Source organism: Streptomyces hyaluromycini (assembly GCF_002217755.1).
Lineage (GTDB): Bacteria > Actinomycetota > Actinomycetes > Streptomycetales > Streptomycetaceae > Streptomyces > Streptomyces hyaluromycini.
Map to the genome: position 1 here is coordinate 283167 of NZ_BCFL01000020.1, position 114580 is coordinate 397746.

Genomic DNA, 114580 nt, shown 5'->3' on the forward strand with positions numbered 1-114580 from the left:
ATCGGCACCACCTTCCGCAAGGGCCGCAACAACACCCTCGACCCGGGACCGGAGGACGTCGGTGTGCCGTGGGCGATCGGCTCGCCCGAGGGCGGGCACGACGCCGTCCATCCGGACCTGGGGACCCTGGAGGACTTCCAGTGGTTCGTCGCGGAGGCCGGCCGGCACGGCCTGGAGATCGCCCTGGACTTCGCGCTGCAGTGCTCGCCGGACCACCCCTGGGTGGAGAAGCACCCCGAGTGGTTCCACCACCGCCCGGACGGCACCATCGCCTACGCCGAGAACCCGCCCAAGAAGTACCAGGACATCTACCCCATCGCCTTCGACGCCGACATGCCCGGGCTGATCGCCGAGACCGTGCGGGTGCTGCGGCACTGGATGGACTGCGGGGTGCGGATCTTCCGCGTCGACAACCCCCACACCAAACCGGTGGTGTTCTGGGAGCGGGTGATCGCCGAGATCAACGCGGCCGACCCCGACGTGATCTTCCTCGCCGAGGCCTTCACCCGGCCCGCGATGATGCGCACCCTGGCCCAGACCGGCTTCCAGCAGTCCTACACCTACTTCACCTGGCGCAACACCAAGCAGGAACTCACCGAGTACCTCACCGAGCTGTCCGGCGAGTCCGCGGCCTGGATGCGGCCGAACTTCTTCGCCAACACCCCGGACATCCTGCACGCCTACCTCCAGCACGGCCACCGCCCCGCCTTCGAGGCCCGCGCCGTGCTCGCCGCCACCCTCTCCCCCACCTGGGGCATCTACAGCGGCTACGAACTCTGCGAGAACACCCCCCTGAAGGAAGGCAGCGAGGAGTACCTCGACTCCGAGAAGTACCAACTCAGGCCACGCGACTGGGCACGCGCCGACACCGACGGCATCGCCCCCCTCATCACCCGCCTCAACACCGTCCGGCGCCGCCATCCCGCGCTCCGGCACCTGCGCAACCTGAGCTTTCACCACACGGACAACGACTCCGTCATCGCCTACAGCAAGCGCACCGGGCCGGACACGGTTCTGGTGGTCGTCAGCCTCGATCCGCACCACACCCAGGAGGCCACGGTCTCGTTGGACATGCCGCAACTCGGCCTGGACTGGAACGCCGTCCTGTCCGTGCAGGACGAACTGACGGGTGAGACCTACTCATGGGGCAGGACCAACTTCGTGCGCCTCGTCCCCGGCCGGACGCCGGCACACGTGCTCCAGGTAGGGCGGCCGACACCAGCGAACGGAGGGCCCAGCGCGTCATGACTGTCAACGAACCCGTCCCGGACACCTTCGAGGACACCCCCGCCAAGGACCGGGATCCGGACTGGTTCAAACGCGCCGTCTTCTACGAGGTCCTGGTCCGCTCCTTCCAGGACAGCAACGGCGACGGCATCGGCGACCTCAAGGGCCTGACCGCGAAACTCGACTATCTGCAGTGGCTCGGCGTCGACTGCCTCTGGCTGCCGCCCTTCTTCAAGTCCCCGCTGCGGGACGGCGGTTACGACGTCTCCGACTACACCGCCGTACTCCCCGAGTTCGGTGACCTCGCCGACTTCGTGGAGTTCGTCGACGCCGCCCACCAGCGCGGCATGCGCGTCATCATCGACTTCGTCGTCAACCACACCAGCGACCAGCACCCGTGGTTCCAGGAGTCCCGGAAGAACCCGGACGGGCCGTACGGGGACTTCTACATGTGGGCGGACGACGACAAGCAGTACCAGGGCGCGCGGATCATCTTCGTCGACACGGAGGTCTCCAACTGGACCTTCGATCCGGTGCGCGGCCAGTACTACTTCCACCGGTTCTTCTCGCACCAGCCCGATCTCAACTACGAGAACCCGGCGGTGCAGGAAGAGGTGCTGGCGGCGCTCCGGTTCTGGCTGGACCTGGGCATCGACGGCTTCCGGCTGGACGCGGTGCCCTATCTGTACGCGCAGGAGGGCACCAACTGCGAGAACCTGCCGCCCACCCACGAGTTCCTCAGGCGGGTCCGCCGCGAGATCGACGCCATGTTCCCGGACACCGTGCTGCTGGCCGAGGCGAACCAGTGGCCGGAGGACGTCGTCGACTACTTCGGCGACTACCGCAGCGGCGGGGACGAGTGCCACATGGCGTTCCATTTCCCGGTGATGCCGCGGATCTTCATGGCCGTGCGCCGGGAGTCCCGCTACCCCGTCTCGGAGATCCTCGCCAAGACCCCCGCCATCCCCTCCGGCTGCCAGTGGGGCATCTTCCTGCGCAACCACGACGAGCTGACCCTCGAAATGGTCACCGACGAGGAACGCGACTACATGTGGGCCGAATACGCCAAAGACCCGCGTATGCGCGCCAACATCGGCATCAGGCGGCGGCTCGCCCCCCTCCTCGACAACGACCGCAACCAGATCGAGCTCTTCACCGCGCTCCTGCTGTCCCTGCCCGGCTCGCCGATCCTCTACTACGGCGACGAGATCGGCATGGGCGACAACATCTGGCTCGGCGACCGCGACGCCGTGCGCACCCCCATGCAGTGGACCCCCGACCGCAACGCCGGCTTCTCCTCCTGCGACCCCGGACGGCTCTACCTGCCGACCATCATGGACCCCGTCTACGGCTACCAGGTCACCAACGTCGAGGCCTCCATGTCCTCGCCGTCCTCCCTGCTGCACTGGACCCGCCGGATGATCGAGATCCGCAAGCAGAATCCTGCCTTCGGACTGGGGTCCTACACCGAGCTGCAGTCGTCGAACCCGGCGGTGATCGCGTTCCTGCGGGAGTACGAGGACGACCTCGTCCTCTGTGTGCACAACTTCTCCCGGTTCGCCCAGCCCACCGAACTCGATCTGCGGGCCTACGACGGCCGGCACCCGGTCGAGCTGATCGGCGGGGTGCGCTTCCCCGCCATCGGTGAACTGCCGTATCTGCTCACCCTCGCGGGGCACGGCTTCTACTGGTTCCGGCTCTCCCGAGTCGCCTCCCGCACCGGCCGTCGGCGCTGAGCGTGCGGAGCCGAGGAAAGGACGCGTCACCATGACGAAGACCGTTGACCTGCCCCGGGGCACGACGGCCGGCCTCGACCGGCCGCTGGTCTCGCTGGGCGGGCTGCTGCGCGACTGGCTGCCCCGGCAGCGCTGGTTCGCGGGCAAGGACCGGCCCGTCACGGAGCTGTCCGTGCTGTCCGTGACCGAACTCTTCCCCGGCTGCCTGCACCTGCTGGTCCACGCCGACCACTCCCCCGGCGGGGGTGCCGCCCCGTCCGGTGACTGCTACCAGCTCCTGCTCGGCGTCCGCGAACACCGCGCGCCCAGGCTGGAGCGGGCCTACATAGGCCGGGCCGAGGACGGCCCGCTGGCCGGGCTCACGGTCTACGACGCCCTGCACGACCCGCGCGCCGCCGAACTGCTCCTGGAGCGGCTGCGGATACCCGGCACGGCCGGCCCGCTGCGCTTCGAGACCGCCCCGGACGCCCGGATACCCGGCGGACTCGCGCCGCGGCTGCTGGACGCCGAGCAGTCCAACTCGTCGCTGGTGTACGGCGACTCCTACATCCTGAAGGTGTTCCGGCGGATCCAGCCCGGCATCAACCCGGACCTGGAGGTGCCCGGCGCACTGGCCGCACAGGGCTGCGCCCGGGTGCCGGCGCCGGTGGCCTGGTTCCGCACCACCGAACCGAGCCCGGCGACGCTCGGGGTACTGCAGCCCTTCCTGCCCGGCGCGGCCGACGGCTGGACCCTCGCCCTGCGCGCGCTCGCGGCCGGGGACGACTTCACCACCGAGGCACGGGAGCTGGGCCGGGCCACCGCGGAGGTGCATCTCGCGCTCGCCGCCGCCTTCCCGTCCGCCGTCCACGACGAACACAGCCGCACGGCGGAGGCGATGTCGGCGCGGCTGGACGCGGCCGCGCACGCGGTGCCTGCACTGCGGCCGTTCGTACCGGGGCTGCGCGGCGCCTTCGACGCGCTCGCCACCTGCGACGCGGGACCGCTGACCCAGCGGATCCACGGCGACCTCCATCTCGGGCAGGTGCTGCGGGCGGAACACGAGTGGTTCGTCATCGACTTCGAGGGCGAGCCGTCCCGGCCGCTCGCCGAGCGGCGCAGCACCCAGTCGCCGGTGCGCGACGTCGCCGGGATGCTCCGCTCCTTCGACTACGCGGCCCGGCAGCGCCGCCCCTGGCGTCCGGAGTGGGCCCGCCGCTGCCGGGAGGCCTACTGCGCGGGTTACGCTGCGCGGGCCGGCTGGGACCCGCGCAAGAAGCACGCACTGCTGCGCGCCCACGAGACGGACCGCGCGGTGTACGAGGTGGTGTACGAGGCCCGGCACCGGCCGGCCTGGCTTCCGGTTCCGATGGCCGCGATCGAGCGGCTCGCCCGCTGGAGAGGCTGACTGACGTCATGGCACTGCGCGACTCCTCGCTCCCCGAGCCCTCCGGCCCCTCCCGTCCCACGGCCCCGCCGCTGCACGCCGCCGACCGCGGGCGCCTGCTCGCGGGCGCCCACCACGATCCGCACGCCCTGCTGGGCGCCCGCCCGGTGGACGGCGGCACCCTCTTCCGGACGCTGCGGCCGCACGCCCGCGGCGTGAGCGTGCTCGTGGACGGGGTGCGCAGCCCCCTGGCGCCGGAGGACGACGGGTTCTTCGCGTCCGTCCTGCCGTACGCCGAGGTCCCGTCGTACACCCTCCTCGTCGCGTACGAGGACGGCGAGCACGAGGTCCACGACCCGTACCGCTTTCTGCCCGCCCTCGGTGAGTTCGACCTGCATCTGATCCGGGAGGGGCGGCACGAGCAGCTGTGGAAGGCGCTCGGTGCCGAGCCGATGACCCATGACGGGGTGGCCGGCACCCGGTTCACCGTGTGGGCGCCGAACGCCCGGGGTGTGCGGGTGGCCGGGGACTTCACGTGCTGGGACGGCACGCAGTTCCCGATGCGTTCGCTGGGCGCGGCCGGGGTGTGGGAGCTGTTCCTGCCGGGGGTGGGCGAGGGCGCGCGGTACAAGTTCGAGATCACGTCCCGGCACGGCGGCCGGTTCCTCAAGGCGGACCCGATGGCCAGGCGGACGGAGGTGCCCCCCGCGACCGCGTCGATCGTGACGGTCTCGCACTACGAGTGGGACGACGCGGAGTGGATGGCGCACCGGGGTGACGTCCCGGTGCACGAGGCACCGTTCTCGGTGTACGAGGTGCACCTGCCGTCCTGGCGGCCGGGCCTGAGCTACCGCGAACTGGCCGAGGAACTCCCCGCGTACGTCGACGACCTGGGCTTCACACACGTCGAGTTCATGCCGGTCGCCGAGCACCCCTTCGGCGGCTCCTGGGGCTACCAGGTCACCGGCTTCTACGCGCCGACCTCCCGGCTCGGCACCCCCGACGACTTCAAGTACCTGGTCGACGCCCTGCACCGGGCCGGCATCGGCGTGATCATGGACTGGGTGCCGGCCCACTTCCCCAAGGACGACTGGGCGCTGGCCCGCTTCGACGGGGATCCGCTGTACGAGCCCGGGGACGAGCGGCGGGCCGAGCATCCGGACTGGGGGACCTACGAGTTCGACCTCGGCCGGGTGGAGGTGCGCAACTTCCTGGTCGCCAACGCCGTGTACTGGTGCGAGGAGTTCCACGTCGACGGGCTGCGGGTGGACGCGGTCGCCTCGATGCTCTACCTCGACTACTCGCGGGACTCCGGGCAGTGGACGCCCAACGTGTTCGGCGGGCGCGAGGACCTGGACGCGGTGGCGTTCCTGCAGGAGATGAACGCGACCGTGTACCGGCGGGCGCCCGGGGTGGTGACCATCGCCGAGGAGTCCACCGCGTGGGACGGGGTGACCCGGCCGACCGACAGCGGCGGGCTGGGCTTCGGCCTGAAGTGGAACATGGGCTGGATGCACGACTCGCTGGAGTACATCCGGCACGAACCGGTGCATCGCAAGTACCACCACCACGAGATGACCTTCTCGATGGTCTACGCGTACAGCGAGAACTACGTCCTGCCCATCTCCCACGACGAGGTCGTGCACGGCAAGCGCTCGCTCGTCTCGAAGATGCCCGGCGACTGGTGGCAGCAGCGTGCCAACCACCGCGCGTATCTGGCCTTCATGTGGGCCCACCCGGGCAAGCAACTGCTCTTCATGGGGCAGGAGTTCGCCCAGGGCGGCGAGTGGTCCCACGCCGACGGCCCGGACTGGTGGCTGCTCGACCCCGGGTACGGGGCCGAGGCCGATCACCGGGGTGTCCGGGATCTGGTCCGCGATCTCAACTCCGGGTACCGCGCGCACCCCGCGCTGTGGCAGCGGGACACCGATCCGGCGGGTTTCCAGTGGGTCCTGGGTGACGCGGCCGAGGACAACGTCTTCGCCTTCCTGAGGTTCGATGCCGAGGCCCGGCCCCTGTTGGCGGTCTCCAACCTCTCCCCCGTGGTCCGCCCCGGCTACCGCCTGGGCGTGCCCAAGGGGATGCCCGTCTGGCAGGAGATCCTCAACACCGACAGCGCTCGGTACGGCGGCGGGGACGTCGTCAGCCGGGGGCCGCTGCTCGCCGACGAGGGCGCTCTGCGGCTCACGCTGCCCCCGCTCGGCACGGTATGGCTGGAGCCTGTCGCCCCGTAGCCCGTCGAGGGCTCCGTCACGTGTTTCCACGGCCGGGTTCGGGCAGTCCGGGTGGAAAGACCCCGCCGCGTCGGTCGCGGCCCGGCCGGAGGGCGGTTCCCTGTGCTGCGTACCGTCGGAGTGGAGGAAGAACTCCTGCTGGTCCACCCGGACAGCGGGGAGCCCGTGCCCTGGTCGGCCGCCGTCGTCGACCGGGCCGCCCAGGACGATCCCGAGCAGGCCGTGTTCCAGAAGGAACTGTTCGGGCAGATGCTGGAGCTCGCCACCAGTCCGCAGCGGGACATGGCGGAGCTCGGTGCCGAGATCGCCGGCTGCCGCAAGGAGGCGGGCCGGCTGGCGGGCGAGATCGGCTGCGCGGTCGCGGCGCTCGCCACCTGCCCCCTGCCGGTCGCCCCGGCGCTCACCCGGCACGAGCGGTACCACTGGATGGCCGGGCGGTTCGGCGCCGCCATGGTGGACTGGTTCGTCTGCGGCTGCCATGTGCACGTGTCGGTGGAGTCCGACGAGGAGGGGGTCGCCGTCCTCGACCGGCTGCGGCCGTGGCTTCCGGTGCTGCGCGCGCTCAGCGCCAACTCGCCGTTCTGGCAGGGCCGGGACTCCGGTTACGCCAGCTTCCGCAGCCGGCTGTGGGCGCGCGGCCCGTCGGCGGGACCGACCGAACTGTTCGGCTCGGCCGAGCGCTACCGGCAACGGGTCGCGGACATGGTGGCCAGCGGGGTCATCCTCGACACGGGGATGGTGTACTTCGACGCCCGCCTGTCCACGCGCTACCCGACGGTGGAGATCCGGGTGGCCGACGTGTGCCTGCGGGCGGACACCACCGTCCTCGTCGCCACGCTGATCCGCGCCCTGGTGGAGACGGCCGCACGCGACTGGCGGGCCGGGCGGCCGCCGCTCGATCCCGGCGTGAGCATGCTCCGGCTGGCCTCCTGGCAGGCCGCCCGCAACGGGCTGGAGCAGGACCTCCTCGACCCGGTGACCATGCGGCCCCGGCCCGCCGCCGAGGTGGTGCGCACGCTGCTGGCGCACACCGCGGAGGCGCTCGCCGACAGCGGTGACGCCCTCGGCGTCGAGGAGGCCGTCGCACAGTTGCTGCACAGAGGCACCGGCGCCCGCGAGCAGCGGTCGTTCCTGGAGCGCACCGGGAGCCTGCGGGACGTCGTCGTGGAGTGTGTGCGCCGCACCCAGGGCTGAACTCCGGGGCTGAGCTTTGTCATCAGGTGGAAACGAGTTGACCGTTCCCGACACGGGCCGCACTCCCCTGGGCTAGATTCGACCCTCGTCGACAACAGTACCGATCGGGAGGGTCACCCTCCGTACTTCCAGGAGCAGTGCATGCGCGACTACGCCCTCGCTCCGACGACCGCTTCGACCCTGGCCGGCGGGCTCGCCGACAGCGTCTTCGAGACGGCGGACCGGAACCCCACACTGCCGGTGCTGGCGCGCCGGACCGAGGCCGGCGCGGGCTGGGAGGAGGTCACCGCGGTCGAACTGCGGGACGAGGTGGTCGACCTGGCCAAGGGTCTGATCGCGTCGGGGATCTCGCCCGGGCAGCGGGTGGCCATGATGGCGCGGACGCGCTACGAGTGGACGGTGTTCGGCCTCGCGCTGTGGTCGGTGGGGGCCGAGGTGGTGCCGATCCACCCGACGTCCGCGCGGGACCAGGTCGAGTGGATCCTGCGGGACGCCCGCTGTGTGGCCGTGGTGGTCGAGGACGACCGGGCGGTGATGACCGTCGGCACCGTGTGCGAGGGGCTGCCCGGGCTCAAGCACGTGTGGCAGCTGGACGCGGGGGTGCTGCCCGAGCTGGTGCAGAAGGGCGCGTTGGTCCCGCTGACCACGGTGGAGTCGCTGCGCCGGATCGTGATGCCGGACTCCACGGCGGCCATCACCTACACGTCGGGCACCTCGGGGCGTCCGCTGGGCTGCGCGCTGAGCCACCGCGGGCTGGCGTACCCCTGCGACACCCTGCTGGCGGGCTGGGGGCACACCGCGGCGCGCCCGGGCGAACAGGCCTCCGTCCTGGCCTTCCTGCCGTTCTCCCACGTGTACGGCCTGATGGTCATGGTGATGTGTCTGCGCGGCGGGATCCTGATGGGTCACGAGCCGGAGATGACCGAGGCCGCGCTGGCGGCGGCCCTGGCCACGTTCCGGCCGACCTATCTGTACGCGGTGCCGTCGGTGCTGGAGAAGGTGTACAAGACGTTCCTGCGCACCTCCCAGCAGCACGGCCGGGGCGCCCTGTTCGAGCGGGCCGCGGAGACCGCCCGGGACTTCGCCGCCGCCCTGGAGCGGCAGCGGCTGGGCACCGGTGCCGGACCCGCCTTCGACCTGCGGCTGCAACACGCCCTGTACGAGCGGACGGTGTACCGCAAGCTGCGGGGGGCACTCGGCGGCCGGGTGCTGCGGGCCACCTCCGGCGGCTCCTCGCTGAGCCGTGAACTCACCCTGTTCTACGAGGGCATCGGCATGTACGTCCACGACGGCTACGGCCTCACCGAGTCCAGCGGCGGGATCACCATGCAGCCGCTGGGCCGCGAGAAGTCGGGCACGGTGGGCCAGGCGCTGCCCGGCACCCAGATCCAGGTGGCCGAAGACGGCGAGATCCTGGTGCGCGGTCCGTCGGTGTTCCAGGGGTACGTCGGTGACGACTACGCGACCCGGGCCGCGTTGCGCGGCGGCTGGCTGGCCACCGGGGACATCGGGCGGCTGGACTCCGAGGGCTATCTGACCATCACGGGCCGCAAGAAGGACATCATCATCACCAGCAGCGGCAAGAGCGTGGCCCCGGCCCCGCTGGAGCAGCGGCTGCGGATGCACCCGCTGGTGCACCAGGCGGTGGTCGTCGGCGACGACCGGCCCTGCGTGGGCGCGCTGATCACCCTGGACCCGGACTTCCTCGCCCACTGGCGGGGAGCGCTCGCGCTGCCGGGCGACTCGCCGGGGCGCGAGGCGCGCGAGGAGAACGCGCTGCGCGAGGAGATCGCCCGCGCCATCGCGTCCGCCAACAGCGTGGTGTCCCGCTCCGAGTCGATCCGGGTCTACCGGGTGATCCAGGAACCGTTCGCCCCGGGCAACGGCATGCTGACGCCGTCGATGAAGCTGCGCCGGGACGCCATCGCGCGCCACTACGCGGCCGAGATCGACGCCATGTACCAGGCCCGCTCCCAGGCGGTGCGCCGGCCGGGCCAGCCGGAGCCGGCCGACTGGGACGACTCGGACAACGTGTTCCGCTGAACGGATCACGCGTATCCGAGGCCAGGGTGGGAACTCGCCGCTCAGGGAGAGAGCAGCGCGACGGCGGCCCCTTCCCGGGGCTGGAAGTGACGAGATGGGAACCGGACCACGGCGGGACGACGGCCGATCCGTGGAGGAGCCCGACGGATGCAGGGTCTCCTTCCCGGGCCGGCTCCGCGATGTGACCGGCGCCCGGCTCGCCGCCGACGGCTACCTCGCCGGCCTCTCGCGCAGCTCGCCGCCCACCGGTCCCGACTGCTGGAACGACATCCTGCTGGTCGTGACGGAGCTGGCCGCCAACGTCGTCCAGTACGCGCCGGGCCCCTTCGAGCTGCGGATGCGCCGTACCTACGACGGCGTCCACGTCACCGTGCACGACACCAGCCGGGTCCGGCCCGAGCCGCGGCCGTTCCACCCGCACGGGGGCGGGGGCGGCATCGGCTGGCATCTGCTGCACACCCTGTGCGACCAGGTCAGCGTGGTCGTCACCGGGGACGGCAAGGATGTTCACGCCTTCCTGCCCTGGTGAAGTCCGCCCGGCCGGGGCCGGGTGCGGTCACTCCGGCCGGTGCGCGACCACCCCGAACATCGTCACCGACATGTGCACCGCCCCCTGCTCGGCGGCCTCGGCGAGGTCGGCGTACAGGGTGTCCCGCTGTTCCTCGGTGACGGCGCCGGTGCGCACGGCGGCCTCGCCGAGCATGCGGATCAGCGGCCAGGCGACCGAGCGGTGGTCCTGGAGCAGGGCCTGCGAGCCGCGGTCGTCCACCACGAATCCGGCCGCGCTCAGCTGGCCGACCAGGCGGCGCCCGGCGTAGGGGTTGGCGCCGTTGAGGGCGGCCGCGGTGAGCGCGCGCACCACCACCGGGTCGCCGGGGTGCAGGAGGGTGGTCCCCCAGTCGGTGTCCAGCAGCGCCACCCGGCCGCCGGGGCGCAGCACCCTGGCCATCTCGGCGATGGCCCGGTCGGGCTCGTGGACGTGCTGGAGGACCCGCTCGCACCACACGACGTCCATCGAGCCGTCCGGCACGGGCAGCGCCTCCGCCTCGCCCTGCAGGAAGCGGGCCCGGCTGTCGGCGGACCGCTCCTCGGCGACCGCGCGCAGACTCGGGTTGACCTCGACACCGATCGCGACGCCGTCCGGGCCGACGGCCGTGGCCAGCACCCGGGTCTGCGAGCCGGTTCCGGAGCCGACGTCGAGGAGCCGTTCCCCGGGCCGCACCGCCAGTGCCTCCTCGGCCCAGGTGCGCAGCCGCCGCACGCCCGGGTTGGCGTCCTGGGAGTCCAGGGCGGCGACCAGCGGGGTCACTCGGCCGGGGTCGACGTGCCGCTTCTGGAAGCCCGTTCCGGGCTGGGTCTGCGCCATGGCGGGCACTCTACTGGCGTACGTGATCGCCGCGGGACGGTCTTCGGCCGGACTGGTGTCCGGCGTTTATCTGTGCGACAGCCGGTTTCTCCCGGCGATCCAGGGGCATGCTGGAGCCCACGCGTTCGGCTGCCTGCGCCGCCCGGCTGGCGGAAGGGCGTCGGGCACGGTGGGATCGATGTGGTGCGAAGCAAGCGTTCCGGGGCACGCGGACGGCGTCGAGCCGGCCGGCCCGGAGCAGCGGAAAGGGATACACCGTGACACGACCCAGGATCCTGGTGGTGGGCGCAGGCTTCGCCGGAGTGGGATGCGTGCGCCGCCTGGAGCGGAAGCTCTCCCCGGACGAAGCCGACGTCACCCTGGTGTCGCCGACCTCCTACCAGCTCTATCTGCCCCTGCTGCCGCAGGTCGCCTCGGGTGTGCTGACACCCCAGTCGATCGCCGTGTCGCTGCGCCGCAGCAAGAGGTACCGCACCCGGATCATCCCGGGCGGCGCGATCGGGGTGGACCTGAAGTCCAAGGTGTGCGTCGTCCGCACGATAACCGACCAGCTCGTGAACGAGCGGTACGACTACATCGTGCTGGCCCCGGGCAGTGTCACCCGCACCTTCGACATTCCCGGCCTGACCGAGCACGCGTTCGGGATGAAGACCCTCGCCGAGGCGGCCTACATCCGCGACCACGTCATCTCCCAGCTCGATCTGGCCGATGCCAGCTCCGACCCGGCCGAACGCGCGGCGCGGCTGCAGTTCGTGGTGGTCGGCGGCGGCTACGCGGGCACCGAGACCGCGGCCTGTCTGCAGAAGCTCACGCACGCGGCGCTGCACCGCTACCCGAACCTGGACCCGAAGCTGATCAAGTGGCACCTGATCGACATCGCCCCGAAGCTGATGCCGGAACTCGGCGACAAGCTCGGCCGCAGCGCCCAGGAGGTGCTGCGCCGCCGGGGCATCGACGTCTCCCTGGGGGTGTCGATCGAGAAGGCGGGCCCGGCGGAGGTCACCTTCACCGACGGCCGCGTGGTGCCCACCCACACGCTGATCTGGACGGCCGGGGTGGTGGCCAGCCCGCTGATCGCCACCATGGGCGCGGAGACGGTCCGGGGGCGGCTCGCGGTCACCGCCGAGATGACCCTGCCGGGCCAGGACGGGGTGTTCGCGCTCGGCGACGCGGCGGCCGTGCCGGACAAGGCGAAGGACGAGGCGGGCGCGATCTGCCCGCCGACCGCGCAGCACGCCATGCGGCAGGGCAGGGCGGTCGCCGACAACGTCATCGCGACCCTGCGGGGCGAGCAGCTCCGCCCGTACGTGCACAAGGACCTGGGCCTTGTGGTGGACCTCGGCGGCAAGGACGCGGTCTCCAAGCCGCTGGGCATCGAACTGCGCGGTCTGCCCGCCCAGGTGGTGGCCCGCGGCTACCACTGGTCGGCGCTGCGCACCAACGTGGCCAAGACCCGGGTCGCGACCAACTGGCTGCTGAACGCGCTGGCCGGGGACGACTTCGTACGTACGGGCTTCCAGTCCCGCAAGCCGGCCCGGCTCAAGGACTTCGAGTACACGGACACGTATCTGACGCCGGAGCAGGTCCGGGCGCGCGCCGAGGGCCCCGAGGACCCCGGCGCATCGCCGGCGTGACGCAGAGCGCGGCGGAGTGAGAGCGGCGGGGCGGCCCGGGCGGGCGGAGATCCGGGGGCGGCTCGTGGCGGCCGACCCCGGGCTGCTCCGCTTCACCGCCGGTCTGCGCACGGTCACGTCGATCGCGCTCACGCTCGCCGTCCTGGCGGCGCTGCGGTTCGACGTGTCGCATCTGGTGGCCGGGGCCATCACGGCGATGGTGGCCACCTTCGCGATCCGGGAGAAGGGGCGGCCGCAGCAGGCCGTCACGCTCGCCCTGGGCCTGCCGGTGGCGCTGGCCTCCATGTCGCTGGGCGCGCTGCTCAACTCGCGGGTGGTGATCGGCGACCTGTTCTTCGTGGCCCTCATCTTCAGCGCGGTCTACAGCCGGCGTTTCGGCGACCGGGGCACGGCGCTGGGGCTGATCGGCTTCCAGATCTACTTCGCCTCGCTGTTCGTGCACGCGACCGCGCCCGCGCTGCCGGGCCTGTACCTCACGATCACGGTGGCGTTCGGCTGCGCGGCCGTGGCGCGTTTCGCGCTGGTACGGGAGACCGCCGCGGGCATCCTGGACCGGCTGCGGCGGGCCTTCCGGGTCCGGTTCGCCCAACTGGTGGCCGCACAGGCCGAGTTGATCGACGCCGGGCCGGAGGAGCGGGACAAGGCGGTGGAGGAGGTCCGGGTCAGGACCGCCCGGCTGCACGAGACGGCCCTGCTGATCCAGGGGCGGCTCGTGGACGGCACCTCCGACGAGGCGGTGGCCAGGCTGGTGCAGCGCCGGATCGCGGACGCCGAGATCGCCGCCGAGCGGCTCGGGCTGCTGCTGCTCACCGCCCGCAGCGCCGAGCGGGCGGACACGCTCACCCTGCATCTGCCGGGCGCCCCGCTGCCGTCAGGGGCCGTGGAGCCGGTGCGGGACGAGGCGATGGAGCGGCTGCGGCTCGATCTGGAGGCGCTGCGGCTGCTGGTGCTGCGGCCGGCCGGGCCCGAGCGGGGAACCGCACTGGTCCGGCTCCGCAACCGGCTGCTCGGCTACCGCGAGGAGGACAACCTGCCGCCCGCCTCGCCGGCCGTCCAGGACGTGTTCCGGGGCATCGGCGAGGCCGCGCGGGCGGTGCTGGGGCTGCGGATCGCGCTGGACGGGCCGCAGGACGAGTCCGACGACACCCCGGCCACCTCCCGGTCCCGGGAGGAGCTGGACGCCGAGGACGCGGCCATCGAGGGCGCCGAGGAGGGCGAACGCGAGGCCGAGGAGGCGACCGGGCTGCGCCGGCCGACCACGCGGGCGGCGGTGCAGGTGGCGGTCGGCTCGTCGCTGGCCATCGTCGGCGGGGAGTTCCTCTCCGCCCAGCGCTGGTACTGGGCGGTGCTGACCTGCTGGATCGTGTTCATCAACACCGCGTCCACCGGCGAGATCCTGGTGAAGGGCTACCGGCGGCTGCTCGGCACGGTTCTCGGCGTGGTGGCGGGCATCGTGCTCGCGGGACTGGTCGGGCACCACACCTGGACGGCGTTCGGGCTGGTGCTGCTCTTCATCTTCGCGATGTTCTACTCGGCGCCCGTCTCGTACACCCTGATGTCGTTCTTCGTGACGGCGATGCTGGGCCTGCTGTACACGCTGCTCAACACCTACAGCCTGGACGTCCTGGTGCTGCGGGTGGCGGAGACGGCGCTCGGCGCGGTGTGCGGGGTGATCGCGGCCGCGGTGGTGCTGCCGGTGCACACCGACCGACGTACCGACGAACTGCTGGCCGAGACGCTCGACCGGCTGGCCGACGTCACCCGGGCCTCGGCCGACCAGTTGAGCGGGGCGCCGCCGGTCGACCTGGTGGAGAAGGCCCGTGACCTGGACCAGGCGCTGGCCGACCTGGCGGCGGCCGTGCAGCCGCTGACGCATCCGATCACCCCGCTGCGCTCCCGCCGGGACACCGCGCGCTATGTGGTGGCACTCCTGGAGACCTGCGCCTATCACGCGCGGTCCCTCGCCGCGACGGCGGAGCTGCTGCCCACCCATCCGGCGATCGCGGCGGATCCCCGGCTGCGCGGGGCGGGGCGGCGGATCGTGCACAACATCGAGGCGATCTCCGCCCAGGTGGCGGGCCGGCAGCCCGTCCCCGAGATCGAGACCGGTCCCAGCATCGCGGCGATGCTGCACCCGGGCACCCTCCGGGCGCCGCGCTACGGCCGGGTGACCGACCGGGTGCTGCGGCATCTGCAGCGCCTCGACGAGGCGGTGGTGGGCCTGGCCCGGCCGCTGGGGGTGCCGGTGCGGCCGCGGGCGGCCGCATGACGGGGCGTCACGGTGCCGTCTCCCCGTCGCCCGGCGGGGATCCGGCTGGATCCGGCTGCCGCGGCCGCGGGGATCAGGCGGACCCTCCCAGGGCCTCGGCCCTGACCCGGGCGCAGCTGCGGCTGATGAGCCGGGAGACGTGCATCTGGGAGATGCCGAGGCTCTCGGCGATCCGGCTCTGCGTCATGTCCTCGAAGAACCGCATGTAGAGGATGGCCCGTTCCCGCTCGGGCAGCCGCCGCAGCCCCTCCTTCGCCGCCTCCCGGTCGACGACGACGTCGTAGGACCCTTCGGACTCCCCGAGGGTGTCGGCCAGGCTGTAACCCTCCTCGCCCCTGGCGAGTTCGGCGTCCAGGGACAGGGTGCTGAAGCTCTCCAGGGCCTCCAGTCCGGCGGTGACCTCGTCCTCGGTCAGGCCGGTGCGGGCGGCGAGGTCGGCGACGGTGCGTTCCGGGGAGCCCGGATTCTGGGTGAGATCGCGGCGGGCCACCCGTACCCGGTTGCGCAGTTCCTGCACCCGGCGCGGTACGCGCAGCGCCCACATCCGGTCGCGGAAGTGCCGTTTGACCTCGCCGGTGATGGTGGGCACCGCGTAGCTCTCGAAGGCACCGCGTGCGGGGTCGTAGCGGTCGACGGCCTTGACCAGGCCGAGCGCGGCGACCTGGCGCAGGTCCTCGACGGACTCGCCGCGGTCGCGGAAGCGGCCGGCGATGCGGTGGGCCATGGGCAGCCAGGCGGCGACCAGTTCGCCGCGCAGGGCGTCCCGCTCGGGGCCGTCATCGAGCCCGGCGAGGCGGTCGAAGCGGCCCGCGGTGTCGGGGGCGTCGTCGTGGGTACGGCGGGGCGTCGTGCGGACGGTGCGGCGGGGTGCGGTGCGGGTGGTGCGGTCGGGCGTGCGGGGACGGCTGGTCGACCATTGGCTGGGCATGCGGAATCGCTCCTGAAGTGTGGGTTTCAGGGCGTCACCGGAACGAGGTCCCGGGACTCGGCCCGAACTGCGGTGCGGGGGGGGCGCCGCGCAAGCACCTCCCGGACCGCTCTGCGGGCCCGGGGGCCGTCGTACGACTGCTCCCGTCGGCGCGCGCCTCCGGTCCGAAGCACGACAGTGCGACTGCCCCTTCGGTCCGGGCGCAAACAGCGTCCTGCCGGAAGTCTGCCCACCGGCTCAGGCCAGGGGCACGACCGCGGTGATCCGTTTGCCGCCGCAGGGCAGTCCGGCGACCTCCACGTCACGGGCCAGCCGGCAGACGATGGGCCAGCCCCGGCCGCCGGGCAGCCAGCGGTCGCGCTCTTCCGCGGCCCGTTCGGCGACCGGTATCTCGTCGCTGCGGTCGCTGACCGACACCCGTACCGCGCACCCCTCGACGTCGACGTCGAAGCCGGTGATCCCGCCGCCGTGCAGGATGGCGTTGGTGGTCAGTTCCGAGGTGACGAGCAGGGCGTCGTCGAGGGCTCCGGCGGCACACGGCAGGTCCCGTCGGGCGACCGCGCCGCGTACCGCTCTGCGGGCGTCGGCCGGCCGCAGCGGGGGCCGGCGGAACTCGGGTGGTGCGACTGGTGACTCGGTCCGGTGCTTTTCCCGCATCCTCTCGCTCCCTGAGTGGTGGACCGGTTGCGTACGGGCTCTCCTCTTCGCCTCACCCGACGGGGCGCGGCCAAACCCGTTCGGGTGCCGCGAGGGGCTCCCCAAAGTGAAACGGGTCACGTAGCCTGTTCCCAGCTACCCGAAACGGCTCTGGATGGTTTACCGTTCACCCATAAGTGGTCGAGGAGTTGACTCCGGGTCCTCCCGCACCACCTCTGACGGCCCTGGCTGGCCTCCCCCGTCCAGCCAGGGCTTTTTCATGCCCTGACCGTCCCCCGACGGCGATTCTCACCCTCTTCGAGGTGCCCGGCCGGGCGGCAGCGGCTGAAATGGGCGTAGGGAAAGCACCCCGTACCCTCGCCGGCGAGGAGCCCCGTGCCATGACCAAAGCCATCAAACTGCTGACCGCCCTGCCCCAGGCCCAGCGCGAGCGCCTCATGGAACTGGCTCACGAGGTGTCCTTCCCCGAGGACAGCAGGATCTTCGAGGCCGGCGGCACCGCTGACCGCTTCTGGGTGATCCGCTCGGGAGCGGTCAACCTGGACCAGGAGGTGACGTCGCACAAACGGGTGACCGTCGCCAGTCTGGGCGCCGGCGACCTGCTCGGCTGGTCCTGGCTGTTCCCGCCGTACACCTGGGACTTCGGTGCGGTGGCCTTCAGCCAGGTGCGGGCCTACGAGTACGACGCAGCGGCCGTGCTCGCGCTGAGCGTCGAGGATCCGCTGCTCGGCCTCTCGCTGGTGCGGACCGTCGCCGAGATCCTCGCCAGCCGCCTGGAGGTCACCCGGGGCAAGCTCCTCGACGCCTACGTCGGGCGACGGCCGGCGTGACCGGTCAGACGCGGTAGCGGCGCAGGGCCGGGACGGCGGTGGCCAGGGCCAGCATCACCGCCACCACCAGCAGCCCGCCGCCCGCGACCGCCGCGCGCGGCCCGAAGACCGAGCCGGCGGTGCCGTGCAGCACGTCGGCCAGCCGCGGACCGCCCGCGACCACCACGGTGAACACGCCCTGCATCCGGCCGCGCATCTCGTCGGTCGCGGCGGAGAGCAGGATCGCGCCCCGGAAGACCATCGAGACCATGTCGGCGACCCCGGCGGCGGCCAGGAAGACCACGGCGACCCAGAGGTTGCGGCTCAGCCCGAACCCGGCGATGGCCGCGCCCCAGCCGACGACCGCGCCGATCACCATCCAGCCGTGCCGGCGGGCCCGCGAGAAAGTGCCGGAGAAGAGCCCGCCGAGGACCGCGCCGACGGGGATCGCCGCGAACAGCAGGCCGAGCGCGAGGCCCTCGCCGTAGGAGGCGTAGGTCTGGGCGGCGAGCTGCGGGAACAGGGCGCGGGGCATGCCGAAGACCATCGCGATGATGTCCGCGAGGAACGACAGCAGCAGCACCTTGTGCATGGAGATGTACCGGAAGCCCTCCGCGATCTCGCGGATCCCGGCGCGCCGCGCCGTCGCGGCCGCCAGCGGCGGCAGCGCGGGCAGCCGGTAGACCGCCCACACCGTCACACACAGCGCCAGCGCGTCGATCAGGTACAGCTCGGGCAGCCCGATGACGGGGATCAGGGCACCGGCGAGCAGCGGACCGACCACCTGCCCGGTCTGCATGACCGTCGAGCCCAGCGCGTTGGCGGCGGGCAGCTGCGCCTCGGGGACCAGCCGGGCTATGGAGGCGGTACGGGCGGGCGCGTTCAGCCCCCAGAACGCCTGCTGCATCGCGAGCAGCACCATCAGCGCGGCCACGGACTTCATCCCGGTGGCCGCCTGCACGAAGAACAGCAGCGAGGTCACGCCGATACCGATGTTGGTGATCAGCAGCAGCTTGCGGCGGTCCATGGTGTCGGCCACCGCGCCGCCCCACAGCGCGAACACGATCAGCGGCAGCAGCCCGGCGAGACTCGCCGCGCCGACCCAGGCGGACGACCCGGTGATGTCGAAGATCTGCTTGGGCACGGCGACGGCGGTCAGCTGGCTGCCGACCGAGGTGACGATCGTCGACGTCCACAGCCGGCGGTAGGCCGGGATGCGCAGCGGGCGGGTGTCCATCGCCCAGCGCCGCCAGCCGCTCCGGGGCGGGGCGGCCGTGGTGTCGTCGGGGGTCTGTGTCTCGGACTGGGTGCCGCTCTCGCTGGTGTCCACGGAGTTCCTGGTGTCCTGGTCTTCTCGGTGCCCGCTACATCTTTCGATTGCGGGTTCACTATTCCAGCAACTTCTGTGGCTGCCGAACCCGTTGTCTCAGGATGCGGCCGCTGCGGGCTCCGGGCGCCTCAGGATCCCGCCACCAGCATCAGGCCGAGCCCGATCATGGTCAGTGCCACCAGCCCGTCCAGCACCCGCCAGGCGGCCGGCCCGGCGAGATACCGGCCGAGCAGCCGGGCGCCGAAGCCGAGGGCGGTGAACCAGCAGAGGCTGGCCAGCGCGGCACCCAGGCCGAAGGTCCAGCGCAGGTCGCCCCGGTCGGCTGCCAGGGTGCCGAGCAGGAACACGGTGTCCAGGTAGACGTGCGGGTTCAGCCAGGTCATGGCCAGGCAGGTGAGCACCGCCCGGCGCCGGGACCCCGCCGCCTCGCCCTCGGTGCGCAGGCCGCCGGTACCGGGCCGCAGGACCCGGCGGGCGGCCAGGGCGCCGTAGCAGAGCAGGAAGACGCCGCCGATCAGCCCGACCGCCCGTACCGCGCCGGGCCAGGCCACGACGATCGCGCCCACCCCGCCGACGCCGAGCGAGATGAGGGCGGCGTCGGAGAGCGCGCAGATGCCGACGACCACGAGGACCGCGTCACGGCGGATGCCCTGGCGCAGCACGAAGGCGTTCTGGGCGCCGATGGCGACGATGAGCGAGAGGCCGCTGCCGAAGCCTGCGGCAGCGGCGGCGAGGGAGCTGGGCATGCTCTCGACGCTACGGAGGCGATCACTGTGCGTACAGCTAAAGATTTTTACGTACCCTTAGCAGCACTGAAGGAAGGAGCGGGACGTGGAGCTTCCCCTCGACCAGGTGCGGACGCTGCTGACGGTGGTGGACGAGGGCACGTTCGACGCGGCGGCCGCGGCCCTGCATGTGACGCCGTCGGCGGTCAGCCAGCGGGTGAAGGCGCTGGAGCAGCGCACGGGCCGGGTGCTGCTCCGGCGCACCAAGCCGGTACGGCCCACCGAGTCGGGCGAGGTGCTGGTCCGGTTCGCCCGGCAGCTGGCGCGGCTGGAGCGGGACGCGCGCGGCGAGCTCGGGATGAGCGGCGCCGGGGAACCGACCCGGGTCTCGGTGGCGGTCAACGCGGACTCGCTGGCGACGTGGTTCCTGGCGGCGCTGACCGGACTGCCGGGGGTCTGTGTCGAACTGCGCCGGGAGGACGAGGATCACACGGCCGCGCTGCTGCGGGAGGGGCTGGTGATGGCGGCGGTGACCTCGTCGCCGGAGGCGGTGCCGGGGTGTTCGGTGCGGGCGCTGGGGCGGATGCGGTACCTGCCGGTGGCGGCGCCGGAGTTCGCGGCGGCGCGCCTTACGGGGGTGCTGCTGGATGCGCTGGCCGAGGCGCCGGTGATCGTGTTCGACCGGGTGGACGACTTCCAGGACGGGTTCGTACGACGGCTGGGGGGTGCGGGCGCGAGTGCGCTGCGGCACTACGTGCCGACGTCCGAGGGGTTCGCGGACGCGGTGACGGCCGGGCTGGGGTGGGGCATGGTGCCGGAGGCACAGGCGGAACCGCGGTTGCGGGAGGGGCGGTTGGTGCGGATCGGTGGGCGGGAGCTGTGGGTCGACGTGCCGTTGTTCTGGCAGCAGTGGAAATTGGATTCGCCGGCTTTGGGGGCGGTGGCGGAGGCGGTTGTGCGTACGGCGGGGGGTGCGTTGCGCCAGCCGTAGGGGGTTGACCGGTAGTTGCGCGGGTGCGGGTGGGTGGGGGCTGGTCGCGCAGTTCCCCGCGCCCCTTTGGGGGCGCGTCCAAATGGGGCGTTTTACAAGGACCGTTCTGCGCTGTCCAAGAGCATCTCCAGGGCCGTTGGATAGGCGCTCGTCACCATGCGTTTCGCCAGTAGGCGGGATGCCTCCGCGATGCGGGGGTGGGTTGTGTGCGGGAGGCGGGCGTAGGTCGAGTGCCACTTGTCCTCGTCGGCGCGCTGGGAGTCCTTCGGGAGGGTGAGGGAGGCCGCGTCCAGGGCCGCGAAGGCCAGGGTCTGGTCGATGAAGGCGTGGTAGACGCGCACGGTCTCGGGGAGTGAGAAGCCCGCCGTGCGCAGGACGTCCAGGACCGCCTCGTCCGCGGCCAGTTCGTGCGCCCGGCCGGTCACGCGGTTCGTCGTCAGCAGGGCCGCCTGCGGGTGGGCGACGTACTGCGCGTGGATGCGCAGACCGATCGTGCGCAGGTCCGTCCGCCACTCCCCCGTCGGCGTCCAGCCGGTCAGCGCCTCGCCGATGAGCGCGTCGCCGATCGCCAGGGTCAGGTCGTCCATGCCCCGGAAGTAGCGGTACAGGGTGCTGGGGTCGCAGTCGAGGGCGAGGCCCAGGCGGCGGGCGGTCAGGCCCGCGCTGCCGTGCTCGCGCAACAGACGGAGCGCGGCCTCGACGATCAGCCCCTCCGACAGCACGGTTCCGCTGCGGGTGGGGCGACGCCGACGGCGCTTATCCTCCGATATGACCGGTTTGGGCATCGCGCGCTCCCTGCTGTCCTTATGCCAACGCCATTGACCTTACGCGACGGCCAGGCGTTTCATTCCGGCCAAGGCGCCCCCGTACTCGACCTCGCTCTCTGTCCCAGAAGGAGATCCCCGCATGCGTGTACTGCTCGTGGGAGCCGGTGGTGTGGGCACCGCCGTCACCCGGATCGCTGCCCGGCGGCCGTTCTTCGACCTGATGGTGGTCGCCGACTACGACCCGGTGCGCGCCGAGGCGGCGGTGGCGTCCGTCGGCGACGACCGGTTCCGCGCCGAGCGCGTCGACGCCGGTGACGAGGCGGCCGTGGCCGCGCTGCTGGCCCGGCACGGCTGCGACGTGCTGCTCAACGCCACCGACCCGCGCTTCGTCATGCCCCTGTTCCGGGCCGCCCGGAAGGCCGGTGCGAGCTATCTCGACATGGCGATGTCGCTGTCCCGGCCGCATCCGGAACGGCCGTACGAGGAGTGCGGGGTCAAGCTGGGCGACGAGCAGTTCGCGCTGGCCGGGGAGTGGGCGAAGGCGGGTGCCCTCGCCCTGGTGGGCATGGGGGTGGAGCCCGGGTTGTCGGACGTGTTCGCCCGGTACGCGGCCGACGAGCTCTTCGACGAGATCGAGGAGATCGGCATCCGCGACGGCGCCAACCTGACGGTGGACGGCTACGACTTCGCGCCCTCCTTCAGCATCTGGACCACCATCGAGGAGTGCCTCAACCCGCCCGTCGTGTACGAGAAGGGGCGCGGCTGGTTCACCACCGCCCCCTTCAGCGAGCCCGAGGTGTTCGACTTCCCGGACGGGATCGGGCCGGTCGAGTGCGTGAACGTCGAGCACGAGGAGGTGCTGCTGGTGCCGCGCTGGGTGGACGCGCGGCGGGTCACCTTCAAGTACGGGCTGGGGCGCGAGTTCATCGAGACGCTCAAGACGCTGCACCTGCTGGGCCTGGACCGCACCACCCCGGTGACCGTGCCCGGCGCCGACGGCCCGGTCGCGGTCTCGCCCCGGGACGTGGTCGCCGCCTCGCTGCCCGACCCGGCGACGCTGGGCGAGCGCATGCGCGGCAAGACCTGTGCGGGCACCTGGGTGCGCGGCGTGAAGGACGGGCAGCCGCGGGAGGTGTATCTCTACCACGTTGTCGACAACGAGTGGTCCATGGCGGAGTACGGTTGTCAGGCCGTGGTGTGGCAGACGGCCCTCAACCCGGTCGTCGCCCTCGAACTCCTGGCCACCGGCGGGTGGTCGGGCTCGGGCGTCCTCGGCCCGGAGGCGTTCCCGGCCCGCCCGTTCCTCGACCTGCTGACCGAATACGGCTCCCCCTGGGGTCTGCGCGAGCAGTGACCGCCCGCGAATCCTGTGGGACCCGGCCGTTTCAGCCGCGCCCGGACCGGTGACCCGGTCGGGGCAAGACACACACCCACGGCAGAGTCGACTTGGATCGCAGGTGACTTCGATGGACGACTGGCGAGACCGCGCCGAGTGCCGCAACGAGGATCCCGACCTCTTCTTCCCGATCGGCACCACCGGCCCGTCGCTGCATCAGACGCGGCGTGCGAAGGCGGTCTGCGAGCGCTGCCCGGTGCAGGAGCCGTGTCTGCGCTGGGCGATGGAGAGCGGGCAGGCCATCGGCGTCTGGGGCGGTACCACCGAGGCGGAGCGCCGGCTGCTGGCCCGGCGCCGGCAGCGGGCGGCGCGCCGGTTCAGCTGACGTCGGCCGGGGCCGGTGCGGCCGGCAGCCGCAGGGTGAACTCGGCGCCCTTGCCGGGTTCGCTGTGCGCCTCGGCGGTGCCGTCGTGGGCGGCGAGCAGATGGCGCACGATCGGCAGGCCGAGGCCGCTGCCCCCGGTACGGCGGCTGCGGGACTTCTCCGCGCGCCAGAACCGCTCGAAGACGTGCGGGAGATCGTCGGCGGAGATGCCGGGGCCCGTGTCGATGACGGTGAGGACGACGTCGTCGCCGTCATGGCGGGCGGCCAGGGTCACGGTGCCGTCGGCGGGGGTGTGCCGGATCGCGTTGGAGACCAGGTTGCCGAGGGCCTGCCGCATCCGCACCGGGTCGGCGTCGAGCCAGGCGGTGCCGTCGGTGTCGGTCAGCAGGGTGACCCCGGCCGCGTCGGCGGCGACGCGGTGGGCGGCGGCGGCCTGGTCGACCAGGTCGGCGGCGCGGACCGGCTCGCGGTGCACGCGCAGGGTGCCGGCGTCGGCGGCGGCCAGGTCCTGGAGGTCGTCGATGATCCGCTGCAGGACCAGAGCCTCCTCGTGCAGGGAGCCCAGCAGGGCCGGGTCGGGGTCGACGAGGCCGTCCCGGGTGACCTCCAGCCAGCCGCGGATGTTGGTGAGGGGGCTGCGCAGTTCGTGGGCGATGTCGCTGACCATCGCCTTGCGCTGCTCCTCCAGGCGTTCCCGGCGCTCGGTGAGGTCGTTGAACGCCTCGGCCAGCAGCCCGGTCTCGTCCCGGGTGCGCACCGGCGCCCGGACGTGCAGTTCCGGAGGCTGCTGTGCGGCGGCCGTGAGCGCGCGCAGCGGCCGTACCAGACGCATGGCGACGACGGCAGTGACGGCCACCGTGACGGCGAGGACCAGACCGGCCGCGCCGACGATCCTGGCCTTGTTGGCCGGGGACATGTCGAAGCGGGGCGCGGTCTGGTCGCCGATGCCGAGGAAGAGTTCGGCGCCCGGGGCGACGTACGGTTCGAGCTGGGTGCGCCGGGCGTTGAGGACACAGTTCTTCGCGGTCTGGTCCGTCTTCCGCTCGACCCCCTTCTTCGTGACGAGGAAGCCGCCCGAGACGGGGTCGCGTCCCGTCGTGTCGTAAGTGAGGGACAGCGAGCCGCCGAGGTCCATGTCCCTGGCCCGGAGGCAGGGGCGGGCCAGGTCGGTCAGCGCGTCGAGAGCTTTGGTCTCGGTGGCGGTCGGGGAGTCGAGCACGTCCCTCGTCTCGGCGGTCGACTCGCCGAACGCGTCGCCGCACTTGACCTGGAGGTAAAGGGGGGCGTCCCTCGCCTCGTCCATGACGACATGGGGCCGCCCGCTCGGAGTGTGCTGGACGGTGCTCCGGACCCCCAGATGATCGAAGCACTCCTGCTCCCGCTTCGCGACCGCGTCCAGCTTCTCGCGCTCCGGCCCGGTCAGCCGGAACGGGCCCACCGCGCGCGGGTCGATACCGCTGAGCTGGGCGCCGAACTCGGTGTAGGTGTCGGTGTGCAGGGGGTCCACGGCGGCCGCGGGCCGAGGGGGCAGCGGGGTGTCGTGGGACGCCGAGTCGGCGATCAGCGTCCGGTCGGCGGTGGTCAGCGCGATCCTGCGGCCGGTCTTCGCGGCCAGCGCCCGCACGGTGTGCTGGACCCCGGACCAGTCGGGGTGGTCAGCCGCGTACCCGCTGAGCTCGGCGAGGATCCTGTTGTCGGCGGCCAGGTCCTGCCCCTGCTCCTCCTCCAGCGCGCTGGTGGTGGTCGTCACGGCGAGCCAGGCGGTGGCGGCCACGGAGCAGAGCGCGATCAGCACCGAGGTGAACAGCAGCCGGACCAGCAGCCGCTTGCGCCACGGTATGCGGCGCCTCACGGCCGGCCGCCGCTCAGCTTGTAGCCGACGCCGAACACGGTCACCAGCCGTACCGGCCGGCGGGGGTCGGCCTCGATCTTCCGGCGCAGGTTCATCACATGGACGTCGACGGCCCGTTCGGTGGAGGACCGGTCGAAGCCGCGGGTGCACTGGAGCAACTGCCGCCGGCTGAACACCCGGTCCGGCTCCTGGGCCATGGCGAGCAGGATCTGGAACTCGGCCGGGGTCACCTCCACCGGCTGTCCGTCGCAGCGCACCTGGTGCCGCACGGGATCGACGCTGATCCCGGCGGCGGTCACGGCGGGTTCCTCCTCCCGGACGGCGGCGGCCCGCCCGCTGCGCCGCAGAATCGTCCGGATCCGGGCCATCAGCTCGCGCGGGCTGTACGGCTTGGTCATGTAGTCGTCGGCGCCCAGCTCCAGGCCGAGCAGCACGTCGTCCTCGTCGGACCGGGCCGTGAGCATCAGCACCGGGATCTCCGGGTCGCCGCCGCGCAGCACCCGGCAGACGCCGAAGCCGTCGATCACCGGGAGCATCAGGTCGAGGACGACCAGGTCGGGCCCGAGCCGCCGGGCCGCGTCGAGCGCCGCGGCCCCGTCGTGGACCACGGTCGCGATGTGACCCTCGGCCAGCAGTGATCTCCGGATCAGCTCGGCCTGCATCTCGTCGTCCTCGGCGACCAGCACATGTGCGCACACAGGTTCGGATCCTAAGCGGAGTTCCGGCGCCTACCGGGCGAGCCAGTCGCCGTGGCCCATGACGACGACCGGATACCGGCCCGGGTCGAGGGTGCGCAGCAGCTCCCTCATGTGCGCCTTTGCGACGCTCACACAGGCGTGCGTCGGACCGCCGTGGTCGACGTGCAGCCACACGCCACCGCCGCGCTTCGTGCCCATCGGCCGGGTCCAGTCGAGCGGTGAAGTACCGGGCTGCCGGTTGTAGTTGATGGCGATCACGTAGTCGAAGGAACCCTCCAGCGGCTCGCCCTCGAACCCGGTCCCGGGCGAGGTGAAGCCGTAGGACTGGTGGTACGGCAGCCTGCTCCCGGGGTCGGCGAGCAGGCCCCCGGCATCGGTCAGCCCGTACACCCCGACGGGCGAACGCAGGTCCCCGGCCATGTGACGCTCGCTCCAGCCGTCCTTGCCGTTGTGCGCGGGCCAACTGGCGCCGGGCTGCCAGACGTCGTCGTCGCGTTCGTACAGGACGACGGTGGAGAGCGGCGAGTCCTTGCCCCGGCCGGTGGCGACGACGACCTGCTCCGCCCGCCCGGGTATCGCGGCCGTCGTCCTGGGCCCGAGCCCGGGTATGCCGCTCGGCTGCGGGCTGCTGCTCTCGGGTGTGGGGGAAGCCGTCGCCGTCACCGGCCGGTCGTCCTCCGACCGACTCGGCGCAGCCTCGGCGCCACCCCCGCACCCGGAGAGCAGGAGGGGGGAGGCGGAGAGGAGGGCAACGGCAGCTCTGCGATGGATCATGAGACTGACCCTGGCCGACGCTTGTAAGAAACTCGTCAGCTTTCAGCGCCCCTTTAGGGGCGCGGGGCTGTGTCCATATGCGGCTACCGCCGCGTGGGCGCGACCAGCCCCCACCGCCCCGCACCCGAACAACTACCCCTACGGCTTGCCCTTCTTGTACACCCACGTCTGGAACAAGGAACCGAGGTCCTTCCCCGACTCCTTCTCCGCGAGCTTCACGAACTCCGCGGTGGTCCCGTGCCCGTACCGGTGCTGCGAAGCCCAGTCCCGCAGGATCCGGAAGAACACCGCATCCCCCACGGCCTTCCGCAGCTCGTGCAGGGCCATCGCACCCCGCGCATACACCGGCGTGCCGAAGATGTTCGCCCCGCTCCCCGGATCCCCCGGCGGGTACGCCCACAACTCGTTGCTCGCCGGCTTGGCGTACAGCGCGTCGAAGGTCTTCTGCGCGCTGTCGCCCCCGTGCTGCTCGCTGTACAGCCACTCGGCATACGTGGCGAAGCCCTCGTTGAGCCAGATGTCCTTCCAGGCGGTGAGGGAGACGGAGTCGCCGAACCACTGGTGGGCGTTCTCGTGCACGAGCGTGCTCAGATCCGGCGCCGAGTCGTAGATCGGCCGGCCCTGCGTCTCCAGCGCGTATCCGACGTTCGGCGCGTGGTCGACGATCGACCCGGCGGAGCGGAACGGGTACGGCCCGAACAGCTTGCTCTCCCACTCCAGCACCGACGGCAGCTTCTTCAGCACGGCCGCCGATCCGCTCGCCTCGCGCGGGTCGACCGCGTTGTACACCTTGATCCCGTCCCGGGTGGTGTACTGCTGCACCTTGAACTTGCCGACCGTGGCGGTGGCGAGGTACGCGGCCATCGGCTCGGTCTGCCGCCACCGGAAGGTCGTGCGGCCGCCGGACGTCTGCTGTCCGAGCAGGATGCCGTTGGCGACGGCGGTACGGCCCTTGGGGACGGTGATCGTGAAGTCGTACGACGACTTGTCCTTGGGGTGGCTGTTCGCCGGGAACCAGGTCATCGCGCCCTGCGGCTCCCCGGCGACGAACGCGCCGTCGTCGGTGCGGATCCAGCCGTCGGCCGAGCCGTCCGGGTCGGTGACCTGCTTGGGCGTGCCGTTGTACAGCACGGTGACCCGGAAGTCCCGGCCCTTCGCCAGTGCCCGCGCCGGTGTGACGACGAGTTCCTGGCCGCTGCGGCTGAAACGCGCGGTCCGGCCGTCGACGGTCACCCGGGTGACCTTCAGACCGCTGAGGTCGAGGTCGAAGCGGGTGAGCTTTTCGGTGGCGCGGGCGGTGAGGACCGCCTTGCCGTTGAGGTGCCGGGAGGAGGTGTCGTAGCGCAGCGTCAGGTCGTAGTGGCTGACGTGGTAGCCGCCGTTGCCGCTGAGCGGGAAGTACGGGTCGCCCGCGCCCGCGGCGCCTATGGTGCTCGCCGAGGCCGTTCCGGCACCGGCGAGCAGGGCCGCCACGGCGACCGGGACGGTGGCGAGGACGGCCTCGCGGCGAAGGACTGCGGTACGTCTGCGTGCGCCCTGCACAGGAACTCCTTGGGGGGGTGGCCGGTGATCAATAGCCATACAGACTAGGCGCGGGGGTGTCCGCGTTTCCCCCTCATTCTGGTCAAGCTGCGCCGCGTCGGCAGCCCGTGGCGCGGGCCCGCCGGATACGCTCGCGCCACCGTCAGCGAACCGAGAGGTGCATCGACTGTGAGCGTGCGCGTCCGCAGGATCTACGAGTCGCCCGAGCCGGCGGACGGGGTACGTGTCCTGGTGGACCGGCTGTGGCCGCGCGGGCTGTCCAAGGAGGTCGCGCACGTGGACGAGTGGCCGAAGGGGCTGACGCCGTCGGACGAACTGCGCCGCTGGTTCCACGCCGGCGGGTCGTACGAGGAGTTCGTGCGTCGTTACGAGGCGGAGCTGACCGCTCCCGAGGCCGCCGAACTCCTCGACGGCCTGCGGAAGTCGGTGCGCGAGGGGCAGGTGACCCTGCTCACCTCGTCCAAGACCCCGGACGAGAGCCACGCCACGGTGCTGGCGCGGCTCCTGGCCGGTTAGGCGGTCTGCTCCTGACCGGTCAGGCGGTCTGCTTCGCCGCCGCGCGTCCCGCCGCCCGGCCCGAGAAGAGGCAGCCGCCGAGGAACGTGCCCTCCAGCGCGTTGTAGCCGTGCACACCGCCGCCGCCGAAGCCGGCCACCTCGCCGGCCGCGTAGAGCCCGCCGACCGGCTTGCCGTCGGCGCCGAGGGCGCGGGAGTCCAGGTCGGTCTGGATGCCGCCGAGGGTCTTGCGGGTGAGGACGTGCAGCTTGACGCCGATCAGCGGTCCGGCGGCCGGGTCGAGGATGCGGTGCGGGGTGGCGACCCGGCCCAGGCGGTCGCCGATGTAGCGGCGGGCGTTGTGGATGCCCTGGATCTGGGAGTCCTTGCTGTAGGAGTTGTTGATCTGCAGGTCGCGGGCGACGATCTGGCGGCGCACCTCGGCCGCGTCGAGGAGCGCCTTGTCGGTGAGGCCGTTCATCTTCTCGACGAGCTGGTCCAGGGAGTTCGCGGTGACGAAGTCCGCGCCGTTGTCGAGGAAGGCCTGCACCGGGCCGGGCGCGCCCTTGCCGAGCAGCCGGTCGCGCAGCACGGCCTTGCGGTCCTTGGCGGTGATGTCGGGGTTCTGCTCGGAGCCGGAGAGCGCGAACTCCTTCTCGATGATCTTCCGGGTGAGGACGAACCAGGAGTGGTCGTATCCGGCGATGTCCTCGGTGGTGCGCAGGTACTTGAGGGTGCTGAGGGTGTCGTAACCCGGTAGGCAGGGGTCGGGCAGCCGGCGGCCGAGGGCGTCGAGCCAGATGGAGGAGGGGCCGGGCAGGATGCGGATGCCGTGGCCGGGCCAGATGGAGTTCCAGTTCTGGATGCCCTCGGTGTAGTGCCACATGCGGTCGCGGTTGACCAGGCGGACACCGGCCTCCGCGCTGATGTCGAGCATGCGGCCGTCCACGTAGGCGGGGACGCCGGTGACCATCTCGGCGGGGGGTGTGCCCAGGCGTTCGGGCCAGTAGCGGCGGACGATGTCGTGGTTGGCGCCGATGCCGCCGGTGGTGACGACGACGGCCTGGGCGGTGAGTTCGAACTCGCCGATGCGGTCGCGGTTGGAGGCGACACCGCGCGGTGAGTCGTCGGGGGCGAGGACGGTGCCGCGTACGCCGCGCGCCTCGCCGTCCTCGATGACGAGTTCGTCGACCTGGTGGCGGTGGTGGAAGGTGAGCAGCCCGTCGCGGGCGGCCTGCTTGGCGTACCGGGCGAAGGGCTCGACCACGCCGGTGCCGGTGCCCCAGGCCACGTGGAAGCGGGGCACGGAGTTGCCGTGGCCGTGCGCCCGCAGGTCGCCGCGTTCGGCCCAGCCGACGGTCGGCAGCAGGCTGATGCCGTGGCTCTGCAGCCAGGGCCGCTTCTCCCCGGCCGCGAACTCGACATAGGCGCGCGCCCAGCGCACCGCCCAGGAGTCCTCGTCGTCCTTGCGGTCGAACTGGGCGCTGCCCTGCCAGTCGTTCCAGGCCAGGTCGAGGGAGTCCTTGATGCCGAGGCGGCGCTGCTCGGGCGAGTCGACGAGGAAGAGCCCGCCGAAGGACCAGAACGCCTGGCCGCCGAGGTTGGCGGCGTTCTCCTGGTCGACCAGGGCGACGCGCCTGCCCCTGCTGGTGAGTTCGTGCGCCGCGACCAGGCCGGCGAGGCCGGCTCCGACGACGATGACGTCCGCGTCCATGGCGACTTCTGCCCTTCTCATTCGGGGTGGGTGCTGCCGTTCGTTCGTGCGGGGTGGGCGCTGCCGTCGGTCAGCAGCGCGGTGAGCAGTTGCTTGAGCCAGGTACGGGCCCGGTCCACGTCCTTGTCGAGCAGCAGTTGGACGGTGACCCCGTCGTATGCGGCGACCACGGCGTGCGCGGCGCCGTCGGCATCGCCGAGCACGGCGGGGACCGGGGTGTGGCCGCGGGCCCGGAAGAGCCGGTCGGCGATGGCCCGGCGGAGCCGGGTCCGGTGGTCGAGGAGGATCTCGGCGACGGCCGGGTCCCGGGCGGCGTGCACCAGGAAGTCGGTCTTCACCAGCAGCCAGTCCACGTCGAGGAGCAGGACGTCGGTGACCCGGTCCACGGAGGCCGGTACGTCCAGGTCGGGTCCGTCGCCGGCGAGGGCGTCGGCGACCTGCCGGGCGATGAGGTCGGCGCGCTCCCGGTAGAGGGCGAAGAACAGTTCGTCGAGGGTGGCGAAGTTGGAGTAGAAGGCGCCGCGGCTGAACCCGGCGGCCTCGCAGACCTCCTCGATGGAGACCCGCCCGAAACCCTTGGCGGCGAACACGGTGAACGCGGCGTCGAGCAGCCGGGCGCGGGTCTGCACCCGCCGCCGCGTCACACGCTGGGGCGCACCGCCGCTCGCCGTCATGTACCGACCTCCGTTCGATACGCAAATGTATCGGATACACCAACGTATCGAAAGAGCTCCGGCAGCCCGCCCGGAGAATTCGAATGGAACATCTTTTCGATTACGGAGTACGCTGGCCCCATGGCCACGCACCTCCAGGGCTCCCTGTTCGACCAGACCGACGAGCTGCGGCTCGGCGGCCTCGACGGCATCGGCCGGACCGCACTGGGCTCCGGCGCCTGGATCGACGTGCTGCCCGGCTGGCTGAGCGGCGCCGACGCGCTGTTCGAACAGCTGGCGGCGGACGTCCCGTGGCATGCCGAGCGCCGCACGATGTACGACAACGTCGTGGACGTACCGCGCCTGCTCGCCTTCTACGCCGCGGCCGACCCGCTCCCCCACCCCGTCCTCGCCGAGGCCCGCGAGGCGCTCACCCGGCACTACGCCGAGGAGCTGGGCGAGCCGTTCGCCACGGCCGGGCTCTGCTACTACCGCGACGGCCGGGACAGCGTGGCCTGGCACGGCGACCGGATCGGCCGGGGTGCGCGCGAGGACACCATGGTCGCCATCCTCTCCGTGGGCGCACCCCGTGACCTGCTGCTGCGCCCGCTGCACGGCGGCCCCTCGGTCCGGCGTCCGCTCGGCCACGGCGACCTGATCGTGATGGGCGGCTCCTGCCAGCGGACCTGGGAACACTGCGTGCCGAAGACGGCCCGGGCCGCCGGGCCGCGGATCAGCGTCCAGTTCCGGCCGCACGGGGTGCGCTGATCCTGGCCTCGTCAACCGGTGGCCCGCTCCGTGTGGTTGGCTGTCCTCCGTTTCGATCTGGACGGACGGGCTAGCCGGAGTGATCATGCGGGCAGAGGTACACGAAGTCGGCAGTGGCGCCTATCTGGTGCACGGCCAGCACACCAACTGGGTGATCCTCAAGGACGGTGACGCCGTCACGCTGGTCGACACCGGCTACCCCGGCGACCGGCAGGGGCTGCTCGACTCCCTCGCGGAGGTGGGCAGTTCACCGGAGGCGGTCGCGGCCGTCCTGATCACGCACGCGCACAACGACCACCTCGGCTCGGCCGAGTACCTGCGCGACACCCACGGCACGCCGGTCTACCTCCACGAGGCCGAGGTACCGCACGCCCGGCGGGAGTTCCTCCAGCAGGTCTCCGTGGGCGAGGTGGTGAAGAACGCCTGGCGGCCGGGTGTGGTGCCGTGGCTGGTGCACGTGCTGCGCGTCGGCGGCACCGAGCAGCACCCGGTCAAGGCTCCCGAGGCGTTCCCGGTCGCCGACGGCCCTCTCGACCTGCCGGGCCGCCCGGTCCCGGTGCACACCCCCGGCCACACCGACGGGCACACCGTCTACCACCTGCCCGACGCCGGTCTTGTGATCTCCGGGGACGCCCTGGTCAGCGGCCACCGCACCTCGCGGATCCAGGGCCCGCAGCTGCTGCCCGACATGTTCCACCACGAGCGGGCCCGGGCCGTCGCCTCGCTGGAACTGATCGGAGCCCTCGACGGCGACGCCCTGCTGCCGGGACACGGCCCGCTGCACCGGGGCTCGGTGCGCACGGCCGCCGAGCGGGCCCGGGAGCTGGCCTCGTAACCCACCGGCCTTAAGGTTCGTCCCATGGCCTTGCAGATCAGCGCCACCAACCCGGAGCACCCCGCGCTCCTGCTCGAACTCCCCTGGGACGTCCCGCTGGAGGAGTGGCCCGAGGAGTACCTCGTGCCGCTCCCCCGGGGCATCTCCCGGCACGTGGTGCGCTACGCCCGGGCCGGCAGCGAGGTCATCGCGGTGAAGGAGCTGGCGGAGCGCCCGGCGCTGCGCGAGTACGAGCTGCTGCGCGACCTGGACCGGCTCGGCATCCCCGCGGTCGACCCCCTCGCCGTGATCACCGGGCGCCTCGACCCGGACGCCGAACCGCTGGAGTCGGTGCTGGTCACCCGGCACCTCGGCGGTTCGATGCCGTACCGCTCGATGTTCGAGACGACCATGCGCCCGGCCACCATGCACCGTCTCATGGACGCCCTGGCGGTGCTGCTGGTGCGCCTGCACCTGGCCGGGTTCGCGTGGGGCGACTGCTCGCTGTCCAACACCCTGTTCCGGCGGGACGCGGGCGCCTACGCGGCGTACCTGGTGGACGCCGAGACCGGCGACCTGCATCCGCAGCTGAGCAACGGGCAGCGGGAGTACGACCTCGACCTGGCCCGGGTGAACATCAGCGGGGAGCTGCTCGACCTGGAGGCGTCGGGGGCGCTGCACCCGTCGCTGGACCCGATCGAGTTCGGGTTCGAGATCTGCACCCGGTACGGCGAGCTGTGGGAGGAGCTGACCCGGACCTCGGTGTATCCGGCCGGCAAGTACCAGTACATCGAGCGCCGGATCCGGCGGCTCAACGACCTCGGTTTCGACGTGGCCGAGATGCAGATCGAGCACTCCTCCGACGGCGACAGCGTCACCTTCGTGCCGAAGGTCGTCGACGCCGGCCACCACCAGCGCCAGCTGCTGCGGCTGACCGGCCTGGACGCCGAGGAGAACCAGGCGCGGCGGCTGCTCAACGACCTGGAGAGCTGGATGGCCACCCAGGACGACTACGCCCCCGGCGATCCTCCCCCAAGCTCTCAACTTCGTTCGAGCAGGGGGGACCCCCATGCCGCCCGCCCCGAGGTGCTGGCCCACCGGTGGGTGCGGGACGTCTTCCGCCCCACCGTGCGGGCCGTACCGCTGGAGCTGCGCGGTTCCATGGACCCGGCGGAGATCTACCACGAGCTGCTGGAGCACCGCTGGTACCTGTCCGAGCGGGCGCAGCACGACATAGGCCTGGACAGCGCGGTCGAGGACTACATCGAGAACGTGCTGCCCAAGGCGCGGGAGACCCTGGAGCCGGTCACCCCGGAGTGAGGCGGACGCGCCGGTCGCCGGTCAGTCGTGCGGGACCACGGCCACCGGGCAGTCGGCGTGGTGCAGCACCCCGTGCGCGACCGACCCGATGCGCGCGCCGACCGCCGTGCGGTGGGCGCGCCGCCCGACGACCATCAGCTGGGCGTGTCCGGCCACCGACAGCAGCACCTGCCCCGCGCTGCCCATCTCCACGTGCTCGGCGACCGGCACCCCCGGAAACCGCTCGCGCAGCGGCCGTACCGCCTCGGACAGCGCCTTCTTCTCGAAGGGCTCCATGCCTCCGGCCTCGTCCAGCAGCTTCAGCGAACCCGGGCTGTAGGCGAAGACCGGCGGCAGGGTCCAGGCCCGTACCACCCGGACCGTCGCGCCACGGGCCGCGGCCGTCTCGAACGCGAACCCCAGCACGGCCGCGCTGTCCTCCGCGCCGCCCTGCTGGCCCACGACGACCTCCCGCCCGGCCGCCTCGGCCGCTGGCCGGTCCCCGGCACGCACCAGGACCACGGGCCGGGCGGCCTCGGCGATCACCTGCTGGCCGACGGAACCCAGCAGGAACCCGACGACCTGCCCGTGCCCGCGCGAGCCCAGCGCCAGCAGCTCGGCGCCGGCGGCCGCGGCCACCAGCACCTCGACCGGGCCGCCCTCCACCACGTCGACGCTCACCGCGAGTTCCGGATGCCGTCCGGTGACGGTCCGCACCGACTCGGTGACACCGTCGGACACCCACCCGCGCTGGGTCTCCCGGTCACCGCCGACCGCCTCGTACCGCCAGGCGTGCACGACCCGCAGCGGCAGCGCCCGGCGCACCGCTTCCCGGGCCGCCCAGTCGAGAGCGGCGAGGCTCTCCTCCGTACCGTCGACCCCTGCCGTGATCGGGCGTGTCATGCACCGGCCTCCTCCGCGTCGGTTACGCCTCTGCGTGATCAGTCTTCCGCACCGGCGGGTGCCCGCCGTGCACCGTCGTACAAGAGCGAAGGCAGGCGATCGAACATACGATGGGCGGGAACCGGTACGGTGGCTGCGCTCCTCGCGGAGGGCCCGCCGTCCCGTGGAACCAACGGCTCGGGGTGGGAGACGTATGGCACAGGCTGCCGACGCGGCACGGACCGTCATCATGACCGTGGACGACGACCCGGGGGTGTCCCGTGCCGTCGCCCGGGACCTGCGGCGCCGCTACGGCGCGTCGTACCGGATCGTGCGCGCGGAGTCCGGCGACTCGGCGCTGGAGGCGCTGCGGGAGCTGAAGCTGCGCGGCGACCTGGTGGCCGTGATCCTGGCCGACTACCGGATGCCGCAGATGAACGGCATCGAGTTCCTGGAACAGGCCCTGGACGTGTACCCGGGCGCGCGGCGCGTGCTGCTGACCGCGTACGCGGACACCAACGCGGCGATCGACGCGATCAACGTCGTCGATCTGGACCACTATCTCCTCAAGCCCTGGGATCCCCCGGAGGAGAAGCTCTACCCGGTCCTCGACGACCTGCTGGACGCCTGGCGGGCCAGCGACTACAAGCCGGTGCCGGCCACCAAGGTGGTCGGGCACCGCTGGTCGGCGCGCTCCTCGGACGTGCGGGAGTTCCTGGCCCGCAACCAGGTGCCGTACCGCTGGTACTCGGTGGAGGAGCCGGAGGGGCAGCGGCTGCTGGCCGCGGCCGAGGCCGACGGGACGCGGCTGCCGCTGGTGATCACACCGGACGGCACGCCCCTGGTGGAGCCGGAGGCCCCGGAGCTGGCCGCGCACGTGGGGCTCGCGACGACCCCGACGGCGGACTTCTACGACCTGGTGGTGATCGGCGGCGGCCCGGCCGGGCTCGGCTCGGCCGTGTACGGGGCGTCGGAGGGGCTGCGGACCGTGCTCGTGGAGCGGTCGGCGACCGGCGGGCAGGCCGGGCAGAGCTCGCGGATCGAGAACTACCTGGGCTTCCCCGACGGCGTGTCGGGCGCCCAGCTCACCGACCGGGCGCGGCGGCAGGCCGCCAAGTTCGGCGCGGAGATCCTGACCGCCCGCGAGGTCACCGGACTCGAGATCAACGGGGCCGCGCGGGTGGTGCGGTTCGCGGACGGCTCGGCGGTCGCGGCGCACAGCGTGATCCTGGCGACCGGAGTGCAGTACCGGCAGCTGGAGGCGGAGGGCTGTATCGACCTGACCGGCTGCGGGGTGTTCTACGGCTCCGCGCTCACCGAGGCGACCTCCTGCCAGGGCCAGGACGTGTACATCGTCGGCGGCGCCAACTCGGCCGGCCAGGCGGCGATGTACCTGTCCCGGTTCGCCAAGTCGGTGACCCTGCTGGTCCGCGGCGCCGACCTGTCGGCGTCGATGTCGTACTACCTGATCCAGCAGATCAACGAGGCCCCGAACATCGCCGTGCGCAGTCACACCGTGGTGGACGCCGCGCACGGCGTCGAGCGCCTGGAGCAGCTCACCCTGCGCCATGTGCAGAGCGGGGACCGGGAACAGGTCGACGCCCAGTGGATGTTTGTCTTCATCGGGGCGGCACCGCTCACCGACTGGCTCGGCGACACGGTGCTGCGGGACGAACGCGGGTTCATCCTGGCCGGGCCCGACCTGACCGTCGACGGACGGCCGCCGGCGGGCTGGGAGCTGGACCGGCCGCCGTACCACCTGGAGACCAGCATTCCCGGCGTGTTCGTGGCGGGCGACGCACGCGCCGAGTCCGCCAAGCGTGTCGCGTCCGCCGTCGGAGAAGGAGCCATGGCAGTGATGCTTGTCCACCGGTATCTGGAGCAGTCATGAGCGGGCATCCGATGCCGTGCAGCCCGAAGGAGATCGGCGCGCTGTTCCTGTTCGAGAAGCTGGAGCCGGAGCAGCTCGGGCGGCTGTGCGCGGCGGGCCGGGTGGAGCTGTTCCAGCCGGGCCCCGTCTACACCGAGGGTGACCCGGCCACCTGCTTCTACGTGATGGTCGAGGGCACGGTGGTGCTCTCCCGGCAGGTCGGCGGGGACGACGTCGAGGTGACCCGGACCTCGCAGGCCGGGGTGTACGCGGGCGCGATGCAGGCGTACCTCGGGGACCGGGTGCGGCAGGCGTACAACAACACGATGCGGGTGACCGAGCCGACGCGGTTCTTCGTGCTGCCGGCCGACACGTTCGCGGACATCATGCGCGAGTGGTTCCCGATGGCCGTGCACCTGCTTGAGGGCCTGTTCTTCGGCTCGAAGAACACCCAGGCGGCGATCGGGCAGCGCGAACGGCTGCTGGCGCTCGGCTCGTTGTCCGCCGGGCTCACCCACGAGCTCAACAACCCGGCCGCGGCGGCCGTGCGGGCCACGTCGACGCTGCGCGAGCGGGTGGCGAAGATGCGGCACAAGCTCGCCATCATCGCCGGAGGGCCGTTCTCGCGGGAGCAGTTGGCGGGTCTGATCGAGATCCAGGAGCGCACGGCGGAACGGGTCGCCAAGGCGTCGTCGCTCAGTCCGCTGGAGGCCTCCGACCGCGAGGACGCGCTCACCGACTGGCTGGAGGACCGCGGCATCGACCACGGCTGGGAGCTCGCGCCGACGTTCGTGCAGGCCGGGCTGGACGCCGACTGGCTGGAGCAGGTGGCTGCCGCCGTCGACGAGGAGATCCTGCCGAACGCGGTCGGCTGGCTCAACTACACCATCGAGACCGAGCTGTTGATGAACGAGATCGAGGACTCGACCACCCGTATCTCGAACCTCGTCGACGCGGCCAAGCAGTACAGCCAGCTGGACCGGGCGCCGTACCGGGAGGTGGACGTGCACGAACTCCTCGACAGCACGCTGCTGATGCTGTCCGGGAAGATCGGGCAGGACATCCAGGTGGTCAAGGAGTACGACCGTACGGTCCCGCCCGTGCCCGCCTACCCCGCCGAGCTCAACCAGGTGTGGACCAACCTCATCGACAACGCGGTCTGCGCGATGAAGGACGGCAGCCGGGGCGACGGACACGGCACGCTGACCGTGCGGACGGCTCTCGACCACGACCAACTGCTGGTCGAGTTCCGGGACACCGGGAGCGGGATCGCGCCGGAGATCAAGGACCGGATCTTCGACCCCTTCTTCACGACCAAGCCCGTGGGGCAGGGCACGGGGCTCGGTCTGGACATCTCGTGGCGGATCGTCGTGAACAAGCATCACGGCACCATGCGGGTGGAGTCGGAGCCCGGTGACACCCGGTTCCAGGTGCTGCTTCCGCTGACCGCCGAGGCGCCCGAGGAATCCGAGACAGCTGTGGAGGCAGTATGAGTGGCGACACCGCCATCGACCCGAACGTTCCGCCGAGCGGTGCCGGGTGTGTGGAGTGCGACGCGGTGGGGGGCTGGTGGTTCCATCTGCGGCGGTGCACACAGTGCGGGCACATCGGGTGCTGCGACGACTCGCCGGCGAAGCATGCGACGGCGCACTTCCATGAGACCGGGCATCCGGTGATCCGTAGCTACGAGCCGGGCGAGGGGTGGTTCTGGAACTACGAGACGGAGGAACTGTTCGACGCCGGGCCGGAGTTGGCGCCGCCGGTGAGTCATCCTGCGGATCAGTCCGTGCCGGGTCCTGCGGAGCGGGTGCCGGAGGACTGGGCTCGGGTTCTGAGGGGCTGAGTGCCTAGGGGGGTGGGGGGTTCTGTGGTGACGGCGGCTGCGGGTTGAGTGTGGCTGGTCGCGCCCACGCGGCGGAGCCGCAAATCGATACAGCCCCGCGCCCCTTGGGTGTGTGGCCTCGCGCTTCTTGCAAGGATGAGGGCGTGTCACAGAGATCGTTTGGTACTCCCCTGATCGGTCGGGACGAGGAACTGCTCCGCCTCAGCGGAGTACTTGAGCGTGCCCGGAACGGACGTGGGCAGGCCGTGCTCGTCGCCGGGGATGCGGGGGTCGGTAAGACCCGGCTGCTCGACGAAGTCTCGGCGCGGGCCGGTGACGGCGGGGCCACCGTCGTCACCGGGCACTGTGTCGATCTCGGGGATGTGGGGCTGCCGTATCTGCCGTTCACCGAGATTCTCGGGGCGCTGGCGGGTGATGAGCGGTTCGGTGGGGTGCTTGCCGCGCATCCTGTCGTGGAGCGACTGCTCGGGGCCGGGTCGGACTCCTCCCGCGATGCCGACGCACGGCTGCGGCTCTTCGAGGGCGTGGCCGGGCTGTTCGCCGAGTTGGCGGCTGCCGCGCCGCTGCTGCTGGTCCTGGAGGATCTGCACTGGGCCGACCAGTCGTCCCGGGATCTGTTGCGGTTTCTGCTGAGCCGTGGGGTGCTGCCCCGGCGGCTCGCCGTGCTGGCCTCCTACCGTGCCGACGACCTGCATCGGCGGCATCCGCTGCGGCCGCTGCTCGCCGAACTGGTGCGGCTGCCCGGGGTGGAGCGGCTGGAGGTGCGGCGGCTGGCCGACGCCGAGGTGGCTCGGCTGGTGCGGGCGCTGCAGGAGCGGCCGCTGTCCGAGGCGACCGTGCGGGACATCGTCGAGCGGGCCGAGGGCAACGCCTTCTACACCGAGGAGCTGGTGGCCGCGGCCGACGACGCGGACGGGATGCCCACCGGGCTCGCCGATCTGCTGCTCATCCGGGTCGAGCAGTTGTCGGAGACGGCCCAGCAGGTGCTGCGGACGGCCGCGGTGGCCGGGCGCCGGGTGGGACACGATCTGCTGCGGGACGCGGCGGGGCTGCCGGAGGAGGAGCTGGAGTCGGCGTTGCGGGAGGCGGTGGGGCGGCAGTTGCTCGTCGCCGGGGACGGGGACACGTACGCCTTCCGGCATGCCCTCGCGCGCGAGGCGGTGTACGGCGATCTGCTGCCCGGACAGCGGTCGCGGCTGCACGGCACGTACGCCAGGCTGCTCGCCGCGCGCGGGGGCGGGGCGGAGACGGCGGCCGAGCGGGCGTACCACTACCGGGAGAGCCACGATCTGCCCGAGGCGCTGGCCGCGTCCGTGGAGGCCGCGGGGCACGCCCGGCGGGTGGGGGCCCCGGCTGAGGAGCTGCGGCATCTGGAGGCGGCCCTGGACCTGTGGCCGGCCGTGCCGTGCGAGGCGCGGCCCTCGGGTGAGGGGCTGGACCCGGTGGTCCTGACGCTGCGGGCGTCGGCGGCGGCCGTGCACTCCGGTGACGCGCACCGGGCGGTGTCCCTGACCCGGGCCGCGCTGGCCGGTACCGGCCAGGACGCGGATCCCGAACTCGCCGCCCGCGTGCGCTACACCCTCGCCGGGAACCTCATCACCGTCGACAACCTGGCCGCCGCGTTCGCCTACAGCAGCGAGGCGCTCGCGATGATCCCCGCCGAACCGCCGTCGCGGACCTGGGTGTGGGCGGCGGCCACCCATGTCATGGCGGCCCGTCAGATCGGCGACGACGACACGGCGTTGCGGGTCGCGCGGCAGGCCCTGGCGGTCGCCGAGCGGATCGGCGCCACCGCAGCCCGGGCCGACCTGCTGATCTCCCTGGCCCGTCTGGAGGGCGGCGGGCGCCGCACCCTGGAGGGGCGGGAGCGGCTCCGGGAGGCGCGGGAGCTGGCCCGGGAGGCCGGGGACACGCCGGTGGAGATGCGGGCGCTGTTCAGCCTGGCCATCGGCTGCTTCGAGTCGGGCGAGCTGCGGGAGTGCCTGCCGTGGATCACCGAAGGGCTCGACCGGGCCCGGCGTTCGGGGCTGCTGTCCTCCCCCTATGCCCTGGAGATGCGGTATCTGCGGCTGCTGGTGCTCTTCACGCTGGGGCAGTGGGACGAGTGTGTGCGGGTGGCCCGCGCGGATCCGGCGCCGGGTTTCGCCGAGGGGCCCGTTCTGTACATCGCGCTGGCCAGGGGCGAGCCGGAGGTCGTGGAGCGGGCCAAGGCGCTGCTCGGGGAGCCGTTCGACTGGATGGGCACGTTCGTCGGCGGGATCGTGCTGACCGACGCGGCCGCGTTGCGGGGTGATCCGGAGGAGGCCGTGGCACGGGCGCGGGACACGGTCGCGGTGCTCTCCGACGAGTTGGGGCGGGCGCCGCACGTGACGGTCCGGCTCGCCGCGCTCGCGCTCGCGGCGGTCGCGGACGGGGCGGCGGCCGAACGGCGCGGCGGCGCAAGCGCCGACCGCTGGAGTGCTGTCGCCGGTGAACTGGTGGAGCTGGCGCGGTCGTCGGCCGCGGGGCAGGGCCCGGAGGGGCAGGCCTGGCTGGCGCGTGCCGAGGCCGAGTGGACCCGGGCCGGGTCCGGGCCGGACACCGCGACCTGGGAGAAGGCGGCGGCCGCGTTCGCGTACGGCGACGTGTACGAGGCGGCCCGGGTGCGGCTGCGGTACGCCGAGGCCCTGGCGGCCGACGGCCGGCGTACGGAGGCCGCGGAACAGGCGTTGGCGGTCCGGGAGACGGCGGCGGCCCTGGCTGCCGCGCCGTTGCTGGAGCGTGCGGAGGCACTGCTGCGCCGGTCGGTGCCGGCGGAGAACTCGCTCTCGCCGCTGACCGCACGCGAGCAGGACGTGCTGCGGCTCCTGGCGCTGGGCCGCAGCAACCGGCAGATCGGCGAGGAACTGTTCATCACCGGCAAGACGGCGAGCGTCCATGTCTCCAACATCCTCGCCAAGCTGGGCGCGGCGAGCCGTACGGAGGCGGTGGCGATCGCCTACCGGGAACGCCTGATCACCCCCGAGCCGACGGCCCAGGGGTGATCAGACGGGGGGTGGTCCAGGTATTTCAGTGGTCGCAGTCGAGGCCCGCCAGGTCGACGGAGTCGGCCATGGCCTGCATTCCCTTGTCGTTGGGGTGGATGTGGTCGCCGCCGTCCAGGAACGGCAGCATCCGTGCCTGGTCGTAGGGGCTGCGCAGGATCCGGTCGAAGTCGGCGATCCCGTCGAACTCCCCGCTGGTGCGGATGTACTGGTTGACCTGCTGGCGTACGGCCTCGCCGGCCGGGTCCCACTCCGACCAGCCCTCGAACGGCCCGACGGTCGAGGCGACCACGCACTTCCCGGCCGCGTGCGCCCGCCGGACGACCTCCTGGTAGCCGGCGATCAGGTCGGCGGCGGTGACCCCGCTGTGGGCCTTGATGTCGTTGACCCCCTCGAAGAGGAAGACGGTACGGACGCCCGGCTGGCTGAGGACGTCGCGGTCCAGCCGGTTGAGGGCCGCCTGCCCGGCGCCGTCGGCGAGGACCTTGTTGCCGGAGATCCCCTCGTCGGCCACGCCCTTGACCTCGGTGTCCGCCTTCTGGAGACGGCGGGCGAGATAGTCGGGCCAGCGGCGGTTCTGGTCGCTGGTGGACGCCCAGCCGTCGGTGATGGAGTCGCCGAGCGCCACCACGGCCCCGGTGGCCGGGTTCTTCGGCCGTACGGAGACCGAGTCCAGATACCACCAGGAGCCGGTGGTCTCGGTCCAGTTGGCGGCGCTCTCCTCGGCGGTGTGGTCGCCCTGGGTGGCGTAGGAGGTCTGCATGGCCATCCAGTGGCCGGTGGCGGGGCCGGCCGCGTCCGGGCTGTGCAGGCTGACGACCAGGTTGCTGCCGGCGGGCAGGCTGCCGGGCAGCGGGTCGCTCCACGCGGTGGCGCCGGCGGGCACGGTGACCGTCCGGGCGCCGTCGAAGGTCAGCCGCTTGTTGCTGCCCGGCTTGAGGGCGGCGCCCTGGCTCTGGAGTCCGGCGTAGACGCTGTCCAGGGTCAGGGGCCGGTCGCCGAACGCGTTGGAGAGGCGTACCCGCAGATCGCTGCCGGCTGCACTGGTGTGCACGACCAGCCGGTAGCCGCGGTCGGCGGTGCCCTGTCCCATCTGGTCGGCGCTGGCCCCCCAGGTGACGACGTCCTGCCGGGCGGAGGCGGTGGACCGGGAGGAGGACGGAGCGGTCCCGGTGGAGGGCCGGGAAGAGGACGGAGAGGAGGACTGGGACGAGGACTGGGAGGAGGGCTGCCACACGGGTGCCGCCGTGGCGGACCCGGTCTGGCAGGCGACCGTGGTCAGTAAGACGGCGGCGAGGCCGAGGAGCCGCGCGTACCGGCCGGTCACCGCGCCAGGTCCTTCAGTGTGACGGACGCGCCGGGCTTCAGCGTGATCGTCCGGGTCTTGCCGCCGTAGGCGACCGTGGTCGTACGGCCGCCGACGCTGCGGATCCTGGCCTCGGTCGGCTTGCCGTCGCGCCAGCTCAGGTCGACGACGAAGCCGCCGCGCGCGCCGGCCCCGGTGACCTTGCCGGAGGCGGCCCAGGCGGCGGGCAGGGCGGGCAGGAGCTCCAGGTGGCCGGGGCGGGAGTACAGCAGCATCTCCAGGATCGCGGTCGGGGTGCCGAAGTTGGCCTCGATCTGGAAGATGCCCCGGCCTTCCTCGACCTGGTAGATGTCGAAGAGGTTGGGTGAGGTGCCGTTGCTGCCGTTGTCGGAGGGACGGAGGTTGCGGACGACGAGCTGGTAGGCCTTGTCGGCGTCCTTCAGCCGGGACCAGCACAGCGAGCGCCAGGCGTTGGCCCAGCCGAAGCTGTCCATGCCGCGGGCGGTGAGCAGGGCGGTGGCGCCCTTGACGATGTCGGCGGGGGTGGAGCCGTCGGGGCGGATCCGGTCGCCGGGGAAGAGGTTGATCAGGGGCGAGAGGTGACGGTGGGTGGTCTCGCCGAGGTTGTCCGGGGACATCCACTCCTCCAGCCAGCCGGTCTTGGGGCTCACCACCGGCAGGTAGAGGCGGTCACGGAGCTTGCCGATGGTGCCCGCGTATCCAGCATCCCTCTTCAGCTCGGCGGCCGCAGTGCGGAAGTTCCCGAACAGCATCCACACCTGTTCCTGGGCGTAGGTGATGCCCTTGGCGTCCAGCGGTCCCTGCTCCGGCGACCAGTCGCTGTCCGCGATCAGCACCTCCCTGCCGTCGTCCAGGGTGGTGGTGAGCAGCCGCGCCTCCCAGAACTCGCAGGCGCCCTTGAGGAGGGGGTAGATCTTCTCCAGGTGGGCCCGGGACTGGGTGAACTCGTAGTGCTCCCACAGGCTCTGGCACAGCCAGGCGTTGCCCGCCGGGTGCCACCACCAGCCGCCTCCGCCGAAGGGGTTGGTGGAGATGGCGACGGTCCAGCCGGCCACCTTGCCGCCCGAGTTGCGGTAGCGGTTGCGGGAGTCCTGGAAGAGCCGCTGGGTGAGGTCGGTCCAGGAGGGGAGCTGGTCGACGCAGTAGTCGGTGTAGGCGTCGAAGCACTGGGACAGGCCCAGCCGGTCGGACATCCAGTAGTTCATCTGGATGTTGATGTCGGTGTGGAAATCGCCCATCCAGTCCGGGTCGTTGCCGTCCAGCCAGATGCCCTGGAGGCCCATCGGCAGGCTGTCGCGCGATCCGGCGATCATCAGATAGCGGCCGAACTGGGCGTAGGCGGCCTCCAGTTCGGGGTCGGGGTTGCCGGTGTCGGCGCGGGCCTGGATGCGCGCCCAGGTGTCCAGCTCGCGCTGGTCGGCGGTCGAGGTGCCGAGGGAGAGGTCGAACTGCCCGAACAGCGCCCGGTGGTCGGCCGCGTGGGTGCGCAGCAGCGAGTCCGCCGAGTGCCGGGCGGCCGCCTTGACCTTGGTGCGGGCCAGCGCCACCGGGTTCACGGACGGGTCGCGGTAGTCGGCGGCGGCGTCCGGCGCGTAGTCGGTGCCGCCGCTGAGTACGACGGTCAGCTCGCGGCAGTCGGTGAAGGTGATGTGCGAGCCGCTCACCCGTACGCTGCCGCCGCTGCCGTACGCCTTGACGGCGGCCCCGTACTTCAGTCCGTTGGCGAAGGAACCGGCGAACGACTCGGCGGTTCCGCCGGTCTCCCCGTGGGTGCCCTCGAAGGTGAGGGTGCCGGTGTAGCGGCCCCCGCCGTCCTGGCCGAAGTGCAGCACGATCACGTCGTCGGGACGGCTGGCGAAGATCTGCCGCCGGTACGTCACTCCGGAGCGGACGTAGGACGCCGTCACCACGCCGTTCTCGAGGTCGAGGGTGCGGCGGTAGTCGGATACGGCGCCCAGGTCGTGGTCGGGTATCTCGACGACGAGCCGGGCGAGGAGGGTGAGGGAGCCGAAGTCGGCACGCCCGTAGGGGAACTGGCCGTCGGAGTCGAGGGTGTCGTTCAGCCCGCCGGTCCACAGCGTGGCGTCGGTGACCAGGAGGAGCTCACGGCCGGAGTCGTTGCTCGCGAGAGCACCGAGCCGACCGTTGCCGATGGGCAGGCCCTGCGTGATCATCGACCCGTCGTCGGCGGGCGCCTGCCACCAGAGCTGGTGCCGGGGAGAGGTGAGCGGCTCAGAGGACCGCAGCGGCGCCGCGGAGGCGGTGAAGGAGGGAAGCCCGGCGAGGGCTCCGGTGGCCGCGGCGAGGGCCAGAAAGCTGCGTCTGCTGGGGTGGTTGTCCATGGGGTTCCAATCCAACGTCCGTGAGGAGGGCGCCCCGTCAGGGGCGCGGGGAACTGCGCGGCCAGCCCCCACCGGCCGGCAGTTCCCGACGACGCACGTACCGAGGTGATCGAGGTGACTAGCGCGGAGACTTGGGAACGTCGATCCGGTCGACGTCCGGCGCGTACCCCGACCCGCTGTCGAAGCTGATCGTGTTGGCACCGGCCTTCAGCGTGACCGGCACACTCACCGTCGCCACGGTCCCCCAGTCCCCGGTGGACGGGAACTTGTGGCCGGTCCCGCCGCCGGCGTTGGCCGCGATGGTGGCCGACCGGGAGTCACCGCTGATGTAGGCCACCTTCACCAGATACGTACCGGCCTTGTCGACCACCACGTTGTTGAAGGTCAGCTTGCCGCCCAGGTACAGGTTTCCGACCTTCTTCTGCCCGGAGCACGCGTCGCACCCGGCGACAGAAGCGTTTCCGCTCAGCGTGTTGCCGCTCGCCTCGGCCTCGTACCCGGTGGATGCCAGCGCGCTGCCCTTCGGCGTCACGGTGAACAGCCGCGAGCCGTGCGCCGGCAGCGCCTCGGTGATCTTGTTCTGGAAGCTGCCGAGATCCTCGTGGTTCCACACGTCCCGCACCGAGGCCTTGCCGCTGAAGCCGAGGGCGGTCCAGTCTGCGGTGACCGCCGAAGGCGAGTCCGCGAGGTTGAACAGCGCGACCGTGTAGGTCCCGTCGGCGTTCTTCGCGGCCCAGACCTGCTGCGGGTCGGACGGAGTGATCGGCCGGGCCGGCGGGTTGTCGCTCTGGTCGATCGCGATGACGTCGCGGTTGGTCAGCAGGGAGACGCCGTAGTCGTCGAGCTTGGTCATGTCGTCGCCGGTGAACAGGGGCGACTTGGCGACGGCCCAGAGCGTGGCGTAGCTCTGCCGTTCGGCCTTGGTGAGGCCGTCCATCGCGCCGTTGCCGACGTCGAGGGAGTCGAGGTCGTTCCAGCCGCCGGGGCCCGCCTTGCCGGTCCAGGCCGGGGTGTCGTCCCAGCGGTCGTTGACGGAGTTCTCCCAGCTGACGAGCGTGTTGCAGTAGCACTCGACGTCGGTGTCGATGCGCCAGCCGTTGGTGTACTTCTGCCAGTCGGCGGCGTGCCCGAAGTCCAGGGACCAGGAGGCCTCCAGGTGGATCGGGCGGCCGGTGGCGGTGATCGCCTTGTTCCAGGCGGCCACGTCGGCGATGTTGTTGTACTGGTCGCCGCTCTTGCCGGAGCCGGGGCCGACGCCGTCGAGCTTGAGGAAGTCGTAGCCCCAGTCGGCGATCATCTGGGCCTGGGAGTCTATGTACTTCTGCGCGCACGGCTTGTCGAAGTCGATCTTGTACGCGCTGTCCCAGCCGTTGGTGGTGCGCAGGTCGTCATAGACGATGTCGGCGGTGGTGCAGCCCTCGGCGTTCCAGATCGGCGTCTTGCCGTCGCCGTACGCGCCCTTCTCCAGACCGGCCGGGAGGTAGATGCCTGCCTTCAGGCCCTTGGCGTGGATGCGGTCCGCGACGGCCTTCATGCCGCTGGGGAAGCGGGCGGGGTCGGCCTTCTGGCGGCCGTACTGGTCGTAGCCGGTCTTCCAGTTCCAGTCCATCCACCAGCCGGCGTCGATGTTGATGTAGTCGTAGCCGTACTTCTTCAGCTTGCTCGCCATGGCGTCGGTCTGCTTGAGGACGTTCGCCTCGGTGAGGTAGCTGTAGTCGCCCTTGTCGTTCAGGCCCGGGTACTTGGACGACTGCATGCTCCAGCTCGACCAGCCCATGTACGGCTTGGCGGCGATCGGGGCGGGCGTGTCGGCCTGCGCGGCGGGCACGGCGGCCGCGAAGGCGGCCGTCAGCGCCAGCACGAGGACGGTTCTCAGCCCGCGTACGGGCAGGGCGGAATTCGAAGGTGACCGCATGGGCCCTCCAGGGTTCGGGGTCTTGGGCGGCTCAGCCCTTGCCCGTCGGTGTGGGAGAAGAGGTGATGAAGGACTGGATCGCGGCGGCCGCGGCCCCGCGCGCCCACTCCTCGAAGGCGAGTGGGCGGGTCTGTACGTCGCTCTGCGCGGCGGAGCCGAAGGCGGCCGCGGTGAACGAGTCGAGGATCTGCTCGGCGAAGAGGTCGTAGGCGGCGAGTCCCTCGCCGGAGATGATCACACGTTCGGGGCCGAAGAGATTGGCCACCGTCGCGATGCCCCGGCCGATGGCCTCGCCGGCCCGGGCGTACACCTCGCGCGCTCCGGGCACGCCCTCGTGGGCGAGGGCCACCGCCGCGGCGGAGTCGGCGACCTGACGGCCGGTCACCTCCCGCATGCGGGTGACGATCGCGGCGTCCCCCGCGATCGCCTCCACACAGCCGCGGTTGCCGCAGTGGCAGAGGGGCCCGGCCGGGTCGATGGCCACGTGCCCGATCTCCCCCGCCACGCCGTGCGCGCCGGACACCACCTGGCCGTGGATCACCAGTCCGCAGCCGATGCCGGCGCCGACGGTGACGACGGCGAAGTCGGAGAGCCCGACCCCGGCGCCGAACCACTGCTCGGCGACGGTCAGGGCGCGTACGTCGTTGTCGACGACGACCGGCAGCCCCGTGGTCATGGCGGCGAGTTCGGCGAGGGCCACGTCCCGCCAGTCGAGGAAGGGCGAGTAGCGCACGGTCCCCTCGGCGCGGTCCACGTCGCCGGAGACGGCGATGCCGAGGCCGAGCACGGGGGCACCGAAGTCCTCGGCCTCGGTGCGCAGTTCGTGGGTCAGGTCGGCGACGGAGGTCAGGACGGCCCGGGCGGCGCGGTCCGTGACCGGCAGCCGGCGGGCCAGCAGGATCCGGCAGCACAGGTCGGTGAGTACCGCGATGACCTCGTCGCCGGTGACCTTGACCCCGATGAACAGCGCGCGTCCGCCGTCGACCCGTACCAGGTTGGCGGGGCGTCCGAGGGCGGGCCGGGCCTCGCCGTCGGCGTCCTCCGCCAGGTACCCGGCCGCCAGCAGCGGCCGGACGGCCTTGGTCACGGCCGCCGGTGACAGGCCGGCCCGGCGGGCCGCCTCCAGCCGGGTGAGGGGGCCGTGGGACAGGACCGTGGTGAAGATCTGCGAGACGGCCGGCGTGTGGGCCGGGAACGTCTCGGCACGGGAGGTGGAGCGCATGGCCGGGAACTTAGGTGGCTTATTTTCCGCTGTCAATAAAAGAAACAGGAATCACCTGAAGGTTGACTGTGAGGCTGTCGTGGCCTTCAAATGGCGGGTGAAGCGGGGGCGTTGGAACCGATCCAGGTGCCCGGCCCCCCGACAGGGCACCCGGATCGGCGGTGCGTCGCGCCCGTCAGCGGCGGGCGGCCGGCGTGTTGGCCTCGGTGACGTCGACCGCGGCCCAGGCCTGGTCGACCGTGCGGTACTCGACGCTGCTCGCGCCGTAGAGGTCCGTGGCCGCCTTCAGCGTCGCGATCCGCGCGTCGTGGAAGTCGGTCGAGGAGACCATGTACCGGGTCAGGGCGCGGTAGAAGATCGCCGTGGCCTTGGCGCGGCCGATACCGGTGACCGTGGACCCGTCGTAGGTCGGCGAGTCGTAGGTGGTGGCGCCGATCGTCTTGCGGCCGCTGCCCTCGGCGAGCAGGTAGAAGGCGTGCGAGGAGACGCCGGAGCCGGCGTGCACCTCGGCGTTCGCCACCTCGGGCGACCAGTAGTCGACGGTGCCTTCGAGGCGGTCGAGCGAGGGGTGGTCGAGGCGGCGCAGGAACTTCTGCTGCAGCCCCAGCTTCTCGCCCAGCAGGTAGTTCGGCGGGTTCTTCTGGTTGTTGGCGAAGAACTCCACGCCGGAGCCGAAGATGTCGGCCAGCGACTCGTTGAGCGCGCCGGGTTCGCCGAACTGGTTGCCGTCGTTGTCGACGTACGTCGGTTCGAGCTTGGCGGTGGCGTCCACCACGCCGTGGGTCAGCTCGTGGCCGGTGACGTCGAGGACGACCAGCGGCTTCTTGATCTCGTCGCCGTCCCCGTCGCCGTACAGCATGCAGCCGCAGGCGGAGTCCCAGAAGGCGTTGCCGACCTTGTTGCCCCAGTGGACCATGGCGCGGGCGGGCTTGGAGTTGTTCGCGATGCCCTTGCGGCCGAAGGTCTTCTTGTAGAAGTCCAGGGTCTCGGTGATGCCGTACTGGGCGTCGGCGGCGGCGCTGCCCCGGCTGGTGGTGGTGCCGTTGCCCCAGCTGTCGGTGGTGCTGGTGAACTTGGTGCCCTGGCCGAAGCTCTCGGTCTCCCTGCCCTTGGCGTCCCGGGTCTCGGTGCCGTAGCGGGTGGGGTCCTTGAGCAGGAAGCTCTTGCGGGCGGTCTGCGTGGTGGTGAGCGGCACCTTGCCCACGAAGAGGGACCTGCCGGAGCCGTGGGCGGTCGCCGGGTAGTGGGCGGCGGCCGAGACGGACGCGCCGGCGAGGGCCTGGGCCCGGACGCCGGTGCCGGCGGCCGGGTCGAGGGTCTCGCCGCGGCTGCGGAGGGTCTTCAGCAGCTTGGGCGAGAGGAACTCGTCGCTGTCCGGCGTGTTGCTGCGTACCTGTCCGGTGAGGGCGTCGACGACGACCGTGCTGGAGCCGTCGGAGCCGTCGACGGTCACCTGGTAGGCGAGGGCGGCGGCGCCGTCCCGGGCGTCCACCACGAGCTGCGCGGTGCCGGCGTCGCCGCCGGCGGCCGCGGCGGCCTTCTCCTCGGCCTGCCGGGCGGTCAGCTTCGCCTCGGTGGCGGCGGGCCTGACGGTGTGGTCGGCCGCGCGGGTGACGCCGGTGTAGGCCAACCGGTGGGAAAGATGGACGACGAGGTCGCCGCCGAGCACCGGCATGCCCCGGTGGGTGCGGACGAAGCGGACGTGGCGTGCCCCTTCGGGGTCGATCATCACATCCTGTGGCTGGAGCTCGTCGCCCGCGCCGACACCGGTCGCCGAGGCGTGGGCGAAGGCGGCGGCCCGGGCAGCCGCCACCACCTGCGCGGCCGTCGTGGTGGAGGCCGTGGCCGACTGTCGTTCCCCCGTTGCGGGACCGGCGAAGGCCGTACCGGCCAGGCCCGTGGCGGCCGTCGTCACGGCGACGGCGACCGCCACGCTGCGTATGTGCGCACTACGCACTGATCAGGGTTCCTTCGTTCGAAGACGGCCGGGGTCACCAACCACCTTGCGGCAGAGCGCCGTTGGGCGCCAAGGGGGCTGGTCGGGCCCCGGGCCGCAACCCTTCCGGACGAATCATGTCCATGTAAAGCGGAATTCGTCGCTTTTCCTGCTTTTCATGGCAATACTTGGCGAATCCCCACCGCACGGTGATCAGGGAGTGACCAACTGTGCTTCGGCTGTGGAGATGTGACGGGATGCGAGAAGGTTCCCCGACCCGCATGTGACTCATCTCGCATCGAAGACAGCACGGAGAGGAGCAGGTCCGAATGGTCTCGGCAATGATGTGCAGAAGCGCGGTGCTCGGGGCGGTGACGCTGTCGCTGCTCGCGGTCCCGGCCCAGGCGGCGCCCATGAGAACGGCCCCGGGGCCGCAGACGGCCGCCGCTCTGCCGGCGCCCGACACCGCGGGGCTGGCCGCGGTGCTGCGCTCGGTGGTGGCGAAGGGCGCGCCCGGCGCGATGGCCCGCATCGACGACGGTACGCAGGTCTACCGGTCCGCCCAGGGCGTCGCCGACCGGACGAGCCGGCGCGCCCTCACCACCACCGACCGCTTCCGCGTGGGCAGTGTCACCAAGACGTTCTCCGCGGTGGTCCTGCTGCAGCTGGTGGACGAGCACAAGCTCGCCCTGGACGCGCCGGTCAACCGCTACCTGCCGGGGCTGCTGCCGGACGACCGCATCACCGTGCGGCACGTGCTGAGCCACCGCAGCGGTCTGTACGACTACACCAACGACCTGTTCGCCAGCAGCGTGTCCGGCTTCGAAGCCGTCCGCGACAAGGTCTTCACCTACCGCCAGCTGGTGAACCTGTCCCTGAAGAAGCCGCGCACCAACGCGCCGGGCGCCGCCTACTCGTACTCCAACACCAACTTCGTGGTCGCCGGCCTGCTCATCGAGAAGCTCACCGGGCACAGCGTGCGCACGGAGTACGAGGACCGCATCTTCAAGCCGCTGCAGCTGACCGACACCTTCTACGTGCACCCCGACACGAAGATCCCGGGACAGCACGCCAACGGCTACCTCACCGCCGACCGGGCGGGTGCCGCGCCCGTCGACGCCACCGACCAGACGGTCTCCTGGGCGCAGAGCGCGGGCGCCATCATCTCCAGCGCCCGCGACCTCGACACGTTCTACTCGGCGCTGGTGCGCGGCAAGCTGACGTCGGCCGCCCGCCTCACGGAGATGGAGCGCTTCACCCGCGTGAACTCGAACACCTCCTACGGCCTCGGGCTGCGCCGCCGCGACCTGTCCTGCGGGGTCTCGGTGTACGGCCACACGGGCGCCGTCCAGGGCTACTACACGTATGCCTTCACCAGCAAGGACGGCAAGCGCAGCCTCACCGCGCTGGCCAACGCCTCCAACAGCTCCGGCGTGCTCAACGCGCTGGCGGCCACGCTGGAGCCGGCGTTCTGCGGCAAGCAGAAGGCCGCGCGCAGCGCGACCACGCCGATCGAGCGGGAGGACGTGGCACCCGCCGCGCCGCGGGAGCAGTAGCACCGCGGCTCGCCGGGGGAACCTCGCGCCCGGGCCGGACGTTCAACCGGCGACTCCCCCACCGGGCGCGACGTCCGGCCCCTGACCTCGTGGAGGCGGCGCGATGAGCGAGCTGGTCCCCGGGGGCAATCTGCCCCTTCCGGGCGGCGCGCTGACGCTGCGGGTGCCCGGTCCCTTCGACGTGTCGGCGCTGATCACCGACGAGAGCGGCAAGGTCGGCGGCGACGCCGACTTCGTGTTCTACAACCAGCCGGACGCGCCCGGCGTCCGGCTGCGCGGTGACACCCTCACCGTCGAGCCGGCCCTGCTGCGGGCCGGCGCCGAGCGCGTCACCCTCACGGTCACCGCCGCCGAGCCCGGCACCCCGCTCGGCCGGCTGCCCGCCGCCACCCTGCACGTGACCGACCGCCTCGGCCGTACGGTGGCCCGCTTCGCTCCGCCGCGCCCGCAGACGGAGACCCTGCTGCTGCTCTCCGAGATATACCGCCGGGGCACCGGCTGGAAGCTGCGCGCGATCGGCCAGGGGTACGCGGACGGACTGGCGGGACTCGCCCGGGACTTCGGGGTCGACGTGATCGAGGACCGGCAGCCGGCCGGCGGTTTCCGCGCCACGATCCCGGCCCAGCGCACGGCGGCCTCGCCGGCCCGTCCCTCGACGGCCTCGCTCCCCGATCCGGACGGCCTGCTGGGCCTGGTCAACTCCGCCCGCGCCCGGGCCGGCCGCCCGCCGGTGGCCCCGGACGCCCGGCTCACCTCCGCCGCCCACGCCCACGCCGGGGCGATGGCCGAGGCCGGCCGGCTGGCCACCGAGAGCCGCGACGGCGTCTCCGTCCACCAGCGGATCAGCGACACCGGATTCGCCTATGTCACGGTCGGCGAGCACCTCGTCTCCGGCCCCCGCACCCCGGCCGAGTTCGTGGACTACTGCCTGCGCACCGAGGACGCCCGGCGCACCCTGCTCGACCCGGCGTTCACCCACGCCGGCCTGGCCCACGCCCGCGGCCCCGGGGACGGGGACACGTACTGGACCGCCCTGTGGGCCAGACCCCTGACCCAGGCGGAACTGTCCCGCACCCGCGCCGAGGTCGTCGACCTCACCAACGGCGAGCGCACCCGGGCCGGGCTGCGGCCGCTCGCGGTGGATCCGCAGCTGACCGCGGCCGCACAGGCGTACAGCACGGACATGGCGACCCGCGACTTCTACTCGCACACCTCCCCCGAGGGCACCCAGCCGTGGGACCGGGCCGCCGCCGCGGGCTCGCGGCGGCGCACCATCGGCGAGAACATCGCGTGCGGCCAGCGTTCCGCGGCCGAGGTGGTGGACGGCTGGATGAACAGCCCGGGCCACCGGGCGAACATCCTCAAAGCGGACTTCACCCACATAGGCATCGGCTTCGCCGGCGGCGGCCGGGCCGGCACCTACTGGACCCAGCTGTTCGGTGCCTGAACCGGTACCGTCCGCGATCTTGGCGGAACGGGTCCGTCCGGGACACCATGCCCGGCATGAAGGGTGATCTCTTTTCCAGTCAGCACATGGTGGCACCGGCGGCAGAGCCGGGCATGAGCGTCGAGAACGCGAAGTGCGTCAAGTACACGGTCAACGGCGAGATGTACGCCCGCCAGGGCGCGATGATCGCGCACCGCGGCAGCCTGAAGTTCGAACGCAAGGGCCAGGGCGTGGGCGGAATGCTCAAGCGCGCGGTCACCGGCGAGGGGCTGCCGCTGATGTCCGTACAGGGCCAGGGCGAGGCCTGGTTCGCGCACGAGGCGCAGAACTGTTTCATCGTCGAGATAGAGCCGGGCGACCAGTTCACGGTGAACGGCCGCAACGTCCTGTGTTTCGACGCCACACTGGCGTACGAGATCAGGACGGTGAAGGGGTCCGGCATCGCCGGCGGCGGTCTGTTCAACAGTGTGTTCTCCGGGTACGGCAGGCTCGGCCTGGTCTGCGACGGCAACCCGCTGGTGATCCCGGTCTCGCCGCAGGTCCCGGTGTACGTCGACACGGACGCGGTGGTGGGCTGGACCGCGCACCTGCAGACCTCGCTGCACCGCTCGCAGTCCATCGGGTCGATGCTGCGCGGCGGTTCGGGCGAGGCGGTCCAGCTGATGCTCCAGGGCGAGGGGTACGTCGTGGTCCGGCCGAGCGAACTGACCCCGCAGAAGGCACAGCAGCACTGACACCCGGCAGCCCTGGTCCGCGTGGCCGGGGCGCCCCGGCGGGGCCGGGTTGACCAGGGCGGTCCGGCCGGGTGAAGGTGCGAGCGGCGCGGACCGTCGCCCCCCGCGCCGGAAGGGTGAACCGCCTTGAACGGCATCATCGGCATCTCGGACATCGAAGCCGCGGCCCGGACCGTCGCCGGACACGTCGTCCGCACCCCCACCGTGCCCAGCCCCGGCCTGTCGGAGCTGCTCGGCGTCCCGGTCACCGCCAAACTCGAACTCCTCCAGCGCACCGGCTCCTTCAAGGCCCGCGGGGCCACGGCGAAGCTGCTCTCGCTGACCGGGGCCGAGCGGGCGGCCGGCGTGGTGGCCGTCAGCGGCGGCAACCACGGCATCGCCCTCGCGGTGATGGCCGCGGTCCTCGACGTGAAGGCGACGGTGGTGATGCCCCGCACCGCGCCCGCCCGGTCGATCCGGCTGGTCGAGGCGGCCGGGGCGTCGGTGCGGCTCACCGACGGCATGGACACGGCGTTCGAGATGCTGCCGCGGCTGCGGGACGAGGGACTCACGCTGGTCCACCCCTTCGACGACCCGGTGGTGATCGCCGGACAGGGCACGGTGGGCCTGGAGCTCGCCGAGGACGCGGACGACCTCACCGACGTCATCGTCAGCATCGGCGGCGGGGGCCTGATCGCCGGGGTCGCGGCCGCTCTGCGCGCCCGCCGCCCCGGGGTCCGGGTGTGGGGCGTGGAGACGGCGGGCGCGCAGGCCATGTCCGAGGCGCTCGCGGCGGGCGGTCCGCTGCCGGTCGCGGTGTCGTCGATCGTGACGACGCTCAGCGCGCCGTCCGTCTCCCGGCTGACGTACGCCCATGCGGCGGCGCTGGTGGAGGAGGTGCTGGTGGTGCCGGACCGGGAGGCGGTGCGGGGCAGCCTGGAGTTCGCCGAGCACGCCAAGGTGTGGACCGAGCCGGCCGCCGGCTGTCTGCTGCCCGCGGCCCGGCAGGTGCGGGAGCGGGTCGGCGACGGGGCGCGGATCGGCCTCGTGGTCTGCGGGGGCAATGTGACACACCAGGAGATCTCGGAGTGGACCGCGCGCTTCGGCCTGGACTGACCAGCGAATCGCAGCCGGGCCTTTACCGTCGGTTACCCACAGGTCGAAGCCCGGCCATTCACTGTTTTCCCCAAGTTCCCGGCCGGTGCCGCCACTTGAATAAAAGGCAAGAAAGGTCTCCGAGTTGCAGATTCATTGAACAAACCAGGGCTTGTCCCGCGTACCTCTGGTCAATGACGAGGCAGGGGTTTCAGCGAGGGATGACGATGGTCAAGGCGCATGTCTCCGCACAAGAGTTGGTCGCCGGAAGGTACCGGCTCCTCGAAATCGCCGACCGCGAGCCGAACCGCGTCAGCTGGTACGCGGAGGACGTGCAGGCCGAGCGACCGCGCCTGGTGACCCAGATCGCGTTTCCCGAGCCGCCCACCGAGGACACCGTGCGCCGGACCACCGCCCGCATTCTGCGCTCCTCCGAGGTGATGAGCGCGCTGCGGCCCGGCCGGGTCGCCATGGTGATCGACGCCTTCGAGGAGGCGGGCGCGCTGTGGACGGTGACGGAGGTGATCGACGGCACGCCGCTCAGTGAGCTGCTCGCCCAGCAGCCCCCGTTCAACTACGTCCGGGCCGCCCGCATCGGACTCGAGGTGCTCGACGTGCTGGAGGCCGCGCACGCCGACGGCTACACGCACGGCGAGCTCAGCCCCGGGCAGATCTTCGTCCGTGACCGGGGCCCGGTCGTCGTCACCGGGTTCGGCCTGGCCGGCGCGACGCTGGCGCCCCGGGTCACCGCGCCGTCGTACGCCTCGCCGGAGCAGGCCCGGGACGAGCGCATCGGGCCCGCCGCCGACCTGTGGGCACTCGGCGCGATCCTCTACACGATGGTCGAGGGGCGGCCGCCGTTCCGGGACCGGGGCAAGGCCGACGCCACCCTGAAGGGTGTGGACCGGCTGCCGTTGCGCACCCCGCTGCGGGCCGGCCCGCTGACCCAGGTGGTGCAGGGGCTGCTGCGGAAGAGCTCCCGGGAGCGGCTGAGCCGGACGGTGGTACGTCAGGCGCTTACACGTGTCCTGGACGAGGACCCCGACACGGTCGAACAGCCGGCCCCCGTCTCCCGGCTGCGCGGTGCCTATGTGGCCGCCCGGTCCTCCGGGTGGAGCCGGACCACCATGATCGGCGGGACCGCACTGGCCGTGGTGACCGTGTCGGTCGCGGTGCTGGCTGCGACCCAGGGCCTGCCGGGCGCCTCCTCGGCGGGCTCGGCCCCGAGCGCCTCCGCCACGGCCGGCGATCCGGCCAACCGCACGGACGGCAACGCCCCCAGCCCCTCGCCGTCCCGGACGTCGTCCGCCTCCCCCAGCCCGTCGCCTTCCGCCTCCGCCTCCGCGTCGGCGTCCCCTTCTGCGACGGCCGCGGCCGGTGCCCTGCCGGCCGGTTTCCACCGCTACACCGCCCCGGAGGGGTTCTCCGTGGCGCTCCCCAAGGGCTGGAAGCGCCTCGACACCGCCCGGGACGACGTCGCCTACCGCGTCACCTTCGGCCCGGGCGGCGACGACCTGCGCACCCTGGCCGTCACCTACAGCACCCAGGCCGGCCCGGACCCGGTCGCGATCTGGCGGGACGACGTGGAGCCGGGTCTTGAGAAGCTGGACGGCTACCAGCGGATCGGCGAGATCAAGGCGACCACCTACCAGGGGCACAAGGCAGCCGACATGGAATGGCTCTCCGGGACCGGCGCCGACCGGGTGCACACCTTCGGCCGCGGCTTCCTGCTCGGCGGCGGCCGCAGCTTCTCACTGCGCATCACGACGCCCGCCGCCGCCTGGGACGACGCCGCCGACAAACTCGCCATGAAGACCTTCCTGGAGACGTTCCGCGGCTCGGCGAGCTGACGCGCCGGGTGCTGTACGACGCGCTCGGCCGGACTTCGACGGTGCGGCAAACCCCGGCCAATGGGTCGATATAGGCTGCCGGTCGGTACGTAAGCAGTTCGGCAGCCTTCAGGAGTGTCCTCCGTGACCCTAGCGATCGACCCGTCCGAGACGTCCACCGCGTCCCCGGCTCCCCTCTCCGACCTGGTGGCGCGGGACGCGCGCGAGTTCGGCGCCTATGTGCGGACCGGAGGCTGGACGTTCGGGCTGATGGTGGCCCGCAGCGTACGGCCCGGAGGGCAGGGCGCGGACGAGACGCCGAAGGTCCCGGCGAAGGAGTTCGCCGAACTGGCCGGCTGCTCGCCGGAGCGGGTCATGCGCTACTACAAGGCCTGGGACAAGGCCGCCGACGACGGTGTGGTCCCGCACTTCGAGGCACTCGCCCCCGGCCAGGAGGTCGAACTCCCGGACTCCGACCTCTGGTTGGACTACTACGTCTCCCGCAACAGCGCCGGCTCCGAGCGCGGCACCGCCATCGCGGAGGCCGCCGAGGCCGAGGGCATCCGGCCCACCAAGGCCCTCGAAGTCGCCGAGAACCCCACCGCGCTGCGCGCCGCGATCCTCGCCGACCCGTCCACCGCCCGCGCCGCCCGCTCGGCGCTCCTGGACCGCATCAAGGAGGACCCGGACCTGCAGACCGTGCTGGCCCGTGACGTGGTCCGCACCGCCGACCTGAAGAAGGCCGTCGCCACCGAGAGCCGCTCGGCCGACCGGATCGGCTACGTCCGGCAGATCGCCGAGTCCGGCCAGATCAAGACCCCGGCCGGGCAGACCGTCGACGCGCCGGCCGACCTGCGCCAGGAGGCCGAGCGCCATCTGTCGCTCCTCGACGAACTGGACGAGGACGAGGACACCGGCGAGTGGGCGGCCGAGGCCTTCGACACCATGAAGAACCTGGTGGTGGAGGCGGTGGAGGCCGACCCCGAACTGCGGGTCCAGGAGAAGCGCACCAAGTTCTACAACAGCCTGCAGAAGGCGACCAAGGCGTTCGAGGAGCTGACCTTCGACGACGCCCAGGACTTCTACGAGGACGACATGGTCCAGCGCCTGGAGGACCTCCAGCAGGCCATCGGTTCCTGCCTGGCCGCACTGCGCGGCGCGAAGGGCACGGAGGACGCGTAGCGCACGTAGTACTCGCGGGGCTCGTCGGATTCGTGGAATTCGCGGGATTCGTGGGATCCGTAGGGCAATTCCGCTCACGATTGAGCGTTTTTCCCGCGAGAGGGGTACTAGAGGGCACCAAGCCGATCGTTCTCGGAGGCCACTCGCGTGAACCCCATCGTGCACAGGACCTTGGTCGTACAGCTCCGTGCGGACGGGTCTGGCCGCTGTCCCGTCCTCGCCCATCTGTCGTACGACGCCGGTGACCCGTTCGCCGTCACCGCGGTGTTCACCCTGGACGGCCGGGTGCTCGCCCGGTGGCGGCTGGACCGCGAGATGCTGAACGACGGTCTGAGAGAGCCGGTCGGGGTCGGGGACGTCCGGCTGCGTCCCGTACGGCAGGGGCGCTGGAGGGAAGTGCGCATGGACTTCCTCGGCGACCCCCTGCCCGGCGGCAGCCGCCACCACGCGGTGGTGTTCGCGTGGGCGCCCGCGCTGGCCTCCTTCCTGAGCGACACCTACCTGGCCGTGCCGCCCGGCCGGGAGGAGTTCCCCGTGGACGACGTACTCGCGGAGATCCTCGCCACCGGCTGAGTAGCCGTACTCATGCCGGCGCCCGGACGCCGCGGCCACGATGGGGCTCCCACGACGAGGAGTCCGCCATGACCGCAGTGCACCCCGCCCCGCGCCCCGTTCCGCACCGAGTGCCCCGCCGTGTTCCGCCGGCCCTGCTCGCCGGTGTGGTGGTGGCCGGCATGGCCCTCTCGGCGTGGGGCGCGCGGGACCGTACGACCTGGTTCCTGGAGACGGTGTGGGTGCTGGTCGGGCTGCCGCTGGTGGTGCTGACCTGGCGGCGCTTCCCGCTGACCGGCCTGCTGGCCGTGCTCCTCGCGGCGCACGCGCTGGTGCTCGCCGTCGGCGGCCACTACACCTACGCCGAGGTGCCGGTGGGCGACTGGGTGCGCGACACCTTCCACCTGTCCCGCAATCCGTACGACCGCTTCGGCCACCTCATGCAGGGTTTCGTGCCGGCGATCCTGGTCCGTGAGCTGCTCAGCCGCACCTCACCGCTGCGCGGCAGCCGCTGGCTGGCCCCGCTGACGGTGTGCGCCTGCCTCGCGTTCAGCGCCTGCTTCGAGCTGCTGGAGTGGCTGGCGGCGGAGATCGGCGGCCACGGCGCGGACGCCTTCCTGGCCACCCAGGGCGACGTGTGGGACACCCAGTGGGACATGTTCTGCGCGCTGATCGGGGCGACGGTGTCCGTACTGGTGCTGAGCAGGGTGCACGACCGGCAGCTGCGGGCGCTGGAAGCGGCTCAGCGGGTCGTGTGACGCGGCTCAGCGGGTCGTGTGACGGTGCCGGGACCACAGCGGCAGGCCGTACCAGCACACCAGGTACCAGCCGACGACGGCCGCCACCGCCCAGGTCACAGAGCTGCCGCCGGTGGCCACCCGGAGGATCAGCACCAGGGACGCGGTCATGGTGGCCAGCAGCAGGAACAGGCCGACCGAGGTCAGCCGGGACGCCGTCCGCACCGCCTGCGGTTTCACCCTGCGGCCGGAGACCAGCCGGTGCAGGGAGACCGGGCCGATGAGGGCGCCCGTGGCGGCCGCGCCCAGGATGACGGTGACGATGTAGATCGTCTTGTCCGTGCCGGACAGCTCGGCGTACTTCTGCTGGAAGACCACGGTGAGCAGGAAGCCGAACAGGATCTGGACACCGGTCTGGGCGACGCGCACCTCCTGGATGAGTTCGCTCCACATCCGGTCGGCGCGCTCCTCCTCCGTCTCGTCGCGCCCGGTCCGCCGCTCCTGGTCGGTCATGGAGTACGCGTAACCGGCGGGCCCGTCTTTGAAACGGTACGGGCCGGGAGCGGCACGGCTGCGCTCCCGGTCCGCGCCACTGCTACCAGCGGCTCTCCACCTGGTCCTGGATCCGGCGGTCGTACAGTTCGCGGATCGCCGTGACCGTCTCCTCCGGCAGCTCCGGGAGCTTCGCGGCGGCCGCGTTGGCGCGGGCCTGCTCCGGGTTGCGGGCGCCCGGGATCACCGTGGTCACGCCGGGCAGGTCGATGATCCAGCGCAGGGCGAGCTGGGCCGGGGTGTACCCCTCGGGGGCGAGGGCGGAAAACTCGGCGGCGGCCTCGACGCCGGTCGCGTAGTCGACGCCGGAGAAGGTCTCGCCCTGGTCGAAGGCCTCGCCGTGCCGGTTGTAGGTGCGGTGGTCGTCGGCCGCGAAGACCGTGTCCTTGGTGTACTTGCCGGACAGCAGCCCGGAGGCGAGCGGCACGCGCGCGATGATGCCGACGCCGGCCTCCCGGGCGGCCGGGAGCACCTCGTACAGCGGCTTCATGCGGAACGGGTTGAGGATGATCTGCACGCTGGCCGCGCCCGGGCGGGCGATCGCGGTGAGCGCCTCCGCGCAGGTCTCGACGCTGACGCCGTAGGCCGCGATGCGCTCCTCCTCGACCAGGGTGTCGAGGGCGTCGTACACCGCGTCGGAGGAGTAGACCGGGGTGGGCGGGCAGTGCAGCTGCACCAGGTCCAGGCGGTCCACGCCGAGGTTGCGGCGCGACCGGTCGTTCCACGCGCGGAAGTTGTCCAGGACGTAGTTCTCCGGGATCTGGTCGACCCGGCGGCCCATCTTCGTGGCCACCAGCACCTGCAGGTCCGGCCTGCCGCGCAGGAAGGCGGCGATGGTCTGCTCGCTGCGCCCGTCGCCGTACACGTCGGCGGTGTCGAAGAAGGTCACCCCCGACTCGGCCGCCGTCTCCAGAACGGCGAGGGCCTCCTTGTCGTCCACCTCGCCCCAGTCGGCGCCGAGCTGCCATGTGCCGAGGCCGACGACCGATGCCCGCTGCCCCGACCTGCCGATTACGCGTTCGTCCATGGCGCCAGTCTGTCATCCGCCACCGACAACGCTGTCACGGGCCGGTCCGCCCCCGCCCACCTGTGAATCGTTCACTCACACGGGTGATTGCGGTGGACGGAAATCGGAGGTGTGTCCACCGGCCCCCTAGCGTGTCGGCATGGTTGATCATTCACCGGACAACTCGCTTTCCCCAGACGGCTGGAGCCGTCGGGGCTTCCTGCGGTCCGCCGCCGCGCTCGCCGCGGTTCCGGTGCTGCTGGCCGCCGATCCGGCCATGGCCGCCGCCGAACTGCCCGGCTTCCCGGCGGAGGTCGCCCTGTACCGATCCGCGTACCGCAACTGGGGCGGCGAGATCACCGCGGACGGTCTGTGGGCGTGCGCCCCGGCCGACGCCGGTCAGGTGCTCGCGGCCGTCGACTGGGCCTGGCGCAACGGTTGGCGGGTCCGCGCGCGTGGCTCCGCACACGGCTGGTCGCCCTTGACGATCACCGAGGGGACGGGGGCCGACGACAAGGTCCTGCTCGTCGACACCGCCGGCCACCTCACCGGGCTCGCCCTGGACTCCGCCACGGAGGTGCGGGCCGGGACCGGGGTCACCCTGGAGGCGCTGCTCACCTTCCTGGAAGGCCACGGCCTCGGGCTGACCGCCGCGCCCGCGCCGGGCGATCTGACACTGGGCGGCGCGCTGGCGATCGACGCGCACGGCACCGCCGTACCGGCCGACGGCGAGGAACCGCTCCCCGGCCACACCTACGGCTCGCTGAGCAACCTGGTGGTGGCGCTGACGGCGGTGGTGTGGGACGAGAGCGCAGGAACGTATGTCCTGCGGACGTTCCGGCGTGACGAGGCGGACTGTGCGGCGCTCCTGACGCATCTGGGCCGTGCGCTGGTCACCGAGGTCGTGCTGCGGGTCGGGGCGAACAGCGGGCTGCGGTGCGTCAGCCGGACCGACATCCCGGCCGGCGAGCTGTTCGCCGCGCCCGGGTCCGGTGGCCGGACCCTGGACGGCTTCCTGCGGCGGTCCGGGCGGGTCGAGGCGATCTGGTTCGCCTTCACCGAGTACCCGTGGCTGAAGGAGTGGAGCGTCGCGCCGGTCAGGCCGCTCGCCTCACGGCACGTCACCTCGCCGTACAACTACCCCTTCTCCGACAACGTGCCGACCGTGGTCGCCGACCTCGTGGGACGGATGGCGGCCGACGCGGCCTGGTACCTGGCGCCGGTGCTGGGCAACGCGCAACTGGACGCGGCGGCGCTCGGGTTGGCGGCGACGCTGTCCGCTGACATCTGGGGGCCGTCGAAGAACACGCTGCTGTACGTCAGACCGACCACACTGCGGATCAACGCGAACGGGTACGCGGTGCTGACTCGGCGGGCCGACGTGCAGCGGGTGGTGCACGAGTTCACCTCTTTCTACCGGGAACGGCTCACCGCGTACGCCGCGTCGGGGCGGTTCCCGGTCAACGGGTCGGTGGAGATCCGGGTGACGGGGCTGGACGAGGCGTCCGATGTCGGGGTGGACGGCGCTCAGATGCCGCTGCTGTCCGCGATGCGGCCTCGGGACGGTGCGGACACCGCCGTGTGGCTGGATGTGCTCTCGCTGCCGGGGACGCCCTATGCGGAGGCGTTCTTGCGGGAGTTGGAGCAGTTCCTGTTCGAGAGGTTCGAGGGGACTCGGGTCGAGTGGTCCAAAGGGTGGGGTTATACGGAGTCGGGTGTGTGGAGTGATGAGGAGGTGCTCGGCACCAGGATTCCGGGGTCGTTCGGGGGTGCGGTGTGGGATGCGGCGGTCGAGGTGTTGGACCGCCTTGATCCACACCGGGTTTTCAGCAACGGGTTCTTGGATGGGGTGCTTGTGCGCCGTTGACGGGTGCGGGTTCGGTGGGGGCTGGGCGCGCAGTTCCCCGCGCCCCTTACGGGGCGCTGAAGTAGTGGCCCTCTTCCAAGTCGGCGATCAGACCCGGCTGTTCCGGCTTCCAGCCCAGGAGCTTCCTGGTTCGCTCGCTCGATGTCGCGTTGTCGATCGACGCCGCCATGCCCAGCCAGCCGAAGTGGGCCTGCGCCTCATCCGCCGGGATGCTCTTCACCGGTACGTCGAGGCCCCCGCCTATCGCCGCCGCGATGTCCTTGAAGGGGACTCCCTCATCGGCCGCTCCGTGCAGGGCGGTGCCCGCCGGGGCCGACTCCAGGGCCAGGCGGAACAGGCGGGCCGCGTCGAGGCGGTGGATGGCCGGCCAGCGGTTGGTGCCGTCGCCGACGTACGCGGCGACGCCCTTCTCCCGGGCGACGTCGATCAGCCGGGCTACGAAGCCCTGGTCTCCGCGGCCGTGCACCGTGGGGGCCAGGCGGACCACCGCGCTGCGTACCCCGCGCTCGGCGAGGGCGAGCGCCGCGAGGTCTGAGTCGCTGCGATAGGTGCCCGGTACCGGGGTGTCCTCCTCCGTCGCCACGCCCTCGACCGAGGCGAGCATCAGGGTTCCCGAGGTGACCACGAAGGGCCGGTCCGAGCCCTCCAGGGCCGCTCCGATCGCCTCGATCACGCGCAGGTCGCCCTCCGCCGCGAGGGTGAGGTTCGGGAAGTCGTCGTGGTTGAAGGCCAGGTGGATGACGCCGTCGGTGTCGGCCGCCGCGCGGGCCAGGTCCTCGGGGTCGTCGAGGCTGCCGCGGTGCACTTCGGCGCCCGCCGCCCGCAGGGCCTCGGCCGACCTGTCCGAGCGGGCGAGGGCGAGGACCCGGTGGCCGGCGCCGAGGAGTTCGGGGACGACGGCGGAACCGATGAAGCCGCTGCCGCCGGTGACGAATACCCGCATGGTGGGTGCTCCTTCGAGAGAGGGGATCGTGCTTCCATCGTTCGGCCGGCGGGCGGCCGGCGTCCAAAGCCTGTTTCGCAATACGCAATGCCTTTCAGGCATCGCTGCAGGTCGTCGGTCTTATGCTGGAGGCATGGCTGATCCGGCTTCCGCCCCCGACCTCGATCTGCGGCTCGTGCGGTACTTCACCGTCGTCGCCGGGCAGCGGCACTTCGGGCGGGCCGCAGATGCCCTGCACATCACCCAGCCCGCGCTGAGCCGGCAGATCCAGCGCCTTGAGCAGGTGCTGGGTGCGCGGCTCTTCGACCGCACCCCGCAGGGGGCCCGGCTCACCGAGGCCGGCGAGGTGTTCCTGGCCCGGGCCGGGGCGTTGCTGCGGGCAGCGGGCGAGGCCGCCGCTGCCACCCGGGCCGCCGCCGAGCCCAGCCGGATCACCGTCGGGTACATCAACGGGATCTTCGTCACCCCGGCCGTGCGCGAGCTGCGCCGCCGCTTCCCGGACGCCGACGTACGGACCCTGCACCTCGACTGGGGCGAGCCGCACGAGGCCCTGCTGACAGGGCGCGTGGACGCCGTCGTGACCCGGCTGCCGCTGCGCACCGACGGGTTGCGGGTGACGGTCCTCTACGACGAGCCGCGCGTCCTGGTGGTCCCTCTGGACCACCGGCTGGCCGGGAAGGAGTCGGTCACCCTCGACGACATCGCCGACGAGCCGCTGCCCCGGGGGAAGGATCCGCTCTGGAACGCGTTCTGGCGCGTGGATCCCCGGCCGGACGGCAGCCCCGCGCCCGACGGTCCGCTGATCGTCGCGGTGGAGGACAAGTTCGAGCATGTCGCCGCCGGGCAGGCCGTGGCGATCGCGCCCCGGGTGCCCGGCGCGACCGTCCGCCCCGACCTGACCACGGTCCCGCTGCACGGCGTCGAGCCGAGCCACGTGGTGCTGGCGACCCGCGCCGGGGACAACCACCGGCTGCTGGCCGCCTTCCGCAGGTCGGCCGAGGCACTGCTGACGGGGCCGACGCCGGAGCCGGACTAGGCGCTCCGCTGGAAGTGCCGCTGCCGACTGCGGCGCCGTCGTGGCTGGTCGCGCAGTTCCCCGCGCCCCTAAAGGGGCGCTGCCGAACCGTAGGGGACTTCACCGGCCCCGCCTAGGGCGTCAGCTGGGCCTGGACGGCGGGGCCGTACCGGTCGGCGATGTCACCGATGTCGGCGGCCGCGGAGTCGCGCAGCCGTGGGCCGCGGGCGATGCCGTACATCACGCCCAGGCCGATGAGCTGGGCGACGGCGAGCTCGGCGCGCAGGTCCGGGTCGGGTCCGGTGAGCCGGGCGGCGAGGGCGTCGACCACGTGGGCGCGGAAGTTGGCGCGCAGCACATCGCCGTGGTCGCCGTGCAGGGGCGCGAAGACGATGCGCAGCAGCGGGTCGGCGCCGCGGTCGCGCTGGCTCTCCAGGACGTGCCGGACCATGTGCCGGCCGAGATCGTCCAGGGGTGCGTCGAGGAGGGCGGCCGCGTCGGTGTCGAAGGACATCACCCGGGCGAACAGGCTGTCCTTGTTGCCGAAGTACTTGAGGATCAACGGCGCGCTGACCCCGGCGCGTTCGGCGACGTCCTTGAGGGTGATGTCGGCGTGCGCGTGCCGGGCGAGGAGGTGCCGGGCGGCCCTGAGGATGGCCGCCTTGGTGGCCTCGGCGTCCCGTCGGGCGGGGGCGGGCGCGGAGGGGGTGCCGGGTCGGGTGCTCACGGCACTCATGCTCCCTCCAGCGCGTCGTCCCTCGCACTCTCGGCGCGGCTCCGGGCGGGGGCAGGGCCGGCGGGTGCCTTGTCGCCGGGTATGGAGAGGGCCGCGGCGACGGCCGTGAGGGCGACGGCGGCGGCCATCGCGAAGGCCAGCAGGTAGCCGTGGAGCGTGGCGACGGGAACGCCGCCGACGAGGCTGGTGTGGTGGGTGAGGACGGCGGCCACGGCGGCGCTGGAGGTGGCCTGGCCGATGGTGCGCATGAGGACGTTGACGCCGTTGGCGGAGGCGGTCTGGCTCGCCGGGACGGCCCGCAGGATCAGTGTGGGCAGCGCGGAGTAGGCGAGGGTGGTGCCGGTGGCGACGACGGTGGCGCCCAGGATGATCATCCACAGGTCGCGGCTGTCGGCGATGCGGACCACGTATCCGCAGGCGATGACGGCGGCGCCGAGGGCCAGGGTGATGCGCGGGCCGCGGGAGGCGGAGATCCGGGCGGAGAGCGGCGAGAACAGCAGCATGGTCACGCCGCCGGGGAGCAGGCACAGGCCGGTGGCCACGATCGACAGGCCGAGGCCGTACCCGGTGGCCTTCGGCGCCTGCACCAGCTGGGCGGTGACCAGGGAGTTGGCGTAGAAGGCGAACCCGGTGAGCAGGGCGGCGATGTGCGAGAGGCCGACTCGTGGCCGGGTCACGAGGTGCAGGTCGACCAGGGGCTGCCCGGTCCGCAGCTGCTGCCACCACCACAGCGCCAGCACGAGGACGGCGGCGCCGAACAGTCCGAGGACGCGCGGGCTGCCCCAGCCCCACTGGCCGCCCTGGGAGACGCCGAGCAGCAGAGAGGTCAGCCCGACGGCCAGCCCGAGGGTGCCGAGGACGTCGAACCGGCCGGGCTCGCGCACCGGTGACTCCCGGACCGCCCACCAGACGGCCGCGACGCCCAGCGCCCCGAGGAAGCTGGTCAGCCAGAACATGGTGTGCCAGTCGTAGTACTGCACCACCAGCGCGGCCAGCGGCAGGCCGAGGGCGGCTCCGATGCCGACGGTGGAGCTCATCAGCGCCACCGCAGAGCCCCGGCGCTCGGGCGGCAGTTCGTCGCGCAGGATGCTGATCGACAGCGGTACGACGGAGGCGGCGGTGCCCTGGAAGGCGCGGGCGACGATGAGCACGGTGATGTCCGACGACAGGGCGCACATCACGGAGCCGACCGTCATCAGCGCGAGGGCCCCGGTGAGCACCCGGCGCTTGCCGTACATGTCGCCGGCCCGGCCGAGCACCGGCGTGAGGACGGCCCCGGCGAGCAGGGTCGCGGTGACCATCCAGGAGACGGCACCGGCCGAGGAGTGGGTGAGCCGGGGCAGGTCCGGCAGGAGCGGGACGACCACCGTCTGCATGACGGCCATCAGGATCCCGCCGAAGGCCAGCACCGGGATGGTCAGCCGCTCCCGCAGCCGGGGTGGTGCGGCGGGCGGCCCCTGGTGGCCGGCTGTCGGGGCGGGCTGGTCCATCGGCACTCCTGCGGCGACGCGGAAAACAAGGTGAATACGAATTCACCCTATCGGGTGAATGGCCTTTCACCCAAACATCCCGCGGCCGTAAAGCGCCTACGACCGGACGCGCAGGGCGCGCGCCGCCCGTGGCCCGAGCCACCGCTTGAACCGGCGCAGCACCTCCAGCCGCCCGGCGGCCTTGTCGAGGCCGTAGTAGAGCTGCGGCGGTACGTACGGCAGCAGGGGTGAGTGCCGCTGGCCGAGCAGGGCGAACATGCGGTGCGGGGACAGGCCGATGTAGCGGGGCAGGTTCTCGTACCACTGGGCGCTGAGCCGGGCCGCGCTCTGCGCGGAGACGAGTTCGGCCTTGCGCCGCCGTTCGTAGGCGGCGAGGGCCTGCGGCAGGGCGGCGTGTTCGCGCAGTGCGTCGGCGAGGCACATGGCGTCCTCCAGGGCGAGGGTGGTGCCGGCACCGATGGAGTAGTGGGTGGTGTGCGCGGCGTCGCCGAGCAGGACGAGGTTGCCGTGGTGCCAGGTGCGGTTGGTGAGGGTGCGGAAGGCCGGCCAGGCCGCCGAGGAACCGCCGATCAGCGGGCGGCCGTCGAGGATGCCGGCGAACAGCTTCTCCAGCAGGGCCAGTTGGCCGGCCTCGTCCATCGTGTCGAGGCCGAGGCCGGTGAGGGTGTCCGGGGCGCACTCGATGACGCAGGTGCTGTGCTCGGCGTCGTACGGGTAGCCGTAGCACCAGACCCAGCCGTGCTCCGTCTCGGCGAAGGCGAAGGTGAAGGAGTCGAAGACCTGGGTGGTGCCGAGCCATACGTAGTGGTTGCGGCCCTCGGTGACGTCGGTGCCGAAGTGGTCGGCGTGCCGGGCGCGCAGGGTGCTGTGGATGCCGTCGGCGGCGACGACCAGGTCGGCCTCGGGGAGGTTGCCGGGGGTGATCTCGTCCTCGAACTCCAGCCGGACGCCGAGGCCGCGGGCGCGTTCGGCGAGGATCTCCAGGAGGCGATGGCGGCCGATGCCGTGACCCGCGTCGCCGGGCTGCCGGGTCACCTGGTCACGGACGTGGGCGACGCCCTGGGTCCAGCGCACCGAGCTCTCCTCGATGGCCCGTGCCGTCTCGGGGTCGTACGTGTGGAGCCGGTCGAGCAGGGCGCGCCAGTAGGTGACGCCCCAGCCGTAGGTGGAGCCCTCGGGGTTGCGTTCGCGGACGGTGATGTCGTGGGACGGGTTCTGCCGCTTGAGCAGGATCGCGAGATACAGGCCGGCGGGCCCGCCTCCGACGCAGACGACCTTCACTCACACACCCCTGGGTTTCACCGAACGTGGTCAATTGGCACCGGAGGGTAGCAGCGAGAAAGCGCCCGCCCGGGTTTTCGAATCGCGCCACTTTGGCGCCGTGAGCCACGCCACCCGGACGGCGGACCGCCGCGAAAGATCACCGGAAAACCGCGCGCCCACGCAAGGAACTCCCCGTTCCGGGTCCGGCTGGACCGTCGCCGCGACAAGATCACCTTTGTTCAATCCTGTATGACATGTGGTTAATTGTCCTGATCGCAGCCAACCCGATCCGGGCGATTTCTCCCGCTCCGGAACCGACGGATAGGCATACGGGGTCATCACCCGCACCCGTCACTGGAGCATCCGTATGCCCGAACTCACCCGCCGTCGCACACTCACCGCGGCGGCCGCCCTCGCCGCCGCGGCCGGTGTCCCGACCCTCGTCGCGCCCGGCGCCTCGGCCGCCGGCCACTCGCACGGGGGATCACTCGAACCCTTCGACGAGGTCTACAAGGGCCGCCGGATACAGGGCCGGCCGACCGCCATGGACGACATGGGCGGCATGAACGGCATGGGAGGTCATCACCACGGACACGGCGCCGGATACGCGGTGTTCGTGGACGCGGTCGAGCTGCACGTGATGCGGAACGCCGACGGCAGCTGGATCAGCGTGGTCAGCCACTACGACCCCGTCGCCACCCCGCGCGCCGCCGCCCGCGCCGCGGTCGACGAGTTGCAGGGCGCCGCGCTGCTGCCGTTCCCCGCCAACTGACCGCCCTGACCGCCCCGTACAAGGAGCAACTCCGCACATGACCGTACGCAAGAACCAGGCCGGTCTGACCACCGACGAGAGGCGGCGTTTCGTCGCCGCCGTCATCGAGCTGAAGCGCAGCGGGCGTTACGACGACTTCGTGCGCACGCACAACGCCTTCATCATGTCCGACACCGACGACTCGGAGCGCACCGGCCACCGTTCGCCGTCGTTCCTGCCCTGGCACCGCAGATTCCTGCTCGACTTCGAGCAGGCCCTGCAGTCCGTGGACGCCTCCGTCGCACTCCCCTACTGGGACTGGAGCGCCGACCGGACCGTCCGTGCCGCGCTGTGGGCACCGGACTTCCTCGGCGGCACCGGGCGCAGTTCGGACGGGCGGGTGACGGACGGGCCGTTCGCCGCGGCCGGCGGGAACTGGCCGGTCAACGTCCGTGTGGACGGCCGTACTTATCTGCGCAGGTCGCTCGGGACGAGCGTGCGCGAGCTGCCGACCCGGGCCGAGGTCGAGTCGGTCCTGTCCATGGCGACGTACGACATGGCGCCCTGGAACAGCGCCTCGGACGGTTTCCGGAACCATCTGGAGGGCTGGCGCGGGGTCAACCTGCACAACAGGGTGCACGTCTGGGTCGGCGGGCAGATGGCCACCGGGGTCTCCCCCAACGACCCGGTGTTCTGGCTGCACCACGCCTTCATCGACAAGCTCTGGGCCCGCTGGCAGCGCCGGCACCCGGAGGCGGCCTATGTGCCGGGCGGTGGCACGCCGGACGTGGTGGACCTGGACGAGACGATGAAGCCGTGGAACGACGTGCGGCCGGCGGACCTGCTCGACCACACGAGGTTCTACACGTTCGACACCCTGGAGGACTGATCGGGCCGCTGCGTCAGGCCTCTGCCGTACGGCACTCCGGGTGGCCCCAGCCCTGCGCGTTCTTGGCGATGGACTCGCCGGCCGCGTAGGGGCGGCCGCACAGGCAGCGGCCGGGGAACTTCGCCTTGATGGTGCGGGACGAGGAGGCGCCCGCCGCGCTCTTGCGGGGTGCCGCCTTGCGGCGCGGGGCCGCGGCGGAGGCGGCGGACGCCAGGGACGGCGGCGGCTCCGGGGAGCCCAGGGCGCTGCCCGCGGCCTCCTGGACCACGGCCGCCTGGCTGGCCGCGCGGTCGGCGAAGTCGTTCAGCGGATCGCCGTCGACCTGGTGGGCGGGGACGTACCGGAAGTCGACCGTGCGGCCGTCGAGGAGTTCGTCGATGCGGACGACCAGGTCCTGGTTGGCGACCGGCTTGCCCGCGGAGGTCTTCCAGCCGTTGCGCTTCCAGCCGGGCAGCCAGGTGGTGACGGCCTTCATCGCGTACTGCGAGTCCATCCGCACCTCAAGAGGCACGTCCGGCGCGACGGCCGTCAGCAGCCGCTCCAGGGCGGTCAGTTCGGCCACGTTGTTGGTGGCCTTGCCGAGCGGCCCGGCCTCCCAGCGGGCCGGAGTCGCCGCGTCGTCCGACACCACCCAGGCCCAGCCTGCCGGTCCCGGGTTTCCCTTAGAAGCCCCGTCGCACGCGGCCACCACTCGTTCACGCATGCGCCCGATCATGCCACGGCCGGGCGGGGTGCCCGGCCGGGGCCCGGGATCCGCCCAGGTCAGACGTCCGTGGTCGGCGGCATCTCGCCTTCGGTGGTCGTGACGTCGATCACCGAGAAGTTGGCGCCCTGCGGGTCGCTGAGCGCCGCGAACCGGCCGAAGGGGCTGGTCATCGGCCCGAAGCGGAGCACCGCGCCGAGCTTCGTCGCCTTGGCGACGGCCTCGTCGCAGTCGGCGACGGTGAAGTACACGTTGACGTACGAGGGCACCTCGGGCGGGAAGTCGTCGGTCATCCGCATCCGGCCGAGGACGGGCTGCTCACGGAGGTTGAACGTGCGGAAGTCGACGTTGTCGTCCTCGATCTGCCGGACCGTGTAGGGGAAGACGGCCGCGAGGAAGGAGTCGGCCTTCTCGGGCTCGCGGGTGAAGACCTCCGCCCAGCAGTAGGCGCCGGGCACGGCCGTGGCCTCGAAGCCCTCGTGGACACCGCCCTGCCAGATCCCGAACACCGCGCCGCTGGGCTCACGGGCCAGGCACATCGTGCCGAAGTCGCCGACCTGCATCGGCTCCATCAGCACCTCGCCGCCGTTCTCCCGGATCCTGGCGGCTGCGGCCGCCGCGTCCGGCGAGGCGAAGTACAGGCACCACTGCGAGTGCCCCTCCTGACCGGGCATGGGCGGGACGACGGCGGCCACGGCCTTGCCGTTCACATAGGCCTGGGTGTAGTTGCCGTACTCCGAGGACGACTCGCCGAAGGTCCAGCCGAGGACCTCGCCGTAGAAGCTCTTGGCCCCCTCCAGGTCGCTGAACATCGCGTCGGCCCAACAGGGGGTTCCTTCAGGTTGTACCGCCATCGCCGCGGCCCTTCCGATCGTGCGGGTTCTCCCGGTTCCTCACGCTAGCCACCGGGCGGTCCGCCCGCGCGCCGAACGCCGGACTCCGGCAGAGACTGGGAGGGGAGTGGGGGGCCTTCGGCGGACGGGGCGCGGTATGGCGGACGTGATGCGGGCATGGTCGGTGCAGCGACCCGGGCCGGTCGAGGGGGATCCGCTGCGGCTGGTCGAGCGGCGGATGCCGGTGCCCGGGGCGGACGAGCTGCTGGTGCGGGTGCGGGCCTGCGGGGTGTGCCGTACCGATCTGCATGTCACCGAGGGAGATCTGCCGGTGCACCGGACCGGGGTGACGCCGGGGCACGAGGTGGTCGGGGAGGTCGCGGGGACGGGCGCCGGGGTGGCGGACTTCGCGGTCGGCGACCGGGTCGGGGTGGCCTGGCTGCGGCGCACGGACGGGGAGTGCGCGTACTGCCGGCGGGGCGCCGAGAACCTGTGCCCGTACTCGGAGTACACCGGCTGGGACGCCGACGGCGGTTACGCGGAGTACACGACCGTGCCGGCCGCCTTCGCCTACCGGCTGCCCGGCGCCCTGGGTGACGTCGCGCTCGCGCCGCTGCTGTGCGCCGGGATCATCGGCTACCGCGCGCTGCGCCGGGCCTCGCTCCCGCCGGGCGGACGGCTCGGTCTGTACGGCTTCGGGGGCAGCGCCCACCTGTGTGCGCAGGTGGCGCTCGCCGAGGGCGCGCGGGTGCATGTGCTCACCCGGGGTGCAGAGGCGCGGCGGCTGGCCGTGGAGCTGGGCGCGGCCTCGGCGCGGGACGCCTACGAGGCGCCGCCCGAGCCGCTGGACAGCGCGATCCTGTTCGCGCCGGTCGGCGACCTGGTACCGGTCGCGCTGCGCGCCCTGGACCGGGGCGGAGTGCTGGCGGTCGCGGGCATCCACCTCAGCGACGTGCCGGCGCTGAACTACGAACGTGAGCTGTTCTACGAGCGGGAGTTGCGCAGCGTCACCTCCAACACCCGTGCCGACGGGCGGGAGTTCCTGGCGCTCGCCGAGCGGCACGGCGTGCACGCGACCACCCACACGTATCCGCTGTCGGAGGCCCCGCGGGCACTGCGGGACCTCAAGGCCGGGCGCTTCGACGGGGCCGCGGTGCTGGTCAACGACTTTTCCTGAGCCCAACCCCCGCACGGCCCGGGCACGAGAGCGGGCGACCGGCGCACGATCGGGAAACACCACCCTTTCCACCCTGAACACCAGGTTTGCGCAACTAAGGCATGCAACCGCCCCTTTCGCGCCGTACCCGTAGATCACCAAGGCTGTTTGGCTTGTCCGTGCGCACCACCACCTCGCACACCACCGACCCGCCGGGTCACCGTTGTTCACCTCTCTGCTGGAGGGAATGTGTCCACACCGGACAGCGTCATCGGTTCCGCCGTCGACGAGCCCGAGCCGGATCCGACCGCCGACGGGCAGCTCACCAGCCTGAGCACCCGGGCGGCACGCCAGCTCGCCACGACCACCAAGTCCGAACCGCAGATGCAGGCCATCACCTCCCGGTGGCTGCTGAAGACGCTGCCGTGGGTGGACGTCAAGGGCGGCACCTACCGGGTCAACCGGCGCCTCCAACTGCGCACCGGGCGGGGCCGGGTGAGTTTCGAGCACAACGGCGGGGACGACATCCGGGTCATCCCGCAGACCCTCACCGAGCTGCCGATCCTGCGGGGTTACGACGACCCGGACGCGTTGAACCAGCTCGCCGACCGGTTCCAGCCCCGCGAGGTGCGCGCCGGGCAGGTGCTGTTCGAGGCGGGGCAGCCGGTCACCGAGACCTATCTGGTGGTGCACGGCCGGTTCATCCGGTACGCGGCCGGCAAGTACGGCGAGGAGGAGGTCGTCGGGGTCGTCACCGACGGCGACCAGATGGGCGACGAGGCGGTCGGCCAGACCGATCCGCTCTGGCTCACCTCGGTCCGGGCGGAGACTGCTGGGGTGGTCCTCGCGCTGCCCTGGGCGGTCGCCGAGGAGATCATGGACCGGGTGCCGTCGCTCGGCGCCCATCTGCAGGCCTACGTCGACCGGCAGCGGCTGCCGATGAACCGCAAGGGCGAGGCCGAGGTGCCGGTGCAGGCCGGCCACACCGGCGAGCCGACCCTGCAGGGCGGCTTCGTGGACTACGAACTCGCGCCGCGCGAGTACGAGTTGTCGCTCACCCAGACCGTGCTGCGGGTGCACTCGCGGGTCGCCGACCTCTACAACCACCCGATGGACCAGACCCAGCAGCAGCTGCGCCTCACGGTCGAGGAGATCCGCGAGCGCCAGGAGTGGGAGCTGGTCAACAACCGGGAGTTCGGGCTCCTGCACAACATCGACTACGGGCAGCGGATCAGTTCGTTCACCGGTCCGCCGACCCCGGACGACATGGACGAGCTGATCTCCATGCGCCGCAAGACCAAGGTGATCCTGGCGCACCCGAAGGCGATCGCGGCCTTCTTCCGGCAGTGCAACCGGCGCGGCCTGGTGCCGCCGTCCACCAACGTCGACGGGCACGAGATCCCGGCCTGGCGCGGGGTCCCGATCTATCCGTGCAGCAAGATCCCGATCAGTGACGACCACACCAGCAGCATCATCGCGCTGCGCACCGGCGAGGCCGACCAGGGGGTCATCGGCCTCTACCAGACCGGCATCCCCGAGGAGTTCCAGCCCGGCCTGAACGTCCGCTTCATGGGCGTCAACGAGCAGGCCGTCATCAACTACCTGGTCACCGCCTACTACTCGCTCGCCGTCCTGGTCCCCGACGCGGCCGGGATCCTGGAGAACGTCCAGCTCGGCCGCACCGCCGACTGACGGCCTGGAGCACATCCATGAGCACAACCACCACCTCCTACGCCCTGCCGGGGCCGCCGAACATCGCGGAACGGCTGCGCCCGGCCAGACGCACCGGGGCGGTCCCCGGACTGCACTACCGGCCGGCCGTGCCCGCCGACCCGGAGAAGGCCGCCGAACTCGACCGCCGCCTTGAGGCCTGGGCCCGCGAGCTGGACCTGTTCCCCGCGGCCTGGAAGGGGGACTTCTCCGGCTTCCAGTTCGGCCGGGCCGTCGCCCTGCAGCATCCGGGCGGACTCGACCTGGACCGGCTCACCGCCGCCGGCAAGCTGCTGCTCGCCGAGAACATCGTGGACTCCTGCTACTGCGAGGAGGACGAGGGGCGGGGCGGATCACGGCGGGGCCTCGGCGGCCCGCTGATCATCGCCCAGTCGGCGCTCGACCCCTACCACGGCATTCCGGAGCTGGAGGAGGAGTGGCGCGAGGGGATCCAGGCCGACGGCCCGCTGCGCTCGTACCACCACGCCCTCGCGGACTACGCCGGCTTCGCCACGCCCAGCCAGACGGCCCGGTTCGTGCACGACATGGCCCGGCTGCACATGGGCTATCTCGGCGAGGCCGCGTGGATGGAGACCGGGTATGTGCCGCGGGTCTGGGAGTACCTGGTGATGCGGCAGTTCAACAACTTCCGGCCCTGCCTGTCGATCGTCGACGCGGTGGACGGCTACGAACTGCCCGAACAGCTCTACGCCCGCCCGGAGATCCAGCGGATCACGGCCCTGGCCTGCAACGCCACCACGATCGTCAATGATCTGTACTCCTTCACCAAGGAGCTGGCGAGCGACCCGGACCACCTGAACCTGCCCCAGGTGGTGGCCGCCAACGACCGGCGCGGGCTGAAGGCGGCCTATCTGAAGTCCGTCGGCATCCACAACCGGGTCATGGAGGCCTTCGAGGAGGAGTCGGCCGCCCTGGCCGCCACCTCGCCGCTGATCGCGCGCTACGCCGAGGGGCTGGCCGCCTGGGTCGCCGGCAACCACGAGTGGCACGCCACCAACACCAGCCGCTACCACCTGCCCGACTACTGGTAGCCACCGAGCCCATCCGAAACACCGTCAGAAACACTTCGAGGAGCAACTGTTGACGACCGCCCCTGTCGCTCGGAAGACCACCACGTCAGCCCCGGTGCCGACCCAGTCCAGGTACCAGAACAGCGTCGCGGAGTACTGGAACGCCGAGGAGAACCCGGTCAACCTCGAACTCGGAAAGATCGACGACCTCTACCATCACCACTACGGCATCGGTGAGGCCGACTGGTCGGTGCTCGACGAGCCCGACCCCGCGCTGCGCAAGGAGCGCGTCACCGGTGAGCTGCACCGTCTGGAGCACGCCCAGGCCGAGCTGCTCGCCTCCCACCTCGGCGCCCTCACGCCGGCCGACCGGGTCTTCGACGCGGGCTGCGGCCGCGGTGGCGGCAGCATCGTGGCGAACCTGCGCTACGGCTGCCACTGCGACGGGGTGACCATCTCCGCCAAGCAGGCCGACTTCGCCAACGAGATGGCCCGCAAGCGGGAGGTCGGCGACAAGGTCCGCTACCACCACCGGAACATGCTGGACACCGGCTTCGAGACGGGCGCGTACGCGGCGTCGTGGAACAACGAGTCCACGATGTACGTCGAGCTGGAGCTGCTGTTCGCCGAGCACGCCCGGCTGCTGCGCCGCGGCGGACGCTATGTGACGATCACCGGCTGCTACAACAACACCTACGGGCAGGCGTCCCGCGAGGTGTCCCTGATCAACGCGCACTACATCTGCGACATCCACCCGAGGTCGGAGTACTTCCGGGCGATGGCCGCCAACCGGCTGGTGCCGGTCCACGTGGAGGACCTCACCGCGGCGACGATCCCGTACTGGGAACTGCGCAAGCAGGCCGACCACCTGGTGACGGGGATCGAGGACGCGTTCCTCACCGCGTACAAGAACGGCAGCTTCCAGTATCTGCTGATCGTGGCCGACCGGGTCTGACCCGGCGGCGGGTCCACGAGGGGGCGGTGTCCGCGGACACCGCCCCCGTCCCCGTACGGCTCACTCCCCCGCGTACGCCTTCCGCAGCGCGGCGATGTCGAGCTTGCCCATGCTGTACATGGCCCGGGTGGTGCGCGCGGCCTTCACCGGGTCGGCATCGCCGATCATGTCGATCAGCCCGTCCGGAATCACCTGCCAGGACACGCCGTACCTGTCCTTGAGCCAGCCGCACGGGCCGGGTTCGCCGCCGTTCTCGGTGAGCTTGGCCCAGTAGTGGTCGACCTCCTCCTGTCCGGCGCAGTAGATCTGGAACGAGATCGCCTCGGTGAACTTGAACTGCGGGCCGCCGTTGATGGCCACGAACTTCTGCCCGTTGGCCGTGAAGTCGACGGCCAGCACGGAGCCCGCCTCCCCGGGACCGGCCTCGTTGTACCGGCCGACCTTCCCGATGCTGGAGTTCTTGAAGATCGACACGTAGTGGTGGGCGGCCTCCTCGGCCTGCCCGTCGAACCAGAGACACGTGGTGAATCCGTCGGCGGTCATGGACACCTCCTGGGAGCGGGGAACGCGGTCATGTGTACCGACCCCCGCCAATCGAGAAACTAATCGCTCAGCGCCCCAGCAGGGGCGCGGGGCTGACCTCTCCGGCACAGACTGGGCGTACGGCGTCCCCACGGCTCAGCCGCCGCCGGGCGGCCGGGGCCGGCGAAAAGCGCTGGCCCCGAGGGACGGGCAGCGGCATTCTGCCCCGCGTGGACGCACTGGAATTCAGGGTGAAAGAACCGAAACTGCGGGACATCTTCGACCAGGACGCCGAGCGGTACGAACGGGCCCGGCCCCGCTACCCCGCCTCGCTGATCGAGGAGCTGGTCCGGGTCACGGGGGCCGGGCCGGGCGTCCGGGTGCTGGAGATCGCCCCGGGCACCGGCAAACTCACCGTCGATCTGGCCGGCTCCGGCTGTTCGATCACCGCCGTGGAGATCGGCCCGAACATGGCCGCCGTGGCCCGCCGTCAACTGGCGGCGTTTCCCGAGGTGGGCGTGGTGGTCGCGGCCTTCGAACAGTGGGAGCTGCCGCCGGAGCCGTTCGACGCGGTGGTCTGCGCGACCGCCTTCCACTGGATCGACCCGGCGGTCCGGATGCCCAAGGCGGCCCGGGCACTGCGCCCGGGCGGGCAGCTCGGCGTCGTCGCCACCCACCATGTGGCCGGCGGCACCGAGGCCTTCTTCGCCGAGGTCCAGGAGTGCTACGAGCGCTGGGATCCGGCCACCCCGCCGGGTCTGCGCCTGACCCGCGAGTCCGACCTCGCGACCGACACGACCGAGTTCACCGGCTCCCCGCACTTCACCGACGTCTCCGTGCACGGCCATGCCCAGGAGATCACGTACACCACCGACCAGTACCTGGACGTGCTGCTCACCTACTCGAACCACCGGGCGCTCCCGGAGACCGCCCGGAGCGGGCTGCTCACGGGCATCCGCGGGCTGATCGACTCCCGGTACGGCGGTGTCGTCACCAAGCGCTACTGGCACGAGCTGATCACCGCGGTGCGCGTCGGAGCGTAGCCCCTCGCCCATGGACCGTCACGGACTGTTTTCAGCCACGTCCGGGCACAGGGCGCATGCGTCGCGTCACCCCGGGTACCCGGGCTTCGAGGCACGCATGAGACGTCCGGCTCCGGGTACCCGGGCCAGGGCGACACCTGGACAGGGCCGGGACGACACCGGCCGAAGAGGCAGCCGCCGAACCATGAGTGACCTGGGAGAGGCAATGAACACCGCCGGGATCCGGTCGGAAGCAGTGAACACCGCCCACCCCGTCGAAGCATGGACGCCGGAGGGGGCACTGCCAGGAATCGAGGACCCGAGGACCGTCGCCCCGCGCGACGCACGCCAGCTGTCCCGCCAGTTCTTCCAACGGCTCGGGGAACTGGAGGAGGGCACCCCCGAGTACCAGTACGCCCGCAACACGCTCATCGAGATGAACATGTCGCTGGTGCGGTTCGCGGCCGGACGGTTCCGCAACCGGGGCGACGACATGGAGGACATCGTCCAGACCGGGATGATCGGCCTGATCAAGGCCATCGACCGGTTCGAGCTCTCGCGCGAGGTCGAGTTCACCTCCTTCGCGCTGCCGTACATCGTGGGCGAGATCAAGCGGTTCTTCCGTGACACCACCTGGGCGGTGCACGTACCGCGCCGGCTTCAGGAGCTGCGCGTGGAGCTGGCCAAGGCACGCGAGGAGCTCTCCAGCCGCCTGGACCGGGACCCGACCGTCGCCGAGCTCGCCACGCTCATGAACCTGTCCGAGGACGAGGTGGTCGAGGGCCAGCTGGCCTCCAACGGCTACAACTCCTCCTCCCTGGACGCCGCGCTGACCGGGGACGGCCCGGAGGACGGCGAGGCGGTGCTGGCCGACTTCATCGGCGTCGAGGAGGACGGGCTGCGGCTCGTCGAGGACTTCCAGTCGCTGGCCCCGCTCATGGCCGAGCTGAGCGAACGGGACCGGGAGATCATCCATCTGCGGTTCGTGGAGGAGGCCACCCAGGCGGAGATCGGCGAGCGGCTCGGCTGCTCCCAGATGCATGTCTCCCGCCTGATCAAGCGGATCATCATGCGACTGCGCCAGGGGATGCTGGGCGAGCTCGGCTGCGTCTGACGGCGGGATCCCGGGCGCTGTCTCGCACGCGCGTGCGAGGCAGCGCCTGCGGTGGCTCACCCGGGGCTCCGGGGCGGTGGCTCATCCGGGGAAGCGCACCAGCGCGCGCACCCGCTTGCCGACCGGTACCCGTTCGGCGCTCACCTCCACGGCCAGGGCATGGACGATCTCCAGCCCGTGCCGCCCGATCCGCTCCGGGTCCTTGGGGAAGCGCCGGGGCAGGGCGACGCTGCTGTCGTACACGGAGACCAGGACCGCGCTGTCCGTGCCCTCCAGTTCGAGGATGTACGGGCCGTTGCTGTGCCGGTCCGCGTTGGTGACCAGCTCGCTCACCACGAGGAGCAGCTCGCCGTCGGCCCGGGGGTCGATCGCGGCACACCACTCGGTCCTGAGCTGCTCCAGAAAGCGGGCCGCGAAGTCCCGCGCCTCCGCGATACAGCCGGGCTCGCCGGTGTAGTGCGCCGCTCGTCGCAGCGGCTCCACGGGTACGTCGAAGCCAGTCGGTATCACTGCCCCGCCCAGGTGTTCGATCATGCGTGTCTCTCCAGGAGGCCGGCCCGGCCGGTCGCTGTTGCATCCATGCTCGTACCCCGAGTGCCGTCCGACAGTCCCCACGAGTGTTCGCCGAACGCGCACAAATCAGGTCGCGCTGGTCACAGCACCGGCGAGGCGGGGACCTCGGGTGCCGGGGGCGCCGAGGTCTCCATCGACCGGGTGCCCGGCCCGGGGGCCGCCGAACTGGGCGGTGTCTGCTGGGCCGAGGAGGCCGGCGCGGCGGAGGACACCGCGGACTGGGGGCCGGGCGACGCCGGGGACGCCGGGGCCGGCGACTGCGCGGAGGACGGGTGCTCGGAGGCCGGCCCCTGCGACTTCGGAGGCTGCGACGCCGACGATTCGTTCTTCGGGGACTCGGTGCGGGGGGACTCGCTCTCGCTCTTCGGGGACTCGGACTTCGGAGACTCGTTCTTTGGGGACTCGTTCTTTGGGGACTCGGACTTCGGAGACTCGGACTTCGGGGACTCCGACGAGGGCGGCGCCGAGGACGGCGGCTTCGAGGACGGCTGCTCGGACGAGGGCGGCTTCGAGCCCGGCGACTGCGAGGACGGGACGTTCGAGGACGGGGCGTTCGAGGACGGCGAGTTCGGCGGCGGGGACTTGGAGCCGTTGCCCGGGCCGGGCGGCGTCGACGGGCCGGACGAGACCGGCGGGCACGGCGTGGTGCCGGGTGACCCGGGCTTGCCCGACGCGGGCGGGCAGCCGTGGCCGGCCGGCGGGTTCATGGGGTTCGGATTGGCCGGCGGCCTGGCCGGACGGTCGTCGTGCCCGGTGTGGTCGCCCCGGTGGCGGCCGAACCAGTCGTCGCGCTCGTGGTCGAAGATGACGAAGACCCTGACGACCTGCGCGGCGGGCGCGACGACGACCACGTTCGAGGGCCGGTAGGCGGGCCAGGCGGTGCCGGTCGTCCTCGGGGTGGTCTGCTGCGCGACCGGCGGGGCCAGCGGGTTGCCGCAGGCGCACCGCACCCGGGGCACGCCGTGCCCGTCGACCAGGACCGCGGTGCCCGCCTGGAGGACGGACTGGTAGGCGGTCGCCTTGCCGTCGCGGTAGCCGTGGTTGGTGACCCGGGTGTCCGCGCGCAGCTGTACGGGAGTGAGGGAGCGCAGATAGGCGGGGACGCCGGACGGCTGGACGCCGACCTGCGAGGCGAACGCCCTGTTGCGGGAGGGCGAGGCCTGGAAGTACCTGACCTGTTGCTCGACGTCGCAGCTGGCACTGTTCTTCGTGCCGCTGTAGAGGCCGGGTGCTCCGCCGTCGACCCCGCGCACCTCGTTCGCCGGCGCCGCCGACGCGGCCGGGGCCGCGGACACCGGCGCGGCGGAGCTCTTCTTGGCGGTGGACTCGGTGAACGGGTCCTGGCCGGAGCTGTTGGCGGCCTGGAGGAAGACCTCGCCGCGTTTCCCGGAGCTGTCGCCCGAACGGGTGAGAACCAGGGCCAGGGCCGCGGCCACCACCACGGCGGTGGTGAGCGTCGCGACCCGGGGCACCGACCTCCACCATGGCTGGTGCGGCTCCCCGCCCTGGCCGCCGCCTCCGGGCGGCTGCGAGGGGGGTCCTGGGGGTGGTCCGGACGGCCCGGACAGGGGGCCGGAGGGGGGGCCTGTGGGACGGCCGGACGACGGCGGTTCGACGCTCACGCGCTCATCTCCCCGGTGCAATAAACGGCATTCATTAAAAATGCCTCATTTGGGGCATTTCGAGCCCAATGTGCGCCGGTCCGATACCGTCCGCAAGCCGACGCGGACGGACCACCCCGGCGGGCGGGGCGGCCGGGTCCTGCCTAGCGTGACAACGTGCGCCCCGAAATCGCCTCCGCGCGGCCGGTGGCCACGCCAGCCGGCCGGCACCCGGCCCGGCACGGCTGGCTACCGGCGCTGGCCGTGCTGCTGGCCGCCTTGATCGCCATGCTCGTGGTGGCCGCGGCGGGGCTGTGGGCGGCGGGCGCGCCGGACCTGCCGAAGGGCGCGTTCCCGCCGGTGGTCCTGGCAACGGTGGTGACGGCGGTCGGCGGCACCGTCGAGCTGTCGGGGGACGCGGGCGAACTGGCCCGGACGAACGCCGGGCTGACGGTCGTACCGCTGTCGGTGACGCTGGCCGGGGCGCTGGTCGCCGCCGGGGGCTTCCTGCGGCCGCTGCGCCACCGGGCGGTGGCCGGGGCCGGGGAGCTGGCCGGGTGGGCGGCCCGGATCGCCGTGCTGTGGCTGCTCGCGCTGATCGGCCTCGCGTTCGGCGCCCGGCACACCTTCGCGGTGGACGTGGGCAGCGGCGTGCTCGGTGACCTCACCGACGCGCTCGACGCGGCACCGAGGGCGGGCTTCACGACGGACGTGCCGCTGACGGCCGCGTTCGGGCTGCTGTGGCTGGCGGGGATCCTGCTGCTGGCGCTGCTGGTGTCGCGCGGGGCGCCGCTGCCGGGGCGCCTGCTGCGCTTCCAGGCCTCGGTGCGCCCGGCGGCGTACGCGATGGTCGTGCTCGTACTGGGGTTCGTCGTGCTGGCCCTGGTGATCGCCCTGTTCACGATGGTCACCCGCGGGCATGCCAGGGAGACCCTCGCGGTGGTCCTGCTCGGGCTGCCCAACCTGGCCTGGCTGGCCCTCACGCTCGGGCTCGGCGCCACCTGGAAGGGCAGGATCGACGGCCCGTTCGGGCTGCCGGTGCCGAAGGTGCTCGCCGAGGTGCTGCGCACGCCGGACGTCTCGACGCTGAACCTGCGCACCGTCACCGCCCACGACGGCCGCTGGTGGTGGCTGGCCTGGGTGGCGGGGTTGCTGCTGCTGGCGGCCGCGTTCCTGATGGCGGCCCGCTCCCCGGCCCGGATGCGTGCCCGGCAGCACGCCCTGCACCTGGCGGTCGCCCTCGCGCTGACGATGCTGACCCTGTGCCTGACCGGCCGGATCTCCGCCCACTACGGCCTCTCCCTGCTCGGCATCGGTGACCTGGGCGGCAATCTGTCGGGCGAGCTGTTGCTGGAGCCCGTGCTGTGGTCGGCGGTGGGGCTGGGCGCGCTGTGGGGTCTGGTCGCCGGGTTCCTGGGCGCGCTGCTGGCCCGCCCGGTGCACCGGCGGGGCGAGGTGGCGGCCTCGGCGGCCCGAGGGCTGCCGGGGGACTCCGACCGCCCCTAGCGGCGCCGGAAGACCGGACCCGCCCAAGGTGGCGGGCGGGTCACGGGCCGCTCGTTCCCGGACGTGGCCGTGCGCAGGGCGGTGACGAAGGCGAGGCAGGTGGGGTAGCGGTCGTCGGGGGTCTTGGCGAGGGCCTTCGCGAAGACCTTGTCGACGGCCCCGTCGAGGTCGGGGCGCGAGGCGGTGACGGCGGGCGGCTCGTCGTTCCGGTGGGCCCACAGCACGGCCGTGTCGTCCTCGCGGACGAACGGCGGCCGGCCCGTCAGGGTCTCGTGGACGACGCAGGCGAGGCCGTACTCGTCGCAGCGGCCGTCGACGGGCCGGCCGGCGATCTGCTCCGGGGCCACGTAGTCGAGGGTGCCGACGAACTGGCCGACGCAGGTGAGGCCGGTCAGGGACAGGGACTTCTTGGTGAGTCCGAAGTCGGTGAGGTAGACGTGCTCGGGGTGGTCGCTGTCGGTGCCCCGGGCGACCAGGATGTTGCCGGGCTTGACGTCCCGGTGGACCAGTCCGTGGTCGTGGGCGGCGTCCAGCGCGGACGCCACCTGGGCGGCGATCCGCACCGCCGCCGCGAAGACCAGCGGGCCTTCGCGGTCGAGGAGGTGGCGCAGGTCGAGGCCGTCGACGTAGCGCATGGCGATGTAGAGGACGCCGTCCGTCTCGCCGGCCTCGAAGACCGGCACGATGTGCGGGTGGTCGATCGCGGCGGCCGCCCGGGACTCGTGGGTGAAGCGCTGCCGGAAGACGTCGTCGCGGGCGAGTTCGGGGGCCAGCAGCTTCAGTGCGACCGTGCGGTCCAGGCGCAGGTCGTGGGCGCGGTAGACGACGGCCATGCCGCCGCGGCCGAGCCGGCTCTCGATCAGGTAGCCGGCGACCTCCTTCCCGAGCGGTTCGGAGAGCAGGTCGGCGCCGTCCGGCATCAGCGGTCACCGTCGGGGGTGACCACCCGGGTCGGATCATGACCGGGGCGGTCGCCGCCCGGCTGCGCGCGGTCGGTGACGTACGTGGACAGCCGCCGCCCGTCGCCGTACAGCCACCGTCCCTCGGCCGGGTCGTACAGCCACATCGACTCCCCGTCGACCACCACGCCGATGCGCAGCCCGTGCGTGCGGCCGCGGAAGGACTCCCCGTCGAGGACGCCGACGGCCAGTTCCTCGACGGCGGCCCGGTAGCCGGTGAGTGCCTCGGCGGCGCGGGCCAGCAGCCGGCGCGGGTCGGTGGCCTCGGTGGGCGGGTCGCCGGTGACGGGCGGGTCCTGGGGCACGGCGACGAGGTAGCGGCCGTCGACCCAGGCGGACCAGCCGTTGGCGCAGCTGATGTGCGCCCAGTCGCCGCGCCGTTCCACGAGCTGGACCGGCAGCAGCGCGTCGAGCGGCACGGTGGGCCGGGCCGGGTCGGGGGCCTCCCAGGCGGGCATGCCGTCGCCGGGGACGACATGGGTGGGCCGGAATCCTGGCGTCGTCGTCATCGGTCGCCTACTTCCGCATCACGGCCGGTTCGTGCCGGCGCAGCAGCCGGGACAGCACACAGCCGAAGACCACCGACAGCACCACCAGCATGAGCATGTTCCGCAGCCAGACGCCCGCCGAGTGCCGGAAGAAGGGGTCGGCGGTGAGGGTGCCGGGCACGATCCGGTGCAGTTCGACGGTGCCGGCCATGGCGCCGAGCGCCCAGCGCGAGGGCACCAGCCAGGCGACCTGTTCGAGACCGGGGACGCCGTTCAGCTTCAGCAGGGTCCCGCAGAAGACCACCTGGACGACCGTGAGCAGCACCAGCAGCGGCATCGTCACCTCCTCCTTGCGGACCAGCGCGGAGATCAGCAGGCCGAGCATCATGGCGGTGAAGGACAGCACGGCCACGGCGACGGTGATCTCCAGCAGGGGCGGCATCAGCACCCCGTCGCCGCCGGGCGCGTTGAGGTCGACGCCGGACAGGCCCACCTGGGTGAGCACGATCGCCTGGAGCACGGTGATGGCGCCGAGGACGACGACCTTGGACATCACGTACGCCGATCTGGGCAGGCCGACGGCTCTCTCGCGCTGGTAGATCACCCGTTCCTTGACCAGCTCGCGCACGGCGTTGGCCGCGCCGGTCAGCACCCCGCCCACGCACAGGGTGAGCAGCGCATTGGTCGCGGTGTCGAAGGTGAGCTTGTTGCCGGCGACGGCCCGGGCCATGGCGCCCATCACGAACGGCAGCCCGATCATGATGGCGAGGAAGGTCCGGTCGGCGGCGAGCGCGGCCGTGTACCGGCGCACCAGCGTCGAGAACTGGGCGCCCCAGCTGCGGGGCCGCGGCGGCGGGGCGGCGGCCACCGGCCCGCAGCGCGGCACCACCGGCTGCGCGCTGGAGTTCACGATGTACTTCCGGTGGAACGACGAGGCACGGTACTCCCCCGCCCAGTCCCGGCCGGTGTCCCGCTCGAACGCCTCGAACGCCTCGGGCCACTCGTCGAACCCGAAGAAGCCGAGGGCGTCGCCGGGCGGCCCGAAGTAGGCGGTCCGGCCGCCCGGCGCGAGGACCAGGAGGCGGTCGCACGCATCGAGGCTCAGCACGCTGTGGGTGACGACGATGACGGTACGGCCGTCGTCGGCGAGGCCGCGCAGCATGTTCATCACCGAGCGGTCCATCCCGGGGTCGAGTCCGGAGGTCGGCTCGTCCAGGAAGAGCAGGGACGGCTTGGTCAGCAGCTCCAGGGCCACGCTGACCCGCTTGCGCTGCCCGCCGGAGAGGCTGTGCACGGGCTGCTCGGCGCGCTGTTCGAGGCCCAGTTCCCGGATGACCTCGTCCACCCGCCGCCGGCGCTCGGCCTTCGCGGTGTCCTCGGGGAACCGCAGTTCGGCCGCGTAGGTGAGGGCGCTGCGCACGGTCAGCTGGACGTGCAGGATGTCGTCCTGCGGGACCAGCCCGATGCGCTGGCGCAGCTCGGCGTAGTCGCGGTAGAGGTCGCGGCCGTCGTAGAGGACGGTGCCGTGCTCGGCGGGGCGCTGGCCGGTGAGGGCGTTGAGCAGCGTGGACTTGCCGGCGCCGCTCGGTCCGACCACGGCGAGCAGGGACTTCTCACCCACCGGGAAGGAGACATGGTCCAGCAGGATCCTGCGGCCGCGGTCGACGGCGACGGTGAGCTCCTGGACGTCGAGGGAGACCTCGCCGGTGTCGACGTACTCCTGCAGCTCGCCGTCGACCAGGCAGAACGCGGAGTGGCCGATGCCGACGACGTCCCGGGGGCCGAGCGGGGCGCGGGTGACGGCGCGGCCGTTGAGGTAGGTGCCGTTGTGACTGTCCAGGTCGACGATCTCGTGGCTGGCGTCGGGGTGGACGCGCAGTTCGGCGTGGTGGCGGGAGACGATCAGGTCGTCGACGACGATGTCGTTGTCGGAGGCGCGGCCGATGCGGACCGTGCGGGCCGGGAGCCGCATCACCGAGGAGGGCTGCCTGAAGGTGCCGGTCCGGGCGGGCATGGAGACGACGGAGGGACGGTCCACGGCGGGCGCCGGGCGGCCGCTCAGAACGGCGGACGGCCCGTCGGCGGGGCTGCCGAAGCGGATCACCGTGCCCGGTCCGACCTCCCACTCCCGGATGCGACGGCCGTCGGCGTAGGTGCCGTTGGTGCTCTGCTCGTCCTCTAGGGTCCAGTGGCCGTCGTCGGGCCGCAGCACCGCGTGGTGCCACGAGACCCGGGCATCGTCGATGACGATGTCGCTCAACGGGTCACGCCCGACGTGGTAGTCACGGCCCGGACTCATCACCGTGGATCCCGTGTCGGTCTCCAGGACGAGTTCGGGCGCCGTCGAGGCGACCGGCCGCTCCGCCATGGCCAGAATTCTACCGATCCGACCACTTATGTGCCTGGTCACGGCCGTCCGGGCGGCGGCTGTCACGTGTCAGGCGACGGGGACGACCAGGGCCGGGCCGGTGCGCTGCATCCGGAGGGCGTCGATGGACTCGGCGAGCAGTTCGTACTCGGTGGTGTCGTCCTGGAGGGCGATCCGCACCAGGCGTCCGTCGGCCAGTTCGTCGGCGACGAGTTCCTGCCGGACCACGTCGGCACACCAGGCACGCAGCAGGCCGGGCACGTCGGAGACGGTGTCGGCGACCGGGACCAGTGCCCCGCGCGGGAACCTGGGATTCTCGGGTAACGGATCCAGCCGCTCCGCGATCCAGGACGCCCGGTCCCGTAACCACCACAGCGCCAGTGCCAGGGTCGGCGCACGGTAGGTGCCCAGCGGAACGCCGATGCGTTGCCCGCCGCACATGCCGTATGCCGTGACATGGCACAGGAATTCGTCGTGCACGATCACTCCCCGTAGCTCGCCGGGGTGCCGTCGCGGCCGGGTTTCCGTACGGCTCCTGTGCGGTGAAGTGCTCCTGACATTCGAGTATGTTCACTTTCGAAACACTGTCACCACACCTTTCCGGCCAGTCTCTTGGCATATTCCCCTTGCGAATTGGCCGAAATGCGCGAGCTGTACCGGACGGCCTTCATTACCTGAGGGGTAATCGACCCGTCACGCGAACCGGGGCATGGTTGTGCCAACGGATCGCCGCAAGCCGCGATCCACTCCCTGACCAGCAGTGACGACCTCGATGGAGGCTGATTCGCCATGTCCGTGAACACCGACCGTTACCAGACCGCCGCCGCCCGCTACTTCGAGGCCTGGAACGCCACCGAGCCGGAGGCGCTGGGCAAGGCGGTCGCCGAGGCCTGGGCCCCGGAGGGCGGCTACACCGACCCGCTCGCGGATGTCTCCGGACACGCGCAGATCACGGCCGTGATCGCGGCGGCGCACGAGCAGTTCCCGGGTTTCGTCTTCCGTCCGCTCGGGGTCGTCGACGGCCACCACGACACGGCCCGCTTCGGCTGGGAACTGGTGAACGAGGCTGGGGGTACCCCCTCCGGGGGAGGGTCGGCTCCGGTGGCCGGTTTTGACGTGGTCACGCTCAGTGAGGACGGCCGAATCCTCCGGGTACTGGGCTTCCTGGACCGGATTCCGGCCGGGGCGTGAGCCGGCGTCCGCGATGAGTTCCCGCGCTCGCGGCGGTCTCCCGAACGAGAGAGACCACCGCGAGCGGAGGACCGTCATGAGTACGACCGCACATCTGGACGTGGAATTCACCGCCGTGCTGCGCCGCAGCCCCGCCCGGGGCGGCTGGACCTACGTGGTCTGGCCCGAGTCCGCCGTGTTCTTCGGCACCCGGGGGCTCGTCAGGATCCGCGGCACGGTCGACGGGCACCCGTTCCGGAGTTCGTTCATGGCCCTGGGTGACGGCACGCACAAGCTGCCCGTGCGGGCCGACGTCCGCAAGGCGATCGGAAAGGGTGAGGGGGACACGGTGTGCGTCCGCCTCACCGAACGCCTCACCGGTCGGTGACCACGTCGATCACCGGCCGACGACCCCGCCGATCACCGGTTGATGATCGCGTCGATCCGGGCCAGCTCCTCGGCGTCGAAGTCGAGGTTGCGAGCCGCACCGACGCAGTCCTCGACCTGCTGCGTGCTGCTCGCGCCGATCAGCGCCGAGGTCACCCGACCGCCGCGCAGCACCCAGGACAGGGCGAGCTGGGCCAGCGTCTGGCCGCGGCCCTTGGCGACCTCGTCGAGGTCACGCAGTTGGGCGACCAGGTCCTCGGTCACCGCGTCCGAGTTCAGGAACGGGCTGTCGCTCGCGGCCCGCGACCCCTCCGGGATGCCGTCGAGGTAGCGGCCGGTGAGCAGGCCCTGCTCCAGCGGGGAGAAGACGATGGAGCCGACCTGGAGCTCGTCGAGCGCGTCCAGGAGGCCCCCGGTCTCCGGGCGGCGGTCGAGCATCGAGTAGCGCGGCTGGTGGATGAGGAGCGGGGTGCCGAGGTCGCCGAGGATCCGGGCGGCCTCCCGGGTCTGCTCCGCCGAGTAGTTGGAGATGCCGACGTAGAGCGCCTTGCCCTGCTGGACCGCGGAGTGCAGGGCGCCCATCGTCTCCTCCAGGGGAGTCTCCGGGTCCGGGCGGTGCGAGTAGAAGATGTCGACGTAGTCCAGGCCCATCCGGGTCAGGGACTGGTCCAGCGAGGACAGCAGGTACTTGCGCGAACCCCACTCGCCGTACGGGCCGGGCCACATCAGGTAGCCGGCCTTGGTGGAGATGATCAGCTCGTCGCGGTAGGCCGCGAAGTCCGCCTTGAGGGCCTCGCCGAACGCGGACTCGGCGGCGCCGGGCGGCGGGCCGTAGTTGTTGGCCAGGTCGAAGTGGGTGACGCCGAGGTCGAAGGCGCGGCGCAGGATGGCGCGCTGGGTCGTCACGGGCCGGTCGGGCCCGAAGTTGTGCCACAGGCCGAGCGACAGCGCGGGGAGCTTCAGGCCGCTGCGGCCGCTGCGGCGGTACGGCATGTCGGCGTAGCGGTCGGGGTGTGCGGTGTACAACGCGACTCCAGAGGGGTGGGCACAGAATCTACCGGTTCCACTCTTTCCCGAGCCGCGGGCAGTGGTCCAACAGGAGAATCCGATGGAATTGTGCGGCTAGGCTGCTCAATCATGGAACTGCGCCACCTCCAGCACTTCGTCGCCGTCGCCGAGGACCAGCACTTCACCCGGGCCGCCGAACGGCTGATGGTGTCCCAGTCCGGTCTGTCCGCTTCGATCCGGGCTCTGGAGCGGGAGCTGCGGGCGCCGCTGTTCGTGCGGACGACCCGCCGCGTCACGCTGACCGAGGCGGGCCGGGCGCTGCTCGGCGAGGCGGAGCGCATCCTCGCCCAGGTGCGGTCGGCGCACGAGGCGGTGGCGGCGGTGCAGGGCGTGCTGCGCGGGACGCTGGCGCTGGGCACCGAGCAGTGCATCGCCGGGGTGCATGTGGCGGGGCTGCTCGCCGCGTTCCGGCGCCGGCACCCGGACGTCGAGATCCGGCTGCGGCAGGCCGGGTCGGGCGCGCTCGCCGAGGAGGTGGCGGCGGGCCGGCTCGACCTGGCCTTCGCCTACCGCACCCAGGACGACACCGACCAGCTGCGCTCGGTGTCCCTGACCGGCGAGCCGATGACCGTGCTGTGCCATCCGAGCCACCGGCTGGCGACGGCCGGCGTGGCCGTGACCCCGCAGGACCTGGGCGGCGAGGTGTTCGTCGACTTCCACCCGGACTGGGGCCCGCGCCGTACGACCGACGCGGCCTTCGCCTCGGCGGGCGTACGGCGGACGGTCGCCCTTGAGGTCAACGACGTGCACAGCCTCCTCGACCTGGTCGACGAGAACCTCGGCGTCGCCGTCGTACCCCGCCACTTCCGCCACAAGCGGCCCACGCTGACCGCGCTCGCACTCAAGGACACGGACGAGGCCGCGTACGAGACGGCGGCCCTGCTGCCGCCCGAGACGGCCACCAGCCCGGCGGCCCGGGCGCTGATCACCCTCCTCGAAACAGGGGGTCTGGCAACACCCCCGGACGGGGCCTGCCCCTCCTGACCTCGGCCTCCCGTCGGCACAGACTCGTGGAAGTCCACGACGACGACGGGGAGTACGGAGATGACGGAACACACTCGGCGTACGGTGCTGCGCGGCGCGGCGGGCCTCGCGGCGGCGACCGCGCTGACGGGCACGACGGCGGCCGGACCGGCGGCGGCGCGTCCCGCGGCAGAACCGACGGATCGTCAGTATCCGTTCCTGGAGGGCGCGTTCGCCCCGGTCACCGAGGAACTCACGGCCTTCGACCTGCCGGTCACCGGCCGTGTCCCGCGTGAGCTGAACGGCCGTTACCTGCGCAACGGCCCGAACGTGCTCGGCCTGGAGGATCCGCGCGCCCACCACTGGATGCTCGGCGAAGGCATGGTGCACGGGGTACGGCTGCGCGACGGCCGTGCCGAGTGGTACCGCAACCGCTGGGTGCGCTCCTCCCAAGTGGCCGCGAAGCTCGGGGAGTCGTATCCGGGCCCGGTCCCGCCCGACGACTTCCCCTGCAACACCCATGTCATCCCCTACCGCGGGCGGATCCTCGCGCTCCAGGAGAGCGGCCCGCTGCCGTACGAACTCGACGGCGAACTCAACACCGTGGGCACCTACGACTTCCGGGGCACTCTGGAAGGCGCGTTCACCGCGCACACCAAGTACGACGCCCACGCGGGCGAGTTGCACGCGATCGCCTACTACCCGGCCTGGGACCACGTCCGGCACCTGGTCGTGGACCCGGGCGGCCGGGTCGCCCGCACCACCCGGATCCCGGTGCGGGACGCGCCGATGATGCACGACTTCGCGCTCACCGAGAAGCATGTCGTCGTCTTCGACACCCCGGTCACCTTCGACGCGGCGGCCGCCGAGGCGGGCGCCCTGGTGCCGTACGTCTGGAACCGTGAACACCCGGCGCGGGTGGGCGTGATGCCCCGGTCCGGGGGCGCGGTCCGGTGGTTCGGCGTCGACCCCGTCTACTACTCGCACACCCTCAACGCGTACGACGAGGGGACCTCCGTGGTGATCGACCTGACCACGTATCCGGCGCCGTTCGACGTCGCGGGCGCCTGCACGGACGGACCGCACGCGGTGGGCACCGGAAAGCTGGAACGCTGGACCGTCGACCTGCGCCACGGACACGTCGGCAGGCGCACGCTGGACGACCGGCCGCAGGAATTCCCGCGCGTCAACGAGGAGTTGGTGTCCCGCCGGCACCGCTACGGCTACTCGGCGGCGGCCGCCGAGATGTCCGTCGCCTATCTGGCCGGCGACGGAAACCCACCGGACCGGGCCTTCTCCGACGCCCTGTTCAAGCACGACCTGGCACGCGGAACGGCCCAGGTGCACCGGCTGCCGAGGAGCGCCGCGGCCGGCGAGGCGGTGTTCGTGCCGCGCGAACACGCGGTGCAGGAGGACGACGGGTACACGCTCGCCTACGTCCACAACCCCGACCGCGGCGCCGCCGACCTGCTGATCCTCGCCGCGCAGGACTTCACGGGCGAGCCGCTGGCCCGGGTGCACCTGCCGGGCCGGGTGCCGCTGGGCTTTCACGGAAGCTGGATTCCGGACGCATGACGACCTTCGATGCGCGATCGTGGTCGTATGCATGCAAGGGACATCCTCATCGACGGCTTCGGCCGCATCCAGGAAGAAGTCCATGCCGCCCTCGACGGCGCCGACCCCGACCTGCTCAACGCCCGGCCGTCCCCCGAAGCCAACTCCATCACCTGGCTGGTCTGGCACCTCACCCGGATCCAGGACGACCACGTCGCCGACGCCTTCGACCTGGACCAGGTGTGGCTGGCCCAGGGCTGGGAGAAGCGTTTCGGCCTCGACCTGCCGCCCCGTGACCACGGGTACGGCCACACCCCCGCGAAGGTCGCCAAGGTCACGGTGGACTCCGGCGACCTGCTGACCGGCTACTACGACGCGGTGCACGAGCAGACCCTGGGGGTGCTGCGCGAGCTCCCCGCCAAGGACCTCGAACGCATCGTGGACACGCGCTTCGACCCGCCGGTCACACTGGGCGTACGGCTGGTGAGTGTCCTGTCCGACGACCTCCAGCACGTCGGACAGGCGGCCTACCTGCGGGGGCTGCTTCAGAGCGCGGCGGCGTAACCGGGCAGGACGACGTCCTCGATGAGGGCCTTGCGCTCGTCGAACGGGATGAACGCGCTCTTCACGGCGTTCACCGTGACCGCGCGCAGGTCCTCGACGGTCCAGCCGGCCTCCTCGACCAGCAGGGACGCCTCCCGGGTCATCGTCGTCCCCGAGACCAGCCGGTTGTCGGTGTTGAGGGTGACCCGGAAGCCCAGCTCCTTCAGCGCGGTGATCGGGTGCTCGGCGATCGAGGTGGCGCAGCCGGTCTGGAGGTTGGAGGTGGGGCACATCTCCAGGGCGATGCGGCGGTCCCGCACCCAGCTCGCGAGGCGGCCGAGCTTGCCGTCGACGATGTCCTCGGTGATGCGGACACCGTGCCCGATACGCTGGGCGCCGCACGCCTGGAGCGCCTGGTGGATGCTGGGCAGGCCGAAGGCCTCACCGGCGTGGATCGTGAAGGGCACGCTCTCGCTGCGCAGCAGTTGGAAGGCGTCCAGGTGGTCGGCGGCCGGGAAGCCGGCCTCGGCCCCGGCGATGTCGAAGCCGACGACACCGGCGTCCCGGTAGACGACGGCCAGCTCGGCGGCCTCGCGGACCCGGTCGAACATCCGCATCCCGCAGAGCAGGGTGCCGACCCGGACCGGCGTGCCGGCGGCAGCGGCCTTCGCCATTCCGGCGGCGAGCCCCTCCTGCACGCTCTCCACGACCTCGTTCAGCGTCAGCCCGCCCCTGACGTTCAGCTCGGGCGCGTAGCGCACCTCGCCGTACACCACACCGTCGGCGGCCAGGTCGAGGACGTACTCCTCGGCCACCCGCCGCAGCCCCTCCTTGGTCTGCAGCACGGCGAGGGTGTGCTCGAAGGTGGCTATGTAGCGGACCAGGTCGCCGGAGTTGGCGGCCTCGAAGTACCAGGCGGCCAGCTGGTCCGGATCCGTGGTGGGCAGGGTGTGACCGACCTCGGCCGCGAGCTCGACCAGGGTTGCGGGGCGCAGGCCGCCGTCGAGGTGGTCGTGGAGGACGGCCTTGGGAAGGCGACGGATCACATCTGCGTCTACGCGCGTAGCAGTCATGGTGGAGCTTTCCTCGGCAGGTGGTTCGGAGTGATCGGTCAGGCGGTGGGCTGGAGCAGGTCCCAGCGGTTTCCGTAGAGGTCCTGGAAGACGGCGACACTGCCGTACGGCTCGTGCCGCGGCTCCTCCAGGAAGGTCACGCCGGCGGCGGTCATCCGGGCGTGGTCGCGGGCGAAGTCGTCGGTGTGCAGGAAGAACCCGACACGGCCGCCCGTCTGGTCGCCGACGCGGGCACGCTGGTCCTCGTCCTTGGCGCGGGCGAGCAGCAGCCCGGTGCCGTGGCCCTGCGTGCCGGGTTCCACGACGACCCAGCGGGAGCCGTCGGGCCGCGGCGTGTCCTCGACGAGCCGGAACCCGAGGGCCTCGGTGTAGAAGCGGATCGCCTCCTCGTAGTCGCCGACGACGAGGGTGACCAGGGCGACGCGTCGCATGGGGGCCTTTCGGTGGAGCGGTTAGCGGAAGAGGTTATACGTAAAACGCGAGGGATGCCAGTCACCTCATACCGAGGGCGATATTTGAGGAGGCGGCGGTCGGAGCGCCCCGTCAGGGGCGCTGGGGGTACCCCCGGCCGAAGGCTGGGGGAGGAACTGCGCGGCCAGCCCCCACCGGCCCGCAGCCGAACCATCGACGCGGCCCCTACCGCTCCGCCTCCCCCTGCGCGACCTCCACCCGATGATGAAAGTCGATCATCCCGGTCGCGGAGGCGACACACGACAGCCCGGCGCAGGCCACCAGCAGGACCGCGACCCACGCCCCGGCCCGCCGCCGTACCCGCGGAGCGGCCAGCAGCGCCTGCACCCGCAGCGGAACCGGCCCGGTCGCGGCACCGGGCACGAACGCCGGCCGCTCGACGCCCCCGCCCTGCCCCGCCAGCGCGGCCCGGGCGATCGCGCGGGCCGTCAGCCGCCGGTCCCCCACCGCGCTCGCCGCGGCCTCGTCGGCGGCCCGCTCGGCGGCCAGCCGAATGACGTCCCGAACGCCGCGCAGCGCCGGATGGCAGTGCGCCGCGAGCTCGGCCACGGCGAGAAAGTAATGATGGCCGCCCGCGTTGTGCGCCCGTTCGTGCGCGAACAGCGCCTCCCGCTCGCTGCCGTCGAGGCTGCGCAGCATCCCGGTGGTGACCACGATCCGGTGCGGCCTGCCGGGCAGCGCGTACGCGTCCGCACACGGCGAGTCGACCACGCACAGATCACCCGCCGCGGGGCCTCGGCCGGCCTCTGTGCGGGCCGCGCGGAAGGCACGGACCTGCCGTAGCACCGACCGTGCGAGCGTCCAGGCACACACGGCGAGGCCGCCCACCGACACGGCGGCCAGCGGCAGCACGTAGCGGTCGGAGGCGGTGTGCAGGGGCCGGATCAGGTCGCCGAGCGCGGCGAAGAACGGCAGCTTGAGCAGCCCGGTGAGGACGAACGCGCCGAGCGCGGCGAGCGAGCACGCCGCGAGGACGACGGCCGAGCCGGTGATCGCCCGGAGCGCGACGGCGGGGGCCAGCCGGTCGAGGGCCCGCCGGGCCAGGGGCGGCAGGGCGAACGGCAGCAGCAGCGGCAGGATCAGTAGTGCGATCATCATCCACCGGATTGCTCGTCGGCTTCGAGCAGGCCGCGCAGAACGCGCTCGTCGTCGGGGCTGAGCTGGGCGACAAAGCGGGCGAGCACGGTCTCCCGGTCGGCATCCCGGTCGAGTTCGGTGTGCATCCGCTTCGCGGTCAGGCCCTGCGCGTCCTGGACGGGTACGTAGGCGTAGCCGCGCCCCTGGCGGTGCCGTTCGACCACGCCCTTGTCGTGCAGCCGGGTCAGGATCGTCGTCACCGTCGTGCGGGCCAGGGCGGTGCCGAGGCTCCGCTGCACCTGTCCGGAGGTCTGGGGCACACCGGCGGCCCAGAGAGCCGCCATGACGCTCGCCTCCAGTTCGCCGGCGGGCCGGCGTTCGTCCTTCCCGTCGGCCATGGAGGGTTCCTCACTCCTTTTTCGTCCTCGGCCCGCAGACCGTCTACGGCAGTGTAGTCAGCCCGGCGGTGCCCGTCGCCCGTGAACCCATTATGAGGGGGCGGTTGCGGAAGGGGGCGTCCTCGCCGGCCGGGGAATCGTTCCCGGGGTGTGCGGTACCGGAGACCTAGGACGCGGGCCCGAGGCGTGCAGCGGGCCCGGCCGGTAGCTTCGCCGTCATGAAGATCACGAACCCGGTCCGTTCCGCCGAGCAGCGCAGGCACGACGTACTCGCCCGTCTGGAGCGGGAGACGGACATCTGGGTGGCCACGGCGGACGACGCCGGGCTGCCGTGTCTCGTCCCGCTCTGGTTCGTCTGGCACGCGGACGCGGTGTGGCTGTCCACCCGGATCACCAACCCGACCGGCCGCAATCTGCGGGACGGCGGCCGGGCCCGGCTCGCGCTCGGCGACACACGGGACGTCGTGCTGCTCGACGGGGAGGTGACCGTCTTCTCCCCGGCCGACGTGCCCGGACCGGCGGTCGAGGCGCTGCGGGCGAAGACGGGCTGGGACCCGCGCGGGGGCAGCCCGTCGTACGCCTTCTTCCGGATCCGGCCGTACGCGGTGCAGGCCTGGCACGAGGAGCGCGAGCTGCGTGGCCGGCACCTGATGCGGGACGGGGTGTGGGCGGACTGAGCAGGGCCGTCAACCGGCGCTGGTGTGCAGGGCGTTCAGCCGGGTCAGCTCGTCGTCGGTGAGCCGGATGGCGCCGGCCGCCACGTTCTCGGCCAGGTGGTCCGGGTTGCCGGTTCCGGGAATCGCGAGGACGTGCGGGCCCTGGTGCAGGGTCCAGGCGAGGCGGATCTGCGCGGGGGTGGCGTCGTGGGCGCGGGCGATCGCGAGGAGCTCGTCGTCGTGGGCCTCGGCCACGCCGCCCGCCCCGGCCTCGCCCGCGACGGCGAAGAAGGGTACGAAGGCGATGCCGCGTTCGCCGCAGACGCGGACCAGTTCGTCGGTCTCCGGGTCCCGGGTGTCGAGCCCCCAGCGGTTCTGCACGCACACCACGGGGGCGATGGCCAGCGCCTCGTCGAGGTGGCGCGGTTCGACGGCCGAGACCCCGAGGTGCCGGACCAGGCCCGCCTCGCGGAGTTCGGCGAGGGCGCCGAAGTGCTCGGCGATCGACTCCTGGCCCATCCGGCGGAGGTTGACGACGTCCAGGTGGTCGCGGCCGAGCTGGCGGAGGTTCTCCTCGACGTGCCCGCGCAGCTGGTCGGGGCGGGCCGAGGTGCCCCACTCGCCGGAGTAGTCGCGGAACGGGCCGACCTTCGTGACGACGACCAGGTCGTTCGGGTAGGGGGACAGGGCGGTGTTGATGAGTTCGTTGGCGGAGCGCAGGGTGGAGAAGTAGAAGGCCGCCGTGTCGATGTGGTTCACACCGAGTTCGACGGCCTTGCGCAGGACGGCGGTCGAGCGGGCGCGGTCGCTCGGGGTGCCGTGCGGGAAGGCGACGTTGCCCGTCAGCCGCATCGCGCCGAAGCCGAGGCGGTGGACGGGCAGGTCGCCGAGTTTCCAGGTGCCGGAGGCGTCCGCGGTGATCGTTTCGGAGGTCATCGACGGAGTCTGGCACACGGTCCTGGCGGGAGGGTCAGCAGTAGAGGTTGCTGCCGGTCGGGACGCCCAGGATCTGGGTGAACTTCTGGTAGGCGCTGACCCGGCTCTGCACCTGTGCCGGGTTCTTGCCGTCGCACTCCAGGGAGCCGTTGATGGAGCGGATGGTCTGGCCGAAGCCGGCCTGGTTGACCATGGCGTTGTGGCCGGTCATGGTGCCGGGACCCTTCTGGGTGTTCCAGTACCACAGGCCGGTCTTCCAGGCGACGGCGGAGTTGTTCTGGACCTGCCAGGGGTTGTTGAGGAGGTCGATGCCGAGCGCGTCGCCCGCGGCCTTGTAGTTGAAGTTCCAGCTGAGCTGGATGGGGCCGCGCCCGTAGTAGGCGGACTGGCCCGCGGGGCAGCCGTAGGACTGGCTCCGGTCGCAGTAGTGCGAGTAGTTGGCGGTGTTCTGCTCGACGATGTAGACCAGTCCGCCGGTCTCGTGGCTGACGTTGGCGAGGAAGGCGGCGGCCTCCTGCTTCTTCACGGTGGCGCTGCCGGTGTTGGCGAAACCGGGGTAGGCGCTGAGGGCGGCGGTGAGACCGCTGTAGCTGTAGAAGGAATTCCGGCTCGGGAACATCTGGTTGAACTGTGCCTCGCTGACGACGAAGCCGGCGGCGGAGGCCGAGGGGGCCGCCTGGAGCACCAGGGCGGAGCTGCCTATGGCGAGCGAGGTCAGGAGTGCGGCGATACGGCGCCTCAACACGGATCAACTCCTTCGCGGAGCACGGCCGCGCCCCTGGAAGGGGGTGCGGCCGCGGTGGGGGGTGTGAGGCACACTCAACCGACTTGGTCTGTACCAGTCAAGGGTGTAGACCAGTCAACCGGGCATCGGTCCCCGAGCCACGGCGTCCGCAACTACGCCCGGAGACAAGGGAGCCGGGCATTCGCCGCGGCCGACTGGGGCAGGCAGCGGTCCGGCGCGGCCGCGTCGTTGCGGCAGCAAGGGTGAGCCTCAGCCACTCGCCATGGCACAGCACCTTTCGGGCGCGACCACCACACCGCGATGCGGCAGCCGCGGACCCGACCACGCCCCCGTGGCATCACATCAGGCAGCCCCGGCCAAACACCGGGGCGCAGCAGCGGTCGGACCTCGCCACGCCCTCGCGGCACCACAACAGCCGGCCCGGTCCGGGCCGCACCTCGACAGCAGTCGGGCCCGGCCGCGTCGGTGCGGTCGGGCCCGGGGAGAGGCGGGGGTCAGCCGAGGGGCTTTGCGAGGATCGCCTTGCGGTGGCTGAACGTCTCCATGGAGTAGCGGCCGTGGTAGCTGCCCATGCCGCTCTCCCCCACCCCGCCGAACGGCAGGTCGGAGACGGTGAGGTGGGCGAGCGGGAGGCCGTGGCCGAGGGCGCCGGAGGAGGTCTCGGCGGCGAACCGGTCCCGGGTGCCGTCGGACTCGCTGAACACGTAGAGCGCGAGGGGCTTGTCGCGGTCGTTGACGAACCCGATCGCGCTGTCGAGGTCCGGGACGGTCACGATGGGCAGGATCGGGCCGAAGATCTCCTCCCGCATCACGGGGGACGCCGGGTCGACGTCGGCGAGCACCGTGGGCGCGATGTACTTGGCCGCACGGTCGGTACCGCCGCCGACGGCCACCCGGCCCGAGCCGAGCAGTGCGCTGAGCCGGTCGAAGTGGCGCTCGTTGACGATCCGGCCGTACTCGCCGGACTCCTTGGGCTCGCTGCCGAACAGTCCCTCGACGGCCTTGGCCAGGGCGGGCTCCAGGGCCGCGGCCGTCTCCGGGTCGGTCAGGACGTAGTCGGGGGCCACACAGGTCTGCCCGGCGTTGAGGAACTTGCCGCGCGCCAGCCGCTCCGCGACGACGGTCAGGTCGGTGTCGCGGTCGACGAACGCCGGGGACTTGCCGCCGAGTTCGAGGGCGACCGGGGTGAGGTGCTCGGCGGCGGCGCGCATCACGATCCGGCCGACCACGCCGTTGCCGGTGTAGAAGATGTGGTCGAAGCGCTCGGCGAGCAGCGCCGTGGTCTCCGGGATGCCGCCCTCGACGACGGCGACCGCCTCGGTGTCGAGGTAGGCCGGGAGCAGCCGGGCCAGTGCTGCCGAGGTCGCGGGCGCCAGCTCGCTGGGCTTGGCGACGACCGCGTTTCCGGCGGCGAGGGCGCCGGCCACGGGGGCGAGCAGCAGCTGGGCCGGGTAGTTCCACGGGGCGATGACGAGGACGACGCCGAGCGGGTCGTACTGCGTCCAGGCGGTCGCGTCGCCACCCAGGTGCTTGGGGACCGGCGCGGACTCCGGGCGCAGCCACTCCTCCAGGTGGTCGAGGGTGTGGTCGATCTCCCGGACGGTGAAGTCGATCTCCGAACCGTAGGCCTCGCGGGTGCTCTTGCCCAGGTCCGCATGGAGGGCGGCGGCTATGTCGTCGCCGCGCTCCGTGAGCATGGCGCGCAGTCGACGGAGCTGGCCGGTGCGCCACTCGACGGGCTTGGTGCGGCCGGTACGGAAGGTGGCGCGCAGCCGGGCCACGATGTCGGCGGGCTGCTCGGGGGTGGGCTGGTTCACGGATGCCTCGCTGGTGATGCGCACGGGCCTCGGGGCCCGACTGTGGTCTTGAAGGTCTCAAACGGTCAGATGTACTTTGCAACCATTCAGGGTCCGAAGTAAATTCCGGCGTTGCGAAAGTACTGCGCTTGACGAAGATCACACCTGGTCAGCCGGTGAGTTCGCCCCGCCGTCGTGCGAGGTGTGCCCGTTCGGGAAGGCTGTCGGCGAGCGCGATGGCGGCGTCGTACTCCGCCACCGCCTCGGCGTCCCGGCCGAGCCGGCGCAGCAGGTCGGCGCGGACGGCGTGCAGCACGTGGTAGCCGTGCAGGCCGAGCGCGTCGACCAGCTCCAGCGCGGCGGCCGGGCCCGCGACCTCGGCGACCGCGACCGCGCGGTTCAGCGCGACGACCGGACTCGCGGCGACGGCCATGAGCTGGTCGTACAGCCGCAGGATCTGCCCCCAGTCGGTGGCCTCGGCGGTGGGTGCGTCGCTGTGCACGGCGTTGATCGCGGCCTGGATCTGGTAGGGCCCGGGGCGGTTGCGGCGCAGGCAGCGCCGGACGAGGTCCTGCCCCTCGGCGACCAGCTCCCGGTCCCACCGTCCGCGGTCCTGCTCGGGCAGCGGCACCAACTCCCCCTGTGCCGACTCCCGGGCGGGCCGCCGGGCCTCGACCAGCAGCATCAGCGCGAGCAGCCCGGCGACCTCGGGCTCGTCCGGCATCAGTTCGTACAGCAGCCGTCCCAGGCGCACGGCTTCGGCGCACAGCGCGGGATCGCCGCCGTAGCCCTCGTTGAAGACGAGGTAGACGACGGCCAGTACCCCGTTCAGCCGGTCGGGGAGGTCGGCGTCCTTCGGGACCCGGTAGGGGATCCCCGCGTCGCGGATCTTCGCCTTGGCGCGTACCAGGCGCTGGGCGAGGGTGGGCTCGGGGACCAGGAAGGCGCGGGCGATCCGGTCCGTGCTGAGCCCCCCGAGCAGGCGCAGGGTCAGGGCGACCCGGGACTGGAGGGCGAGCGCGGGGTGACAGCAGGTGAAGATCAGCCGGAGTCGTTCGTCGCGCACGGGGCCCTCCTCGGCCGGTGCGTCGGGCGCGTACAGCCGGGCGGCCTCGGCGTGCCGGGCGTCCCGGGAGGACTCGCGGCGCAGCCGGTCGATCGCGCGGTTGCGCGCGGTGGTGATGATCCAGCCGGCCGGGCTCGGCGGCACCCCGGTGCGCGGCCAGCCGTCGAGCGCCGTGGCGAAGGCGTCCTGGACCGCCTCCTCGGCGAGGTCGATGTCGCCGAGGAAGCGGACGAGGACCGAGACCGCGCGCCCGTACTCGGCACGGAAGACGGCCTCGACGTCGGCGGCCTCCGCCATCAGTCCTGGTCCACGAAGGGCCGTACCTCGATGGGGAGGGTGGTGGCCAGAGCGGCCTTGCGGCCCCATTCCAGGGCGGCGTCGAGGTCCTCGGCGCGGATGAGGCAGAGCCCGCCCAGGTACTCCTTGCCCTCGGCGTAGGGCCCGTCGGTGATCAGTACGTCCCCGCCCTCGGGCCGCAGCATCGTGGCCGTCTCCGGACCGTGCAGTCCGCCCGCGAAGACCCAGGCACCGGCGGCGCGCAGTTCGTCGTTGAACGCCTCGACGTCGCGCATGATCGCGGCGAGCGCGTCGGGCGAGGGCGGGGTGGCTCCGGCCGGCTGGACCACGCTGAGCAGGTAGTGCTTCACGATGTTCTCCTCGGTCGTCGTGAGGTGTGGCGTGAGGTGTGGCGTGAGCTGTTCCGTGGGGTGTTCCCGCCTTCTACACGAACGGCGAGCCGCCGGATCGACACCGCACGCCGGGAAGCCGAAAGAATCTTCTCCATGACCATCGCCGCGCATCCGCTCGTCGCCCGCGCCCGGGAACTCGCCGACGGGCTCCTCTCCCCCGCCGCCGAGCGCGTCGACCAGGAGGGCATCCCCCCGGGCCACATCGAGGCGGTCAAGCGCTCGGGCCTGCTGGGGGTGACCGCGCCGGTGGCGTACGGCGGCTCGGCGGCGCCCGCGTCCGTGGTGCGGGAGACGGCGGAGATCCTGGCCGGGGCGTGCTGCTCGACCTGGTTCGTGCAGACGCAGCACCAGACACCGGTGCTGACCCTGGCGGGGACGGCCCTGCCGGTGCGGGAACGCCTGCTGGGCCCGCTGGCGCGCGGTGAGCTGCTGTCGGGGGTGGCGTACGCGCATCTGCGGTCGTACCCGCGGGTCCCCGTGCGGGTACGGCGCGAGGCGGACGGGTGGCGCTTCTCCGGCACCGTGCCCTGGTACACCGGCTGGGGGCTGAACGACGTGCTGCTGCTGGCCGGGGTGACCGAGGACGACGAAGCCCTCTTCGCCTTCGTGGAGGCACGCGAGCAGCCGGGCCTGCGGCCGTCGGAGCCGATGCGCCTGGCGGCGCTCACCGCGTCCCGGACGGTGTCCCTGGAGCTGGACGACCTGCGTGTCCCGGAGGAGTCGGTCGCGCTCCGGACGCCGTACGCGCGGTGGGCGGCGGCGGACCGTCCGAAGACCCGCAACGCCAACCCGGCGGTCTTCGGGATCGCGGAGGCGGCGCTGGCGCTGGTGGAGGAGGAGTACGCGGCCGTACTGCGGTGCCGCCTGGCGGAGGTCCGCCGCCGGGCGTACGCGCTGGCCGACCATCCGGTGCCGGACGAGCACGTGGAGGAGCGGCTGGCGGTGCGGGCGGAGGCGTTCACGCTGATGCGTACGGCCACCACCGCGGCGGTGGTGACGGGTGGCGGCCGGGCGATGCTCCTGGACCACCGCGCCCAACGGCTGGCCAGGGAGGGCCTGTTCCTGCTGGTCCAGGGCCAGACGAGCGCATCACGCGCGGTGCATCTGAAGCGGCTCGCGGAGCGGCACGAGTCCGGTCGCTGACGGCGGCTCCGGCAGGGAAGTGCGTTGCGCATGGCACGGAGTAGTGCGTCAAGTGGAACGCTGCCTCTTGACCAGCCGACCGCCCAGGCTGGACCATGTTGCGTATAGTCCACATCGTTGCGCAATGCGCATCAGGAGGATGGCATGTCTCCTCGACCGCAGCCCGGCCGCGAGTTCGTCCTCACCCTGTCCTGTCCCGACCGGGCCGGTCTGGTCCACGCCGTCACCGGCTTCCTGGTCGGCCACGGCGGCAACATCCTGGAGAGTCAGCAGTTCGACGACCGGCTGGAGGACCGCTTCTTCATGCGGGTGCACTTCGACGTCCCGGACGGCGCGGTCTCGCTGGAGGAGCTGCGCACCGGTTTCGTCCCGGTCGCCGAAGAGCACCGGATCACCTGGCGGCTGAACGACGCGTCGACCCCGACCCGCACCCTCATCATGGTGTCGAAGTTCGGCCACTGCCTGAACGACCTGCTGTTCCGCAGGTCCACGGGCGCGCTCAACATCGAGATCCCGGCGATCGTCTCCAACCACCGCGACTTCGAGTCGCTGGCCCGTACCTACGGCATCCCCTTCCACCACATCCCGGTGACACCCGACACCAAGGCCGAGGCGGAGGCCCGGCTGCTGCGTCTGGTCGGTGAACTGGACGTCGACCTGGTGGTGCTCGCCCGGTACATGCAGATCCTCTCCGACGACCTGTGCAAGCAGCTCGACGGCCGGGCCATCAACATTCACCACTCCTTCCTGCCGAGCTTCAAGGGGGCCCGGCCGTACGTCCAGGCGCACCGGCGCGGCGTCAAGCTCGTCGGCGCCACGGCGCACTATGTGACGCCCGATCTGGACGAGGGCCCGATCATCGAGCAGGACGTCGTCCGGGTGAGCCACTCGCACGCCCCGGACGAGCTGGTCGCGCTGGGCCGTGACGTGGAGGCCCAGGTCCTCGCCCGCGCCGTGCGGTGGCACAGCGAGAGCCGGGTGCTGGTCAACGGCCGCTGCACGGTCGTCTTCCGCTGACAACCCTCCTCGCCACCACGAGCGGCGGGCCGGCACCCGCCCAGGGTGCCGGCCCGCCGTTCGTGGTGCCTCACACGTGTTCCACGGCCGCGTCCAGCAGCCAGTCCACCAGGTAGCCGGCGAACGACGAGCGCACCAGCACCCAGAAGCCGGCCCTGGTCTCGTCCCGTGCGACCAGGACGACCTGGGTGCGGGCCAGCGTGGTCTGGGCGCAGCGGCCGGGGCCGAAGGCACGGGGGTGCAGGTCCAGGGCGCAGCCGTGGGCGAGCAGGTCGCGGGCGCGCGGGCCGCCGACCAGGAGGGTGGTGCGCTGGGCGGAGACGTCGGTGACGGCGGCCGGTTCGTCCCCGGCGGCCGTGCGGATGCGGCGCTCCAGGTCCCGTTCGGTGCCCGGCCGGCCCACCACCAGCCATTCGTCGGGGCCGAGCCACACCGCGGTCACCTCGCCCGCGTGCACCACGGTGTCGGGTTCCAGGGGCAGTGGGAGTCCGAGGGCCGGTCCCACGGCGTCCGCCGCCGGGCTCTTGGCGTCGAGGCGGACGTTCACCTGGGCCAGGAAGGGGAGTTCGGCCAGGCGGAGCGCGCCCTTGGAGGAGCGGGTCACGGCGGCCAGGCGGGGCGCGGCGTCGGCCAGGGGGCTGCGCGGCCGTGCGGTCGGGGCGGTGTCAGCCATCGCGGCGGGCTCCCTCGGGGTCGTAGAGGACGGGACCGGCGACGGTCACCGGCAGCAGCCGGTCGCCGACGGGGGCGTAGAGGCGTTCGCCGATACGGTCCCGGCCGCCCTTGACCAGGGCGAGCGCGAAGGTCCGGCCGAGCGCGGCGCTGCGGTAGCTGGAGGTGACGTGGCCGAGCATCGGCACGGGCGGGGCGGGCAGTTCGCTGTCGGCGACCAGGTGGGTGCCTTCGGGAAGGAAGACGGCGGGGTCATCCGTCAGCAGGGCGACCAGGTGCTTGCGGTCGGGGCGGACGCTGTCGGCGCGGGCGTAGGAGCGCTTGCCGATGAAGTCGGGCTTCTTCTTCGACACCGCCCAGCCCATGCCGAGGTCCTGCGGGGTGACCGTGCCGTCGGTGTCCTGGCCGACGATCGGGTAGCCCTTCTCCGCGCGCAGCACGTGCATGGTCTCGGTGCCGTACGGGGTGATGCCGTACGGCGCGCCCGCCTCGTACAGCGCCTCCCACAGCGGGACGGCCTGCCACGGCGACACGTTGATCTCGTAGGCGAGTTCGCCGGAGAAGCTGATCCGGCAGACGCGGGCGTCGATGCCGGCGACGGTGGTCTCCCGCCAGGCCATGAACGGGAAGTCCTCGTTGGACACGGCCAGTGCGGGCGCGAGCGAGCCGAGGACCGCGCGGGACTGCGGGCCGACCAGGGCGACGGTCGCCCAGTGCTCGGTGACCGAGGTGCAGTGCACCCGCAGGTCGGGCCACTCGGTCTGCAGCCACTCCTCCATCCAGTCCAGGACGGCCGCCGCGTTGCCGGTCGTGGTGGTGACCAGGAACCGGTCGGGGGCGAGCCGGATGACCGTGCCGTCGTCGAACACCATCCCGTCCAGGCGGCACATCACGCCGTAGCGGATCATGCCGACCTTCAGGTTGCTCATCATGTTCGTGTAGAGCCGGTCGAGGAAGAGCGCCGCGTCCGGGCCCTGGACGTCGATCTTGCCGAGGGTGGAGGCGTCCATGAAGGCGACGCCCTCGCGGGCGGCGCGGCACTCGCGCAGCACGGCGCTCTCCATGTCCTCGCCGTCCAGCGGGTAGTACCAGGGCCGCTTCCACTGTCCGACGTTCTCGAAGAGCGCGCCGTGCCCGACGTGCCAGTCGTGCAGGGCTGTGGTGCGGATCGGGTCGAGCATGGCGCCCCGGTCGCGGCCGGCGAGGGCGGCGAAGGAGACGGGGGTGTACGGCGGCCGGAAGGTGGGCAGGCCGAGCGCCGAGACGTCCACGCCGAGGAGTTCGGCGACGACCCCGCTCGCCAGCACGCCACCGGTCCGGCCCTGGTCGTTGGCGGTGCCGGCCGTGGTGTAGCGCTTGGTGTGCTCCACCGAGCGCAGGCCCGCGCCGGTCGCGCGCGCGAGGTCGTCCACCGTGACGTCGCGCTGGAGGTCGACGAACCGGGGAGCCTCACCGGGGACGCTGAAGACCTGCATGGGCGGGGTGTACGGCTGCGGGGCCACGGCGGGGAGGGCGGGGGTCCCGGCGGTGTAGCCCTCCGCCTCCACCGCGCGGGTGCCGGCCTTCGTTCCCTCGACGAGGGCCGTGGCGAGGTCGAACGCCCCGTTCGCGGCGCCCGCGACCGCCACCGCCTGACGGCAGCTGTCGGGCACGAACGTGCCGAGCACCTCGTCGTAACGGAGCTTGCCGCCCGCCTGGCTGAACAGGTGCGCGACCGGGTTCCAGCCGCCGGAGACGAGGAGCAGGTCGGCGGCGAACTCCCGCTGTGTGCCGGTGCCTTCGTACGGGGCGACGGTCACGGCGGTGAGCCGCTCGCGGCCCGCCGTGCCGGTGACCGCGTGCCCGGGCAGCACCTCGATCCCGGCGGACCGGGCCCGCTCGGCCCACTGGCCCGGTTCGGGCCGGGTGTCGACGATCGCGGCGATGCCGACTCCGGCCGCCGCGAGGTCGAGGGCGGCCGCGTAGGCGCTGTCGTTGGTGGTGAGGACGACCGCCTGCCGGCCGGGGAGCACGGCGTACCGGTGCAGGTAGGTGCGGGCCGAGGTCGCCAGCATCACACCGGGGCGGTCGTTGTCACCGAACGCCACGGAGCGCTCGTGGGCGCCGGTGGCGAGGACGACGTGCCGGGCGCGGATCCGCCAGACGCGTTCGCGGGAGACGTTCGGTGGGGCGTCGGCGCCGAGGTGGTTGGTGCGGCGCTCGACGGCGAGGAGGTGGTTGTCGTCGTAGTGGCCGAAGACGGTGGTGCGGGGCAGGACGCGTACCTCGGGGGCGGCTTCGAGGCGGGTGCGGGTGGCCGCGACCCAGTCGAGGTGCTCGCCGGTGCCGAGCAGGCTGCCGCCGGGTTCGGGCTGGTCGTCGGCGAGGATGACGCGGGCGCCGCTGGAGGCTGCCGCCGCCGCTGCCGCGAGGCCGGCCGGGCCCGCGCCGACCACCAGGAGGTCGCAGTGGGCGTGTACGGCGTCGTAGCGGGCCGGGTCGGGGGTGGTGGCGAGGCGGCCCTGGCCCGGGAGGCTGGTCGCGACCAGGCCGTCGTGGAGCTCGACGGTGGTGGCGGGGAGCATCGGCTCGGGGAAGGGGGCCTCGATCTGGACGACCGCGTTGGGTTCTTCGACGCCGGCGGAGAAGATGCCGCGGGGGCGGCCGAGCTTGATGCTGGTGGCTGCTTGGACGACGCCGTTGGCGAGGAGGGCGGAGGCGAGGGTGTCGCCTTGGTAGCCCTGGTAGTCGGTGCCGTCGAAGGTGAAGGTGAGGGGGGTGGTGCGGTCGATCCGGCCGCCGGTGGGGGTGCGGAGAGTATGGTCGCCCCCGCCGCCCCTGCCCGTCCCGTCCTGAAGGGGCGCTGCCCCTTCGACCCCGCTGGGGGCTGCGCCCCCAGACCCCGCTTCGGCCTGAACGGCCTCGTCCTCAAACGCCGGACGGGCTGAGAGAGCAGACGTCGGCCGTGAAGGCCCCGCCGGACGGGCTGAGAGGGGAGCCGTCGGACGCGGCTCTCCCGCCCGGTACACCGTCAGGATCTCGTTCGTCGACGTGTCGCGTACCGCGTTGAACCACCTCCGGCAGCCTGCCGCGTGGCTCCAGCGCTCCGCGAACGGGCCCTTGGGATTGTCGCGGAAGAACAGATAGCGCGCCCACTCCTCGTCGGTGAGGGAGGCCGGGTCCTCCGGGTACGGCACGTGGGCCTGGCCGCCGTAGTGGAACTCGGTCTCGTCGCGGGGCCCGCACCACGGGCAGGGGATGAGCAGCATGGTTGGGCTCCCTAGTGGGCCACCGCGGCCGCGCCGTGCTCGTCGACGAGCGCGCCGGTGGTGAAACGGTCGAGCGAGAAGGGGGCGTTGAGGTGGTGGGGGCTGTCGTGGGCGATGGTGTGGGCGTAGACCCAGCCGACCCCCGGGGTGGCCTTGAAACCGCCGGTTCCCCAGCCGCAGTTGAGGTACAGGTTGTCCACCGGGGTGAGGCCCACGATCGGTGAGGCGTCGGGGCTGACGTCGACGATGCCGCCCCAGGTGCGCAGCACGTGGGCGCGCGCGAAGACCGGGAACAGTTCGAGGGCCGCCGCCATCTGCTCCTCGATGATGTGGAACGCGCCGCGCTGGGTGTAGGAGTTGTACGCGTCGATGCCCGCGCCCATCACGAGTTCGCCCTTGTGCGCCTGGCTGACGTAGACGTGCACCGCGTTGGACATGACGACGGTGGGGTGGACGGGCTCCAGCAACTCCGACACGAGGGCCTGCAACGGGTGGCTCTGGAGCGGGAGTTCGATGCCGGCCAGCGCGGCCAGGACCGAGGTGTGGCCGGCCGAGCACAGGGCCACCTTGCCGGCCGCGATCGGGCCGAGGGTCGTCCGGACGCCGACGACCCGGCCGCCCACCACGTCCAGCCCGGTGACCTCGCAGTTCTGGATGATGTCGATGCCGGCCGCGTCCGCGGAACGGGCGAAGCCCCAGGCCACGTAGTCGTGCTTGGCGATGCCCGCGCGGGGCTGGTAGGTGCCGCCGAGGACCGGGTAACGCACGTCGGGTGAGGTGTTGACGATCGGGCAGACCTCCTTGACCCCGTCCGCGTCGAGCCACTCCGCGTCGACGCCGTTGAGGCGGTTGGCCTCGACCCGGCGGACGCTGTCGCGGACGTCCTGGAGGCTGTGGGCGAGGTTCAGGACGCCGCGCTGGGAGAAGAGGATCGGGTAGTCGAGTTCCTCCTCCAGGCCCTCCCAGAGTTTCAGCGCGTGTTCGTAGATGCCCGCGCTCTCGTCCCACAGGTAGTTGGAGCGGATGATCGTGGTGTTGCGGGCCATGTTGCCGCCTGCGAGCCAGCCCTTCTCCAGGACGGCCACATTGGTGATGCCGTGGTTCCTGGCCAGGTAGTGGGCGGTGGCGAGGCCGTGTCCGCCGCCGCCGACGATGACGACGTCGTACGACCGCCTGGGCTCGGGGGTGCGCCAGAGGAAGTCCGGGTGGTCGGGGAGGTCGGCGCCTGGGGGTCCCCCCACGCCCGCAGGGCGTAGGGGGCGGGTGCGGGGGCTCATCGGGCGTCTCCGTCGTGCGAGAGGTGCGGGTAGAGCGGGTGCTTCGCGGCCAGCGCCTCGGTGCGGGCGCGCAGGGCGGGTACGTCCGGCTCGGGCTGGAGGGCGAGGGCGATCACGTCGGCCACCTCGGCGAAGTCCTCCGCCGTGAAGCCCCGGGTGGCCAGCGCGGGGGTACCGATGCGCAGGCCGGAGGTGACCATGGGCGGACGCGGGTCGAAGGGGACGGCATTGCGGTTGACCGTGATGCCGATCTCGTGGAGGAGGTCCTCCGCCTGCCGGCCGTCCAGCGGGGACTCCCGCAGGTCTACCAGGACGAGGTGGACGTCCGTGCCGCCGGTCAGCACCTTCACTCCGGCCGCGGCCGCGTCGGGCCGGGTCAGGCGCTCGGCGAGGATGCGGGCGCCGGCCAGGGTGCGGGCCTGGCGTTCGGCGAACCCGGGTGACGCGGCGACCTTGAAGGAGACGGCCTTCGCCGCGATGACGTGTTCCAGCGGGCCGCCCTGCATGCCGGGGAACACCGCCGAGTTGATCTTCTTGGCGAGGTCGGCGTCGTCGGTGAGGATGACCCCGCCGCGGGGACCGCCGAGGGTCTTGTGCGTGGTCGTGGTCACCACGTGGGCGTGCGGGACGGGACTCGGGTGCAGCCCCGCCGCCACCAGGCCCGCGAAGTGCGCCATGTCGACCATGAGCAGGGCACCGACCTCGTCGGCGATCCGGCGGAAGGCCGCGAAGTCCAGCTGCCTCGGGTACGCCGACCAGCCCGCGATGATCATCTTCGGGCGGTGTTCCTTGGCGAGGCGCTCCACCTCGTCCAGGTCCACGAGGTTGTCGGTCTCGGAGACGTGGTACGGCACGACATTGAGCATCTTGCCGCTGTAGTTGAGGCGCATGCCGTGGGTGAGGTGGCCGCCGTGCGCGAGGTCGAGGCCGAGGATCGTGTCGCCGGGCTGGAGCAGGGCGAAGAAGACGGCGGTGTTGGCCTGGGCGCCCGAGTGCGGCTGCACGTTGGCGAACCCGGCCCCGAAGAGGGACTTGACCCGCTCGATCGCCAGCCGCTCGGTGACGTCGACGTGTTCGCAGCCGCCGTAGTAGCGGCGGCCGGGGTAGCCCTCGGCGTACTTGTTGGTGGCCACCGAGCCTTGCGCCTCCATCACGGCGACGGGCGCGAAGTTCTCGGAGGCGATCATCTCCAGGGTGGACTGCTGCCGGTCCAGCTCGGCACGGAGCGCGGCATGAACCTCGGGGTCGAGCTCGGCCAGGGGCGTGTTCAACGCGTTCATGCGGGTTTCCCGATCCTTTCAAACGACCTTGGCGAGGGCGCGCCCCAAAGGGGCGCGGGGAACTGCGCGACCAGCCACGACGTACCCGCAGCCGAACAACGACGCCACCGCGATCCGTCACCCACGGAGCCGACTCATCGCCGGGTCGAACAACGGCTCCTCGGCCACCACCGCGTCCACACGCCGGTCGAAGTACCCGATCTGCACCCCGGTCCCGGGCACCGCCAGCTCCGTCGGCAGCCACGCGTACGCGATCCCCTTGCCGACCGTGTAGCCGTAGGCCGCGCTGGTCACGTAGCCGACGGCGCGGTCACCGTCGTACACCGGCTCCTTGCCCATCACGACGGCCCGCGGGTCCTCGATCGTGAGGCAGCTCAGCCGGCGCCGCACGTCCGCCCCGCGCCGCTCCAGCGCGGCCTTGCCGACGAAGTCGCCCTTGTCGGGCTTGACGGCGAAGCCGACGCCGGCCTCGTAGGGGTCGTGCTCGTAGGTCATGTCGGTGCCGAAGGAGCGGTAGCCCTTCTCCAGGCGGAGGCTGTTGAAGGCGCCGCGGCCGGCGATGATCCCGCCGAGCGGCTCGGCCGCCTGCCAGAGGGTGTCCCAGAGCTTCTGGCCCTGGTCGGCGGTGGTGTACAGCTCCCAGCCGAGTTCGCCGACGTACGACAGCCGCATCGCGGTGACCGGCACCGAGCCGATGTAGGCGCGCTTGGCGCGGAAGTACTTGAGGCCGTCGTTGGAGAAGTCCTCGTCGGTGAGCGGCTGGAGGACCTCGCGTGCAAGGGGGCCCCAGAGGCCGATGCAGCAGGTGCCGGGGGTGATGTCGCGGACCTGGACGGTGCCTCCCCCAGCTACCGCTGGGAGGTGCCCCCAGGCCGGGAGGTGGCGGGTGAACCAGTCGAGGTCGAGGTTGCCGTTGGCGCCGACCTGGAAGAGGTCGCGGGCGAGGCGGGCGACGGTGATGTCGCTGCGGATGCCGCCGTCGCGGTCGAGGAGCAGGGTGTAGGTCACCGAGCCGACGGACTTGGCGACCTTGCCGGTGACCAGGCCCTCCAGGAAGTCGGCGGCGCCGGGGCCGCTCACCTCCAGGCGCTTGAGGGCGGTCATGTCGTACATCGCGACGGTCTCGCGGGTGACCTGGGCCTCGGCGCCGACGATGGGTGACCAGTAGCGCGCGGCCCAGTCGTTGGGGGTGGGGATCGAACGGCCTTCGAGCAGGCCCGCGTTCGCCTCGTACCACTGGGGGCGCTCCCAGCCGTTCGCCTCCAGGAAGAACGCGCCGTGCTCCTGCTGGCGGGCGTGGAAGGGGCTGGTGCGGATCGGGCGCGGCTTCCCGGACGGCTGGAGGGGGTGGAGGATGTCGTAGACCTCGACGAAGTTCTGGCAGTCGCGGGCCAGGACGTACTCCGGGGCGAGCTGGTGCGGCTCGAAGCGGTTGACGTCGCACTCGTGGAGGTCGAAGGACGAGCAGTGGCCGTCGACCAGCCACTCGGCGACCGCGCGGCCGACGCCCGCGGAGTGGGTGACCCAGACGGCCTCGGCGACCCAGAAGCCCTTGACGTCCGGGGACTCGCCGAGCAGCGGGTAGCCGTCGGTGGTGAAGGAGAAGAGGCCGTTGATGCCCTCCTCGACCTTGGCCTCGCGGGTCGCGGGGAGGAGGGACTGGGTCTCGGTCCAGGCGTCCGCGAAGTCCTCCTCGGTGAACTTCAGGACGGAGGGCATCTGGTCGGCCTCGTCCACGGAGAGGATGTCGTCGGCGGAGACCGGCATGGGGCGGTGGCCGTAGTAGCCGATGCCGAGGGCGTCGAAGCGGTCGCGGTAGTAGAGGTCGGCGTCCTGGTGGCGCAGGATCGGGCGGACCGCCTCCTCGGTCTGGCCGGCCAGGGCGGGGACCGGGCCGGTCCAGGCGAGCTGGTGGGCGAGCGGGGTGAGCGGGAGGTTCATCCCGACCATACGGGCGATCTTGGGGCCCCAGATGCCGGCGCAGCACACGACGATGTCGGCGGGGATCTCGCCCTGGTCGGTCAGCACGGCGGTGACGGCGCCCTCGCTCTGCCGTACGTCCAGGACCTCGTGGCGGGCGAGGAAGCGGACGCCTCGCTCGGTGGCCCGGCGGATCTGGGCCTCGACGGCGAGGACGGCCTTGGCGAGGCCGTCGGTGGGGACCAGGAGGCCGCCGAGGACCCGGTCGCGGTTGACCAGCGGGTGCTGTGCCACGCACTCGTCGGGGGTCAGCAGGCGCGCCTCGATGCCCCAGGCGGTGATCCAGCCGTGCCGGCGGTGGAGTTCGGTGAGGCGCTCGGGGGTGGTGGCCACTTCGAGGCCGCCGACCTGGAGGAAGCAGGGCTTGCCGTCGACGTCGAGGGAGCAGAACTTCTCGACGGTGTAGCGGGCCAGCTCCGTCATGGTCTTCGAGGGGTTCGTCTGGAAGACCAGGCCGGGGGCGTGTGAAGAGGAGCCCCCCGTGGCCGGAAGGGGGCCCTGGTCGACCACGGTCACCTCGGTCCAGCCGCGCGCGGAGATCTCGTCCGCGAGGGCCGCTCCCACGACGCCCGCTCCGATGATGACCACTCGGGGTCCCGCCATCGCCCAACCTCCGAACTTGAGACCGGTGCAGTTGCTTTGTGCGCAACGTGATTCAGGCTGCGCAACTCAATGTGCCCGCCGGAAAGGAGGGGTGTCAAGAGGGTGGTGACCTAGCGGAACGGCCCGCAGGACGGCCCGCGGAACGGCCCCTGCCGTGGCCGGAAAGCGGCAACGCCCGGCGGGCGGCGCGCACAGCTGCGCACCGCCCGCCGGGCGTCCCGGAACGATTCCTCCCGCGGCCCTCGCTACTTGAGCCAGGCCTTGACCTTGTCGGGGTTGGCGTCGACCCACTTCTTCGCCGCCGCGTCGTCCGACAGCTTGTCCACCGCGATGTACTTGGCCACGGTGTTCTGGTCGTCGTTGGTCCAGTTGAAGTTCTTCACCAGGTCGTACGCCGGGCTGCCCGACTTGGCGAAGCTCGCGCTGACGATCTTGTCGAGGTCGTAGACGGGGTAGTCGCAGGCGACCTTCGCCGCGTCGGCGTCGCAACCCGTCGTGTACGCCGGCAGGGAGACCTTCTTCAGCGGCACCTCGGACAGGAACCACTGCGGCTCGTAGAAGTAGCCGATCAGCCACTGCTTGTTCTTCTCGGCCGTTCTGAAGGCCTGGATGAGCGCGGTCTCGCTGCCCGCGTACACCACCTTGAAGTCCAGCTTCAGGTTCTTCACCAGGGCGGCGTCGTTAGTGACGTACGACGGGTCGCCGTCGAGCAGCTGCCCCTTGCCGCCCGACTCGGACGTCTTGAAGTTGGACGCGTACTTGTCGAGGTTCTTCCAGTCGAGGATGTCGGGGTGCGCCTTGGCCAGCCACGGCGGCACGTACCAGCCGATGATGCCCTTGTTGCCGGTGGAGCCGGCCTCGACGGCCGTCTTCTGCCCGGTGATGTACTTCTTCTTCAGATCGTCGTGGCCCCAGTTCTCCAGGACGGCGTCGATCTCGCCGGTCCCGAAGCCCTGCCAGGCGATCTCCTCCTTCAGGTCCTTCTTGCTGACCGTACAGCCGAGGTCGTGCTGCGCGACGTACGCGACGACCGCCGCGTCCGCCTCGTAGCCCACCCAGGGGTTGACGGCCAGGTTGAAGGTGCCGCACTTGCCGCCCGAGGACGTCGAGCCGGCGGAACTGCTGTCGCCGACCTTCGCCCCGCCGCAGGCGGTGAGGGTGAGGCCGAGGACGGCCAGGCCGGCCGCGCCGGCTCGCCAGTGTTGTGCCATGGTGTCGAGCTCCTTATGCCCTGGTGCGTCGTGCCGCAGCCTGAGTGATCCGGTCGAACATGACTCCGAGCAGTACGATGGCGAGCCCTGCCGCCAGCCCCTTGCCGTACAGCTCGCCCTGCGAGAAACCGGCCACGACGTCGTAGCCGAGGGCGCCGGCCCCTACCAGGCCGCCCAACACAACCATCGACAGCACGTAGATCAGGCCCTGGTTGGTCGCGAGGGTCAGGGCGCCGCGTGCCATCGGCAGCTGGACTTTGGTGATGATCTGCCAGGTGTTGCACCCGGCGGAGGTGGCCGCCTCCACGGTGGACTCGGGCACGTTCCGCACCCCGTCCGCGATGATCTTGATCGCGACGGGTGCCGCGTAGACGACGCCCGCGATGATCGCCGTGAAGCGGGTGGCGCCGAAGAGCGCCAGGAACGGCACCAGATAGACGAACGGCGGCATGACCTGCGCGGCGTCCAGGGTGGGCCGGAGCAGCCCGTCCACCAGAGCGCTGCGGCCCATCCACACGCCGAAAACAACGCCGGCCAGCATCGTCAGGACGGTGGCCACGGCGGTCGAGGCGAGGGTGGTCATGCTGTCCGACCAGAGTCCGGTGCCGACAAGGAGCCCGACGCACACGGCCGCCGTGACCCCGGCCCGCCAGCCGCCGAGGACCGCGCCGAGCGCGACCAGGACGGCGCCGACCAGCCACCACGGGGAGTCGGTGAGCAGGGTCTGGAAGGGGTTGAGCAGGCCGTTGGTGAGGGCGTCCCGCAGGGCGTTGGTGAGGCCGAAGAGATGGTCCTGCATCCAGGTGGTCGCGGTGTCGGCCCCGCTCGCGAGGTGGCTGCCGACGGTGCCGTCACCGGGGAACTCGGCCGCCCAGACGTAGGTGTGGGAGAGGTAGACCAGGACGGCGGCGGCGACCCCGCCCGCCCCGAGCAGCGGGCGGCGCCACTTCAGGAACCACCCGTCCGTGCGGCGGGCCTCGGTGCGCGCGGCGGCCGCCGTGGTGACCCGGTCGAGCACGATCGCCATCACGACGATGGCGAGGCCGGCGTTGAAGGCGGTGCCGACGTCGAGGGACGTGAGGGCCTGCATGACGGTCTTGCCGAGGCCGGGCGCGTCGATCAGGGCGGCGATGGTGACCATGGCCAGGGCGGCCATGATGGTCTGGTTGACGCCCATGACGACCGTGCGCTTCGACATCGGCAGCAGCACCTTCACCAGTTGCTGCATGCGGGTGGCGCCGAGCGAGTCGGCCGCCTCGACGGTGGTCTCGGGCACCGAGCGGATGGCGTGCGCGGTGATGCGGATGGCGGGCGGGGCCGCGTAGATGACCGTGGTGATCACGGCGGAGGCTCCGCCGATGAGGAAGATCAGGGTCAGCGGGGCGAGGTAGACGAAGGTCGGCATCGTCTGCATGAAGTCCAGGAAG

The 114580-nt window shown here is 72.0% G+C and carries 97 protein-coding genes and 1 pseudogene (2 of these 98 only partly in view); 48 read left to right on the forward strand and 50 right to left on the reverse strand.

The features are described 5' to 3' along the window. From SSP29_RS23090 to SSP29_RS23120, 7 genes are all read left to right on the forward strand, one after another. Positions 1–1248 carry the 3' portion of an alpha-1,4-glucan--maltose-1-phosphate maltosyltransferase gene (locus SSP29_RS23090; RefSeq protein WP_089102652.1) on the forward strand. The gene continues 738 nt to the left of window position 1, outside the view, so only the last 1248 of its 1986 coding nucleotides appear in the window; its start codon lies off the left edge, out of view; the stop codon is at positions 1246–1248. After that, a complete protein-coding gene (gene treS / locus SSP29_RS23095; protein WP_089102653.1) occupies positions 1245–2963 on the forward strand; it encodes a maltose alpha-D-glucosyltransferase in 1719 nt (572 codons plus the stop codon). Before SSP29_RS23090 ends, treS begins: the two co-directional genes overlap by 4 nt. A 31-nt stretch (positions 2964–2994) precedes the next feature. Continuing rightward, positions 2995–4350: a maltokinase N-terminal cap-like domain-containing protein gene (locus tag SSP29_RS23100; RefSeq protein WP_089102654.1), complete on the forward strand. Its 1356-nt coding sequence runs from the start codon at positions 2995–2997 to the stop codon at positions 4348–4350. 8 nt (positions 4351–4358) lie between these two features. Beyond that, positions 4359–6563, forward strand: a complete 2205-nt coding sequence (glgB, locus tag SSP29_RS23105; protein ID WP_089102655.1) for a 1,4-alpha-glucan branching enzyme — start codon at positions 4359–4361, stop codon at positions 6561–6563. Positions 6564–6668: 105 nt separating this feature from the next. After that, on the forward strand, positions 6669–7757 hold the full coding sequence (locus SSP29_RS23110) for a glutamate--cysteine ligase 2 (RefSeq protein WP_089102909.1): 1089 nt from the start codon (positions 6669–6671) through the stop codon (positions 7755–7757). A gap of 141 nt (positions 7758–7898) precedes the next feature. Beyond that, a complete protein-coding gene (locus tag SSP29_RS23115) occupies positions 7899–9800 on the forward strand; it encodes an AMP-dependent synthetase/ligase (protein WP_089102656.1) in 1902 nt (633 codons plus the stop codon). 94 nt (positions 9801–9894) lie between these two features. Further along, on the forward strand, positions 9895–10329 hold the full coding sequence (locus SSP29_RS23120; RefSeq protein ID WP_089102657.1) for an ATP-binding protein: 435 nt from the start codon (positions 9895–9897) through the stop codon (positions 10327–10329). Between the two features lie 27 nt (positions 10330–10356). Here SSP29_RS23120 and SSP29_RS23125 read toward each other — a convergent pair whose 3' ends face one another. Next, entirely contained in the window at positions 10357–11166 is an 810-nt protein-coding gene (locus SSP29_RS23125) for a methyltransferase domain-containing protein (protein ID WP_089102658.1), read from the reverse strand. A gap of 257 nt (positions 11167–11423) precedes the next feature. On the opposite strand from SSP29_RS23125, the gene SSP29_RS23130 reads away from it, so the two are divergent. Further along, on the forward strand, positions 11424–12800 hold the full coding sequence (locus tag SSP29_RS23130; protein ID WP_089102659.1) for an NAD(P)/FAD-dependent oxidoreductase: 1377 nt from the start codon (positions 11424–11426) through the stop codon (positions 12798–12800). A 16-nt stretch (positions 12801–12816) separates the two neighbouring features. Continuing rightward, entirely contained in the window at positions 12817–15069 is a 2253-nt protein-coding gene (locus SSP29_RS23135; RefSeq protein WP_438363804.1) for an FUSC family protein, read from the forward strand. 73 nt (positions 15070–15142) lie between these two features. Here the strand turns inward: SSP29_RS23135 and SSP29_RS23140 are convergent, their stop codons facing one another. Together SSP29_RS23140 and SSP29_RS23145 are read right to left on the reverse strand one after the other, a co-directional pair. Then, the gene (locus SSP29_RS23140) at positions 15143–15997 is read right to left on the reverse strand and encodes a SigB/SigF/SigG family RNA polymerase sigma factor (RefSeq protein ID WP_089102660.1); all 855 of its coding nucleotides are present in this window, start codon (positions 15995–15997) and stop codon (positions 15143–15145) included. Positions 15998–16234: 237 nt separating this feature from the next. Continuing rightward, complete coding sequence (locus SSP29_RS23145) at positions 16235–16654, reverse strand: ATP-binding protein (RefSeq protein ID WP_089102661.1); 420 nt, start codon at positions 16652–16654, stop codon at positions 16235–16237. Between the two features lie 380 nt (positions 16655–17034). Between SSP29_RS23145 and SSP29_RS23150 the strand changes: the two genes are divergently transcribed. Continuing rightward, positions 17035–17484 carry a cyclic nucleotide-binding domain-containing protein gene (locus SSP29_RS23150; protein WP_089102662.1) on the forward strand — a complete coding sequence of 150 codons (450 nt, stop codon included), beginning with the start codon at positions 17035–17037 and terminating at the stop codon, positions 17482–17484. A 4-nt stretch (positions 17485–17488) separates the two neighbouring features. Here the strand turns inward: SSP29_RS23150 and SSP29_RS23155 are convergent, their stop codons facing one another. Then, positions 17489–18793 (reverse strand): MFS transporter, encoded by a 1305-nt coding sequence (locus SSP29_RS23155; protein ID WP_089102663.1) that lies wholly within the window; start codon positions 18791–18793, stop codon positions 17489–17491. A gap of 128 nt (positions 18794–18921) precedes the next feature. Further along, positions 18922–19539, reverse strand: a complete 618-nt coding sequence (locus tag SSP29_RS23160) for a LysE/ArgO family amino acid transporter (RefSeq protein ID WP_089102664.1) — start codon at positions 19537–19539, stop codon at positions 18922–18924. Positions 19540–19624: 85 nt separating this feature from the next. On the opposite strand from SSP29_RS23160, the gene SSP29_RS23165 reads away from it, so the two are divergent. Beyond that, on the forward strand, positions 19625–20509 hold the full coding sequence (locus tag SSP29_RS23165) for a LysR family transcriptional regulator ArgP (protein ID WP_089102665.1): 885 nt from the start codon (positions 19625–19627) through the stop codon (positions 20507–20509). Positions 20510–20601: 92 nt separating this feature from the next. Here SSP29_RS23165 and SSP29_RS23170 read toward each other — a convergent pair whose 3' ends face one another. Then, entirely contained in the window at positions 20602–21294 is a 693-nt protein-coding gene (locus SSP29_RS23170; RefSeq protein ID WP_089102666.1) for a TetR/AcrR family transcriptional regulator, read from the reverse strand. A 121-nt stretch (positions 21295–21415) separates the two neighbouring features. Between SSP29_RS23170 and SSP29_RS23175 the strand changes: the two genes are divergently transcribed. Both SSP29_RS23175 and SSP29_RS23180 read left to right on the forward strand, forming a co-directional pair. Next, entirely contained in the window at positions 21416–22630 is a 1215-nt protein-coding gene (locus SSP29_RS23175) for a saccharopine dehydrogenase family protein (RefSeq protein WP_089102667.1), read from the forward strand. 112 nt (positions 22631–22742) lie between these two features. After that, positions 22743–22997: a WhiB family transcriptional regulator gene (locus SSP29_RS23180; RefSeq protein ID WP_089102668.1), complete on the forward strand. Its 255-nt coding sequence runs from the start codon at positions 22743–22745 to the stop codon at positions 22995–22997. Here the strand turns inward: SSP29_RS23180 and SSP29_RS23185 are convergent. The 4 genes from SSP29_RS23185 to SSP29_RS23200 form a co-directional block, all read right to left on the reverse strand. Next, positions 22990–24849, reverse strand: coding sequence for a HAMP domain-containing sensor histidine kinase (locus SSP29_RS23185; protein ID WP_089102669.1), 1860 nt, complete (start codon positions 24847–24849; stop codon positions 22990–22992). The two genes, SSP29_RS23180 and SSP29_RS23185, sit on opposite strands and share 8 nt — an antisense overlap. Then, on the reverse strand, positions 24846–25547 hold the full coding sequence (locus SSP29_RS23190; protein WP_089102670.1) for a response regulator transcription factor: 702 nt from the start codon (positions 25545–25547) through the stop codon (positions 24846–24848). The genes SSP29_RS23185 and SSP29_RS23190 overlap by 4 nt, the downstream gene beginning before the upstream one ends. A 30-nt stretch (positions 25548–25577) precedes the next feature. After that, positions 25578–26321, reverse strand: coding sequence for a L,D-transpeptidase family protein (locus SSP29_RS23195; protein WP_089102671.1), 744 nt, complete (start codon positions 26319–26321; stop codon positions 25578–25580). Between the two features lie 138 nt (positions 26322–26459). Beyond that, positions 26460–27902, reverse strand: a complete 1443-nt coding sequence (locus SSP29_RS23200; RefSeq protein WP_089102672.1) for a M1 family metallopeptidase — start codon at positions 27900–27902, stop codon at positions 26460–26462. A 129-nt stretch (positions 27903–28031) separates the two neighbouring features. On the opposite strand from SSP29_RS23200, the gene SSP29_RS23205 reads away from it, so the two are divergent. Next, the gene (locus tag SSP29_RS23205) at positions 28032–28379 is read left to right on the forward strand and encodes a DUF488 domain-containing protein (RefSeq protein WP_089102673.1); all 348 of its coding nucleotides are present in this window, start codon (positions 28032–28034) and stop codon (positions 28377–28379) included. A gap of 19 nt (positions 28380–28398) precedes the next feature. Here the strand turns inward: SSP29_RS23205 and SSP29_RS23210 are convergent, their stop codons facing one another. Together SSP29_RS23210 and SSP29_RS23215 are read right to left on the reverse strand one after the other, a co-directional pair. Then, positions 28399–30072 (reverse strand): FAD-binding dehydrogenase, encoded by a 1674-nt coding sequence (locus tag SSP29_RS23210; RefSeq protein WP_089102674.1) that lies wholly within the window; start codon positions 30070–30072, stop codon positions 28399–28401. Between the two features lie 17 nt (positions 30073–30089). Then, positions 30090–30746 carry a TetR/AcrR family transcriptional regulator gene (locus SSP29_RS23215; protein ID WP_089102675.1) on the reverse strand — a complete coding sequence of 219 codons (657 nt, stop codon included), beginning with the start codon at positions 30744–30746 and terminating at the stop codon, positions 30090–30092. A 120-nt stretch (positions 30747–30866) separates the two neighbouring features. Between SSP29_RS23215 and SSP29_RS23220 the strand changes: the two genes are divergently transcribed. From SSP29_RS23220 to SSP29_RS23230, 3 genes are all read left to right on the forward strand, one after another. Then, on the forward strand, positions 30867–31493 hold the full coding sequence (locus tag SSP29_RS23220; RefSeq protein ID WP_089102676.1) for an alpha-ketoglutarate-dependent dioxygenase AlkB: 627 nt from the start codon (positions 30867–30869) through the stop codon (positions 31491–31493). Positions 31494–31578: 85 nt separating this feature from the next. Continuing rightward, on the forward strand, positions 31579–32328 hold the full coding sequence (locus SSP29_RS23225; RefSeq protein ID WP_089102911.1) for an MBL fold metallo-hydrolase: 750 nt from the start codon (positions 31579–31581) through the stop codon (positions 32326–32328). A 24-nt stretch (positions 32329–32352) separates the two neighbouring features. Then, positions 32353–33627, forward strand: a complete 1275-nt coding sequence (locus SSP29_RS23230; protein WP_089102677.1) for a DUF4032 domain-containing protein — start codon at positions 32353–32355, stop codon at positions 33625–33627. 21 nt (positions 33628–33648) lie between these two features. Here SSP29_RS23230 and SSP29_RS23235 read toward each other — a convergent pair whose 3' ends face one another. Further along, the gene (locus SSP29_RS23235) at positions 33649–34509 is read right to left on the reverse strand and encodes a universal stress protein (RefSeq protein WP_089102678.1); all 861 of its coding nucleotides are present in this window, start codon (positions 34507–34509) and stop codon (positions 33649–33651) included. Positions 34510–34702: 193 nt separating this feature from the next. Here SSP29_RS23235 and SSP29_RS23240 point away from each other — a divergent pair, with 193 nt between their 5' ends. The 4 genes from SSP29_RS23240 to SSP29_RS23255 all read left to right on the forward strand — a co-directional run bounded on the left by SSP29_RS23240 (position 34703) and on the right by SSP29_RS23255 (position 41224). Beyond that, the gene (locus tag SSP29_RS23240; protein WP_089102679.1) at positions 34703–36379 is read left to right on the forward strand and encodes an NAD(P)/FAD-dependent oxidoreductase; all 1677 of its coding nucleotides are present in this window, start codon (positions 34703–34705) and stop codon (positions 36377–36379) included. Continuing rightward, positions 36376–37851 (forward strand): ATP-binding protein, encoded by a 1476-nt coding sequence (locus SSP29_RS23245; protein WP_089102680.1) that lies wholly within the window; start codon positions 36376–36378, stop codon positions 37849–37851. The genes SSP29_RS23240 and SSP29_RS23245 overlap by 4 nt, the downstream gene beginning before the upstream one ends. Further along, entirely contained in the window at positions 37848–38201 is a 354-nt protein-coding gene (locus tag SSP29_RS23250) for a UBP-type zinc finger domain-containing protein (RefSeq protein ID WP_089102681.1), read from the forward strand. Before SSP29_RS23245 ends, SSP29_RS23250 begins: the two co-directional genes overlap by 4 nt. Positions 38202–38344: 143 nt before the next feature. Next, on the forward strand, positions 38345–41224 hold the full coding sequence (locus SSP29_RS23255) for a helix-turn-helix transcriptional regulator (protein ID WP_089102682.1): 2880 nt from the start codon (positions 38345–38347) through the stop codon (positions 41222–41224). Between the two features lie 25 nt (positions 41225–41249). Here SSP29_RS23255 and SSP29_RS23260 read toward each other — a convergent pair whose 3' ends face one another. The 5 genes from SSP29_RS23260 to SSP29_RS23280 form a co-directional block, all read right to left on the reverse strand. Continuing rightward, positions 41250–42551 carry an SGNH/GDSL hydrolase family protein gene (locus tag SSP29_RS23260; protein WP_150134750.1) on the reverse strand — a complete coding sequence of 434 codons (1302 nt, stop codon included), beginning with the start codon at positions 42549–42551 and terminating at the stop codon, positions 41250–41252. Next, the gene (locus SSP29_RS23265; protein ID WP_089102683.1) at positions 42548–44893 is read right to left on the reverse strand and encodes a glycosyl hydrolase family 95 catalytic domain-containing protein; all 2346 of its coding nucleotides are present in this window, start codon (positions 44891–44893) and stop codon (positions 42548–42550) included. The genes SSP29_RS23260 and SSP29_RS23265 overlap by 4 nt, the downstream gene beginning before the upstream one ends. A 118-nt stretch (positions 44894–45011) precedes the next feature. Beyond that, a complete protein-coding gene (locus SSP29_RS23270; RefSeq protein WP_089102684.1) occupies positions 45012–46808 on the reverse strand; it encodes an alpha-galactosidase D in 1797 nt (598 codons plus the stop codon). 31 nt (positions 46809–46839) lie between these two features. Next, a complete protein-coding gene (locus tag SSP29_RS23275; protein ID WP_089102685.1) occupies positions 46840–48030 on the reverse strand; it encodes an ROK family transcriptional regulator in 1191 nt (396 codons plus the stop codon). A gap of 175 nt (positions 48031–48205) precedes the next feature. Next, positions 48206–49987, reverse strand: coding sequence for a M4 family metallopeptidase (locus tag SSP29_RS23280; RefSeq protein WP_089102686.1), 1782 nt, complete (start codon positions 49985–49987; stop codon positions 48206–48208). Between the two features lie 308 nt (positions 49988–50295). On the opposite strand from SSP29_RS23280, the gene SSP29_RS23285 reads away from it, so the two are divergent. The 8 genes from SSP29_RS23285 (at position 50296) to SSP29_RS23320 (ending at position 59098) form a co-directional block, all read left to right on the forward strand. Then, positions 50296–51522, forward strand: a complete 1227-nt coding sequence (locus SSP29_RS23285; protein WP_089102687.1) for a serine hydrolase domain-containing protein — start codon at positions 50296–50298, stop codon at positions 51520–51522. Between the two features lie 103 nt (positions 51523–51625). Then, complete coding sequence (locus SSP29_RS23290) at positions 51626–52969, forward strand: CAP domain-containing protein (protein ID WP_089102688.1); 1344 nt, start codon at positions 51626–51628, stop codon at positions 52967–52969. Positions 52970–53025: 56 nt separating this feature from the next. After that, the gene (locus SSP29_RS23295) at positions 53026–53703 is read left to right on the forward strand and encodes an AIM24 family protein (RefSeq protein ID WP_089102913.1); all 678 of its coding nucleotides are present in this window, start codon (positions 53026–53028) and stop codon (positions 53701–53703) included. A gap of 135 nt (positions 53704–53838) precedes the next feature. Beyond that, the gene (locus tag SSP29_RS23300) at positions 53839–54798 is read left to right on the forward strand and encodes a threonine/serine dehydratase family protein (protein ID WP_089102914.1); all 960 of its coding nucleotides are present in this window, start codon (positions 53839–53841) and stop codon (positions 54796–54798) included. 200 nt (positions 54799–54998) lie between these two features. Continuing rightward, positions 54999–56627 (forward strand): serine/threonine protein kinase, encoded by a 1629-nt coding sequence (locus tag SSP29_RS23305; RefSeq protein WP_089102689.1) that lies wholly within the window; start codon positions 54999–55001, stop codon positions 56625–56627. A 123-nt stretch (positions 56628–56750) separates the two neighbouring features. Further along, a complete protein-coding gene (locus tag SSP29_RS23310; protein WP_089102690.1) occupies positions 56751–57788 on the forward strand; it encodes a hypothetical protein in 1038 nt (345 codons plus the stop codon). Between the two features lie 147 nt (positions 57789–57935). Next, the gene (locus SSP29_RS23315; protein WP_089102691.1) at positions 57936–58361 is read left to right on the forward strand and encodes an SsgA family sporulation/cell division regulator; all 426 of its coding nucleotides are present in this window, start codon (positions 57936–57938) and stop codon (positions 58359–58361) included. Positions 58362–58429: 68 nt separating this feature from the next. Then, the gene (locus SSP29_RS23320) at positions 58430–59098 is read left to right on the forward strand and encodes a DUF2238 domain-containing protein (protein ID WP_089102692.1); all 669 of its coding nucleotides are present in this window, start codon (positions 58430–58432) and stop codon (positions 59096–59098) included. A gap of 6 nt (positions 59099–59104) precedes the next feature. Here SSP29_RS23320 and SSP29_RS23325 read toward each other — a convergent pair whose 3' ends face one another. Together SSP29_RS23325 and SSP29_RS23330 are read right to left on the reverse strand one after the other, a co-directional pair. After that, complete coding sequence (locus tag SSP29_RS23325) at positions 59105–59590, reverse strand: DUF6328 family protein (RefSeq protein WP_089102693.1); 486 nt, start codon at positions 59588–59590, stop codon at positions 59105–59107. Positions 59591–59672: 82 nt separating this feature from the next. Beyond that, entirely contained in the window at positions 59673–60656 is a 984-nt protein-coding gene (locus SSP29_RS23330) for an aldo/keto reductase (RefSeq protein WP_089102694.1), read from the reverse strand. 139 nt (positions 60657–60795) lie between these two features. Here SSP29_RS23330 and SSP29_RS23335 point away from each other — a divergent pair, with 139 nt between their 5' ends. Next, positions 60796–62502, forward strand: a complete 1707-nt coding sequence (locus SSP29_RS23335) for a cholesterol oxidase substrate-binding domain-containing protein (protein WP_089102695.1) — start codon at positions 60796–60798, stop codon at positions 62500–62502. A 46-nt stretch (positions 62503–62548) separates the two neighbouring features. Here SSP29_RS23335 and SSP29_RS23340 read toward each other — a convergent pair whose 3' ends face one another. Further along, a complete protein-coding gene (locus SSP29_RS23340) occupies positions 62549–63445 on the reverse strand; it encodes an SDR family oxidoreductase (protein ID WP_089102696.1) in 897 nt (298 codons plus the stop codon). A 133-nt stretch (positions 63446–63578) separates the two neighbouring features. Here SSP29_RS23340 and SSP29_RS23345 point away from each other — a divergent pair, with 133 nt between their 5' ends. Next, on the forward strand, positions 63579–64481 hold the full coding sequence (locus SSP29_RS23345; protein WP_089102697.1) for a LysR family transcriptional regulator: 903 nt from the start codon (positions 63579–63581) through the stop codon (positions 64479–64481). Positions 64482–64593: 112 nt separating this feature from the next. Here SSP29_RS23345 and SSP29_RS23350 read toward each other — a convergent pair whose 3' ends face one another. From SSP29_RS23350 to SSP29_RS23360, 3 genes are all read right to left on the reverse strand, one after another. Beyond that, entirely contained in the window at positions 64594–65196 is a 603-nt protein-coding gene (locus SSP29_RS23350) for a TetR/AcrR family transcriptional regulator (protein WP_089102698.1), read from the reverse strand. Beyond that, on the reverse strand, positions 65193–66686 hold the full coding sequence (locus SSP29_RS23355) for an MFS transporter (protein WP_089102699.1): 1494 nt from the start codon (positions 66684–66686) through the stop codon (positions 65193–65195). The genes SSP29_RS23350 and SSP29_RS23355 overlap by 4 nt, the downstream gene beginning before the upstream one ends. Before the next feature lie 96 nt (positions 66687–66782). Then, positions 66783–67967, reverse strand: coding sequence for an FAD-dependent monooxygenase (locus SSP29_RS23360; RefSeq protein WP_089102700.1), 1185 nt, complete (start codon positions 67965–67967; stop codon positions 66783–66785). 349 nt (positions 67968–68316) lie between these two features. On the opposite strand from SSP29_RS23360, the gene melC1 reads away from it, so the two are divergent. Next, positions 68317–68721 (forward strand): apotyrosinase chaperone MelC1, encoded by a 405-nt coding sequence (gene melC1 / locus SSP29_RS23365; protein ID WP_089102701.1) that lies wholly within the window; start codon positions 68317–68319, stop codon positions 68719–68721. 37 nt (positions 68722–68758) lie between these two features. Further along, the gene (gene melC2 / locus SSP29_RS23370; protein ID WP_089102702.1) at positions 68759–69589 is read left to right on the forward strand and encodes a tyrosinase MelC2; all 831 of its coding nucleotides are present in this window, start codon (positions 68759–68761) and stop codon (positions 69587–69589) included. A gap of 13 nt (positions 69590–69602) precedes the next feature. On the opposite strand, the gene SSP29_RS23375 is transcribed toward melC2, so the two are convergent. Both SSP29_RS23375 and SSP29_RS23380 read right to left on the reverse strand, forming a co-directional pair. Beyond that, positions 69603–70304 (reverse strand): ribonuclease H family protein, encoded by a 702-nt coding sequence (locus tag SSP29_RS23375; RefSeq protein ID WP_089102703.1) that lies wholly within the window; start codon positions 70302–70304, stop codon positions 69603–69605. A 47-nt stretch (positions 70305–70351) separates the two neighbouring features. Next, a complete protein-coding gene (locus tag SSP29_RS23380) occupies positions 70352–71146 on the reverse strand; it encodes a VOC family protein (RefSeq protein WP_089102704.1) in 795 nt (264 codons plus the stop codon). 148 nt (positions 71147–71294) lie between these two features. Between SSP29_RS23380 and SSP29_RS23385 the strand changes: the two genes are divergently transcribed. From SSP29_RS23385 to SSP29_RS23400, 4 genes are all read left to right on the forward strand, one after another. After that, a complete protein-coding gene (locus tag SSP29_RS23385; protein ID WP_218036921.1) occupies positions 71295–72302 on the forward strand; it encodes a zinc-binding alcohol dehydrogenase family protein in 1008 nt (335 codons plus the stop codon). 228 nt (positions 72303–72530) lie between these two features. After that, on the forward strand, positions 72531–73973 hold the full coding sequence (locus SSP29_RS23390) for a family 2B encapsulin nanocompartment shell protein (RefSeq protein ID WP_089102706.1): 1443 nt from the start codon (positions 72531–72533) through the stop codon (positions 73971–73973). A gap of 17 nt (positions 73974–73990) precedes the next feature. Further along, positions 73991–75043: a family 2 encapsulin nanocompartment cargo protein terpene cyclase gene (locus SSP29_RS23395; protein WP_089102707.1), complete on the forward strand. Its 1053-nt coding sequence runs from the start codon at positions 73991–73993 to the stop codon at positions 75041–75043. Between the two features lie 49 nt (positions 75044–75092). Then, on the forward strand, positions 75093–75977 hold the full coding sequence (locus SSP29_RS23400; protein ID WP_089102708.1) for a geranyl diphosphate 2-C-methyltransferase: 885 nt from the start codon (positions 75093–75095) through the stop codon (positions 75975–75977). Between the two features lie 60 nt (positions 75978–76037). Here the strand turns inward: SSP29_RS23400 and SSP29_RS23405 are convergent, their stop codons facing one another. Further along, positions 76038–76520, reverse strand: coding sequence for a VOC family protein (locus SSP29_RS23405; RefSeq protein WP_089102709.1), 483 nt, complete (start codon positions 76518–76520; stop codon positions 76038–76040). Between the two features lie 200 nt (positions 76521–76720). Here SSP29_RS23405 and SSP29_RS23410 point away from each other — a divergent pair, with 200 nt between their 5' ends. Further along, positions 76721–77542 (forward strand): class I SAM-dependent methyltransferase, encoded by an 822-nt coding sequence (locus SSP29_RS23410; RefSeq protein WP_089102915.1) that lies wholly within the window; start codon positions 76721–76723, stop codon positions 77540–77542. Positions 77543–77747: 205 nt separating this feature from the next. Further along, positions 77748–78635, forward strand: a complete 888-nt coding sequence (locus tag SSP29_RS23415) for an RNA polymerase sigma factor SigF (protein WP_089102710.1) — start codon at positions 77748–77750, stop codon at positions 78633–78635. 81 nt (positions 78636–78716) lie between these two features. Here SSP29_RS23415 and SSP29_RS23420 read toward each other — a convergent pair whose 3' ends face one another. Beyond that, the gene (locus tag SSP29_RS23420; RefSeq protein WP_089102711.1) at positions 78717–79169 is read right to left on the reverse strand and encodes an ATP-binding protein; all 453 of its coding nucleotides are present in this window, start codon (positions 79167–79169) and stop codon (positions 78717–78719) included. A gap of 452 nt (positions 79170–79621) precedes the next feature. Continuing rightward, a pseudogene (locus SSP29_RS23425) lies at positions 79622–80830 on the reverse strand (DUF6777 domain-containing protein); the annotation flags it as partial. A gap of 156 nt (positions 80831–80986) precedes the next feature. Here SSP29_RS23425 and SSP29_RS23430 point away from each other — a divergent pair. Then, positions 80987–82315 carry a streptophobe family protein gene (locus SSP29_RS23430; RefSeq protein WP_150134760.1) on the forward strand — a complete coding sequence of 443 codons (1329 nt, stop codon included), beginning with the start codon at positions 80987–80989 and terminating at the stop codon, positions 82313–82315. On the opposite strand, the gene SSP29_RS23435 is transcribed toward SSP29_RS23430, so the two are convergent. The 4 genes from SSP29_RS23435 to SSP29_RS23450 all read right to left on the reverse strand — a co-directional run bounded on the left by SSP29_RS23435 (position 82312) and on the right by SSP29_RS23450 (position 86610). Next, the gene (locus SSP29_RS23435; protein WP_089102713.1) at positions 82312–83235 is read right to left on the reverse strand and encodes a serine/threonine-protein kinase; all 924 of its coding nucleotides are present in this window, start codon (positions 83233–83235) and stop codon (positions 82312–82314) included. The genes SSP29_RS23430 and SSP29_RS23435 overlap by 4 nt on opposite strands. Continuing rightward, positions 83235–83783 carry an SH3 domain-containing protein gene (locus SSP29_RS23440; protein ID WP_089102714.1) on the reverse strand — a complete coding sequence of 183 codons (549 nt, stop codon included), beginning with the start codon at positions 83781–83783 and terminating at the stop codon, positions 83235–83237. The genes SSP29_RS23435 and SSP29_RS23440 overlap by 1 nt, the downstream gene beginning before the upstream one ends. A 7-nt stretch (positions 83784–83790) precedes the next feature. Then, the gene (locus SSP29_RS23445; protein WP_089102715.1) at positions 83791–86130 is read right to left on the reverse strand and encodes an FHA domain-containing protein; all 2340 of its coding nucleotides are present in this window, start codon (positions 86128–86130) and stop codon (positions 83791–83793) included. A 69-nt stretch (positions 86131–86199) separates the two neighbouring features. Continuing rightward, entirely contained in the window at positions 86200–86610 is a 411-nt protein-coding gene (locus tag SSP29_RS23450; RefSeq protein WP_089102916.1) for a hypothetical protein, read from the reverse strand. A gap of 309 nt (positions 86611–86919) precedes the next feature. On the opposite strand from SSP29_RS23450, the gene SSP29_RS23455 reads away from it, so the two are divergent. Next, complete coding sequence (locus SSP29_RS23455; RefSeq protein ID WP_089102716.1) at positions 86920–87321, forward strand: nuclear transport factor 2 family protein; 402 nt, start codon at positions 86920–86922, stop codon at positions 87319–87321. Between the two features lie 76 nt (positions 87322–87397). Next, the gene (locus tag SSP29_RS23460; protein WP_089102717.1) at positions 87398–87688 is read left to right on the forward strand and encodes a DUF1905 domain-containing protein; all 291 of its coding nucleotides are present in this window, start codon (positions 87398–87400) and stop codon (positions 87686–87688) included. Positions 87689–87720: 32 nt separating this feature from the next. Here SSP29_RS23460 and mgrA read toward each other — a convergent pair whose 3' ends face one another. Next, entirely contained in the window at positions 87721–88713 is a 993-nt protein-coding gene (gene mgrA / locus SSP29_RS23465) for an L-glyceraldehyde 3-phosphate reductase (protein WP_089102718.1), read from the reverse strand. Positions 88714–88824: 111 nt separating this feature from the next. Here mgrA and SSP29_RS23470 point away from each other — a divergent pair, with 111 nt between their 5' ends. From SSP29_RS23470 to SSP29_RS23480, 3 genes are read left to right on the forward strand one after another with little or no spacing between them, the layout of a single operon-like run. Continuing rightward, a complete protein-coding gene (locus tag SSP29_RS23470) occupies positions 88825–89739 on the forward strand; it encodes a LysR family transcriptional regulator (RefSeq protein ID WP_089102719.1) in 915 nt (304 codons plus the stop codon). Between the two features lie 60 nt (positions 89740–89799). Continuing rightward, positions 89800–91293: a carotenoid oxygenase family protein gene (locus tag SSP29_RS23475; protein ID WP_089102720.1), complete on the forward strand. Its 1494-nt coding sequence runs from the start codon at positions 89800–89802 to the stop codon at positions 91291–91293. Between the two features lie 27 nt (positions 91294–91320). After that, positions 91321–91836 (forward strand): mycothiol transferase, encoded by a 516-nt coding sequence (locus tag SSP29_RS23480; RefSeq protein ID WP_089102721.1) that lies wholly within the window; start codon positions 91321–91323, stop codon positions 91834–91836. On the opposite strand, the gene SSP29_RS23485 is transcribed toward SSP29_RS23480, so the two are convergent. The 4 genes from SSP29_RS23485 to SSP29_RS23500 all read right to left on the reverse strand — a co-directional run bounded on the left by SSP29_RS23485 (position 91818) and on the right by SSP29_RS23500 (position 94834). Then, positions 91818–92888 (reverse strand): adenosine deaminase, encoded by a 1071-nt coding sequence (locus SSP29_RS23485; protein ID WP_089102722.1) that lies wholly within the window; start codon positions 92886–92888, stop codon positions 91818–91820. The genes SSP29_RS23480 and SSP29_RS23485 overlap by 19 nt on opposite strands. Before the next feature lie 38 nt (positions 92889–92926). Beyond that, positions 92927–93319 carry a VOC family protein gene (locus tag SSP29_RS23490; protein WP_089102723.1) on the reverse strand — a complete coding sequence of 131 codons (393 nt, stop codon included), beginning with the start codon at positions 93317–93319 and terminating at the stop codon, positions 92927–92929. A 205-nt stretch (positions 93320–93524) separates the two neighbouring features. Next, positions 93525–94454 (reverse strand): M48 family metalloprotease, encoded by a 930-nt coding sequence (locus SSP29_RS23495; protein ID WP_089102917.1) that lies wholly within the window; start codon positions 94452–94454, stop codon positions 93525–93527. Continuing rightward, complete coding sequence (locus SSP29_RS23500; RefSeq protein ID WP_089102724.1) at positions 94454–94834, reverse strand: BlaI/MecI/CopY family transcriptional regulator; 381 nt, start codon at positions 94832–94834, stop codon at positions 94454–94456. The genes SSP29_RS23495 and SSP29_RS23500 overlap by 1 nt, the downstream gene beginning before the upstream one ends. Positions 94835–95052: 218 nt before the next feature. Between SSP29_RS23500 and SSP29_RS23505 the strand changes: the two genes are divergently transcribed. Then, on the forward strand, positions 95053–95511 hold the full coding sequence (locus SSP29_RS23505; protein WP_089102725.1) for a pyridoxamine 5'-phosphate oxidase family protein: 459 nt from the start codon (positions 95053–95055) through the stop codon (positions 95509–95511). Between the two features lie 9 nt (positions 95512–95520). Here SSP29_RS23505 and SSP29_RS23510 read toward each other — a convergent pair whose 3' ends face one another. The 5 genes from SSP29_RS23510 to SSP29_RS23530 form a co-directional block, all read right to left on the reverse strand. Then, complete coding sequence (locus SSP29_RS23510) at positions 95521–96426, reverse strand: oxidoreductase (protein WP_089102726.1); 906 nt, start codon at positions 96424–96426, stop codon at positions 95521–95523. A gap of 34 nt (positions 96427–96460) precedes the next feature. Further along, positions 96461–97171, reverse strand: a complete 711-nt coding sequence (locus SSP29_RS23515; protein ID WP_089102727.1) for a chitinase — start codon at positions 97169–97171, stop codon at positions 96461–96463. Between the two features lie 494 nt (positions 97172–97665). Next, positions 97666–98988 carry an aldehyde dehydrogenase family protein gene (locus tag SSP29_RS23520; protein WP_089102918.1) on the reverse strand — a complete coding sequence of 441 codons (1323 nt, stop codon included), beginning with the start codon at positions 98986–98988 and terminating at the stop codon, positions 97666–97668. Positions 98989–99136: 148 nt separating this feature from the next. Next, positions 99137–100330, reverse strand: a complete 1194-nt coding sequence (locus SSP29_RS23525; RefSeq protein ID WP_089102728.1) for an RNA polymerase sigma factor — start codon at positions 100328–100330, stop codon at positions 99137–99139. After that, positions 100330–100680, reverse strand: a complete 351-nt coding sequence (locus tag SSP29_RS23530; protein WP_089102729.1) for a YciI family protein — start codon at positions 100678–100680, stop codon at positions 100330–100332. The genes SSP29_RS23525 and SSP29_RS23530 overlap by 1 nt, the downstream gene beginning before the upstream one ends. A gap of 135 nt (positions 100681–100815) precedes the next feature. Here SSP29_RS23530 and SSP29_RS23535 point away from each other — a divergent pair, with 135 nt between their 5' ends. Further along, positions 100816–101865 carry an acyl-CoA dehydrogenase family protein gene (locus SSP29_RS23535; RefSeq protein WP_089102730.1) on the forward strand — a complete coding sequence of 350 codons (1050 nt, stop codon included), beginning with the start codon at positions 100816–100818 and terminating at the stop codon, positions 101863–101865. Positions 101866–102009: 144 nt separating this feature from the next. Further along, positions 102010–102882 (forward strand): formyltetrahydrofolate deformylase, encoded by an 873-nt coding sequence (purU, locus tag SSP29_RS23540; RefSeq protein WP_089102731.1) that lies wholly within the window; start codon positions 102010–102012, stop codon positions 102880–102882. A 70-nt stretch (positions 102883–102952) separates the two neighbouring features. Here the strand turns inward: purU and SSP29_RS23545 are convergent, their stop codons facing one another. The 7 genes from SSP29_RS23545 to SSP29_RS23575 form a co-directional block, all read right to left on the reverse strand. Then, complete coding sequence (locus SSP29_RS23545; RefSeq protein WP_089102732.1) at positions 102953–103555, reverse strand: sarcosine oxidase subunit gamma; 603 nt, start codon at positions 103553–103555, stop codon at positions 102953–102955. After that, the gene (locus SSP29_RS23550) at positions 103548–106802 is read right to left on the reverse strand and encodes a sarcosine oxidase subunit delta family protein (protein ID WP_089102733.1); all 3255 of its coding nucleotides are present in this window, start codon (positions 106800–106802) and stop codon (positions 103548–103550) included. The genes SSP29_RS23545 and SSP29_RS23550 overlap by 8 nt, the downstream gene beginning before the upstream one ends. 11 nt (positions 106803–106813) lie before the next feature. Next, entirely contained in the window at positions 106814–108043 is a 1230-nt protein-coding gene (locus SSP29_RS23555) for a sarcosine oxidase subunit beta family protein (RefSeq protein WP_245883177.1), read from the reverse strand. 32 nt (positions 108044–108075) lie between these two features. Beyond that, positions 108076–109359, reverse strand: a complete 1284-nt coding sequence (glyA, locus tag SSP29_RS23560; protein WP_089102735.1) for a serine hydroxymethyltransferase — start codon at positions 109357–109359, stop codon at positions 108076–108078. Between the two features lie 117 nt (positions 109360–109476). After that, positions 109477–111942 carry a GcvT family protein gene (locus SSP29_RS23565; RefSeq protein WP_089102736.1) on the reverse strand — a complete coding sequence of 822 codons (2466 nt, stop codon included), beginning with the start codon at positions 111940–111942 and terminating at the stop codon, positions 109477–109479. 245 nt (positions 111943–112187) lie between these two features. Next, a complete protein-coding gene (locus SSP29_RS23570) occupies positions 112188–113153 on the reverse strand; it encodes an ABC transporter substrate-binding protein (protein WP_089102737.1) in 966 nt (321 codons plus the stop codon). A 13-nt stretch (positions 113154–113166) separates the two neighbouring features. Next, a protein-coding gene (locus tag SSP29_RS23575; RefSeq protein ID WP_089102738.1) for an ABC transporter permease crosses the window boundary here: on the reverse strand, positions 113167–114580 show its 3' portion. It continues 560 nt past the right edge of the window; 1414 of the gene's 1974 nt are visible here — the last part of the coding sequence; the start codon falls outside the window, past its right edge; it ends in the stop codon at positions 113167–113169.

Excerpts from the sequence above, each read along its gene's own strand:
- SSP29_RS23495 (WP_089102917.1), bottom strand. The coding sequence starts at position 94,454 with ATGATCGCACTACTGATCCTGCCGCTGCTGCTGCCGTTCGCCCTGCCG.
- SSP29_RS23415 (WP_089102710.1), top strand. The coding sequence starts at position 77,748 with ATGAACACCGCCGGGATCCGGTCGGAAGCAGTGAACACCGCCCACCCC.
- SSP29_RS23545 (WP_089102732.1), bottom strand. The coding sequence starts at position 103,555 with ATGGCTGACACCGCCCCGACCGCACGGCCGCGCAGCCCCCTGGCCGAC.
- SSP29_RS23395 (WP_089102707.1), top strand. The coding sequence starts at position 73,991 with ATGAGCACAACCACCACCTCCTACGCCCTGCCGGGGCCGCCGAACATC.
- SSP29_RS23180 (WP_089102668.1), top strand. The coding sequence starts at position 22,743 with ATGGACGACTGGCGAGACCGCGCCGAGTGCCGCAACGAGGATCCCGAC.
- SSP29_RS23460 (WP_089102717.1), top strand. The coding sequence starts at position 87,398 with ATGAGTACGACCGCACATCTGGACGTGGAATTCACCGCCGTGCTGCGC.
- SSP29_RS23550 (WP_089102733.1), bottom strand. The coding sequence starts at position 106,802 with ATGCTGCTCATCCCCTGCCCGTGGTGCGGGCCCCGCGACGAGACCGAG.
- SSP29_RS23235 (WP_089102678.1), bottom strand. The coding sequence starts at position 34,509 with ATGACACGCCCGATCACGGCAGGGGTCGACGGTACGGAGGAGAGCCTC.
- SSP29_RS23320 (WP_089102692.1), top strand. The coding sequence starts at position 58,430 with ATGACCGCAGTGCACCCCGCCCCGCGCCCCGTTCCGCACCGAGTGCCC.
- treS (WP_089102653.1), top strand. The coding sequence starts at position 1,245 with ATGACTGTCAACGAACCCGTCCCGGACACCTTCGAGGACACCCCCGCC.
- SSP29_RS23525 (WP_089102728.1), bottom strand. The coding sequence starts at position 100,330 with ATGGCGGAGGCCGCCGACGTCGAGGCCGTCTTCCGTGCCGAGTACGGG.
- SSP29_RS23265 (WP_089102683.1), bottom strand. The coding sequence starts at position 44,893 with ATGGACAACCACCCCAGCAGACGCAGCTTTCTGGCCCTCGCCGCGGCC.
- SSP29_RS23125 (WP_089102658.1), bottom strand. The coding sequence starts at position 11,166 with ATGGCGCAGACCCAGCCCGGAACGGGCTTCCAGAAGCGGCACGTCGAC.
- SSP29_RS23475 (WP_089102720.1), top strand. The coding sequence starts at position 89,800 with ATGACGGAACACACTCGGCGTACGGTGCTGCGCGGCGCGGCGGGCCTC.
- SSP29_RS23500 (WP_089102724.1), bottom strand. The coding sequence starts at position 94,834 with ATGGCCGACGGGAAGGACGAACGCCGGCCCGCCGGCGAACTGGAGGCG.
- glgB (WP_089102655.1), top strand. The coding sequence starts at position 4,359 with ATGGCACTGCGCGACTCCTCGCTCCCCGAGCCCTCCGGCCCCTCCCGT.
- melC1 (WP_089102701.1), top strand. The coding sequence starts at position 68,317 with ATGCCCGAACTCACCCGCCGTCGCACACTCACCGCGGCGGCCGCCCTC.
- SSP29_RS23480 (WP_089102721.1), top strand. The coding sequence starts at position 91,321 with ATGCATGCAAGGGACATCCTCATCGACGGCTTCGGCCGCATCCAGGAA.
- SSP29_RS23150 (WP_089102662.1), top strand. The coding sequence starts at position 17,035 with ATGACCAAAGCCATCAAACTGCTGACCGCCCTGCCCCAGGCCCAGCGC.
- SSP29_RS23175 (WP_089102667.1), top strand. The coding sequence starts at position 21,416 with ATGCGTGTACTGCTCGTGGGAGCCGGTGGTGTGGGCACCGCCGTCACC.
- SSP29_RS23285 (WP_089102687.1), top strand. The coding sequence starts at position 50,296 with ATGGTCTCGGCAATGATGTGCAGAAGCGCGGTGCTCGGGGCGGTGACG.
- SSP29_RS23570 (WP_089102737.1), bottom strand. The coding sequence starts at position 113,153 with ATGGCACAACACTGGCGAGCCGGCGCGGCCGGCCTGGCCGTCCTCGGC.
- SSP29_RS23350 (WP_089102698.1), bottom strand. The coding sequence starts at position 65,196 with ATGAGTGCCGTGAGCACCCGACCCGGCACCCCCTCCGCGCCCGCCCCC.
- SSP29_RS23225 (WP_089102911.1), top strand. The coding sequence starts at position 31,579 with ATGCGGGCAGAGGTACACGAAGTCGGCAGTGGCGCCTATCTGGTGCAC.
- SSP29_RS23305 (WP_089102689.1), top strand. The coding sequence starts at position 54,999 with ATGACGATGGTCAAGGCGCATGTCTCCGCACAAGAGTTGGTCGCCGGA.
- SSP29_RS23505 (WP_089102725.1), top strand. The coding sequence starts at position 95,053 with ATGAAGATCACGAACCCGGTCCGTTCCGCCGAGCAGCGCAGGCACGAC.
- melC2 (WP_089102702.1), top strand. The coding sequence starts at position 68,759 with ATGACCGTACGCAAGAACCAGGCCGGTCTGACCACCGACGAGAGGCGG.
- SSP29_RS23195 (WP_089102671.1), bottom strand. The coding sequence starts at position 26,321 with ATGATCCATCGCAGAGCTGCCGTTGCCCTCCTCTCCGCCTCCCCCCTC.
- SSP29_RS23290 (WP_089102688.1), top strand. The coding sequence starts at position 51,626 with ATGAGCGAGCTGGTCCCCGGGGGCAATCTGCCCCTTCCGGGCGGCGCG.
- SSP29_RS23445 (WP_089102715.1), bottom strand. The coding sequence starts at position 86,130 with ATGGCGGAGCGGCCGGTCGCCTCGACGGCGCCCGAACTCGTCCTGGAG.
- SSP29_RS23420 (WP_089102711.1), bottom strand. The coding sequence starts at position 79,169 with ATGATCGAACACCTGGGCGGGGCAGTGATACCGACTGGCTTCGACGTA.
- SSP29_RS23295 (WP_089102913.1), top strand. The coding sequence starts at position 53,026 with ATGAAGGGTGATCTCTTTTCCAGTCAGCACATGGTGGCACCGGCGGCA.
- SSP29_RS23200 (WP_089102672.1), bottom strand. The coding sequence starts at position 27,902 with ATGGCTATTGATCACCGGCCACCCCCCCAAGGAGTTCCTGTGCAGGGC.
- glyA (WP_089102735.1), bottom strand. The coding sequence starts at position 109,359 with ATGAACGCGTTGAACACGCCCCTGGCCGAGCTCGACCCCGAGGTTCAT.
- SSP29_RS23385 (WP_218036921.1), top strand. The coding sequence starts at position 71,295 with ATGCGGGCATGGTCGGTGCAGCGACCCGGGCCGGTCGAGGGGGATCCG.
- purU (WP_089102731.1), top strand. The coding sequence starts at position 102,010 with ATGTCTCCTCGACCGCAGCCCGGCCGCGAGTTCGTCCTCACCCTGTCC.
- SSP29_RS23440 (WP_089102714.1), bottom strand. The coding sequence starts at position 83,783 with ATGACGACGACGCCAGGATTCCGGCCCACCCATGTCGTCCCCGGCGAC.
- SSP29_RS23270 (WP_089102684.1), bottom strand. The coding sequence starts at position 46,808 with ATGCGGTCACCTTCGAATTCCGCCCTGCCCGTACGCGGGCTGAGAACC.
- SSP29_RS23355 (WP_089102699.1), bottom strand. The coding sequence starts at position 66,686 with ATGGACCAGCCCGCCCCGACAGCCGGCCACCAGGGGCCGCCCGCCGCA.
- SSP29_RS23160 (WP_089102664.1), bottom strand. The coding sequence starts at position 19,539 with ATGCCCAGCTCCCTCGCCGCCGCTGCCGCAGGCTTCGGCAGCGGCCTC.
- SSP29_RS23100 (WP_089102654.1), top strand. The coding sequence starts at position 2,995 with ATGACGAAGACCGTTGACCTGCCCCGGGGCACGACGGCCGGCCTCGAC.
- SSP29_RS23325 (WP_089102693.1), bottom strand. The coding sequence starts at position 59,590 with ATGACCGACCAGGAGCGGCGGACCGGGCGCGACGAGACGGAGGAGGAG.
- SSP29_RS23435 (WP_089102713.1), bottom strand. The coding sequence starts at position 83,235 with ATGCCGGACGGCGCCGACCTGCTCTCCGAACCGCTCGGGAAGGAGGTC.
- SSP29_RS23245 (WP_089102680.1), top strand. The coding sequence starts at position 36,376 with ATGAGCGGGCATCCGATGCCGTGCAGCCCGAAGGAGATCGGCGCGCTG.
- SSP29_RS23565 (WP_089102736.1), bottom strand. The coding sequence starts at position 111,942 with ATGGCGGGACCCCGAGTGGTCATCATCGGAGCGGGCGTCGTGGGAGCG.
- SSP29_RS23170 (WP_089102666.1), bottom strand. The coding sequence starts at position 21,294 with ATGCCCAAACCGGTCATATCGGAGGATAAGCGCCGTCGGCGTCGCCCC.
- SSP29_RS23140 (WP_089102660.1), bottom strand. The coding sequence starts at position 15,997 with ATGCCCAGCCAATGGTCGACCAGCCGTCCCCGCACGCCCGACCGCACC.
- SSP29_RS23380 (WP_089102704.1), bottom strand. The coding sequence starts at position 71,146 with ATGGCGGTACAACCTGAAGGAACCCCCTGTTGGGCCGACGCGATGTTC.
- SSP29_RS23215 (WP_089102675.1), bottom strand. The coding sequence starts at position 30,746 with ATGACGGCGAGCGGCGGTGCGCCCCAGCGTGTGACGCGGCGGCGGGTG.
- SSP29_RS23240 (WP_089102679.1), top strand. The coding sequence starts at position 34,703 with ATGGCACAGGCTGCCGACGCGGCACGGACCGTCATCATGACCGTGGAC.
- SSP29_RS23145 (WP_089102661.1), bottom strand. The coding sequence starts at position 16,654 with ATGCGGGAAAAGCACCGGACCGAGTCACCAGTCGCACCACCCGAGTTC.
- SSP29_RS23120 (WP_089102657.1), top strand. The coding sequence starts at position 9,895 with ATGGGAACCGGACCACGGCGGGACGACGGCCGATCCGTGGAGGAGCCC.
- SSP29_RS23455 (WP_089102716.1), top strand. The coding sequence starts at position 86,920 with ATGTCCGTGAACACCGACCGTTACCAGACCGCCGCCGCCCGCTACTTC.
- SSP29_RS23490 (WP_089102723.1), bottom strand. The coding sequence starts at position 93,319 with ATGCGACGCGTCGCCCTGGTCACCCTCGTCGTCGGCGACTACGAGGAG.
- SSP29_RS23250 (WP_089102681.1), top strand. The coding sequence starts at position 37,848 with ATGAGTGGCGACACCGCCATCGACCCGAACGTTCCGCCGAGCGGTGCC.
- SSP29_RS23210 (WP_089102674.1), bottom strand. The coding sequence starts at position 30,072 with ATGGACGCGGACGTCATCGTCGTCGGAGCCGGCCTCGCCGGCCTGGTC.
- SSP29_RS23220 (WP_089102676.1), top strand. The coding sequence starts at position 30,867 with ATGGCCACGCACCTCCAGGGCTCCCTGTTCGACCAGACCGACGAGCTG.
- SSP29_RS23510 (WP_089102726.1), bottom strand. The coding sequence starts at position 96,426 with ATGACCTCCGAAACGATCACCGCGGACGCCTCCGGCACCTGGAAACTC.
- SSP29_RS23375 (WP_089102703.1), bottom strand. The coding sequence starts at position 70,304 with ATGATCGGGCGCATGCGTGAACGAGTGGTGGCCGCGTGCGACGGGGCT.
- SSP29_RS23115 (WP_089102656.1), top strand. The coding sequence starts at position 7,899 with ATGCGCGACTACGCCCTCGCTCCGACGACCGCTTCGACCCTGGCCGGC.
- SSP29_RS23330 (WP_089102694.1), bottom strand. The coding sequence starts at position 60,656 with ATGGACGAACGCGTAATCGGCAGGTCGGGGCAGCGGGCATCGGTCGTC.
- SSP29_RS23485 (WP_089102722.1), bottom strand. The coding sequence starts at position 92,888 with ATGACTGCTACGCGCGTAGACGCAGATGTGATCCGTCGCCTTCCCAAG.
- SSP29_RS23335 (WP_089102695.1), top strand. The coding sequence starts at position 60,796 with ATGGTTGATCATTCACCGGACAACTCGCTTTCCCCAGACGGCTGGAGC.
- SSP29_RS23230 (WP_089102677.1), top strand. The coding sequence starts at position 32,353 with ATGGCCTTGCAGATCAGCGCCACCAACCCGGAGCACCCCGCGCTCCTG.
- SSP29_RS23405 (WP_089102709.1), bottom strand. The coding sequence starts at position 76,520 with ATGACCGCCGACGGATTCACCACGTGTCTCTGGTTCGACGGGCAGGCC.
- SSP29_RS23470 (WP_089102719.1), top strand. The coding sequence starts at position 88,825 with ATGGAACTGCGCCACCTCCAGCACTTCGTCGCCGTCGCCGAGGACCAG.
- SSP29_RS23535 (WP_089102730.1), top strand. The coding sequence starts at position 100,816 with ATGACCATCGCCGCGCATCCGCTCGTCGCCCGCGCCCGGGAACTCGCC.
- SSP29_RS23345 (WP_089102697.1), top strand. The coding sequence starts at position 63,579 with ATGGCTGATCCGGCTTCCGCCCCCGACCTCGATCTGCGGCTCGTGCGG.
- SSP29_RS23340 (WP_089102696.1), bottom strand. The coding sequence starts at position 63,445 with ATGCGGGTATTCGTCACCGGCGGCAGCGGCTTCATCGGTTCCGCCGTC.
- SSP29_RS23275 (WP_089102685.1), bottom strand. The coding sequence starts at position 48,030 with ATGCGCTCCACCTCCCGTGCCGAGACGTTCCCGGCCCACACGCCGGCC.